The organism is Streptomyces sp. NBC_00083 (genome assembly GCF_026343295.1).
Lineage (GTDB): Bacteria > Actinomycetota > Actinomycetes > Streptomycetales > Streptomycetaceae > Streptomyces.
Genome location: NZ_JAPELY010000003.1, coordinates 736,706 through 852,048, shown reverse-complemented (window position 1 = coordinate 852,048; position 115,343 = coordinate 736,706). Strand labels below are relative to the sequence as shown.

Below are 115,343 nucleotides of genomic sequence, written 5' to 3'. Positions count from 1 at the left end.
ACGACCCGGACCTGCGGGTCGACATGGCAGCGACCGAGCCGCTCACCGAACGGGCCGCGGCGGCTCTGGAGGAGTTGCGGCGGCTCTTCGAGCGCACCGCGCGCACGGCCCGTCTCGAACCCGGCGACCTGGCGATCGTCGACAACCGGATCACCGTGCACGGACGGACCGCGTTCAGCCCGCGTTTCGACGGCACCGACCGCTGGCTGCAGCGCACGTTCGTCCTCGCCGACCTGCGCCGCTCGCGCGCCCACCGGGCGGGCGACGGCTACGTCCTGGCCGACCCGGCCGCGCGCGACGCCTGATCCTGCGACCCGCAGCCTGGCCGGCGCGGCCCCCCTGGGGTCCGCGCCGGCCGGGCTGCGCCGTCCTGCCCGTGAACCCCCCGGGCCGTCCCCCGGCCCGGCCGCACACCCCAACGGAGCGACCGTGACCGCAGCACTCTCCCCCGCCCTGGGCGCCGGGCCCGCGCCCGCCGTCCGCACGGACACACCCGCAGACGATCCGGCCGGCACACCCGGCATCGGCGGACCCAGCCTCACCGCGGCCCGGCCGGAGCCCGACGACCTGACCCCGCACCGCGCGTTGCGCGCACTGGCGCACTGGCACGGCGCGGGCCGGGAACCCGCGTGTTTCCCGTACCGCGCGGTGCTGGGCCACTACCGGACCGTCGGCAAGAACGCGGTCGGCGAGGAGTTGCTGACCGCGCTGCGCTCGGCCGGTCCTCGTCCCGCCGAGGGCGCGGACGGTGCGGCGCGGCTCCTGACGGACTGGCTGCCCCAGGTGGTGGACGGCCGACACGGGGACTACGACAGCTATGCGGGACTCCCGGTCTACACGTCCCTGGCCGAGGCCGGCGCGAGCACGGACCAGGTGATCACCGCGCTGCTCGCCGACGTCGTGGAGACCGAGACGGCGGCCCTGGCCGGCGCCCCGGCCGGCCGGCCCCGGGCCAGGGCGGCGCTGCGTGCCCTCGTCGCGGCGGCCTGCCTCACCTCCGCGGCCGGGCCGGCGCGCGCCCCGGACGCGACGGACGGGCCGGCCGCCCTGGTGCGGGCGGGCGCCGAAGCCGTCTCGGCTGCGCGGGGCACGGTCACGGCCGAGGTGCTGCGGGCGGTCGAGCTGACGCTGACGCCCACCACGCGCTGCCACGACGAGCAGATGTTCATCCGTGTCATCCAGATCTTCGAGGCGGTCTTCGCGGCCGTCGCCAGGGCCGTGCGGGCGGCGACCGAGGCGGTGGCCGTGGGCCGGGCCGATCTGGCGCGCAAGCTGCTCGACGAGGCGACGCGGCACGTGACCGGGACATCCGGGGTGTTCCGGGTGCTGACCACCATGCCGAAGGACGCCTTCGCGGTGATACGGGCCAACACCGACGGGCGCAGCGCGGTCCAGTCCCGGACCTACCGGACCGTCGAACGGTCCTGCCCGACGCTGTACGTCGCACTTGGGCGCGGCGGAGATCCCGACGCCGAACTCCTGGTGGCCATGCGCGAGTTGGACGCGGCGTGGGGGGCGATGAAGCGTACCCACTGGGGTATCACGATGAAGGTCATCGGCACGGTGCGCGGCACCGGGGGCACCGACGGCGCCTCGTATCTGCGCGAGGCCGCGGAGGCCCGCCTCTTCCCCGCCCTCGGCTGACCCGCCCCGCCCGACGCGCCCCCCGACCGGGGCTTCAGCCGGCGTTCAGTGAGCCGTCAGTGCGGCGCAGGCGGGACGCCGGGAGGCCGTCCGCACCCGCACAGGACCGGGCCAGCACGCACCCAGGTACCCCCAAGGCGCGGGTCAGGACGGATCAAGGGCGCGGTCAGGGCCGGGCGGAAGGATCGACGACAGAGCGGCCGGCCCCACGGCCCGCCCGCACGGCGGCACCGAACACGGCCGCCACCAACCATCCAGCGAATCGGAGCGCAGTGATGAGCAGCGAGGACACCACCGTCTACCAGGTCGTGGTCAACCACGAGGAGCAGTACTCGATCTGGCCCGCCGACCGGGAGCTGCCCGCCGGGTGGCGCGCCCAGGGCCCCCGGGGCGAGAAGGCGGTGTGCCTGGCCCACATCGACGAGGTGTGGACCGACATGCGGCCGCTGAGCCTGCGCCGGGCGATGGAGCGGCAGGCCGCCGAGGCCGGCGCGGTGCCGACCGCCGGCTGAGCACGGCGGCCGTGTGCGCGGCACGAGCAGCACCGCCGTGAGCGGCGGGGGCGCCCCGGGTGACGGCGGCGGCAGGAACAACGGCATCGGACACCGAACGGTGAGGGAAACAACGCGTGGACCCGCGACTTGAGCATCAGGACTGGATCTCGGCGATCGCCGCCACCGCGGCGGCGGATCCGGACCGTACGGCCTTCGAGTTCTCCGGAAGGGAGGACGCTCCGGCCGAGCGGCTGACTTACGGGCAGCTCGACCGGCGGGCCAGGGCGCTCGCCGCCGAACTGCAGCGCCGCGGTCTGACCGACTCCCCGGTGCTGCTGCTCCAGCCCCCGGGCCTCGACTACGTGGTCTCCTTCGTCGGCTGCCTGTACGCGCGGGCCGTCGCGGTGCCGGTCTACCCGCCCAACCGCCGGCCGCGTTCCCTGGAGCGGCTGGTCGACATCGTCGCGGACTGCGGGGCGACGGTGGCGCTGACCACCGCCGCGGTCCGCGAACGGCTGCTGCCCGGTGACCCGGACGGCGCGGTGATGGACGTGCTGCGGCTGCTCGCGACGGACCGGGTGCCCGAGGAGGAGGCGCGGCACTGGGAGCGCCCCCGGGTCGGCGCGGACACGGTGGCGTTCCTCCAGTACACCTCCGGCTCCACCTCGGCGCCGCGCGGCGTGGTGCTGACCCACGGCAATCTGCTGCACAACTCGGCGCTGATCCAACGTGCGTTCCGCACCACGTCCGCCACCCGCGGGATGTCCTGGCTGCCGCTCTTCCACGACATGGGCCTGATCGGCGGCATGCTCCAGCCGCTGTACTACGCCGGTTCCTGCTCCCTGATGGCGCCCACCGCCTTCGCGCAGGACCCGCTGCGCTGGCTGCGCGAGATCAGCCGCAGCCGGGCCACGGTGAGCGGCGGCCCCAACTTCGCGTACGACCTGTGCGCCGATCTGGCCACCCCCGAGGTGCTCGCCGGCCTCGACCTGAGCAGCTGGGAGGTGGCGTTCAACGGCGCCGAGCCGGTGCGCGCCGAGACCTTCCGCCGGTTCGCCGACGCGTATGCGCCGGCCGGCTTCCGGGCGGAGGCCTTCACACCGTGCTACGGCCTCGCCGAGGCCACGCTCATCGTCTCGTGCAAGCCGCACGGCACCGCCCCGGCCCGCCACCGGGCGTCGAACGCGCTGCTCGCCGGGGTGGCCGACGCGGTCGAGGGGACCACCGAGCTGGTCAGCAGCGGGCGCCCCGACGACTCCCAGCGCCTCGAAATCGTCGACCCGGTGACCCGGCGGCCGGTGGCGGCGGGGGCGATCGGCGAGATCTGGCTGGCCGGGCCGAGCGTCGCCCAGGGCTACTGGAACCGGCCCGAGCACAGCGCGGCCACCTTCGGCGCCCGGCTCGCGGACGACGGGGCCGGCGCGGGGGGCTCCGTCGACGGGAGCGCCGGGGACGGCCCCGCGTTCCTGCGCACGGGCGACCTGGGCCTGCTGCACGACGGCGAGCTGTACGTCACGGGGCGGCTCAAGGACCTGATCATCGTCCGCGGCCGCAACCACTACCCGCAGGACATCGAGCAGACCGTCTCCGGTGTCCACCCCGCGCTCCGCGCCAACTACGGGGCCGCCGTCCAGGCCGAACTGGCCGGTGCGGACGAGCTGGTGATCGTGCAGGAGGTGTCGCGCGACCACCAGGACGGTGATCTGGCGGCGCTGGCCCGCGCGGTGCGCGAGGCCGTCGCCGACGCGCACGGGGTGCGGCCCGCGGCGGTGGTGCTGATCCGCGCGGCGACGCTGCCGCGCACCTCCAGCGGCAAGGTGCAGCGCCATGTGTGCGCCGCCTCCTACCTCGCGGGGGACCTCACGGCGCTGGCGCACAGCGGCCGTCCGCAGGGCGCCGTCGCCGAACGGCCGGTGGTCCTGGACGCCGGGGCGCTGCGCTCGGCGGATCCCGCGGAGCGCCCGGCGCTGCTGCTGGCCGCGCTGCGCGCGCTGCTCGCCGCCCGGCTCGGCACGAGCGCCGAGGAGTTGGCGCCCGAGCACCGGCTCGCCGAACTGGGTCTCGACTCGCTCGGCGCGGTCCGGCTGCGGCACGAGCTGCACACCGCGCTCGGCGTCGACCTGGCGCTCACCGAGGCGCTCGCCCTCGACCTGGCCGGCCTCGCCGAGCTGCTCGCCGAGCGTTTCGGGACCGCAGCACAGAGTCCGGGAGCAGCACCGGCCGGTGCGGCGACGGCCGAAGAATCCAGGCCCGGCGACCATCCGCTCTCCCCCAACCAGGCCGCCCTGTGGTTCCTGCACCAGGTCGCCCCGGAGAGCCCCGCCTATCTGGTCTCCGCCGCGTTCCGCGTGCACGGCGCCCTCGACGCGGCCGCCCTGCGGACCGCGCTGGCGGGTCTGGCGGAGCGGCACGCGGTGCTGCGCACCACCTTCCCCCGGACCGGATCAGGTCCGGTGCAGCGGGTGCACGCGGCGCTCGCGCCCGCCTTCGGCCAGGTCGACGTGTCCGTCCTGAACGCCGCCGAGCTGGCCGCCCTGATGACGGAGGCCGCCGAGGAGCCCTTCGACCTGGAGGCCGGGCCGCTGTTGCGGGCGCGGCTGTTCACCGGCGCGCCGGACGGCCACCGGCTGGTCCTCACCGCCCACCACCTGGTGGCCGACCTGTGGTCGCTCTCGCTGCTCCTCGACGAACTGGCCGGCGCCTACACCGCGGCGCTGAAGGGTGAGCCGGCCCCTGTCGCCGCGGAGGGCGCCACCCCGTTCGCCGCGTTCGCCCGCCGCCAGGGCGAGCTGACGACCACCGAGACCGGCAAGCGTCAACTGGCGCAGTGGGAAGCGGAGTTGACCGGCGTGCGGGCCGGTACCTCGCTCCCCGCCGACCTGCCGCGTCCCGAGCGTCAGCGACTGCGCGGCGCCGCGGTGCCGCTGACCGTGGGCCCGGCCGTCACCGAAGCCCTGACGGCGCTGGCCCGGCGCGAGGGGAGCACGCTCTACGCGGTGCTGCTCGCCGCCTTCCAGCTGCTCCTGGCCCGCAGTACCGGCGAGTCGGACGTGGTCGTCGGCACCCCCACCCACGGCCGCGCGGACGCCGCGTTCGCCGCCACCGTCGGCTGCCTGGTCAACACCGTGCCGCTGCGCACCGCGATCGAGCAGGACGAGCCGTTCAGCGCGCTCCTCGGCCGCGTCCGGGACAGCGCGCGCACGGCTCTGGACGGCGCCGACATACCGTTCCCGGCGCTGATCGAGCTGATCCGCCCGGACCGTGATCAGGGCGGACGGCCGCTGGTGCGCAGCCTGTTCAGCCTTCAGCAGGCGCCGGGGGAGCATGCCGAGGCGCTGGTGGCGATGGCCACCGGGCGCGACGGCGTCCCGTTCACGCTCGGCGCCCTCGCCTGCTCGACGCTGGCGCTGCCCGTCGGCGGCAGCCAGTTCGACCTCCAGCTCACGCTGGGGGCGGCCGACGGCGGCCTCGCCGGGTCGGTGCGCTACGACACCGACCGCTATCTCCCGGCGACCGCCGAGCACTTCGCCGCCCGCTTCGTCACCCTGCTCGCGGAGATCGCGGCCGACCCCGCCCGCCCGGCCGGCGCGCTGCCGCTGCTGGCGCCGGCCGAGCGTCAGGCCGTGCTCGCCGAAGGCAACGACACCGCGCTCGCCTACGATCCGGCCGACGGTGTGGTGCGCCGCTTCGAGGCGCAGGCCGCCCGCACACCGCTGGCCGTCGCGGTCCGCGCCGCCGGCCCCGCCGGCGGCGAGCAGCTGGACTACGGCACGCTCGACCGGCTGGCCGACGGTGTCGCGGCCCGTCTGCGCGCCCTGGGTGTCGGGCCGGGCGACCACGTCGCCGTCCTGCTGCCGCGCACCCCGCGGCTGCCGGCCGCGCTGCTCGGGGTGCTCAAGTCCGGTGCCGCGTACCTGCCGCTGGACCCGGGACACCCGGCGGAGCGCCTCGCTCTCGTGCTCGCCGACGGGGCCGCCTCGGTGGTCCTCACCGACCTTCCGGCCGAGGCCGTACCGGCCGGTGACTGGACGGTGCTCGCGCTGGACTCGATCGGCGAGGCCGAGCGCGCCGGCTCCACCCCGATCGCCCCGGAGTCCCCCGCGTACGTGCTGCACACCTCCGGCTCGACCGGCCGCCCCAAGGGGGTGGTGGTGCCGCACCGGGCGCTGGCGAACCTGCTGGTCTCCTTCGAGCGCGACCTTCCGCTCGCACCCGGCGCGGGCTGGCTCTCCGTCACGACGCCCGCCTTCGACATCGCCGCGCTCGAGTACTTCCTGCCCCTGGTCCGCGGCGCGACCGTGCACCTGGCCGACGCGGCGACCGCCGGCGACGGTTCGCGGTTGCGCGGCTGCCTGGACACCGGCGGGGTCAGCCACCTCCAGGCCACCCCGGTGACCTGGCAGTTGCTCCTCGACGCGGGCTGGTCCGGCACCCCCGGCCTGACCGCGCTGTGCGGCGGCGAACGGCTGCCGCGCGAGCTGGCCGCGGAGCTCCTGTCCCGCGGCGTACGGCTGTGGCAGGTGTACGGCCCGACCGAGACCACCGTCTGGTCCGCGCGCGGCGAGCTGACCACGGCGGGCGCCGAGCTGCCGCTGGGCTCCGCGATCGCCAACACCCGTCTCCTGCTGGTCGATTCGCACATGGGGCCGGTCCCCTCCGGGATCACCGGCGAGCTGCTCATCGGCGGGGACGGCCTCGCCCACGGTTATCTGGGGCGGCCCGGCCTGACCGCCGAGCGCTTCGTACCCGACCCGTTCGGCCCGGTCCCCGGCGCGCGGCTCTACCGCACGGGTGACCTGGTGCGGCGCGGTCCGGACGGCGCGCTGCTCTTCGTCGGCCGCGCCGACACCCAGGTCAAGCTGCACGGACACCGCATCGAGCTGGGCGAGATCGAGACCGCGCTCGAGCGGCTGCCCTCGGTGCGCCGGGCGGCGGTCGTGGTGGACGGCGAGGGCGCGCGGGCCCGGCTCGTCGGGTACGTGGAACAGCGGGAGACGCCGGCTGCACCGGGCGAGCTGCGCGAGCACCTCGGGCGCACCCTGCCCGGCTACGCCGTGCCGTCGCTCCTCATCACGCTGGACGAACTGCCGCTGACCGCCAACGCCAAGGTGGACCGGCGGGCGCTGCCCGCGCCGCTTGCCGCCGGTTCCGACGAGGTGACCGAAGAGCCGGTCGGGGCGACCGAGCGGCGCGTCGCCGCCCTCCTCGCCGAGTTGCTGGAGGTCGAGCGGATCGGCCGGCACGAGGACCTCTTCGTGCGCGGCGCCCACTCGCTGCTCCTCGCCCGCTTCGCGGAGCGCGTCCGCGCCGAGTTCGGCGCGGCGCCGCCCCTGCACCGGCTGTTCGAGCGGCTCACGGTGGCCGCCGTGGCCACGCTGGTGGACGCGGCCGCCGCTGGGCCGGCCTCCACCGCCCCGGCCGTCCGGCCCGCCCTGGTCCGGGTCGACCGGGCCCGCTACGCCGTGGGCCGCGGGCCGGACGGCGCGCTGCGCCCGGCCCTCACCGGCGCGGACGCCGGCCCGGTCACCGGAGCGAGCACGGCCGCCGGGGAGGGACGATGACGTCCGCCCCGCTCCTTCCGGCCGACCGGCCGGCGGCGGGCACCGTGCCCGTCCCGGCGGGCCGCCCGTACCTGCTGCGATGTCCGGTGTGCGGGGAGGGCTACCAGGACGACGGGGTGCGCCTCGACTGCGCCGTCGCCCACCGGCCGGCTCTGCTGCGCACCGAGTACGCCACCGCGTTCACCCCCGGTCCCGGTGGCGGCCCGTTCCGCTACCGCTGCTGGCTTCCGGTCGGCGGCCGGGAGCTGCCCCGCGGCAGCGGCGGCGCCACCTACCGCGCCGAGCGCCTCGGCCGTGTGCTGGGCCTGAGCGAACTGTGGGTCGCCTTCAGCGGGTACTGGCCCGAGCGTGGTGCGGACCTGGTCACCGGCAGCTTCAAGGAGCTGGAGGCGCAGGCGGTGCTGGCCCGGCTGCCCGAGCGGCCGCCGGTGCTGGTGGTCGCCTCGGCGGGGAACACCGCGGCGGCCTTCCTGCGGGCCTGTTCGCGTCAGGGCGTGGAGTGCGTCCTGGTGGTGCCGGAGACGGCGCTGCCCGCGCTGGCGGCCGCCGGTGAACGGGCGGACTGCGTCCGGCTGGTGACGGTGGCCGGCGACTACGGTGACGCGATCGAGGTGGCCGACGCGATCGCCGCCCGGCCGGGTTTCCAGGCCGAGGGCGGCACCCGCAACGTGGCCCGGCGCGACGGTCTCGGCACGGCGCTCCTGAACGCCGCGGAGACGATCGGGCGGCTGCCCGACCACTATGTGCAGGCGGTGGGCAGCGGAGCCGGCGCGATCGCCGCGCACGAGGCGGCCCGGCGGCTGCTGGCGAGCGGCATGCAGGGGGCGCGGTGGCCGGCCGCGGGCAGCGGTGCGCTGTGGGACCGTACGGCGACGCTGCCCGGCCGGACCGACGGCGGGGCAGCCCGGTCCGGCGGACTTCCCCGCCTGACGCTCTGTCAAAATGCCGCCTTCGCGCCGATGTTCCACGCCTGGCGCGACGGCCTGGCCGAGCCCGTCATCGGCTCGGGCCAGGAGGCGCGGGCAGCGGTGGCCGCGGCGTACGCCCAGGAGCTGACCACCCGCAGGCCGCCCTACGCGGTGGCCGGCGGGGTGCGCGACGTCCTCGCCGAGAGCGGTGGGGAGCTGTGCACGGCGGACAGCTCCGAGGCGTCGGCCGCCGGACGGCTCTTCGCCGACGTGGAGGGCATCGACATCGAGCCCGCCGCGGCGGTGGCCCTGGCCGGGCTGCGCCGGGCGGTCGCCGCCGGACGGATCCGGCCGCGGGAGACCGTGCTGCTGCACATCACCGGTGGCGGCCGGGCCCGCCGCGCGGGTGGCCGTCCGCCCGTCGCGGTCGTGCCCGATCTGCGGGTCCCGGCCGGTCTCGGCGTCCAGGACGCCGCCCATCTGGTGACCCGCGCATGACGGCCTCCGAGGCCGAGGCCCACCTCCCGTACGGAACAAGCCGCTTGGCGCAGACGAACACCTTCGCCGGAGCGGACACCGTTCCCGACTTCGCCTCCGACCCGTCGGGTCGGCAGAGAGCAGAGAAGACCATGCAGCAGTACGCGTTTCCCGCCTCCTCGGCCCAGCGCCGGATCTGGCTGGTGGAGCGGTTGATCCCGGAGACCAGCGCCTACCACCTGCCGTTCGCCCTGCACCTGGACGGCCCCCTCGACACCGCCGCGCTCCGGGCCGCACTGGACGGGCTCGTCGCCCGGCACGAGTCGCTGCGCACCCGCTTCGAGCAGGTGGACGGCGAGCTGATGCAACTGGTCGACGGCGAGGCGTCGTTCGAGTGGGAGACCCGCGCCACCACCGCCGAGGAGCTGGACGGTGTGCTGGCCGCCGACGCGGCACGCCCCTTCGACCTCGCCCGGGGCCCCCTGGTGCGGGTGGTGCTGCACCGGCTCGCACCGGGGCGGCACGTCCTCGCGGTCACCCTGCATCACCTGGTCGCCGACATGTGGTCGATCGGCATCCTCCTCGCCGAGCTGGCCAAGGGCTACGCCGGCCGGGCCGCCGGCCTTCCCGAACTTCCGGTCCAGTACGGCGACTTCGCGGTCTGGGAGGCCGAGACGCTCGCGGCGGGCGACGAGCCGGGCCGGGCGTACTGGCGCCAGGCGCTGGCCGGGGCACCCGAACTCCTCGAACTGCCCTGCGACCGCTCCCGCCCGGCGGTGCAGTCGCTGCGCGGGGCCGCCCTGCCGGTGGCGCTTGCGGCCGAGCTGTCCACCGGGGTGCGGGCGCTGGGCCTGCGGGCCGGAGTCACCCCGTTCATGGTGCTGCTCGCCGCGTTCCAGGCGGTACTGGCCCGCCACAGCGGCGGCGAGGACATCGTCGTCGGCACCGGTGCGGCGGTGCGCCCGGCGGAGGCGGAGGCCCTGATCGGGTGCTTCATCAACGTCCTTCCGGTGCGCACCTCGCTGGCCGGTGACCCGTCCTTCACCGAGCTGCTGCACCGGGTCCGCGCCGCGTCCCTGGCCGCTTTCGAGCATCAGGCCCTGCCGTTCGAGCAGATGCTCCCCGAGCGGGCGACGGGCCCGGCGCTCAGCCACAACCCGCTGGTGCAGTCGTTGCTCCTGGTGCAGAACGCGCCGCTGGCCGCCCCCGTCCTGCCCGGACTCGAGGTGACCGTGCGGGAGGTGCCGCGGGGCGGCGCCCAGGTCGACCTCAACCTTCAACTGCGCGATGTGGACGGCGCGTTCACCGGCACGGTCGAGTACGCGAGCGATCTCTTCGACGCGGCCACCGTCGAGCGGCTCCTCGGCCACTGGCGCACCCTGCTGGCCGCCGCCGTCGCCGCGCCCGACACCCGGCTCTCGGCGCTGGAGATGCTCACCGGGCCGGAGCGGCACCGGGCGCTGGTGGAGTGGAACGACACGGCGCACGCCTACCCGGCGGCCGGGTCCTGCCTGCACGAGCTCTTCGAGGAGCAGCTCGCCCTGCGCCCCGACGAACCGGCCGTCGTCGGCCACGCCGGCGGGCTGAGCTACGCGGATCTCGACGCGCTGGCCGAGCGCATCGCCGCCCGGCTCACCGAGTCGGGGGTGGGGCCCGATACCCTCGTCGGCCTCTGCCTCGCCAAGGGTCCGGCCCTGGTGGCCGCGGTGCTCGGCGTACTCAAGGCCGGCGGCGCCTATCTGCCGCTCGACCCGGCCTATCCCGCGCAGCGCCTCGCCTTCATGCTGCAGGACGCGGCGCCGCAGGTGGTGCTCACCGAGCGCGCCCTGGCCGGGCTGCTGCCCGCGAGCGCGGCCGAGCGGCTCGACGTGGACGACGCTGGGCAATGGCCTGCCGCGCGGCGGCGCCCGGTCGCGGTGGACCCGGACCATCTGGCGTACGTCATCTACACGTCGGGCTCCACCGGCACGCCCAAGGGCATCGCCGTGCCGCACCGGGGTGTCGTCAACAACCTGCTCGACCTCAACGGCACGTACGGCGTCGGACCCGGCGACCGGGTGCTCGGTCTGTCGTCGCCCAGCTTCGACATGTTCGTCTACGAGACGCTCGGCATCCTGGCGGCCGGCGGCGCGGTGGTCGTGCCGCACCCGGACCGGGCGCGCGACCCGCACCACTGGGTCGACCTGGTGCGCCGCCACCGGGTGACCGTGTGGAACTCGGCGCCCGCCCTGGCCGACGCCTTCGTACGGGCCGGCGAGGAACGCGGCGTGCGGCTGCCGAAGCTCAGGGCGGCCTTCTTCGGCGGGGACTGGATCCCCGTCGGGCTGCCGGACCGGTTCCGCAGGATCGCGCCGGGCCTGGCGTTCATCGCGCTCGGCGGCGCCACCGAGGCGTCCATCCACTCCATCACGTTCCCGGTCGTCGAGACCGACCCGGCCTGGACGAGCATTCCGTACGGCCGCCCGATGGTGAACCAGCAGGCCGTGATCCTCACGCCCGCGCTCGAACCCGCGCCGGTCGGGGTGCCCGGTGAACTGTGCCTGGCGGGAACGGGGTTGACCCGGGGCTATCTGCGCCGACCGGGGCTGACCGCCGACCGCTACCGGCCGCACCCGGCGGCCGGCCACGGCCCCGTGCCGGCCGGCGCGCGCCTCTACCGCACCGGCGATCTGGCCCGCACCCGCGCCGACGGCGTGATCGAACTCATCGGCCGCCTCGACCACCAGGTCAAGGTGCGCGGCCTGCGGATCGAACTGGACGAGATCGAAGCGGTGCTGCGCCGCCACCCGGGCGTCGAGCGCGCCGTGGTGACGGCGCGCGGCAGCGGCGACGAGCGGCGCCTGGTCGGCTACGTGGTGCCCGCAGGGGAAGCCGGGGCGGCGCCGGCCGCGGCCGAGCTGCGGGCCCTGCTCAAGGCGGAGCTGCCCGACTACATGGTCCCGGCGGTCTTCGTCACCCTCGACGCGCTGCCGCTGTCGCCCAACGGCAAGGTGGACCGCTCCGCGCTGCCCGAGCCCGACGGACGGGCCGACCGGGAGGGCGCGACGTACGTGGCCCCCCGTGACGACGTCGAACGCGTCCTGGCCGCGCTCTGGGCCGAACTGCTCGACATCGACCAAGTAGGCGCGGGCGACGACTTCTTCGCGCTCGGCGGCCACTCGCTGCTCGCCACCCGGCTCGCCTCGGCGCTGCTCGAGACCTTCGGCGTGGAGCTGCCGCTGCGCGACCTGTTCGAGGCGCCCACCCTCGCCGAACAGGCGGTGCGGCTCACCGCCCGGGGCCGCGAGGCGGGCACCGATGTCGCGGCGGTGGCCCACATCGCCGCGGAAGTGCTGGAGATGACCGACGAGACCGCCCACGGGCTGCTCGTCGCCCACGAGGAGGGCGTCGCATGACCACCACCACGAGCTCCGGCGTCCTGGCCGGCTACGCGGGCCTGGGCGCGCACCGCCTCGCCGCCGCCGACCCGCTCCTGTCCGGCCTCCTGGAGCGCGAGCACGTCCGGCAGAACGAGACCCTGGCCATGGTGGCCGCCTCCAGCAGCGCCGACCCGTCGGTGCTCGCCTGCACCGGCGCGACCATCTCCAACGTCACCACCGAGGGCTACCCCGGGGCCCGCTACCACGCGGGCTGCGAGGTGGTCGACGAGGTCGAGCGCCTCGCGGTGGCGCGGGCCCGCTCGCTGTTCGGCGCCCAGTACGCCAATGTGCAGCCGCACTCGGGCAGCACCGCCAACCAGATCGTGCTGTGCACCCTGATGAAGCCAGGCGACACCCTGCTCGGCATGGAGCTGAGCGCGGGCGGTCACCTGACGCACGGCTCGACGGCCTCGGTGTCGGGCCAGTTCTTCCGGGCGGTCGGCTACGGCACCGACGCGGAGGGACTGCTCGACTACGGGCAGGTGGCCGAGCTGGCGCGCGAGCACCGGCCCAAGGTGATCGTGTGCGGCGCCAGCGCCTACCCGCGCACGGTGGACTTCGCCCGGTTCCGGCGCATCGCCGACGAGGTCGGCGCGTATCTGCTCGCCGACATCTCGCACATCGCGGGGCTGGTCGCGGCGGGCCTCCATCCGAGCCCGGTCGACCACGCGCACGCCACCACCACCAGCACCTACAAGCAGCTGTACGGGCCGCGCGGCGGTCTCATCCTGCTGGGCAGGGACGCCGACACGGCGCTGCCCGGCACCCGGCGCACGCTCAGCCGGGCCGTCGCGCACGGCACCTTCCCGTTCCTCCAGGGCACCCCCGACCTGGGTGCGGTGGCCGCCAAGGCGCGCGCCTTCGACATCGCCGCCCAGCCGGAGTTCCGCGCCCTGGCGGGCCGGGTCGTGTCCGGCGCCCGCGAGCTGGCGAGTGCCTTCGCCGGCCTCGGTCACACGCTGGTCACCGGCGGCACCGACAACCACATGGTGCTCCTCGACGTCGGGCGGCGCGGCCTGACCGGCGCGATCGCCGAGTCCGCGCTCGCGGACTGCCGGATCGTGGTCAACCGCAACCGCATACCGGGCGACCCGCACGGCCCGCGGGTCACCAGCGGTGTCCGCTTCGGCACCAACACGCTCGCCCTGCGCGCCATGGGGCCGGCCGAGATGCGCCGCTGCGCCGCTCTGGTCGACCGGGTGCTCACCGCGGTGACGCCGTGCGGGGAGCGCGAGTTCGCCCTCGATCCGGCCGTCCGCGACGAGGTACGCGGCGAAGTCGCCCGGCTCTGCCGGGAGTTCCCGCTGCCGCACCACCTGCCGGCCTGACCCACGCCCACGCCACCCACGCCCCGGGATCACCCAATGAGCCAGTCACCCCAGCGCACCGCGCTCTCCTCCGACAAGCGCCGCCTGCTCGCCAAGCTGCTCAAGGAGCAGGGCCTGACCCGCCCCGACGCCGCCGACCTGATCGCCCGCCGCCCCGCGGGAACGCACCTGCCGCTGTCGTTCGCGCAGCAACGCCTGTGGTTCGTCGAGCAGTTCGCGGGCCCCAGCCCGCTGTACAGCATCGCCTGCACCGTGCGGCTGACCGGCGGCCTCGACGCCCCCGCGCTCGAAGGGGCGCTCAATCGCGTCGTGGCCCGGCACGAGGCGCTGCGCACCACCTTCCACGCGGAGGACGGCCGGGCCGAGCAGATCGTGCACGACCGCGTCACGGTCACCCTGGCGCTCACCGATCTGTCCGCCCTGGCCGACGACGCCCGCGAGTCCGCGCTGGCCGGCCTGACGGAGCAGGAGAGCCGCCGCCCCTTCGACCTCGGCGCCGGGCCGCTGCTGCGCGCCGCCCTGGTCAGGCTGGCGGACGACGAGCATCTGCTGCTGCTCGCCATCCACCACATCGTGGCGGACGGCTGGTCCCTGGACATCCTGGTGCGCGAGATGGCCCACCACTACCGCGCGGAGGCCGCCGAGCTTCCCGAACTGCCGGTCCAGTACGCCGACTTCGCGCTCTGGCAGCACGAGCGGGTCTCGGGCGACGCGCTGGAGTCGCAGCTGGCCCACTGGCGGGAGCGGCTGGCCGGCGCGCCCAGCATCGTGGACCTGCCCACCGACCGTCCGCGCACCGCGCAGCAGAGCTTCGCCGGTGCCTGCTTCCCCTGGCGGCTCGAAGGGGACCTTGCGGCCCGCCTGACCGCGCTGGCCCGCGAGCACGACGCCACCTTGTACATGGCGCTGCTCGCCGGGTTCATGGCCGTGGCACAGCGGTGGAGCGGACAGAGCGATCTGGTGGTCGGCTCGCCGGTCGCCAACCGCAACCACCCGCAGACCGAGGGCCTGATCGGATTCTTCGTCAACATGCTGCCGCTCCGCGCGGACCTGGGCGGCAATCCGACCTTCACGGAACTCCTGGGCCGGGTGAGGGAGTCGGCGCTCGCCGCGTACGCCCATCAGAACGTTCCGTTCGAGCGGATCGTGGAGGAGGCGCGTCCGGACCGCGACGCGGGCGGGCGCACCCCGTTCGCCAATCTGCTGCTGGTCCTGCAGAACACCCCGGAGACCCGGATCGAGCTGCCGGGCCTGCGGATGGAGGTGGCCGCGGTCGACACCGGCACCGCCAAGTTCGATCTGCACCTCCAGGTCACCGAGGCGCCCGAGGGTCTGACGGGGCTCGCCGACTACAGCACCGAGCTGTACGACGAGCACACCGTGCGCCGGTTCATCGGCCAGTGGCTGCACCTGCTCGCGGCGGCGGTCGACGCCCCGGCGACCCGGCTCGACGCGCTCCCGCTGCTGAGCGGGGCCGAGCGCCGGGCGGAACTAGCCGCGGGCGCGGCCCGCGGCACGACCGCCCCGCGGGCGAGCAGCCTCGCGGCGGCCTTCGCCGAGCAGGTCCGGCTGCGGCCCGAGGCGATCGCGGTGGGCTGCGGCCCCGAGCGGCTGAGCTATGCCGAACTCGACCGCCGTTCCGACGCGCTGGCCCGGCGGCTGCGCGAGCTCGGCGCGGGCCCGGAGAGCCGGGTGGCGCTCTGTGTCGAGCCGTCGGTGCGGCTGGTCACCGGCATCCTGGCGATCGTGAAGAGCGGCGGCGCGTACGTACCGCTCGACCCGCGTCACCCCGCCGAGCGCCTCGCCTTCACACTGGCCGACTGCGGCGCGACGGTCCTGGTCGCCGACGCGGAGCACGCCGGGCTCGCCGGCGCCCTGCCCGTCGTCGCGGTGGAACAGCCGCTGTCCGACGAGCCCTTGGAGCCGGCCCCGCTGGGCCCGGACCATCTGGCGTACGTGATCTACACCTCCGGCACCACCGGGCGCCCCAAGGGGGCGCTGCTCACCCACGCCAATGTGCTGCGGCTCTTCGAAGCGGCCTCGTCCGACGTGGCGTTCGGCCCGGACGACGTGTGGTCGCTCTACCACTCGGCGGCGTTCGACTTCTCGGTCTGGGAGATCTGGGGCGCGCTGCTGCACGGCGGGCGGATCGCCGTGGTACCGCAGGAGGCCCGGCGCACCCCGGCCGCCTGCCACGCGCTGGTGTGCGAGGAGGGCGTCACGGTGCTCAGCCAGACACCCACCGCGTTCCGCCAGTTCGCCGACGCCGAGGCGGCGGCCGCCGCCTCGGCGTCGCTCCGTCCGCTCGCGCTGCGGCACGTGGTGTTCGGCGGCGAGGCCCTGGAGCCGGGCGCGCTGCGCGACTGGGCGGAGCGGCACCCCGAGGGCCCGCGCCTGGTCAACATGTACGGCATCACCGAGACCACCGTGCACGTCACCGCGCACACCCTCACCGCGGGCGATCTGGCCGCGCCCGGCAGCGTGATCGGCCGCCCCCTCGCCGATCTGGCGGTGCACCTCCTGGACCGGCGCGGCGAACCGGTGCCGACCGGCGTCCCCGGCGAACTGTGCGTCGGCGGGCCGGGGCTCGCCCGCGGCTATCTGGGCCGCCCCGGGCTGACCGCCGAACGCTTCGTACCCGCGCCGCTCGGCGACGGCGAGCGCCTGTACCGCAGCGGCGACCTGGCCCGCCGACTGCCCGACGGGACCCTGGAATACCTGGGCCGGATCGACCAGCAGGTCAAGGTGCGCGGGCACCGGGTGGAGCCGGGCGAGATCGAGGCGGAACTCGGCGCCCATCCGGGCGTGCGGCACGCGGCGGTGCTGCCCCGCGAGACCCCGGACGGCGGCACCGGCCTCGTCGCCTACCTGGTTCCCGACGCGGACGCCGACGGCGCGGCGGCTCCCGTCCGGGCCCGTGCCGCCGACGCCGAGCAGGTCACCCAGTGGCGCACCGTCTTCGACACGGCCTACGAGCAGTACGAGCAGGTCGGCGGCGCCGACCCGGCGTTCAACATCCGTGGCTGGACGAGCAGTTACACCGGTGAGCCCATCCCCGCCGACGAGATGCGCCGCTGGGTGGAGGACACCGTCGCCCTGGTGCGGAGCACGGGCCCGCGCCGGGTCCTGGAGATCGGCAGCGGCACCGGTCTGCTCCTGTTCCGGCTGGCCGGCGACTGCGAGCGGTACACGGGGCTCGACCTGTCGACCAGCGCCATCGCCCACGTGCGCCGTCATCTGCCGCCCCACTGGGAGCACGTACGGCTGCTGCACCGGCCCGGACACCAGCTGGACGACCTCAAGGGCGAGGCGTACGACACCGTCCTCGTGAACTCGGTGACCCAGTACCTGCCCAGTGCGGGCTACTTGGTGGAGGTGCTCACCAAGGCCGCCGCGCTGCTCGCCCCGGGCGGGCGGATCGTGGTCGGTGACGTACGGCACCGGGCACTGCTCGACGCCTTCCACGTCTCGGTGCTCAAGGAGACCCTCCCCCCGGGCGCCGACGACGCCGAGCTGGCCCGTCAGGTGCGTCAGGCCGTTCGGCAGGAGAACGAGCTGCTACTCGACCCGCGCTTCTTCGAGGCGCTGCGCCAGGAGATCCCGCGCATCGGCCGGGTGGAGGTGCTGCCCAAGCCGGGGCGCGACCGCAACGAGATGACGCGCTACCGCTACGACGTGGTGCTGCACCTGGACGGCGGATCCGCTCCCGCCGCGTCCGCACCGGTGCGCACGGTCGCCTGGGAGGGCGGCGAGCTGCGGAGCCTGCTCGACGGCTCCCCCGTGGTCGTCACCGGCATCCCCAACGCCCGGGTGCACGCCGACGCGGTGACCGCCGCACGGCTCGGCGACGACGGGACCCGCGCGGCGGACGACGGTGCGCACCCGGCCGGCGCGCTCGACCCGCAGGACGTACGGGAGACGGCCGCCGGGCTCGGCCACGCCGTGGCGCTCAGCTGGGCGGCCGGCGACCCGCTCGGCCGTTTCGACGCCGCGCTCCGCCCGCTCGGCGCGGACCCGGCGACGGCGCCGGCCCCCGCCGGGCGGTGCGCGGACCTGCCGTGGCCGCACTGGGCCAACGACCCGCACCGCGGCCGGACCGCCCGCACCCTGGTGCCCCGGCTCCGCGCCCATCTGCGGGAGCGGCTGCCGGAGTACATGGTGCCGGAGGCGTTCGTGACGCTCGACGCGCTGCCGCTGACCGCCAACGGCAAGCTCGACCGCGCGGCGCTGCCCGCGCCGGACTGGTCGGCCGGCTCCACCGCGCTGCTCGCCCCGCGCGACGACACCGAGCGGGCGCTCGCCGAGATCTGGAGCACCGTGCTCGGCGTGGCCCGGATCGGCCTGGCCGACGACTTCTTCCACCTCGGCGGCCACTCGCTGCTCGCCGTGCAGGTGACGGCGGCGGTACGCGAGTCGCTCGGCCGTGAGCTGCCGGTACGGGCCCTGTTCGAGGCACCCGTGCTCGCCGCGTTCGCCGACGCGGTGCGCCGCGCCCCGGCCGCCGAGGCGCCCGACGCCACGCCGGCGCCGGTGCGCGAGGCGGTACCCGCCGATGGCGCCGGGTTCGACGACCTGTCCGCCGAGGAGCTGGCCGCGCTGATGGGCGGCGAGCTGTGACCTCCGCCGCGTCCGCCGTTCCGCACTCCGCCCCCGTCCCCGATCCCACCCCCGACCCCGACCCCGTCCCCGTCCCCGTGAAGGAGCGCCCCGTGGCCACCGGCCCCCGCACCGCCGAGGTGCTGCCCACCTCCGCCGCCCAGCGCCGGTTCTGGCTGACCGACCGTCTCGAAGGCCCCAGCGGCGTCTACAACACCGCCGCCGCGCTCCGGCTGCGCGGGCCGCTCGCCACCGAGCGGCTCGGCGACGCCTTCCAGCTCCTCGTGGACCGGCACGAGGCGCTGCGCACCGTCTTCCCGGCCCGCGACGGCGTCCCGGTCCAACTGGTGCTGCCGCGCCGCGCCTTCGCACTGGGGATCACCGAGGCGCACGGCGCGGGCGACGAGGAACTCCGCGAACTGGCGGGCCGCCTCGCCGAGCAGCCCTTCGACCTGGCCAAGGGGCCGCTGATGCGGGCCGAGCTGATCGCGCTCGGACCGCGGGACCACGTCCTGCTCGTGGCGCTGCACCACATCGTGGTGGACCGGTGGTCCTTCGGTCTGCTGATGTCCGAACTCTCCGAGTGCTACGCCGCCCTCGTCGAAGGGCGCCCGGTCCGGCTGCCCGGCCTGACCGAGCGCTACGCCGACCATGTGGCCGCCCGCCAGGCCGTGCTCGACGGCGGTCTCGACGGGCGGCTGCTCGACTACTGGCGCGCTCAACTGGACGGCGCTCCGCAGGCGTTGGAGCTTCCGGCCGACCGGACGCGCGGGGCGGTCCGCACCTTCCGCGGCGCGAGCGTGCCGGTGCGCCTGGACGCGGGGGTCTCGCAGGCGGTGCGCGACGTCGCCGCGTCCACCGGGGCGACCCCGTTCATGGTGCTCCTCGCCGCCTTCCAGGCGGTGCTCGCCCGGCACGCGGGCGCCGAGGAGGTGGTGGTGGCGACCGGCCCCGCCACCCGCGCCCCGGGCACCGAACTCCTCGTGGGCTCGCTCGTCAACACGGTGCTCCTGCGCACATCACTGGCCGGCGACCCGAGCTTCACCGAGCTCGTCGAGCGGGTGCGGGGCACCGCGCTCGACGCCTTCGACCACCAGGAGCTGCCCTTCGACCGGCTGGTCGAGGAGCTGGCGCCCAGTCGCGACCTGTCGCGCAATCCGCTCGCCCAGGTCGGCTTCGTCCTGCAGAACGCGCCGGCCACCACGCCCGCCCTGGCCGGCCTGGCCGTCGAGCCGGTGGACGTGGCCCGGGACAGCGCCCACATGGACCTCGATCTCCAACTGGCCGAGGAGGACGGCTGCTTCACCGGCTTCGCCGAGTTCGCCCGCGACCTGTTCGACGCCTCGACGGTGGCCCGGCTGCTCGGCCACTGGACGACGCTGCTCGGCGCGGCCGTCCGCGCCCCCGGCACCCGCTTCTCCGAACTGCCGCTGCTCACCGACGCCGAGCTGGAGCGGGAGCTGCACGGCTGGAACGACACCGACGGCGCGTTCCCGGCGGGGCTGCGGGTGGACGAGCTGTTCGCGCGGCAGGCGGCCCGTACGCCCGACGCGGTCGCGGTGCTCGACGCGGCGGGCCCCCTCGGCTACGCGGCGCTCGACGCCTGGGCGGCGCGCATCGCCCACCGGCTGCGAGAGGCCGGTGTGGGTCCCGATGTGCCGGTGGCCCTGTGCCTGGAGCGCGGGGCCGGGCTCAGCGCGGCCATGCTGGGCACCCTGCGGGCCGGCGGCGCCTTCCTCGGGCTCGACCCGGCCTACCCGGCCGACCGGCTCGCCTTCATGCTCGCCGACGCCCGGCCGGCCGTGGTCCTCGCCAACGCGTCGACGGCGGGCGCGCTCCCGGCCGGCACCGAGGTGCTGCTGGTCGAGGAGATCGCCGCCGACGGTCCGGAGTTCGGCCGCGCCGACGGCGAGACCACCGGCACCGGTGAAGGCAACGGCGCCGGTGAGGGCAACGGCGCGGGCGAGGCCAATCTGGCCTATCTCGTCTACACCTCCGGCTCCACCGGGCGCCCCAAGGGCGTGGCCGTGAGCCACCGCGCCATCGTCAACACCTTTGCCGGGCTTGCCCGTTCGCACGGATTCGGCCCCGGCGACCGGATGATCGCGCTGCACTCGCCGAGCTTCGACCCGGCCGTGCACGACTGCCTCGCCCCGCTCGTGGTGGGCGCCGCCGTCGTCTTTCCCGCGCAGGACGCCGCCCGCGATCCGCGGCACTGGGCCGAGCTGATCGGACGGCACCGGGTGACCGTCTGGTCGATGGGGCCGGCCGGGACCGAGGCGATGCTGGCCGCCGCCGAGGAGCACGACCTGGCCCTGGACACCCTGCGCGCCGCGCTGGTCGGCGGTGACGTGCTGCCGCCCGCGCTGCCGCCCCGGCTGCGGGCCGCCGCGCCCGGCTGCCGGGTGGTCAACTCGGCCGGCGTGGCCGAGGCCGCGTTCTGCAACAACGAGTACCCGGTGCCCGAGGACGCCGGACCCGGCCCGCTGCCCTACGGCCGTCCCCTGCTCAACCAGCGGCTCCTCGTCCTGGACCGGCTGCTGCGCGCCGTGCCGGCCGGGGTGCCGGGCGAGCTCTGCGTGGCGGGCGAGGGCCTGGCCCGCGGCTACCTGGGCCGCCCGGGTCTGACCGCCGAACGTTTCGTGCCGCACCCCTACGGCCGGGTACCCGGCGAGCGTCTCTACCGCACCGGCGACCTGGCGCTGCGCCGGCCCGACGGCGAGCTCGAACTGCTCGGCCGCGCCGACCACCAGGTCAAGATCCGGGGGTTCCGGGTCGAGCCGGGCGAGGTCACCGGCGTCCTGCTCACGCATCCGTCGGTGGCCGAGGCGATCGTGGTGGCCCACGAGGCCGGGCCGGGCGACCGGCGCCTCGCGGCGTACTGGGTACCGGCCGCCACCACGGCCTCCGCGATCCCGGTCACCACCGCACCGGTTTCCGGCGCCGACCTCGCGGCCTGGCTGCGCGAGCGGCTCCCCGCCCACATGGTGCCCGCGCTGTGGACGGAGCTGACGGCCCTGCCGCTCTCCCCCAACGGCAAGGTGGACCGGAGCGCGTTGCCCACGCCCGCCGCGCAGGGCGCCCCGGCGGCCCGTGTCGCGCCGCGCACCGCCCGTGAGGCCGCGGTCGCCGCGATCTGGCAGCGGCTCCTCGACCTCCCCGAGGTCGGCGTCCTGGACGACTTCTTCGCCGTCGGAGGGCACTCGCTGCTGGCCAACAGGCTGGTCAGCGCGGTGCGCGCGGAGTTCGGCGTGGAGGTGCGGCTGCGTGAGGTGTTCGCCGCGACCACGGTGGCGGCGCAGGCCGAGCTGATCGAGGGGCTGCTCCTCGACGGCGGGAGCGCCACGGGGTGCGCGCCGCTGCCGCCGGTCACCCCGGCGGACCGCTCGGGCCCCCTTCCGCTCTCCTTCGCCCAGCAGCGGATGTGGCTGTTCGACCGCTTCGCCCCGGGCAGTCCCGCCTACCACGTACCGACCGCGGTACGGATCGGCGGCGCGCTCGATCCGGCGGCGCTCGCCGCGGCGCTGCGTGCCCTGATGGACCGGCACGAGGTGCTGCGCACCGTCGTGGCCGAGGGCGACGGCGCGCCGGAGCAGCGCGTACTGCCGTGCGGCGAGGCCCCGTTGACGGTGCGGGAGCTCGCGGACGGCGAGCGGGTCGAGACGGTGGTCGACGCCTTCGTGGCGCGTCCGTTCGACCTCGCGGCCGAGGCGCCGCTGCGCGCCCTGCTGCTGCGCACGGACCCGGACGAACACGTCCTGGTGCTGGTGATCCACCACATCGCGCTCGACGGCTGGTCGATGGGCGTCCTCGTCGAGGACCTGGGCGCGCTGTACGACGGGCGGGACCTGCCGGCGCTGCCGGTGCAGTACGCCGACTACGCCCGCTGGCAGGCCGACCGGGCCGCCGAGGGCCGCTGGACGGAGCAGCTCGACCACTGGCGCGACCGGCTGGCCGGCCCGCTGCCCGTCCTCGACCTGCCGGCCGACCGGCCGCGCCCCGCCACCCCGAGCCTGGCCGGAGCGGTCCACGAGTTCACCCTGTCCGCCGAGCTGACGGGGCGGCTGCGCGCGCTGGGCGCCGACCACGGCGCCACCCTGTTCATGGTGCTCCTCGCCGGTTACCAGGCCCTGCTCGGCCGGCTCTCCGGCGCCACCGAGGTGCTGGTCGGCACGCCGGTCGCCGGGCGCGGACAGCGCGAACTCGACGGCCTGGTCGGCTGCTTCGTCAACACGCTGGCCCTGCGCGGCGACCTGTCGGGCGACCCGGCCTTCACCGAGCTGCTGGCCCGCGTCCGCAGCGGCACCCTCGCCGACTTCGAGTGCCAGGACGTGCCGTTCGAGCAGGTCGTCGACGCCGTCGGCGCCGAGCGCGACCCGGCGCGGCACCCGGTGTTCCAGACCATGCTGACGCTGCAGAGCGCACGGCCGCCCCGGGTCGGCTTCGACTCCCTGCGGGTCGAGCCGCTCGACGCGCGGACCGGGTCCTGCCTGATGGACCTGATGTTCACCGCCGTCGAGCGGAACGGGAGCCTCGCCTTCTCGGTGGAGTACGCCACGGACCTGTTCGGCGAGGAGAGCGTCGCCCGCCTCGCGCACCGCTTCGGCGTGCTGCTCTCGGCCGCGGCCGACGCGCCGGGGACGGCGCTGTCCCGGCTCGCCCTGCTCGACGCCGACGAGCACCGCACCGTGGTGACCGACTGGAACGACACCGCCCGCCCGGTCCCGCCCGGCGGCCTGCACGACCTGGTCGCAGCGGCCGCCGCCCGTACCCCCGACGCCCCGGCGCTCGAACACGAGGGACGCGCCACCAGTTACGCCGCACTCGAAGCCGCGGCCGAGCGGTGCGCCGCCCGGCTGCGCGCGCTCGGCGTCGGCGCGCAGAGCGTGGTGGCGGTGCACGCGGCTCCCACTCCGCTCCTGGTCACCGCCCTGCTCGGGGTGATGAAGGCGGGCGCGGCGTTCGCCACGCTCGACCCCGAACTGCCCGAACAGCGGCTGCGGCTGCTCCTCGAACTGTCCGGCGCGCAGCTGGTACTCACCGACGACGGCACGGCGGGGCCCCTCTTCGACGGGGTCGCGGTGGCGCCGATCGACGCGCCGGACGACGCGCCCCCGGCGGCTTCGGCGCCGCCCGGCGCGACCGAACCGGACGCGCTGGCCTGCGTCTTCTTCACCTCCGGCACCACCGGCACGCCGAAGGGGTCGATGTTCACCCACCGGGGCCTGGTGAACTTCACGCGGACGATGGCCGAGGAGTTCCGTCTGGCCCCCGGAGACCGCTTCCTGCAGCTGGCCTCGACCGGCTTCGACGTCCTGCTCGAAGAGGTGTTCCCGGCGCTGGCGGCGGGCGCCACGGTGGTGCTCCCCGGCCCCCGGCTGCTGGCCCGCGGTGTCGATCTGACCGGCTATCTGGCCGAGCACAGGATCACCGGCCTCGAACTGACCACCGCGTACTGGCACGACTGGGTCGTCCAACTGGAGCGCACGGCAAGCGAGTTGCCGGACACGCTCCGGTTCGTGGCGATGGGCGGGGAGCGGGTGCGCCGCGACCGGCTCGCGGCCTGGCAGCGGTACGGGGTGCCGCTGGTGCATGTGTACGGGCTGACCGAGGTGACCTGCACATCGACCACCTTGCGCGTGGAGGACGGGGCGGTGGGCGGCGAGGGTCTGCCGATCGGCCGCCCCCTGGCCAACACCCGCCTCTACCTGCTCGACCCGGCCGGCCGGCCCGTGCCCATCGGTACCCCGGGCGAGCTGCACCTGGGCGGCGCGGGACTCGCCCGCGGCTATCTGGGCCGCCCGGACCTGACCGCCGAGCGGTTCGTGCCCGATCCGTTCGGCGAGCCGGGCTCCCGGCTGTACCGCACCGGCGACCTGGCACGCCACCGGGCCGACGGGACCGTGGAGTTCATCGGCCGCGCCGACCAGCAGGTCAAGATCCGGGGCCACCGGATCGAGCCCGGCGAGGTGGAGGCGCGGCTCGCCGAGCGGCCCGAGGTCGGGGCCGCCGCGGTGGTGGTCCGTGCGGACGAGCCGGGCGAGAAGCAGCTCGTCGGCTATGTGGTGGCCGCGCCCGGCGCGGCTCCCGACGTCTTCGAGCTGCGGGCCGCGCTCCGCGAACGGCTGCCCGCCTATCTGGTGCCGGCCGCGATCGTGCTGCTGCCCGCGCTTCCCCTGAACGGCAACGGCAAGCTCGACCGCGGCGCGCTGCCACGGCCGGGCCGCGCCGATCTGGCCCACGGCGCGGCGGTGGCCCCGCGCACGCCGATGGAGAAGGAGATGGCGGAGCTCGCCGGCGAGCTGCTCGGCCTGCCGTCGGTCGGCGTCCACGACAACCTCTTCGACCTGGGCCTGCACTCGCTCCTCGCCACCCGGTTCGCCGCCCGGGTGCTCGACGCCTGTCAGGTCGAGGTGCCGCTGCGGGTCTTCTACGAGGCACCCACCGTGGCCGAACTGGCCCTGCGCATCGTGCAGTTCCAGGCCGAGGCCACCGACCCGGACGACCTCGCGCTGCTGCTCGCCGAACTGGAGGCGGAGGACGGCGCCGCCGGGACCACCGCTCCCTGACCGGGCCCGCTCCGACGTCCGGCGCACCGCCGCCCGACCCCACCCACCATCCCGACAGGCCGTGCCCCGGCCGCAGGAGGAACCCCATGCCCATCGCCCCGGCCCTGCTGGAGGACTGGCTCCGCGAGCGGTACTTCACCACCACGTACGACATCAGCAGCAGCGGTGTCGAGAACTACACCGTCGACCAGGTCCTCGCCCTGGCCGGCACCGGCGCCGCCTCGCTCGGCTCCATCATGTTCCGCGACAGCCACTCGCTGGGCGCCGAACCGCTGCGCGCCGCCCTCGCCGAGCGGCACGGCACCGACCCCGGCTCGGTGATGGCGACCCAGGGCTCCAGCGAGGCGATCTACCTGGTGATGCACGCGCTGCTGAAGCCAGGCGACGAGATCGTGGTGCAGGCCCCGGCCTATCACGCGCTGGTCGAGGTGGCGGCGTCGCTCGGCTGCCGGATCGTCCCGTGGGCGATGCGCACCCAGGACGGCGTGGTCACCAACGAGGACGAGCTGCTCGCGCTGATAGGCCCGGACACCGCCATGGTGGTGCTCAACTTCCCGCACAACCCGACCGGCGCCACCGTCACCGAGGCCCAGCAGAGCGCCGTCATCGACGCCTGCGCCCGGTACGGGACGTGGCTCGCCTGGGACAACGCGTTCCGGGACCTGGTGTACGACCGTGCGCCGCTGCCCGACCCGACGCTCCGCTACGCCAGGGCGATCTCCTTCGGCACCCTGTCCAAGGCGTACGGGCTGCCGGGGCTGCGGGTGGGCTGGGCGCTGGCCGCGCCCGAAGTGCTCGCCGGCTGTGTGCGCCGCCGCGACTACACCAGCCTCGCGCTCTCGCCGCTGGTGGAGGCGGTCGCCACGCACGCCGTGCGGCACGCCGACGAACTGCTGCGCCCCCGCCTCGCGCAGGCCGCCGCCAACCGCGCGGTGCTCGGCGCCTGGCTGGCCCGCCATCGCGACCGGGTGGTCTGCGATGAGCCGGCCGGCGGAGTCACCGTCTTCCCCGAGCTGACCACGGTGGCGGACGTGACCGCGTTCGCCGACCGGCTCGACCGCGAGCACGGCGTGCTGGTCGTGCCCGGTTCCTGTTTCGGCGCCCCGCGCCACATCCGGCTCGGCTTCGGCGGCGCCCACGACGAGCTGGCCGCGGGCCTCGACCGGCTCGGGGCCCTGCTGCCCGCGGCCGGCTGACCCCGCGCCGCCCCACCGAACCCTCCGCAAACCCCGACCCCGAGGTGACCCGTCCGATGCACACCCTCACACTCGACGCCGCCGACGCCGACGCGATCGCCGTCCTTCTCGACGAGCTTGCCGACCGGTACGCCGACGTCGAGGACCAGGCCTTCCAGGACGAACTGACCGTCCAGTCCCACCGCTTGCCCCTCGCGCTGCGCCGCTTCCTGACCGACTTCCGGCTGCACGAACCGGCCGGTGCCTGCGTGGTCTCGGGCTACCGCGTCGACCAGGACCGGATCGGTGCCACGCCGACGCACTGGCGCCACCGCGAGGGGATCTCGCCGGCCCTCCGGGAGGAGATGTTCGTGCTGCTGTGCGGGGCACTGCTCGGCGAGCCGGTCGCCTGGGCCACCCAGCAGGACGGGTATCTGGTGCACGACGTCCTGCCGGTCAAGGGCCACGAGGACGAGCAGATCGGCACCGGCAGCAACCAGACCATCTTCTGGCACGTCGAGGACGCCTTCCACCCCTACCGGGGCGACTACGTGGGCCTGCTCTGCCTGCGCAACCCGGACCGGGTGCCGACCACGTTCGTGGGTGCGCAGGACCTGGAGATCTCCGCCGAGGACCGCCGGATCCTCGCGGAGCCGCGTTTCTACATGCTGCCCGACAACTCGCACCTGCAGATGCTCGACAGCGGCCCCGGGCGGCCGCTCGCGGGCGGTACACGGCTCCTGGACGCGGCGTACGAGCGGCTCAAGCGCATGCTGGAGGACGCGGCGCCGGTGCCGGTGCTCTTCGGGTCGCCGGGCGACCCGTACCTCTGCCTCGACCCGTACTTCATGGATCTGGACCGGCTCGACCCCGAGGCCCGAAGCGCCCTCCAGCGCCTCTCGGACGAGATCGACCGCCGTCTGGGCGGTGCCGCGCTCGCGCCCGGCGAGATCGTCTTCGTCGACAACTACCGCGCGGTGCACGGCCGTAGCTCCTTCGCGGCGCGCTTCGACGGCACGGACCGCTGGCTCAAGCGGGTCAACGTCGCCCGCGATCTGCGCAAGTCCCGTGACGCCCGAGCCACGGCCGGCTCCCGCGTCCTGTTCTGACCGCGGCCCGCCGGCCCCGACCGCCGGCCCGGCTCCGCATTCCACGACCCGCCTTCGGGCCCGCCTGACCTTCTCCGGGGAGAGCACCGTGAGCACCACCCACACCGCCGCCGACGCCACCGCCGCCGACACCGCCCGCCGTATCGCCGGCCTGTCGCCCGAACAGCGGGCCAGGCTGGAGGCCCGGCTGCGCGAGCGGACGGCCCGGCGCCCGGCCGGGCCCGCCCAGGGGGTGCCGCGCCGCGCCGCGGGGGCGCCGGTGCCGCTCTCGTTCACGCAGGAGCAGATCTGGCTGGCACAGCAGCTGGCTCCGGAGTCGGCGGCGTACAACGTGCCGATGGCGGTGGCCTGTTCGGGGCCGCTGGACACCGAGCGGCTGTCCCTGGCGTTCCGGACGGTGATCGCCCGGCACGAGGTGCTGCGCACCACCTTCGCCGCGGGCACGGACGGCCTTCCCTCCCAACTCGTCCATGACGAGGCCGAGTTCGGCCTGCCGGTCGTGGACCTCACGGGTCTGACGCCGGACGAGGCCGAGGCGCGGGTGCGCGAGCGGCTGGCCGACGAGGCCCGCACCCCGTTCGACCTGGCGTCCGGGCCGCTGCTCCGTGCCGTACTGCTGCGCGCCTCGGAGCGCGAACACGTCCTGGCACTGACGGCTCATCACATCGTGGCTGACGCCTGGTCGGTGAACGTTCTGCTCGCCGAGGTCTCGGCGGCCTACCGGGCGGCGGACGGGCCGCAGGCGCCGGAGCCGTTGGCGGTGCAGTACGGCGACTTCGCCGCCTGGCAGCGCGGCCGTCTGGAGGGCGCCGCCCACCAGGAGAGCCTGCGGTACTGGCAGGAGCGGCTCTCCGGCCTGAACGACACCCCTCCCCCGGCCACCGCGACGGGACGGCCCGAGGGCGGCGCCGGCGCGGGCTCCCACACCCTGGAGCTGCCCGCCGATGTCACGGCCGGGCTGCGGGCGCTGGCCGCGGGGCACCGCACCACGCTCTTCACGGTGGCGCTCGCGGCCCTCCAGGTGCTGTTGCACCGCTACGGCGGCGGCACGGACCCGGTGGTCGCCACGCCGGTCGGCGGCCGGGAACGCACCGAACTCGAAGGCCTCATCGGCTGCTTCGTCAACACGCTGCTGCTGCGCGGCGACCTGACGGGCGAGCCGACCTTCGCCGAGCTGCTCGACCGGGTCACCGAGGCGACCCGCCGCGACTTCCAGCACCAGGAGGTGCCGTTCGAGCAGTTGGCGGCGCAGCTGCGGGCCGGCTCCCCGGACGGCCTCGCCCGCACCATGCTGGTCCTCGACCAGAGCGCCCCCGGCGGCCCGACGGGCACGCCCGGCACCGCTCAAACGCCTTCCCAGGACGAGGAGTTGACGCTGTCCCCGCTGGACGGGGCCGGGCCCGTCGACGCCAAGCGCGATCTGACCTTCACCGTCTCGGACGACGGAACCACCCTGACGCTGACCCTGGTCCACCGCGCCGACCGCTACGAGGAGCGTTCCGCCGAGCGGATGCTCGCCCACTACGCCACCGTGCTGCGTGAGGCCTCGGCCGGCCCGCACCGGCCGGTCGGCCGGCTGCCGCTGCTGCCGCCCGCCGAGCGCGCCCTCGTCCTCGACACCTGGAACGCCACGGCCCTGCCGGTGCCGGCCGGCACCTTCCACGGCCGCTTCGCCGAGCAGGCCGCGCGGACGCCGGGGGCCGTCGCGGTGGTCGGCGCCGACGGCACGTACCGCTACGGAGACCTCGACCGGCTCGCCAACCGGTTCGCCCACCATCTGCGCGGACTGGGCGTCGCCGCGGAGACCCCGGTCGGGATCTGCCTGGAGCGCGGGGCCTGGACCGTGGTCGCGCTGCTGGCCGTCCTGAAGGCGGGCGGCTGCTACGTCCCGATCGATCCGGCGCAGCCGCGGGAGCGGATGGCGATGATGCTCGCCGACACCGGCGCCCCCGTGGTGATCACGCGCGCGTCGTCGGCCGGGCTGCTGCCCGAGGGTGTGCGGGCGGTGGTGGTGGACGAGGCCGGCCTCGGCGCGCTCCCCGACACCGCGCCCGATGTGAGGGTCGACCCGGGCCGGGCGGCGTACGTCCTGTTCACCTCCGGCTCGACCGGGCGGCCCAAGGGCGTGGTGGTCGAGCACCGCCAGCTGCTCAACTACCGCACCGCGGTGGTGTCCGCGCTGGATCTGGCGGACGGGGCCGGCTACGCCATGGTGCAGCCGTTCACGTTCGACTCGTGCGTCACCGTGCTCTCGTCGGCGCTCCTGGGCGGTGGCACCCTGCACATGGTGGACGCCGACACCGCGTCGGACGGGCAGCTGCTCGCGGCCTACTTCGCGGAGCACACGGTCGACTACCTGAAGATCAGCCCCTCGCACCTGGCGGCCCTCGAAGGGCCCGGCGCCGAACACCGGGTGCTGCCCCGGCGGGGCCTGATCCTCGGCGGCGAGGGCTCGACCAGCTCCTGGGTGCGCGAGCTGCTCGGCCGGGCCGGGTGCGAGGTCCTCAACCACTACGGGCCGACGGAGACCACCGTCGGCGTGACCACCCACCGCCCGCGGGCCGACCGGCTCGCCGCCACGGCGACCGTGCCGATCGGCCGGCCGCTGGGCAACGTCCGGGCGTACGTCCTGGACGGCGGCGGCGAGCCGGTGCCGGTCGGGGTGCCGGGTGAGCTGTTCATCGGCGGCGCCCAGGTGACCCGCGGCTATCTGGGCCGCCCGGGTCTCACGGCCGAGCGGTTCGTCCCCGACCCGTTCGGCGGGCCGGGCGACCGGCTCTACCGCACCGGCGACCTGGCGCGGCGGCTGCCGGACGGCGCGATCGAGTTCCTCGGGCGGCTCGACGACCAGGTGAAGATCCGCGGCTTCCGGATCGAACTCGGCGAGGTGGAGGCGGCGTTGGCCGCCCTGCCGTCGGTGTCCGCCGCCGCCGCGGTGGTGCGCGAGGACCGTCCGGCCCAGCGCGACCTGGTGGGCTACGTCGTTGCCTCTCCCGGCACGGAGCCCGACGTGGGCGCCCTGCGCGCCGAGTTGATGGCGTCGCTTCCCGGCTACATGGTGCCGTCCGCCCTGGTGGTGCTCGACGCGCTCCCCATCACCGCCAACGGCAAGCTCGACCGGCGGGCGCTGCCCGCGCCGCGGCGCGAGGAGGGCCCGAGCGGGCGGGCCCCGCGCGACGAGCGGGAAGCCGCGCTGTGCCGGATCTTCGCCGATGTCCTCGGCACCGACCGCGAACCGGGCATCGACGAGAGCTTCTTCGATCTCGGCGGGCACTCCCTGCTCGCGATGCGCCTGGCCGCGGCCGTCCGCACCGGACTCGGCACCGCGACCAGCGTGCGCGACGTCTTCGAGACGCCCACCGTCGCGGCTCTGGCCGCCCGCCTGGAACAGGCCCGCCCCGCGGCCTCGCTGCCGCCCCTGGTGGTCGCGGCGCCCCGGCCGGACCGCATCCCGCTCTCCTTCGCCCAGGCCCGTCTCTGGTTCCTCAACCGCATGGAGAGCGGGGCCGGCGCCTACACGATGCCCGTCGTGCTGCGGCTGACCGGGGCGCTGGACACCGGCGCCCTGCGGGCCGCGCTCGACGACGTGGTCGAGCGGCACGAGACGCTCCGCACGCTGTTCCCCGAGACCGGCGGCGAGCCCCGCCAGCACATCCTCCCGGCCGGCCCCGGCCCGGTGCCCCTGACCGTGGCCGTCACGGACGAGGCCGGAGCCCGCTCCCGGATTACCGAGCTGTGTGCGAGGCCCTTCGACCTGACCACCGAACTACCGCTGCGCGCGGCCCTGTTCACCCTCGCGCCGGACGAGCACCGGCTCGTTCTGGTGCTGCACCACATCGTCGGCGACGGCTGGTCCATGCGGCCCCTGACGCGTGACCTCACCGCCGCCTACCACGCACGGGCCGCCGGCCGTGCGCCCGAGTGGAGCCCGCTGCCCGTCCAGTACGCCGACCACACCCTCTGGCAGCACCAGCACCTCGGCGACACCGACACCCCCGGTACGCCGCTGCACGACCAGCTCACCCACTGGACCGCGCACCTCGCCGGCCTCCCCGACGAGATCCCGCTGCCCGCCGACCACCCGCGGCCCGCCGCCCCGACCCACCGCGCCGCCCGCCACACGTCCCACACCGACGCGGCCACCCACCGCCGGCTCGCCATCCACGCCCGTGCCCACCAGGCCACGCTCTTCCACACCCTGCACGCCACCCTCGCCACCCTCCTGACCCGCAACGGCGCCGGAACCGACCTGCCCATCGGCACCCCCACCGCGGGCCGCACCCACCCCGAACTCGACGACCTCATCGGGTTCTTCGTCAACACGCTCGTCCTGCGCACCGACACCGGCGGCAACCCGACCCACACCCAGCTCCTGCACCGCACCCGCGACGTGGGCCTCACCGCCCTCAGCCACCAGGACCTCCCCTTCGAGCGGCTCGTCGAGGCGCTCAACCCCGCGCGCGCACCCCACCGCCACCCCCTCTTCCAGACCGCCCTCACCCTCAACACCGCCACCGACGCGCCGGGGCAGCCCGACGCCCAGGACATGGACTTCGAGAGCGCCGCCAAGTTCGACCTGTCCTTCACGGTCACCGAGCACCACGCCGAGGACGGCTCCCCCGGCGGTCTCACCGTCACCGTCGAGTACGCCGCCGACCTCTTCGAGGCCGCCACCGCCGAAGGGCTCGCGGAGCAGTTCCAGCGCGCCCTGCGCCACGCCGCCCACCACCCCGACGTCCCGATCGGCACCGCCGATCTCCTCGGCGAGAGCGGCCGGGCACAGGTCGCGGCCCTCGCCCGCGGCGCCGTGCACCCGCTGCCGGATGCCGCTCTGCCGGAGCTGTTCGCCGCGCAGGTGGCCCGCACCCCGCACGCCGCCGCCGTCACCTGCGGCGCCGACACCCTCACCTACGCCCAACTCGCCTCCCGGTCGGATCGGTTGGCCCGTCATCTGGTGGCGCTCGGCGCGGGCGGGGAACGCCGGATCGCGCTCCTCCAGGAGCGCTCGGCCGCCCTCGTGGTCTCCACCCTCGCCGTGGTGCGGGCCGGCGGCGCGTACGTGCCGCTGAGCGAGAGCTGGCCCGCCGAGCGGATGGCGCTGGTCCTGGAGGACACCGGCGCGGAGCTGCTCCTGGTGGACGCCGCCACCCGCGACCTGCCGTTCGTGCGGGACCGGGCCGCGGCGGGCGTCCGCGTGGTGGACGTCTCGGCGCCCCTGCCCGCCACACCCGCCCCGCCCGTCCCCGCCGTACAGCAGGACCGGCTCGCCTACGTGATGTACACCTCCGGCTCGACCGGCCGCCCCAAGGGCGTGGCGGTCACCCACGCCGACGTGGCCGCCCTGGCCGCCGACCGCTGGTGGCGCGGGGACGGTCACCACGAGCGGGTCCTGTTCCACTCCCCGCACGCCTTCGACGCGGCCACCTACGAGCTGTGGGTGCCGCTGCTCAACGGCGGCGAGGTGGTGGTCGCACCGGCCGGCGCTCTGGACGTCGCGGCCGTCGGACGCCTGATCGCCGACCACCGCGTCACCGCGCTGTGGCTGACGGCGGGCCTGTTCCGGCTGCTCGCCGAGGCCGCGCCGCAGAGCCTCGCCGGCGTGCGGGAGGTCATGACCGGCGGCGACGTGGTCCCGGCGACCGCCGTGCGCCGCGTACTGGCCGCCCATCCGGGGCTGCGGGTGGTCGACGGCTACGGCCCGACCGAGACCACCGTCTTCGCGACCCGGCACCCCATCGAGGCCGGCGACCCGCTCGGCAGCACCGTGCCGATCGGCCGCCCCCTGGACAACATGCGGGTCCAGGTGCTGGACGCCGGACTGCGTCAGCTGCCGACCGGGGTCCCGGGCGAGCTGTACATCGGCGGCGCCGGCGTCGCCCGCGGATATCTGGGCCGTCCCGCCGCGACCGCCGAGCGTTTCCTGCCGGATCCGTTCGGCGAGCCGGGCGCCCGGATGTACCGCACCGGTGACCTCGGCCGCCGCCGCCACGACGAGCGGGGCGGGGCGCACCTCGAATTCCTCGGCCGCACCGACGACCAGATCAAGCTGCGCGGCTTCCGGATCGAACCCGCCGAGATCGAGGCCCATTTCGCGGCCCTCCCCGGCATCGGCCAGGCCGCCGTGCTGCTGCGCGAGGACCACCCGGGCGACCAGCGTCTGGTGGCCTACCTGGTTCCGGCCGACACGGCCGACACGGCCGACGCGTCCGTGCTCCCCGGCCCGGCCGAGCTGCGCGCGCACGCCGCGGCCCGCCTGCCCGCCCATCTCGTCCCGTCCGCCGTCGTCCTCCTGGACACGCTGCCGCTCACCGCCAACGGCAAGCTCGACCGGCGCGCCCTGCCGGCGCCCGACGCGCACAGCGCGTCCGACGCGCCCGCCCGAGCCCCCCGCACCCCCTTCGAGGAAGCGCTGTGCGGGCTCTTCGCCTCGGCCCTCTCCACCGACCGCGTCGGCATCGACGACAACTTCTTCGAACGCGGCGGCCACTCGCTGCTCGCGATGCGCCTGGTCGCCGCGGTACGGGCCGAGCTGCACGCGGACATCGGCGTACGAGACCTCTTCGAGGCGCCCACCGTCGCGGCGCTCGCCGAGCGTCTGGACGGCGCCCGCCCGGCCGTCGCCCTGCCGCCGCTGGTACGCGCCGAGCCCCGGCCGGACCGCGTCCCGCTCTCCTCGGCGCAGGCCCGCCTCTGGTTCCTCAACCGCATGGACGAGACCGAGCGCGCCTCGTACAACATCCCGGTGGTGCTGCGCCTGACCGAGGCGGTCGACACGGCCGCGCTGCGCGGGGCCGTGGACGACGTGGTCGCGCGGCACGAGACGCTGCGGACCGTGTTCCCCGCGCAAGACGGCGAGCCGTGCCAGGAGATCAGGCCGGCCGCCGCGGGCCTGGTGCCGCTGGCCGTGACGCAGACCGACGAGGCCGGGGCCCGTGACGACATCGGCGCCCTGTGCGCCCGCCCCTTCGACCTGACCGCCGAACTCCCGCTGCGTGCGGCCCTGTTCACCCTCGCACCGCGGGATCACCTGCTGGTCCTGGTGCTGCACCACATCGCCGGTGACGGACTGTCGATGCGTCCGCTCAGCGAGGACCTCACCACCGCCTATCACGCCCGGGTGCGGGGGCAGGCGCCGGACTGGGCGGCGCTGCCCGTCCAGTACGCCGACTACGCCCTGTGGCAGCGGCGCCACCTCGGAGACGCCGACACCCCCGGCACGCCCCTGCACGATCAGCTCACGCACTGGAGCGGTGTCCTCGCCGGGCTCCCCGAGGAGATCGCCCTCCCCGCCGACCACCCGCGACCGGCCCACCCCACCCACCGCGCGCGCAACCACACGGTGCGCACCGGCCCGGCCGTACACCGCGCGCTGGTGGCGCACGCCCGTACGCATCAGGCCACGCTGTTCCACTCCCTGCACGCCGCGCTCGCCACCCTGCTCACCCGGAACGGCGCGGGCAGCGACGTGCCGATCGGCACCCCGACCGCCGGGCGCACCGTACCGGAGCTGGACGGCCTGGTCGGGTTCTTCGTCAACACCCTGGTCCTGCGCACCGACACCGGCGGCAACCCGACCCACACCCAGCTCCTGCACCGCACCCGCGACGTGGGCCTCACCGCCCTCGCCCACCAGGACCTCCCCTTCGAGCGGCTCGTCGAGGCCGTCAACCCCAGCCGCTCCCCGCACCGCCACCCCCTCTTCCAGACCGCCCTCACCCTCAACAACACGCCCGGCGCGACCGGGCCCGAACCGGCCGCCGCTGACGTGGAGTTCGAGGGGGCCGCGAAGTTCGACCTGTCGTTCACGGTCACGGAACACCACGCCGAGGACGGCTCCCCCGGCGGTCTCACCGTCACCGTGGAGTACGCGGCCGACCTGTTCGAGCCGGCCACGGTGGAGCGGCTCGCGGCCCAGTTCCTGCGGATCCTGGACGCCGCCGCCGAGCACCCCGACACCTCCATCCACAACACCGACCTGCTGGACGCCCACGAGCGCCAGGTGCTGTTCTCCGACTGGAGCGGCCCGACCCGCGCGCTGCCCGGCCTCTGCCTGCCGGAGCTGTTCGCCGCTCAGGTCGCCCGCACCCCGCACGCCACCGCCGTCTCCTGCGGCGCCGACACCCTCACCTACGCCCAACTGGACGCCGACGCCAACCGGTTGGCCCGTCATCTGGTGGCCCAGGGAGCCGGACCCGAACTGCTCGTCGCGCTGGCCGTGCCGCGCTCCGTCGAAACCCTGGTGGCCGTGCTCGCGGTGCTCAAGTCCGGCGCGGCCTACCTGCCGGTCGACCTCACCCACCCGGGCGAGCGGATCGCCTACACCCTGGCCGACGCCGGCCCGCTGTGCGTGCTCACCACCACGGATGCGGCCGCCCTTCTGCCCGCCACGGGCCATCCGCGCCTGCTGCTCGACGCGCCCGGCACGGTCGCCGAGCTGGCCGCCCTTCCGGCGCACGACCTCACCGACGCCGACCGCTCGGCTCCCCTGTCACCGCGCAACCCCGCCTATGTGATCTACACCTCCGGCTCCACCGGCCGCCCCAAGGGCGTCGTGGTCGAGCACCACTCCCTCGACGCCTACCTGGCCTGGGCCCGCGAGGCCTACGCCGGCGTGGCGGGGCGAGCGCTCGTCCACTCGCCGGTCTCCTTCGACCTCACCGTCACCGGCCTCTTCGCCCCGCTCACCAGCGGCGGGTCCGTCCAGCTCATCGAACTCGACGACCAGGCGCCCACGGCCCGGGAGTTCGAACGGCCGACCTTCGTCAAGGCGACCCCCAGCCACCTGGCCCTGCTGACCGCGCTGCCCGAGCGCTTCTCCCCCAGCGAGCAGCTGGTGCTCGGCGGCGAGTCCCTGATGGGCGAGGTCCTCGACGAGTGGCGCGGCCGGCACCCGGGCACCACGGTGATCAACGAGTACGGTCCCACCGAGACCACGGTGGGCTGCACCGAGTTCCGCATCGAGCCCGGTGACACCGCGCCCTCCGGCGTGATCACCATCGGCACACCGGTCTGGAACACGCGGATGTACGTCCTCGACGAGGCACTGCGGGCCCTTCCGATCGGTGTCGGAGGCGAGCTGTTCATCGCGGGCGCCCTGGTGACCCGCGGCTACCTGGGCCGGCCGGGCCTGACCGCCGAGCGGTTCCTTCCCGACCCCTTCGGCGAGCCCGGCGCGCGGATGTACCGCAGCGGTGACCTCGGCCGCTGGCAGTACGACGACCAGGGCGCGGGGCGGCTCGAATTCCTCGGCCGCACCGACGACCAGTTCAAGCTGCGCGGCTTCCGCGTCGAACCCGCCGAGATCGAAACGCACTTCACCAACCGTCCCGACATCGCGCAGGCCGCCGTCCTGCTCCGCGAGGACCACCCCGGCGACCAGCGGCTCGTCGCCTACCTCGTGCCGGCCCCCGGTGCGGCCCCCGATCCGGCCGAGCTGCGCGCCCACGCCGTCGCCCACCTCCCCGCCCACCTCGTCCCGTCCGGCACGGTGCTGCTCGACGCGCTGCCGCTCACCCCCAACGGCAAGCTCGACCGCCGGGCGCTGCCCGCGCCCACCGCCGGCCGCACCCCGGCGGCGCGAGCACCGCGCACCCCGCACGAACACGTCCTGTGCGACCTGTTCGCGACCACCCTGTCCGTCGAGGGCGTCGGCATCGACGACAACTTCTTCGATCTGGGCGGGCATTCGCTGCTCGCCGCGCGGCTGACCGCCAGGATCCGTGCGGAGCTGAACGTCCAGGTCGGTCTGCGGGCCCTGTTCGAGACGCCGACGGTGGCCCTGCTCGCCGAGCGGATCGGCGCGGACGGCGGGGCGCTGGACGACGGGGGACTCGGCCGGCTGCTGCCGCTGCGCACCGGCGGATCGCGCCCGCCGCTGTTCGCCGTGCACCCGGGCGGCGGCCTCGGCTGGTGCTACTCCGGGCTCGCACGCCACCTCGACCGTGACCGTCCGCTCTTCGCGCTGCAGGCCCGCGGCCTCGACGGCGACGGTGAACTGCCGGGCAGCGTGGCCGAGATGACCGCCGACTATCTGCGGCTGGTCCGCGAGGTGCAGCCGCACGGCCCGTACCACCTGCTCGGCTGGTCGTTCGGCGGCACGGTGGCACACGAGATGGCGCGGCAGATCCAGGCGGCGGGCGAGGAGGTGGCGCTGCTCGCGATGCTCGACTCTCACCCCACCGGCCGGTTCCGGCACGCGGGGCGGCCCAGCGACGCGGAGATCCTCTCGCTCGCCCTGGACGGCCTCGACCTCGACGAGCTCGCGGCAGCCGTCCCGGCGGACCCGGGCGCGGCCCTCGGCCACGGGCTGCCCACGGCCGACGCCGTACTGGAGCTGTTGCGGGAGCGCGGCAGCGTGCTGGGCGGCCTCGACCCGGAAGCGCTCGGGCGGCTGGTGCGGGTGACGGCCAACAACCTCGCGCTGGCCCAGGGCGAGCGGCCGGGCCGCTACCGGGGCCGGGTGCTCTTCTTCGAGGCCCTGCCGGGCCGGGGCGCCGACGGCGTGCCGCTGGCGGAGCTGTGGAGCGAGCACGTGGACGGCCCGGTGGAGAACCATCCGCTGGACATCCCGCACAGCCGCTTCACCACGCCCGAGGCGCTGACTCTGATCGGCCCGGTGCTCGCCTCCCACCTGCGCTGAGGAACACCCCGGCCGGTGCGGCCGGCCCGCCGCACGGCCGCACCGTCGCCCCCACATCAGCTTCCGCGAACGCCAGTTGATGTGCCCTTCCCCCCCTCCCCCGTCCCGCCACCGAACGGAGCCGCCCCATGGGCCCGCCCCTCTCAGCCGAACCCGCCGACCGGCGGGGTGTCACCGGCCGCCGCTCGTCCGCCCGGGTCGTCCGACACCGCCCAGAGGCGTCATGACCACCTTCCTCCTCGTCTGCGCGGGCCGGCTGATCACCGCGCTCGGCTCCAGCATCTCCGGCTTCGCGCTCGGCCTGTGGATCTACCAACAGACCGGTTCCGTCACGCAGTTCGCCACCGGCCTGCTGCTGGGCTTCGCGCCGGGCATGCTGGCCGCGCCCGCCGCCGGAGTCCTGGTCGACCGGTACCGGCGCCGCACCGTGCTGCTCTGCGCGGACGCGGCGGCCATGATCGCGGCCGTGGCCATGGCCCTCTCCCAGTCGACCGGACACCTCGCCGTCTGGCAGGTGTACGCCGTCACCGTCCTGGAGTCGTGCTGCGCGGCCTTCCAGTGGCCCGCCCTCGCGGCGGCCGTCACCGGCATGGTCCGGCCCGAACAGCGGGGCAGGGCCGGTGCGATGACGCAGACCGCGCTGGCCGTGGCGCAGCTCCTCGGCCCGATGCTCGCCGCCACGCTGCTCGGCGTGGGCGGGCTGCGCGCCGTCCTCGTCGTCGACGTCGCCTCGTTCGCGCTGGGCCTGTTCACCGTGCTGGCCGCCCACTTCCCCGAGCCGCCCGGCCTGGACGGCAACCGGGGACGCTCGGGTCAACGCCGGGGATGGCGCCGCGAGTTGAGCGAGGGGCGGCGGCTGCTCACGGCGCAACCGGGCCTTCGTCATCTCCTGCGCGTGGTGACGGTGTTCAACGCGGCGGAGGCGACCGCGACCGCCCTGCTGCTGCCGCTGGTCCTCTCCAGCACCCCGCCGGCCCAACAGAACGCGGCGGTCGCCCTGGTCAGCACCTGCGGGGGGCTGGGCCTCGCGGTCAGCAGTGTCGCCATGTCCATCTGCCGGCTTCCGCGCAGGCCGATGCTCTGGATCACCTCGGCCACCGTCCTCAGCGGGGGCGCGGTCCTGCTCGCGGGTCTCCACCCGCGCCCGGGGCTGCTCGCGGGAGCCGCCTTCACGTTCTTCCTCGGGCTGCCGGTGGTCACCGGCTGCGCCCAGGTGCTGTGGCAGTCCGCGGTGGCCGCCGAGGCCCAGGGGCGGGTCTTCGCGCTGCGCCGCATGTTCACGCAGGGCGGCACCATGCTGGGCTTCCTGCTGGCCGGCCCGCTCGCCTCGCAGGTCTGCGGCCCGCTGGTGGACGCGGGCGGCCCGCTCGCCTCCACGGTCGGCCGGCTCCTCACCACGGCCCGCGACCGGGGCAGTGCGCTGTTGTTGTGCTGCACGGGCCTGGCGCTGGCCCTCATCGCCCTCACGGGCCGCCGCCACACCGTCACGGCCCTGGCAGCGCCGCCCGACGCGGACACGCCGCCCGCGCCCGACACGCCGTACGCCGCGAAGTCGCCGCGGCCGCCGTCCGACCGGCTCGAACCCGAAGCGGGCGGCACACGGCCCGCCGCATGAACGCGTGGGGCGCGTCCCGAACTCCGCGCCCGCCCGCACGCCGACCAGCCGTCGTCGTAGAGGGACCATCCGGCATACGTTCAGCGGGGACGCACCTGCCCGACCAGTACGGGGTACGGCCCCACTTCGCCGGCTCCCGTTCCACCGACCCCACGTCACCGCCCCGGAGGCACCGTGATCTTCCGCCCCACCACCGCAGCGGACCTCGACCGTTTCCTTCCGCTCATCGTCACCGACCCCGCCGCCGGCATGACGGCCGACACCTATACGGCCCGCGTCTCCTCCGGTGAGTACCGTCACGCCTGGACGTGGATCGCGGACGACGGACCCGGCCGTACCCCGCTCGCGCTCGCCGTCTGGTGGGGCGGCCCCGACGATGCCCAACCCGGCGCCCTGGACGGGCTGTTCGTGCACGCGTCGGTGCCGGACGCCGACCGCACGGCCCTCGCCGCCCGGCTGCTGACCGCCGCACACGAGGCGTACGCCGCGGCCGGTGCCGCGACGGCGCCGGAGTACCACCTCTTCCTGCCCTCCGACTGGCGCGGCCGGCCCGACACCGTCGCGGCGGTGACCTGGCGGCAGGAAGCGGCCCGGCGCGCCGGGCTTCCGGCGAGCCTGGAGCGGCTGCGATACGAGTGGACGCCCGCGGCCGGCCTCCCCGAACCGTCCGGGCGGCTGGTGTTCCGTGCCGAACCCGACGACGAGGTCTTCGTCGACCTGTTCCACCGGGTCCTCGCGGACAGCCTCGACGCCACGTCCCGCAAGGAGGCCGAACGCGTCGGCGCCCGCACCCAGGCCCGCGACGACGTGGCGTTCTACCGCGACAGCATGCCCGGCGACCGGTCCTGGTGGCGGACCGCGTGGACCCCCGAGGGCGGCCTGGTGGGCTTCGGACTCCCCTCACGCAACCACGCCTGCCCCGTGGTCGGGTACTTGGGCGTCCTGCCCGAGCACCGTGGCCGTGGGTACGCGGACGAGATCCTCGGGGAGATCACCCGGATCCTGGCGGCCGAGACCGGCCCCGAGCGCGTCAGGGCCGACACCGACATGACGAACACGCCGATGGCCGCGGCCTTCGAACGCGTGGGGTACCGCAGCGACTCCTGCCGCCTGGTGCTCTCGGCCTTCTGAACCCGCGGGCCACGGGCCACGGCCGGCGGTGGGGCGCACCACTGCCGGCCGCCGCGAGCCGCCGACCGCGTACGGCCGAGATCGGGCGTGTATCCGGTGAATATCCCCACTCGCTTCGATGGCCCCCAGGAATTCCACCGGGCCACGTGCACGGACACGGACACGCGCCGAACGATCTGGAAGAGGAACAACCCGAGATGAGCATCGATGAGCCGGCCCTCGCCGCGACCGAGACCGAGGCTCGGGCCGCGTTCGTGTCCCGGGCCGGCGGTCCGGCGCTCGACGGGAGCGCGCTGCTCGACCGGGCCGCCCGCGCGCTGCCGGGCGTCCTGTCCGCCGGAGCGGACGTCGGGACGGCGCTGACCGGACTCGCCGCGTACGCGGCGCGCGGCCCGGCGCCCGAGGCCTGGGCGCTCGACCTGGTGACGGGCGCGCTGCGCCGGGCGCCGGGCGCACCGGCCGGCGACCGGGTGGGTGTCGCGGCCGGTCTCACCTGGCTTGGCGCCCTCGAATCGGGCCTGGCGGCGCACTGCGAAGCGCTCATCGCCGAACGCCTCGCGCGGCCCGGCACCCGGGTGCCCCGGCTGCGTCCGCACCGCGTCGGGCTCGGGGGCGAGGCGGGCGGGCCGGCCGCGCCGCCGGTGCGCGACGCGGAGCCGGCCAGGGCCGTGCCCCAGGCCCTGCTGCGCGCGCTGCGGACAAGGGGCGAGCCCGTCGCGCACGACCTGTCGGGCCTGCTGTCGCTGCCCGCCTGCGCGGTGCGGCTCGTCCCGGACAGGGCGACGGTCGCGGGCGGGCGGGCGGATGCGGCGCCGGACACCGTCGTCGCGACGGGCCCGACTCTGGCGGCGGCCGTCCGCACCGCCTCCGAACGCGCGCTGTGCCTCAACACCGCACGGCCGGGCGGCAGTTCGGGTCTGCATACGATCCCGCCGATCACCGGCGCCCAGGAGGACACCACCGCGCGCCGGTCCGCCCGCCCGCAGTGGTCCCACCCCTTGGACGCGCTGCGCTCCCAGGGCCTCACACCGGCCGCGGTGCTGCTCGACCACGACGCGCGCCTGGACGAGGTGCTGCCCTACGTGGTCCGGATCGTGCTGTCGCCCCGGTGAGCCGGGCGATCCGCTGCGACCGGGGCCGTCCTACTGCGGGATGTCCATGTGCAGCCGGATGGTGGTGCCCTGGTCGGGGGTCGAGCGGATCTCGACCAGGTCGCAGAGCTGATGGGCGAGCCACAGGCCGCGGCCGCCCAACTGGTCCGCCTTCGGGCGGGTGCGGCCCGCCATGACGTCGGAGATGTAGCCGCCGTCCCGGAACTCGCAGAGGAACGTCGCGGGCTCCGCCCAGGTGCGCAGGGTGCCCTGTCCGCCGCCGTGGCGGATGCTGTTCGTGGCGATCTCGGTGACGGCCACCGCGAGTTTCGGCAGCCGGTCGTCGGGGACCCCCGCGTCGGTCGCGCACTGGGACACCTTGGACCGGATCGCGGACAGGTCGCCGCTGGTGTAGGTCAGTTCCTGGTGCGGGTCGCAGGGGTCGCCGAGCGCGTCGAAGACGTACTCCTCGGCGCCGAGGTAGCCCTCGTTGTTCATGGACCGCCCGTCCTGGTGGATCAGCGGGTGGCAGCGCGAGACGGAGTCCAGGGCGCTCTGGTCCTCGTCGGCGGCGTCGTAGGGGCACAGCATCGACCAGGCCTGGCTGCGCGCGAAGGCCCGGTTGAGGAGCCATTCGTGGTAGCGGAGCTCGGACAGGTGGGCCGCGCTGCGCGCCTGGCGCCAGGCCGTCTCGCCGATGCCGCGCACCGGCCTGCCGCCCTCGCCGCGCTCGCTCATCCAGGCCGTCCAGGCCGCGACGAGCCGGCCGGGGCTCGCGCCGACCGTCGAGGTCTCCACGAAGGTGACGGCGGACTCGTCGGGGAACTCCTCGCGCAGGAGCGACGCCTTCTCCGCGGGGACGGCGACGACGACGGCCTCCCCCGCCTCCAGGGCCTCGCGGATGAAGCCCTGGGTGCCGGAGAGGAACTGCGCGTCACCGCGGTAGGGGTACAGCTCGTGGCGGAACCCGGGCTCGGGCGCGTCGGGCGTGCCCGCCGGCTCGGACGTCGTCGGGGACGGAGTGCCGCTCATGCGCCCATCACCACCGAAACGTCGGCCGTCGCGTAACCGGCCAGTTCCCAGCACAGGCGGACGGTCTCATTGGCGCCCTCCACGAGGACGCGCCGGTCCGGCAGCGTCCGGGCCGCGTCCACCAGGGCGTGCATGCCCGCCGCGTCGATCATGTCGAGGGTGTCGAAACGCAGCGTCACCGTGGGGGCGCGCAGCGCGGCCGCCCGTACCGCCGCGTTGAACACCGGCGCACACTCCGAGTCGATCACACCGTCCACGCTCCAGCTGTCGGCACCCGTGCTGAACATGCGGAACGCCGGGTGTTCAGCACGCATGCCCACCTCGTGCGGGTGCACACATCCCATGTGTTCCAGCGTAGGCGCGTCCCACTCGGAGGGCCTCACCGCGCAGACCACGATCGCGCCGCTCTCCGACGCGAACTGGTCGAGCTTGAGCTCCTGGGCGAGCAGCTCCTCCCGGGCGCCGGGGACCGCTTTCGGCGCCGTCCTCTCGTTGAGGACGCGGACGGAGCGGAACCCCTCGCGTACCGCCGTACGTGCCTCGCGGCGCACCGCCGCCAGCACGAAGTCGGAGTCGGCGGCGCCCGGGACGTCGAGCACGACGGACGCGCTGGGCCGGGCGTCCCGGGGCATCCGCGCGATGGCGCCGGCGGAGCCGACGACCACGATCTTGTCTCCGTACAGGGCTCCGTCCGCCACGAACGCCCGCGCATCGGCCAGGGACTCGCCGGCCGGCCGCATGCGCCAGCAGACGTGGTCCCCGAGCTCGACCTCGTCCAGTGTCGCCAACGCCCGCGCCGCTCTCACCTGGCCCCCTTCCGGCCGCCGGCCGCCCAGGGGCGGGATGTACGCAGAATGCCGAGCCTAGCCGAACCGCAGCCGCCGGACGGCCCGGCGGGGTTCGCGGCGGGTGCCGGACGGAACATCCGGAGGCCGGAGAGCGGGCCGGGGACGAGGCCCACGACGGAGCCGGGGACGGCAATCGGCCCAGAACCCAACAAAGGGGCCCCGCAGCCATGTTGTGATGCGCGCACGCGCACACCGATGCGGACCACGGGAGCCGGAGGTGGGCATACTCTCCGCATGACGACAGAACACGGAGCGGACCACGGGGCAGCCGTGCCGCCGGCCGGAGTGCTCGGCGCGCAGTACCCGCTGCACGACGCCTGGGCGATCGAGGCCACGGGTGACCTCGACCTCGACACGCTCGGCCCGCTCAAGGACGCCCTCGAGGAAGCCGCCGGCCGGCACCGGCACGTGATTCTGGAAGCCTCACGCATCACGTTCTGCGACTCCTCCGCACTCAACGTCCTGCTCCATGTGCACGCCGCCACCGCGTTGAGCATCGCCGCCCCCTCCGAGAGCCTGCTGCGCCTGCTGCACGTCACCGGCACGGACCAGTTCTTCACCCTGCATCCCACCCTCGAAGCCGCCGCCTCCTGCGGGCCCGACTCAGGACGCCGGTAGACACGTCCCGCGGCGGGCGGGTCCGCGAGGTGACGGGTCGTAGGGGACCTTCGTCCCGCAGCAGATGACTTTCGCGGGCGGCGGGGGCTTCCCGGGTCGGCTGGGATGGAAGACCCGCCCGCAGGAAGGCCCGCCCCATCCCGTCGCTATCGAGATCGATGTCCATGCGCGAAGACACCGCCCCTCACGCCTGCCTCCGCCCCGCCGCGCCGCGCGCCGACGGCATGTGGATGCTGGTCGCACCCGCCGCCGAGCCCGCCGGGGCCGCGGAGCTCGTCCAGGCGAGTCCGCGGGCCCGCGCCGCCCTGCTCGGCGACGCGACGCCGCGGTGGTCCTTCACCGACCTCCTGGCACCGACCAGCGTGTCCATCTCGCGCCAGCTGCTCCTGGACGCCCTGCACGGCGGAGGCCGCGTCTTCCGCCAGCCGATCGAGTACGCCCACCCCGGCGGCGCGGTCATCTGCATGACGTCGGCGCGCCGCATCGACCGCTGCGACGGCGATCCCGCCGTGCTGGTGGAGATCGAGGAGGAGGAAGAGGGCGAGTGGCTGCACTGGGAGGCGCTGCGCTCCATGACCGTCCTCGCCGACCACTCGCTGTGGGTCTACGACGAGGAGGCGGACGCGTTCAGCTGGCTCGACGGTGAGCGCCTGTACAACGGCATGGGCCCCGGCGACACGATGTCCCTCGACGCGCTGCTCGGCCTGGTGTGCGCGCAGGACGTGAGCCGGGTGGAGGCCGCTTTCTGGGCGCTGCGCAGGGGCCACGCCCAGCGGGTGGACGTCGACTTCCGCATGGCCGACGAGCACGGCCGCCTGAACTGGCTGCGCACCCTCGCCCGCCTCGTCCGCTTCGGCTTCGACGGGGGGCGGCGCGTCGTGGGAACGACCACGAACACCACGGCGGCCGTGGAACGCCACCAGACGCTCGTCAAGGCGCACGCCGACGCACGGCGGCGCGGCGACCTCGTACAGGAGCTGGCCGCCGCGTTCGTGGCCGCCGCCACGGAGGACGAGCTGACGGCCGCGATCCTCAACAAGGTGGCGCCCGCGTTCGGCGGCACCGGCACCCTGCTGGCGTTCGTGGAGGACGAGAGGCTGCGGGTCACGTTCGGCGCCGGGATCGATCCCGCGCTCGCCCGCTCCCTGCACGGCCTGCCGCTGGACGCGCCCAAGCCCCTGACCGAGGCCATCCGCACCGGGACGCCGCAGTTCATCGCGACCCGCGAGGACTACCGGCGGTCGTGGCCGCAGGCACACGGTCTGCTGGACGCCACCTCCGCCGAGTCGTTCGTGATGATCCCCCTGCGCGGCCAGGGCGCCGCACCGCTCGGCGGCTGGGTCGTGACCTTCGACCGGCCGCACGACCTCTCGAATCAGGAGCGCACCCTCGTCGGCGTCATGGCCGACGTCGCGGGGCAGGCGTGGGAGCGCATCCGGCTGCAGTCGGCCCGCACCGAATTGGCCGGCACCGTGCAGCGCGATCTGCTGCCCGCCACGCTGCCGGCCGTCGTGGGGTACGAGATCGAGGCGCGCTACAGCCCCGCGCACGAGGGGCTGGACGTCGGCGGCGACTGGTACGACGTGATCGCCCTGCCGGACGGCGGCACCGCGTGCATCATCGGCGACGTCCAGGGACACAATGTGCAGGCCGCCGCGCTGATGGGGCAGGTGCGCACCGCGATGCACGCGTACGCCTGGCAGGAGCCGGCCCCGGACCAGGTGCTGGCCCGCACCAACGACCTGATGCTCCAGATGCGGATGCCGGTCTTCGCGACCTGTCTGTACGCCCTGCTCACCCCCGACGGGCGGGTCGTGACCGCGCGCGCCGGGCACGTACCGCTGGTGCACTCGACGGGGGACGGCGCCCAGGTGCGCGAGTACCCGGGCGGCCCGCCGCTCGGGGTGGTCCCGGGCAGCCGCTTTCCGGTGCACGCGCTGGAGATGGCCCCCGGTGACCTGCTCGCTCTCGTCACGGACGGCCTGGTGGAGGGCCCTCGGCTGCCGATCGACGCCGGCCTCGCCGTCATCTGCGAGGCCACCGCCCGCCGCCGCGAGGCGCCCCTCGCCGAGATCGCCGACGTCCTCATGGCGCAGACCGACTCGATGACGGGGCACGTCGACGACCGGGCCGTGCTCGTGGTCCGCCGGAGCGGGCGGGAGGAGTCCGGGGCCTGAACGCCCGCGGACGGTGCCGGGCCGTCACTCAGCCGCGCACCGGCACGATGCGGTGCAGACGCCGCGGTTTGGGGGCGTCCAGCAAGGAGACGCCGTTGTGGCGGCGCCCCCGGAAGAAGAAGGTGGGAGCGGCGACGAACGTCACGGCGATCGCGGCGACGGCGATCGGGAACAGGACCGGGAGCGACTGGCCCTCCGGCAGGGTGCGGCCGCCCTCGTGGATCGCGTAGCCGAACGCCACGAAGAAGACGACGGCGCTCAGGGCGGCGAGGACCAGCAGGACGACGCCGGTCCGCCGCGCACGGGTCTCGGTGCGCACCTCCGCGAGCAGGGAGGCGTCGCACACCGGGCAGGTCAGCTCGACGCTCTCCGTGCCCGTCGCCGGGCGGCGCACCCGGTACACGTTGTCCCGCCAGGTGATCCTGCGGGTCCGGACGAGGAAGCCGGTCGTACGGTCGCTGAGGATGTGGCGCACCGAGACTTCGACGGTGCCCGGTATCGGTCTGTTCATGTCCTGCGCTCTCCTTGGTCACACGCCCCGTTCCGGGTGCGCCGGGACACAGTGTCGAGTCCGCCGAGCCGTGGATCAACATCTCCCGGAAGGCTTTGCCCTGCCCATGCCTTCCGGGAGAAGGAGCGCCGGGAGAAGGCGAGTTGCCGCGGTGCTGCCGGGCGTCGTGCGCCCGGTGGACACGGATGCGAGGAGCCTCGCCGCGCGTCCGGCCGGACCCCCAGGGGCCCCGCCCGGGTGCCGCCTCGTCAGGCGCGCCCGGCGTACGCTCGGACGTCGGCGTCCGGGTCGGTGGTGGCGGTCGCCAGCGCGCCGCGCGCATCGGGGTGGGCGCGGTGGGCCAGCAGGGACAGGACGGCGGCCTTGCGGACGTCCGCGTTGGCGTCGGCGAGCGCCTTGGCCAGGGCGGGGACGGCCTCGTCGGGCGCGGCCGCCTTCAGGGCAGCGGCGGCTCCCGCCCTGACCTGCCAGGCCGGGTCGGCGAGCGCGGCGGCGGCGGGTTCCGCGTACGCGGGCGGGCAGCCGGTCGCCGCGAGTGCGGCGAGCGCCGCCCCTCTGACCAGCGGGTCACTGTCGACCAGGAGCGGGTCGAGCGTCCCGGGCGCCGGTCGGCGCAGGGCCGCGACACCCCGGGCCACCGCCACCCTCACCTCGCGCGCGGCGTCGGCCGCGGCCCGGGAGAGCTCGGCGACGGCGTCCACCGCCACCAGGCCCCGCACCGCGTGGATGCGTACCTCGATGTCGGCGTCGGCGAGCAGGGCCGCGTACACCGGCGCGTCGCCGAGCCGCAGCGCCCGCAGCACTTCGAGGGCCGCGGTGCGCACGGCGGGGTCGGGCACGTCGAGCGCCTCGCGCAGCGCGGCCCCCAACGCGGCCTCGGCCGGCAGCACTTCGACCAGTTCGCGCAGGACGGCCGCGGCGGCGGACCGTACGGGAGGCGAGCCGTCGCGCAGTCGTGTGGCCAGCGCGATCCCGGCGCCGGACGGTACGGTCTCGCCGAGCACGGTGACGGCTGTCGCGCGCACCGCGGGGTCGGCGTCGGCGAGGTAGGGGTCGAGCGTCGCCAGATCGGGGGATTCCTCGGCGAGGGCGAGCAGCCGCAGCAGGGCCGGGCTGGGCGCCGACGCCGGGAGCGGGGCCGGAGGTTCGGCGGGCGCCGCCGGGGCGGCGTCCGCGCCCCCCGCGCCGGCCGTCGGCGCCGTCCTCGCCGCCGGGGCGGTCTCGCGCGGTCCTGCCGTGGCGACGGGCACGAGCGCGACCTCGCCGAGCGGCCGCTCAGGCCCGCCGACCGGGGTGAACTCGGGAACGGGGACGACGTACGGCTCGACCGGCCGGGCGGTGAACTCCATCGCCCCGGAGGGGGACTTACGCAGATCGAGATGGTGCAGCCAGCCCGCGTCGTCCTGCTCCGGATGGTCCAGGCGCTGGTGGTAGAGGCCCCAGCGGGACTCGGTCCTGGCGAGCGAGGAGCGGGCGGCCATCTCGGCGCAGTCCCGGATGAAGCTCACCTCGGCGCAGCGCATCAGCTCGTGCGGGGTGCGCGCCCCCATCGCGGCGATCTCCCCGCCCATCCGGTCGAAGGCCTCGACCGCGAGGGAGAGTTTGGCGCCGGTCTTCGGCGGTGCGACGTAGTCGTTGACGAACCGGCGGAGCTTGTACTCCACCTGGGGCTGCGGCGGCCCGTCCGGGTGGCGCAGCGGCCGGTAGATCAGCTCGTGCGCCGCGGCGACCTGGTCGGTGGGCAACTCCCCTTCGTAGCAGGGGAACCGGGAGGCGTCCTCGCCGGCCAGGTCGCCGTAGACGAACGCGCCGATCATGTAGTTGTGCGGTACGCAGGCGAGGTCGCCGGCCGCGTACAGGCCGGGCACGGTGGTCCGGGCGTGCGCGTCGACGCGGACGCCCGACGCGGAGTGTCCGCCGCACAGTCCGATCTCCGAGATGTGCATCTCGATGTCGTGGGTGCGGTAGTCGTGGCCGCGGCCCTGGTGGAAGGTGCCCCGGGTGGGCCGTTCCGTGGTGTGCAGGATCGACTCGACGGCGCCGATGGTCTCCTCGGGCAGATGGCTGAGCTTGAGGTACACCGGCGCCCGGTCGGAGGCGAGTTCGGCGGAGAACTCGGCCATCATCTGCCCCGACCAGTAGTCCGACTCGACGAACCGTTCGCCGTGCCGGTTGACCTGGTAGCCGCCGAACGGGTTGGCCACATACGCGCAGGCCGGCCCGTTGTAGTCCTTGATCAGCGGGTTGATCTGGAAGCACTCGATGCCGGTGAGCGCGGCCCCGGCGTGGTAGGCCATGGCGTAGCCGTCACCCGCGTTGGTCGGGTTCTCGTACGTTCCGTAGAGGTAGCCGGACGCGGGCAGGCCGAGCCGGCCGCACGGGCCGGTGGCCAGGATGACGGCGCCCGCCCGCACCGTGACGAACTCGCCGGTGCGCGTGTTGAATCCGGCGGCGCCGACCGCCCGGCCGCCGGCCGTGAGGACCCGTACCGGCATCACCCGGTTCTCGATGCGGATCCGCTCGCGCATCTCGCGGCGCCTCAACTGCCGGTACAGCACCTTCTTGACGTCCTTGCCCTCGGGCATGGGCAGCACGTACGAGCCCGAGCGGTGGACCTGTCGGACCGCGTACTCGCCGTGCTCGTCCTTCTCGAACTTGACCCCGTACGACTCCAGGCGCTTGACCATGGCGAAGCCGCGGGTCGCGGTCTGGCGCACGGTGGACTGGTCGACGACGCCGTCGTTGGCGCGGGTGATCTCGGCGACGTAGTCGTCGGGTTCGGCGCGGCCCGGGATGATCGCGTTGTTGACCCCGTCCATGCCCATGGCGAGCGCGCCGGAGTGCCGCACGTGCGCCTTCTCCAGGAGCAGGACGTTGGCGCCGCGTCCGGCGGCGGTGAGCGCCGCCATGGTGCCGGCGGTGCCGCCGCCGATGACGAGCACGTCGCAGGCGAACTCGGTGGCGTCGGCGAGGGCGGGGGCGGTCGTCGAAGGGGTTTCCACGGGGGGCCTTTCAGAGGGAGGCGAGGATGCGGCGGCGCAGCGCCGTCGTGGCGGAGGCCCCGGCCGCGTCCCGCTGCCGCGGGTGCGGGACCGTCAGCACCTGGCCCGCGGCGAGCAGGGCGACCCGGTCACCGAGGTGGAGGGCCTCGTCCACGTCGTGGGTGACGAAGATGACGGTGGCGCCGGACGCGCCGAGGATGTCCACGAGCAGGTCCTGCATCCCGGACCGGGTGTGCGCGTCGAGCGCGCCGAACGGCTCGTCCATCAGGACGGCGCGGGGCCGCCCCGCCAACGCCCGCGCCAGCTGGACGCGTTGGCGCTGACCTCCGGAGAGCTGGTGCGGCAGCTTGGCGGCGTGCCCGGACAGCTGGATGCGCTCCAGCCACTCGGCCGACGCGCGGCGCCGCTCGTCCTTCGGGACCCCCCGGATCGCGGACGGCAGCTCGATGTTGGCGCGCACGGTCCGCCAGGGCAGCAGGGCGTCGTGCTGGAAGACCAGGGCGCGGTCGGCGTCGGGGCGGGTGACCGGCCGCCCGTCCTGGCTGATCCGGCCGCCGAGGGCGGGCAGCAGTCCGGCGAGGGTGCGCAGCAGGGTGGACTTGCCGCAGCCGGAGGGCCCGACCACGGTCAGCACCTCCCCCGGCGCCACCCGCAGATCGAGCGTGCCGAGCACAGGGGGCCCGTCGGGGTGCCCCAACTGCACGTCTTCCAAGACGAGTTCGGCGCCGGTCGGGGTGGTCGTGGCGGGCGGCGTCGTGGTGGTGCTCATGCGACCGGCTCCTTCACGGGTACGGGGGCGGCGGCCTGATGCTTCGGGCGTGCGGCCGTCGTGGTGCGGCGGGTGACCCGGCCGGCGCCGGCCGGGCGGGGCAGCCAGGCGGTGGCCCGGCGTCCGATGAGCTCCACGGCCGTCGAGGTCAGCCAGCCGAGCGCACCGATGGTGACCATGCCGACGAACACGCCCGGGTAGTCGACGACGGTGTACGCCTGCCAGGTGCGGTAGCCCACCCCGTACTCCCCCGAGATCATCTCGGCGGAGATCACACAGATCCACGAGACGCCGACGCCCACCGACAGTCCGCCGAAGATGCCGGGCAGCGCGCCCGGCAGCACCACCGAGAACAGCACGCGGAGCCGGCCGCCGCCCATGGTGAGCACCGCCTCCTCCCATACCGGGCTGAGCGCGCGCACCGCGTGCCGCGTCGAGACGACCACGGGGAAGAAGGCGGCGGTGAAGGTGATGAACACGATGCCCTGCTCGTTGGTGGGGAGCAGCAGGATCGCGATCGGCACCAGGGCGATGGCGGGCACCGGCCGGACCACCTCGATGAGCGGGCCCAGCAGGTCCGCGGCCCACCGCGAGCGGGCCACGGCGGTGCCGGTCGCCACGCCAAGGACCGCGGCGAGCAGGAAGCCGACCGCGATCCGGCGCAGGCTGTACCCGAGGTCCTGCCAGTATGCGGCCGTCGCGGCCCGGTCGGTGAAGGCGGCGGCCACCTCGCCGACGGTGGGGAACTGCGAGAAGCGCAGCCACAGGTCGACGTCGAGCGAGGTGAGGAGCTGCCACAGCGCGAGCGCCGCGGCGAGCGAGGCGGCCCGCACCAGCCAGCGTCCCGCGCTCATGAGGCCAGCTCCAGTGCGTGCGCGTAGTCGACGGTCCGCGCGGCGGGGTGCTGGGCGACGTACGCCTGGGCGCCCGCGGGGGTGACGAAGGCGCGCAGCTCCGCCCCGTCCGCCACCCACACCGCCCGGTTGGCGAGCCAGAGCGTGCCGGTGACGGCGTCGGGCACGTACGCGGCCCGGACGTCGGCGCCCTTGGCGGCCTTGACCGCTGCGAGCAGGGCGTTGGCGCTGTCGAAGGAGCGGGTCGTGTCCTGGCCCTTGAGCCACAGTTCGGGCCTGGCCGCGGGTGCCTGCGGGTAGGCGGCCGCCCGCACGGCGCGCCGGAGCGGCGCCGGATCGACGAAGGCGTCCACGTCGACGTCGTCGACGAGCTTCTCGGCCTTGAGGACCGGCACGTCCCGCTTGAGCGCGGCGATCAGTTCGGGGCGCAGGGCCGGGTCGAACGTCGCGATGCCGTCGGCACCGTTGTAGAGGTAGACCACTTCGGCGGGGAGCCCCGTCTCCTTGGCCACCGATTCCGCGGCGGCCACCGGCTTGGCGCGCAGATAGTCGGTGGCGCGGCGCTGGGCCACGAGGAAGGCGTCGAGGACCGCCGCGTGGTCCTTGGCGAACTTGGCGCGCACGGTGACGCCGTGAAAGGTCGGCAGGTTCAACTGGGCTCCGTCGTAGAGGGCGTTGCCCTTGCCCTCGAAGGCCAGTTGCCCCGGCCACGCGACGAACTGCGAGAGCGCGTCGACACTGCCGGCGGCGAGCGCGGAAGCTCCGACGCTCGGCTGCTGGTTGAGCTTGTGGATGCCCTTGTCCGGGTCGATGCCCGCCTGCTGGAGGGCACGGACGAGCGTGCCGTCGGCGGCGGATCCGACGCTGGTGGACACTTTCCTGCCGCGCAGGTCGCCCAGGGTCTTCAGCGGCGAACCGGGCGCGACCACAACGGTGTTGAGGCCGCCGCGCAGGTTGTAGCCGGTGACGGAGACGAGCTTCGTCGGCTGCTTGAGCTCCTTGCCGCGGGCCGCGTTGATGAGCAGGGGGAAGTCACCCATCGACCCGATGTCGATCTTCCCCGCGGTCATCTGGGCGGTGATGGGGGCACCGGTGGCGTAGTCCTGCCACTTCACGTGGTAGGCGATGCCGTCCTTGCGTCCCTGGGCGGCGAGCTCCTCCTCGAAGTAGCCGAGGGAGCGCAGCAGGGTGCCGGCGGTGACGGTGTTGATGGTCTTGGACTGGTAGCCGACGGTGACCGTGACCGACTTCGCCCCGCCGCTGTCGGCCCCGGCCGCGCCGCCGCACCCGGTGGCCAGCGGCAGGGCGAGGGCAAGGGCGAGCAGCGGTGCGACTCGCTTGCTGAGCATGCTGGTTGGGCCTTTCAACGGAGCAGATAGGGCATGTTGACGGTGACCGCGCCGGTGGGACACCGGGCGGCGCAGGGGCCGCAGTACCAGCACTCGTCGACGTGCATGTACGCCTTGCCGTTGTCCTCCCGGATCGCGAGGGAGTCGAGGGGACACATATCGACGCAGAGCGTGCAGCCGTCGATGCACTTGGACTCGTCGATGGTCACGGGCACGTCGGTGCGGTGCGGGACGAGAGGCATGACTGTCTCCAGGCGGTGGAAAACGGCGGGAACGGGGAGGGGGAAAGGGGAGGGGAAGGGGAGGGCGGGGGCGGGGGCGGGGGCGCTCAGAGCGAGCGACGCAGTACGCCGCTCATGCTGATGCGGTCGCCGCGGAAGCGGATGAACTCCAGGTCCACGGGCCGCCCGTCGGCCAGGTGGGTGAGCCGTTCCAGCATCAACAGGGCTGCCCCGCGCGGCACTTGGAGCACCGCGGCCGAGTGCGCGTCGGCGTTGACCGCCTCCAGGGTCACCTCGGCATGGCCCAGCGGGCCGCCGGTCAGGGACTCCACGAGACGGAAGACGTCGGTGTTCTCCAGGTCGCAGCCGAGCAGCTCACCGCCCACGTCCATCGGCAGATAGGACAGGTCGAGGGAGAGCGGAAGCCCGTTCAGGCGGCGCAGCCGCTCGATACAGAGCACATCGCTCTGTTCGGGCAGCCCGAGCCGGTGTGCCACCGGGCTCGGGGCGCGGACCGGTCCGACGGTGCGCACCTCGTTGGTGACCCTGCCGTGCTCGCGCAGGGTCTCGGCAAGCCCCTGCAACCGGTCGAGGCCGTGCGGGTACTTCTTCTCGCAGACCACCACGGTGCCGACGCCGGGCTGCCGGTCGACCAGCTGCTCGTCGCGGAGCATGTCCAGGGCCTGGCGGACGGTGTTGCGGCTCGCCCTGTAGTCGGCGGCGATGGCGTGTTCCAGGGGGAGCACACCGCCGGGGAAGCCGCCCGTGAGGATCTGGTGGCGCAGCAGGTCGGCGAGCTGCCGTGCCTGGTCGGCGCGCAGCCGCCGACGGCGCGCGGCGGCGACCGGAAGCGAGGCGGGGGCGGGTTCTGCTGGCATGGCAGGGAACGTACCGGCCGGGCGCGCCCCATGGTGTTGCCACAGTATTGCGCCACCTCGCGCCCGCGCCTCACGTCGCTGACCTGCGGTTATCCGGGGCCTCAGGACAAGATCCGCCACTGTGGTGCCCACAGGGTGGACGGGGAAGGCGGCGCCGGCAAGGGGACCGGGCTCCCCCGCCGGGTCTCATGACGCGATGAGGGCCCGACCGGCATGTTCGCGGTCGGACCCTCACCTCTTCACAGCGGCGCCGATCACGGCGCCCGGCGACGTACCTACGCCACGGCGCCGAAGGAGGTCTGGCGGGCGCTCACACGCCGGGCCGCGGCGGCGGGGCTGCGACGGCCGCGCGAGGACGTCGCGCTCCGCTGGCGCCGCTCGACGGCGGGCGCGGCGATCGTCACGGGCACGCCGGACGGGGCCTGCGCGCCGGTGATCCGGGTGAGCGCCTCGTCGCCGGAGCGGACCTGGGTGGTCTGGGGCACGATCCCGGCGGCCGCCATGAGGCGGCCCATGTCGCGGCGCTGCTGGGGGGTGACCAGGGTGACGACGCTGCCGGACTCACCGGCCCGCGCGGTGCGGCCACCGCGGTGCAGGTAGTCCTTGTGGTCGGTCGGCGGGTCGACGTTGACGACGAGGTCGAGGTTGTCGACGTGGATGCCGCGCGCGGCGACGTTGGTGGCCACGAGCACGGTGACGTGCCCGGTCTTGAACTGGGCCAGGGTGCGGGTGCGTTGGGGCTGTGACTTCCCACCGTGCAGGGCCGCGGCGCGGACCCCGCTGTTCAGGAGGTCCTGTGTCAGCCGGTCGACGGCGTGCTTGGTGTCCAGGAACATGATGACGCGGCCGTCGCGTGCCGCGATGTGCGTCGTCGTCCGGTGCTTGTCGGCGCCGTGGACGTGCAGGACGTGGTGCTCCATCGTGGTGACCGCGCCTGCGGACGGGTCGACGGAGTGGACGACCGGGTCGACGAGGTAGCGCCGGACCAGGAGGTCGACGTTGCGGTCGAGGGTGGCGGAGAACAGCATCCGCTGCCCCTCGGGGCGCACCTGGTCCAGGAGTGCGGTGACCTGCGGCATGAAGCCCATGTCGGCCATCTGGTCGGCCTCGTCGAGGACGGTGATCGCCACCTGGTTCAGCCGGCAGTCGCCGCGGTCGATGAGGTCCTTGAGCCGGCCCGGCGTCGCGACGACGACTTCGGAGCCGCCGCGCAGCATGTTGGCCTGCCTGCCGATCGACATGCCGCCGACGACGGTGGCCAGGCGCAGCCTCACGGCGCGGGCATAGGGGGTGAGCGCGTCGGTCACCTGCTGGGCGAGTTCGCGCGTCGGTACGAGGACCAGGGCCAGCGGCTGGCGGGGCTCGGCGCGCTGTCCCGCGGTGCGGGCCAGCAGGGCGAGGCCGAAGGCGAGGGTCTTGCCGGAGCCGGTGCGGCCGCGCCCCAGGGCGTCGCGGCCGGCGAGGGTGTTGGGCAGGGTCGCTCCCTGGATCGGGAACGGCACGCTCACACCTTGCGCGGTCAGCGCGGCCAGCAGGGCGGCGGGCATGTCGAGGTCGGCGAACGCCTCGACCGCGGGCAGCGCGGGGGTGATCGTCTTGGGCAGGGCGAACTCGCCCTGGACCGCGGCGGGCCGGCGGCCACCGGACCGCGCCGGGGCGGACGCGCCGAAGCGCGCTCCTCGGCGCGGGCCGCCGCCGGAGGCGAAGGCGGGGGCACCCTCGGTCCGGCGTGAGCGGGTGGAACGGCTGTTGGTACGCGTGGGGTTCATCGAGAACCTTCCTTGATACGGCCACAGGGCCATACGGCGACACGGCGCGCATCAAGGAATTCCCGCAGCGAAAGAACAGCGCGGGGAATCACAAGAACGAACCGAATGGCATACGAGGACAATGAGCGTTTACGGCGTGCTGCGAATTCGAAAGGGAACGCAATCGGATTCCGAAAGGGCGGACGCAAGGGCGCGAATGCCGAATTCCATACGGCGACACGACCGGTGCGACTCCGTAAGAGCGCCCACCTCGGAGACCGGCTTGCGCGGCGTCCGTTGTCCCGCGGGTGGCACGATGGCGCGGAATGTCCGCGATCGGCGCCACGCTCCGAGGGATTGGAGGTGGCCAACGCCGGACAATCCGACGAAAAAGCTTCAAGATTTCGGGAGCCACTACCGCAACTGAGATCGACAGTAGCACGGCGCGACGGGTGACCTACGGAAAATAACCCCGCTCCGCCGGGCGCCGCACAAACACTCCCCGCACCGCGCGGCAAATCCTCCGCTCGCGGTCATACATATTCCGCGACGGCGGCGGACCAGGCCGCCGGCCGCGGACCCGCACGACGACGGCGGCGGCACGCACCTGCCGCACTGACCTAGGCTTTCCCCTTGCATCTGCGTCGACGCGAAGGGTGAGGCCGCCTCATGGAGTACGGCATGCTGCCGCCGGGACAGCGCCTGGCCAAAGGGTGGCCGATCTCCCACTACGGGCCCGTTCCCCGGTTCCGTCCCGACCGGTGGACCCTTCAGGTCTTCGGCGCCACGGCCGACGGGCGCACCCGCTCCTGGTCCTTCGACGAGGTCTGCGCCATGCCCAGGACCACCGTGGAGGCGGACCTGCACTGCGCGTCGGGCACCAGCACCGTCGGCCACACGTTCTTCGGCGTGCCCGCCGGCGCCCTGCTCGCCCTCGCGCCGCCCGCCGCCGGCGTGTCCCACGTCATGGCCTGGGCCGAGTACGGCTACAGCGCCAACCTCCGGCTCGCGGACTTCACCGCCGACACCACCCTCATGGCCACGCACCACAACCATGAGCCGCTCACCGCGGAACACGGCTTCCCGCTGCGCCTGGTGGTGCCGCACCTCTTCGGATACAAGGGCCCCAAGTGGCTGCGCGGCATCGAGTACATGACGCGGGACCGGCGCGGCTTCTGGGAAGAACGCGGCTATCACAACATCGCCGACCCCTGGTCCGGGCAGCGCCACTCCTACCAGGAGGACGAGCACCCCTAGCCCCACAACCTCCAAACGCACCAGCGCAGCTGCGGCGCTTTTTGGCGGATGGGACAAGCATGGGCGAACCGTCTATGCGATCCGGCCTCGCAGATGCAAGATGATAGGCGTCGCCCGGGACGCGGAGGTACCGCTCCCGGCCCACAGCAGGCCCACGAGGCGAGGTCACCCATGGTCATGCGTACGTACGGCGCGGGCGCCGGCGATGTCGATTACGGCACCCTGGCGCCCGGATACCGCTCCTACCGGCGCCCGGACGAGCGGATCGCCCGCGTCATCGCGCAGGCCCTCGGCGGTGCGCGGACCGTGCTCAACGTCGGCGCGGGCACCGGCTCGTACGAGAACGCGGCACATGAGACGACCGCGGTGGAGCCGTCCCTCGCCATGCGCGCCCAGCGGCCGGCCGAGCTGTCGACGGCCATCGACGCCGTCGCCGAGGACCTCCCCTTCGCCGACGGCCGGTTCGACGCCGCGATGACCCTCTTCAGCGTCCATCAGTGGTCCGACGCGGCGGCCGGCCTGCGCGAGATGCGGCGCGTCACGCGCGGCCCGGTCGCCGTCCTGACCTGCGACCCGGCGCGCGTGCGCAACTTCTGGCTCTACGAGTACGCCCCCGAGGTCCTGGAGACCGAGGTGCGTCGCTACCCCCCGCTCGACCAGCTCGGCGACGCGCTCGGCGGCACGGTGACCGCGCAGATCGTTCCCATCCCGCTGGACTGCACCGACGGATTCAACGAGGCGTACTACGGCCGCCCCGAGATGCTCCTCGACCCCGCCGCCCGCCAGGCCTGCTCGGCGTGGAGCTTCATCGACGACGCCGCTCGGCTCGCGTTCGACACCTCGCTGCGGCGCGCCCTGGGCTCCGGCGCCTGGGACGAGGCCTTCGGCCATCTGCGCCACCGGTCGACCTACAACGGATCCCTGGTGCTCCTGCGCGCCGTCCCGTGACGGTCAGAACGTCCAGCGCGTGTGGGTGAAGGCCCCGCCGTCGCGGCCGAAGCCGTACGCCGTGTCCGGGGCGACCGCGAACACCGCCACGTTCCCCGTGCGGAAGCCGTCGCCGAGGCCGTGGAAGGTGCCGTCGGGCGCGGTGATGTGCGCCCCGTACTTCGTCTCGTACGCGGCGATCACCTCCTCGATGAGCGCCGGATCGGTCACGGCACCGGCCGTGCCCTCGATCACGAGGTCGAGCCCTTCGGTGAGGGAGTTGTTGCCGGTGGTCAGGGCGCAGTGACGGTCGTGGGCGAGGTTCTTCGCCTTCTGCTCGCCGGGGCCGGTGGAGAAGTACAGGTTCCCGTCGTGCCAGGCGGCGATGACCGGCGTGACGTGGAGCCGGCCGTCGGGGCGGACCGTGGACACCCAGAAGATCTCGGCGTCCTCCATCCGCCGCTGGGCCTCGGCCCACTCCGTGGCGACGGCCCCCGCGGCCCCGGGGCGGGGGTTGAGGGCGGAGCTGTACCGGGAGTCGAGTTCGGTGGCGGGGTGCTGGGCGGATCCGGGCGTGGGCATGGTGGATCTCCTTTCGCTCTCCTTCCTAACGACCGCCGCCGAGCCCGGAAATCATCGCTCCCCCGCCCGGACCGACCGGTTGGACCGGGCGGCCACGGCCGAAGGGCGCGGGGCCTTCCGGGCCCCGCGCCCGCCGTCACTCAGGCGATGCGGGTCCGCACCGCGGCGGTGTTGTTGGAGGTGCTCTTCTCCGGCGACGTGGTGGTCACCTTGGTGACGAGCTGCACCGTGCCGCCGCCGTGCGAGGGCCCACGGCCCGCTATCTGCAGGCGTACGGTCTCGCCCGGCTTCAGGGCGCCGATCGTCGCCACGACGCTGCCGTCGCCGCCGAGGACCGCCTGGGCGGAGCCCTCGACGACGCGGTGGGCGCGGTGCTCGATGCCGTTGGGCATCGTGGTGACCGAACGCACCCCGTGGGCCGTGGACTTGCCGGTGTTGGTGATCCGCACCGTCCACAGCTGCTCCTGGCCGTGGTCGATGTGCGCGGGCCCGGACGCGGAGAGGGCGACGTCGGCCCGGTTCTGGGCCGGCACGCGCGGCGTCCAGGCGTCGCCGTAGTCCTTGTTGTAGTTCTTCGTCCAGTTGTCGCTGTAGTTGCCGGTGTAGCCGTTGACCCACCCGTCGCCGTAGTCGGGGCCGTACGCGGCGGAGGCCGGGGAGGCCACGGCGAGGGACACGCCCGCTACGGCGGCGGTGACGATCGCGGCGGCAGCCACGCGGGGACGCGGGGTGCGGGTCGGCCGGGAGAACATCAAGGGAGGAACCTCTCGAAGTCGGGGTGCGGAAGCGGAACGCCGTCGGCAGCGTGTCGTCCGGCGGCACACCCCAGCCTGGTCCACGCTCCGGCGGCGCCCGATCGCCACTGGTCCTCGATCGACGGGCCCTTGGCCCCGGCGTGCCGAGGGCCCGCATCGACCGAAAGACCGAGGTCAGACTCGGGGCTGCTGCTGGGTGACGCAGTGGATGCCACCGCCGCCCGCGCCGAGGCTGTCGATGTTGAGCTGTTCCACCACCCGGCCCGGGAAGAGCCGTTGAAGGCTCGCCCTGGCCGCGGAATCGGCGCGGGCGTCGCCGAACTGGGCGGAGATCACCGCACCGTTGCACACGTAGTAGTTGGCGTACGCGGCCACGAAGTCGGGGTCGCTCGACCGGATGCGGTTGTAGTCGGGGCCCTGGATCTGGGTGACGCCGATCGGGGTGCCGTCGGCGTCCCTGGCCGCCGAGAGGATCTGGTACTGCTGACGGGCGTCCTTGGACCAGGCGTCGTTGTCCGAGGCCAGGGGCATCTGGACGAGGCCGGCGCCGGCCCCGAGGAAGCGGGAGGTGGCGTCCACATGGTCGTCGGTGATGTCGCGGCCGGTGACCCCGTTGAACCAGATCACCTGGTCCGCGCCGAACGCGTCGCACAGTGCCGCTTCGATCTGGGCCTCCTTGAGCTTGGGGTTGCGGTTGGTGTTGACGAGACTGCTGCGCGTCGCCATGAGGGTGCCGTTCCCGTCCGTCTCCACCGCCCCTCCCTCGCCGACGAGTCCCGCCGCGGTGAACGCGACTCCGAGGCTCGCCGCTATGCGCTGGGCGACGAGGGCGTCCTTGGCGTGGGTCTGCTTGTTGCCCCAGCCGTTGAAGTTGAGGCCGACGGAGTCCAGGCCGCCGGCCCCGTCGGTACGGAAGACCGGTCCCGTGTCGCGCATCCAGCAGTCGTCGACCGGGATCGAGTCGATCACGGTGACCCCGGAGCCGCACGCGCTGCGCGCCTTCGCGACGCTCGCCGGGTTGGCGCAGAGCGTGACGGGTTCGTATCGGGCGATGGTCTTGGCGATGAGCGCGATGTTGGCCTGGACGCCCGCCAGTTGACGGCCCCAGATGGCGCTGCTGTCGGGCCAGGCCATCCAGGTGCGGGTGTGCGGAACGGTGTCGACGGGCACGGCGAAGCCCGCGGCAGCCGGGGCCGGAGCGGCGTGCGCCCTGCCGCCCCCGGTGACCGCCCAGGCCGCGCCGGCCGCCGCGACGCCGGTGGCGGCGAGGAAGCCCCGCCTGCCGAGGTGGCGGGGGGTGGGGGTGGGTGATGCGGAGTGGTCGTTCATCGTTGATCTCCCATCAGTGGTGTGCGGTGCTCTGCCTGGTGGTGCGGTCGGGGTGCGCCGGGGCGGGGTCCAGGGCCCTGCGGGCGGCCGTGATGGCGTGGGGGTCCCAGCCGGGGCGCGGCACGGACTCCAGGAGGAGCCGGGTGTAGGGGTGTTGAGGCTGCGCGAGGACCTGCGCCGTGCTGCCCTCTTCGACGATCCGGCCCTGCCGCATGACGATCACGTCATCGGTGACGCAGCGCACCACCCCGAGGTCGTGGGTGATGAACAGATAGCCGACGCCGGTCTCCGCGCGGATGTCGGCCAGCAGGTTGAGGATCTGGGCCTGCACCGACACGTCCAGGGCCGCCACGGCCTCGTCCAGGACGAGCACGGCGGGCTCCACGGCGAGCGCGCGGGCGATGGCGACGCGCTGGCGCTGCCCGCCCGAGAGCTGCCGGGGCAGCGCGTCGTGGGTCCGCGCGCCGAGGCCGACCTGGTCGAGGAGTTCGGCGATACGGCGGGTGTGGTCGGCGCCGGGGAAGTGGAGGCGCAGGGTTTCGCGCAGTCCGGCCGCCACGCTCAGCCGTGGATCGAGGGAGAGGAAGGGGTCCTGGAAGACCATCTGTACGTCGCGGGCCCGTGCGAGCCGGGCCGTCCTGCCGCGCACCCGGCCCGTGCGTTCGACGCCACGCATCCGTACCTGGCCCGCGTCCGCGGATTCCAGGCCCACCACGATCCGGGCCGTGGTGGTCTTGCCGGAGCCGGACTCGCCGACGATGCCGAGCGAGCCGCCCCTGGCGAGGGTGAACGACACGTCGTCGACGGCCCGGACGGTTCCGTAGCGGCGGTGCAGGCCGCTCACCTGGAGCACGGTCTCACCCATGGGCGGCGCTCCCCTCGAGTCGGTCGCTGTGGTGGCAGGCGACACGGTGTTCCCGCCCGGCCGGGTCGTCCGTGACCGACCGGTCCTCGGGCGCCCGTTCCGCACAGAGCGCGCTGGCGTGGGCACACCGCGGCGCGAACGGACACCCCGTCAACTCGGCCAGCAGATCGGGTGGTTGACCATCGATGGCGTTCAGCCGGCCCCGCGGCGCGTCGAGTCGCGGGGTGGCCGCGAGCAGGGCCGCCGTGTACGGGTGCCGCGGGCGGGCGAACAGGGCGTCGACGGGGCCCGACTCGACGATCCGGCCGGCGTACATCACGTACACCCGGTCGCTGATGGCCGCGGCGAGGCCGAGGTCATGCGTGACGAAGAGCAGCCCGGTGCCGAAGCGGTCCCGCAGGTCCGCGAGGAGTGCGACGATCTCGGCCTGGGTGGTGACGTCCAGGGCGGTGGTGGCCTCATCGGCGAGGAGCAGAGCGGGGTTCCCCATCAACGCGGCGGCGATCATGACGCGTTGGAGCATGCCGCCGGAGAGCTGCCCGGGGTAGCGCCGCATGATCTCCGGAGGGAGACCGACCGCGACGAGCAGCTCGCCCGCCCTGCGTTCGGCCTCCTCGGCGGAGGTCCGGGTGGTGAGGCGCAGGCTCTCGGTGAGGAAGTCACCGATCCGGCGCAGCGGGTTGATGGCCGCGCGGGGGTCCTGGAAGATCATGGCGGCCGTGCCGGTGCGCAGCGCGCGCAGCCGCTTGGCGCTCATGGTGAGCACGTCCTCGCCCGCGACCTCGACGACGCCCTGCGCGGTGGCGCCGGGAGGTAGGAGGCGCAGCACGCTGCGCGAGGTGAGGGTCTTGCCGGAGCCCGATTCGCCGACCAGGGCGACGGTCTCCCCCGCGGACACGGTGAGGTCGACACCGTCGAGTACGGGCCGCGCGGTGTGCGCAAGGCGCAGCCTCAGCCCTCGTACGTCGAGCACGGGCGGTGCGGCGGCGGGCCCTTCGGATGCCCAAGTACCTTGTTTTGTACGGGTGTTCATGGGTTCCTCCTGGCGACGCGGTCGGCCCAGTGCTCGCCGACGACGTTGAACGCGACGACGGTGAGCACGATCGCGACGCACGGCCAGATCGCCGAGAGCGGGTAGCCGCGCTGGATCGCGGTCTGGCCGTCGAGCACCATGCGGCCCCAGTCGGGCGTGAGGGCGGGGACGCCGAGGCCGAGGAAGGAGAGCCCGGCCAGGTCGATGAGGGCGTACCCGAAGTTGATGGTGGACTGGGCGAGGACGACGGGGCCGACATTGGGCAGGACGTGCCGCAGGCAGATCCCTATGGCGGAGTGGCCCTGCACCACGTAGGCCTTCACATAGGGGCGTTCGCGTTCGGCGAGCACCAGGGAGCGGGTGAGCCGGCTGACGTAGGGGAGGTAGGCGACGGCGAGTGCGGCGACCGGGGCGGTGAGGCCCTCTCCGTACACCGCGACGATGAGGATCGCGAGGAGCATGCCGGGAAACGCGAAGACCAGCTCCGTGCCGCGCGAGAGGACGGAGTCGAGCCAGCCGCCGCGCCACGCGGCGGTGGTTCCGATGATCACGCCGGCCAGGGTGGAGAAGGCGACCACGCCGAGCGGCCCGAGGAGCGAGGTGCGGGCGCCGGTGACCAGCCGGGCCAGGGTGTCGCGCCCGGAGGAGTCGACGCCGAAGGGGTGGGCGGCGGACGGTCCCGCGAGCGCGTTGCCGAGGTCCACGGCGTTGGGGTCGGCGGGCGAGATCCAGGGGGCGAGGAGTGCCGCGAGGACGACGAGGACGACGAAGCCGAGGCACAGCAGGTACAGGGGGGCACGAGGGGCGCGGAGCCGGGAGGGACCCGGGCGCCGCAGGACGGCGACGCTCATGCGGCGGACCTCCGGGGGCCGAGGGCGATGCGCGGGTCGACCAGGGGGTGGGCCAGGTCGACGGCGAGGTTCACCGCCATGAACAGGCCGACCATGGTGAGCGAGATGGCCTGCACGGTGGGGAAGTCCTTGGTGGTGATGGACAGTTCGAGGAGCTGGCCTATGCCGCCGACGCCGAACGCCGACTCGACGAGGACGGTGCACACCAGGAGCGTGGACACGATGAGGCCGCCGGTGGTGAGGACGGTGCCGAGGGCGTTGCGGAAGACATGCCGGCCCATCACCTTGCCCCGGGGCACGCCTCTGCTGAGGGCGACGGTCACATGCTCCTGCCCGAGGACCTCGACCATGGCGCTGCGGGTGACCCGGGCGAGCATGCCGATGAGGTACAGGGCGAGCGCGACGGCGGGCAGGGTCAGGTGCCAGACCATCCCCGCGAGCCCGTTCCCGGTGCCGCCGGCCGGGAACCAGTGCAGCCGCACCGCGAACATCCCCTGGAGCAGGACGGCGGCGACGAAGGACGGCGTCCCCACGGCGAGGGTGGTGGTGACCAGGATCGTCGAGTCCACGGCGCCGCCGCGCACCGCGGCGATCCGGCCGAGCACCAGACCCACGACCACGACGAGGAGCAGCGCCATGGCGACCAGGAGCAGGGTGCTCGGAAGCCGGTCGGCGAGCAGCCGCGACACATCGGTGCGGTAGGTGATCGAGCGGCCGAAGTCGCCGTGCAGCAGCTGTCCGAGCCAGCGGAAGTACCGTACGGCGAACGGGTCGTCGAGGTGGTACTGCCGGTTGACCGCCTCCAGTGCGGACGGTGAGGCGGAGCGGCCGGACAGGAGGAAGCTGGCCGGGCTGCCCGGCGCCAGATACATCGCGCCGAAGATCACGAACGAGGCCGCGAGCAGGGTGGCCGCCATTTCGGCGACGCGGCGCAGGGCGAATCGGAGGAAGTTCACCGCGCGGCCCCCACATCCGCGGCCCAGGGGTAGTACAGGTAGGAAATGGTGGTGGGGGCGCCGGTGATCCGCTTGTTGAGGAACACGGCGGTGGGCCATTCGGCGACCGGGATCCACAGCACCTGCTCGGCGGCCTTCTGCTGGAGCTTCGCCTCGACGGCGAACCGGGCGGCCGGGTCGTAGGCGGCGCGCGCCTGGTCGACGAGCCGGTCGTAGGCGGGGTCGCTGTATCCGGCGTAGTTCTGGTAGGCGCCGGTGCGGAAGTTGCTGAGGAGGTCGAGGGGGTCGGTGATGGAGTCGTAGTACGTCTCCGGGAAGAGGTCGATGCCTTCGCGCGCCTTGGGGTCGGTGAACAGGGCCGTGAAGGCGTTGGGCGCGATCGTCTTCAGCTGGACGTCAAGTCCGATCTGGGTGCCGGCGGCCTGGAGAGCCGTGGCGAGCAGGGACACGTCCTGTCCGATCGAGCTGGTCGCGACGGTGACCTTCTTGCCGGTGGCCCCGGCTTCCCTGACGAGCTTTCTCGCTTCGTCGAGGTTCGGCTCGGTGGAGGGAAGCCCCGCGAACGCGGCCTGCCGCGCCTGTTCCGGAGCGGCGGCCCAAGCAGCCCTCGTGGTCAGCGAGTTGGTGACCGTGCCTGCCCCTCCGAGGCCGGTCTTGACGAAGCCGCGACGGTCGAGGGCCAGCGACAGGGCACGCCGCACGCGGACGTCGCCGAGCACGCCGTGCATGTTGGTCACGTTGACGTTGTCGGTGCTGAGGCCCTCGCCGAAGGAGAGGGTGCCCACGCCGCTGGAGCGCAGCGCGCCGTAGCTCTCGGTGGGGATGAGGTACCCGCCGTCCACCTCACCGTTGAGCATGGCCTTGGTGCGCGCCGAGGAGTCGGTGAGGAAGCGGAACAGCACCTTGCCGGACTTGGCCTTGGCACCCCAGTACCCCGTGAACCGGTCGAGCTCGATCGACTGGCCCTTCTCCCATCTGCCGAGCTCGTAGGGTCCCGTGCAGTCGAGGCCGCCCGAGGTGCCGTAGTCCTTGCCCGCCGCCTCGACCCCGGTCCGGCTAGCGACGACGCCCGCGGCGGTCGCCATGTACTGGGGGAACTGGGAGTCGGGCCGTTTCAGTTTCACGGTGACCTGGAGCGGACCGGTCCTGGCGACCGAGCCGACGTTCTCGAAGACCTGCGCCCAGGACGCCCCGTTGTCCGGGTTCATCTGCCGGCCGAGGCTGAAGACGACGTCGTCGGCGGTCATGGTGGAGCCGTTGTGGAAGCGCACCCCGGGGCGCAGGTCGTAGACCCAGGTCAGCGGGTCGGGGTTGGCCGCCTTCTCGGCCAGGCCCGGCGCCGTCCCGAGCTGGGGCGTCCAGCGCATCAAGCTCTCGCAGACATTGGAGAGGATCATGTTCTGCGGATAGTCGAAGGCGGAGATGTAGTCGAGCGTCGGGGGCTCCGCGTACAGGGCCCAGCTGAAGGAGTCGATGTCGCCCTTGGCGGGCGGGGTGCCGGCGGAGAGCTTGAAGTCGGCCGCCGCGGCCGGGGAGTTGGTGCCGGGCGGTCCCGCGCAGGCGGAGATCAGGAGCGCCCCGGACAGGGCGGCCGCGGCGATCAGGACGAGCCGGTGGGGACGGCGTTCTCCCGGCCGGGGTGGTGGGGTGGGCATCGGCGCGGTTCCTCTCCGTACGGGCGCGATGAAGGTGGAGCGGGGGTGCCCGGTCCGGCCTGGGCGGTCACAGGCCGGGCCCGGGGGCGGCGCGAGGCGGAAGGGTCAGGCGCGCCGGGACGCGGCCGGCACCTGCTGGGTGATGCAGTGGATGCCACCGCCTCCGTAGGCCAGGGCCGGGGTGGGCACCCCGACGACCTTGCGGTCGGGGAAGGCGGCGGCGATGACGGCCAGCGCCTCCGCGTCCTGCGGCAGACCGGCCACGGGGACGACCACGCCGCCGTTGGCGACGTAGAAGTTGAGGTAGCCGACCTCGACGGGGACGCCGTCGACCTCGGTGAACGCGCTCTGCGGCACCTCGATGATCTCCAGGGTGCGGCCCCGGGCGTCCGGGGTGGCTTCGAGCACCGCGCGGTTGGCCCGCATCCGGGCGTGGTCGGGGTGCTCGGGATCGTCGGGGAGCTGGACCACGACCCTGCCCGGGGCGGCGAAGGCGCAGACGCCGTCGACGTGGCCGTCGGTCTCGGTGTCGAGGAGCCCGCCGTACGGTAGCCAGACGACCTTGGTGACGCCGAGCCGGGCCTTGAGCTCCTCCTCGATGTCGTCCCTGCTCAGGCCGGGATTGCGGTTGGGGTGGAGCAGGCACTGTTCGGTGGTGATCAGGGTGCCTTCGCCGTCCACGGTGATCGCGCCGCCTTCGAGGATCATCTCGGAGCGGATCGCGCTCTCGCCGAGGTGGTCCAGAAGCAGTGCGCCGAGCCGGTCGTCGGCGTCGTACGGGTGGTGCTTGCCGCCCCAGGCGTTGAAGCGGAAGTCGACGCCGGCGCGCCGGCCCTCGGTGTCCCGTACGAAGATCGGCGCCGAGTCCCTGAACCACGAGTCGTCCAGGGGCAGTTCGATGACGTCGACGCCCTCGCCGCACCGCGTACGGGCCTCGCCGCCGTGGCCGGGCGGCGCCACCATGGTCACCGGCTCGAACTCTGCGATGGCGCGGGCCACTTGGGCGTACTCCTGCTTGGCCTGCGCCAGGGCGGCGCCCCACAGATCGGACCGGGTGGGCCAGGCCATCAGGCAGCGCTCGTGCTCGGTCCACTCGGCGGGCATACGGAAGGTCATCACAACTCTCTTCGTCAGGTCTTCGCAAAGACGTGAAAAGCGGGCACGAGCTGCTGGCGTGCCCGGAATACTCCACTGAACTGAAAATTCAGTCAAGATAATCGGCCGAAGGATCTCGGGCCGTCCGGTCGTCGGGCCGTCCGGTCGTCGGGTTACAGGAAGTACAGGCGGCTCAGCGCCACCTCCTGGGCGGGCTCCGACCTGATCGGAACTCCGTCCAGGGTCACGAGACCGGTGTCCGCGCCTACCTGCACCTCACCGAGGCGGACGTTGTTCACCAGATCGGCGGGGCCGATGCCGCGGGTGCCGCGGACCGCTACCCGTCGGCGCCGTGTCGCGAGCGCGTCGTACGGTCGCCCGAAGGAGCCGGACTCGGCCGCGGCCCGGCTGACGAACGCCACGGACAGGTCGGCGGCCGTGGCGCCATGGCCACCGAACAGCGGCCCGAGCACCAGGGGTTCACAGCGATCGGTCGCGGCGTTGGGGTCGCCGGTGACGCCCCAGGCGGGGAATCCGGATTTGAGGACCATCTGCGGCTTGGCACCGAAGTAGGCCGGGCGCCACAGCACGATGTCGGCCATCTTGCCGGGCTCGATGGAGCCGATCTCGTGGGAGAGGCCGTGGGCGATGGCGGGGTTGATGGTCAGCTTGGCGATGTAGCGCAGGACGCGCGCGTTGTCGTCGTCGGGCCCGTCGCCCTCCAGGGGGCCCAGCTCGGCCTTCATCTTCCCCGCCATCGCGAACGTACGGCGCACGGTCTCGCCCGCGCGGCCCATGCCCTGCGCGTCGGAGGAGGTGATACCGATCGCGCCCAGGTCGTGCAGCACGTCCTCGGCACCCATCGTCCCCGCCCGGATCCGGTCACGGGCCATCGCCGCGTCACCCGGCAGATCCGTCTTCAGGTCATGGACCGAGACGATCATGCCGTAGTGCTCGGCGACCGCGTCCCGCCCGAACGGCAGCGTCGGATTGGTCGACGAGCCGATGACGTTGGGCACGCCCGCCATCTTCAGGACGTTCGGGACGTGACCGCCGCCGCAGCCCTCGATGTGGAAGGCGTGGATCGTGCGGCCTTCCAGGACCTTCAGGGTGTCCTCGACGGTCAGGCACTCGTTCAACCCGTCGCTGTGCAGGGCGACTTGGACGTCGTACTCCTCCGCCACCCGCAACGCCGTGTCCAGCGCACGCGTATGCGCGCCCATGTCCTCGTGGACCTTGAACCCGCACGCCCCGCCCTCCGCCAGCGCCTCCACCAGCGGAGCCCCGCCCGACGACGAACCCCGGCCCAGGAAGCCGATGTTGACCGGCCACGCGTCGAAGGCGTTGAACGCGTGGCGCAGCGCCCACGGGGAGTTGACGCCGACGCCCCAGACCGGGCCGAACTCCTGGCCGATGACCGTGGTCACCCCTGAGGACAGCGACGCCTCCATGATCCGGGGTGACAGCAGGTGCACATGGGTGTCGACAGCTCCGGCCGTGGCGATGAGGCCCTCACCGGAGACGATCGTCGTGCCGGTGCCGACCACCACGTCGACACCGGCCAGGGTGTCGGGGTTGCCGGCCCGGCCGACCGAGCAGATCCGTCCCTCGCGGATGCCGATGGACGTCTTACGGATCCCCGCCGCGGCGTCGATCACCAGGACGTTGCTGATGACGACGTCGCACGTCTCGCGCACCGCGGCGGCCTTCAGATGCAGCCCGTCGCGGGCCGTCTTGCCGAACCCCGCCAGGAACTCATCACCCGGCGCCTGCGAGTCGGACTCGACCCGGATCACGAGCCCGGTGTCCCCGAGCCGCACCCGGTCCCCGGCTCGCGGCCCGTGCACAGCCGCGTAGGCCGACGCGTCGACAGAGCTGTTCACTGTGCCGCCTCCTGGTCGTGGCCGTCCTGGGCGACGGACCTGTTTGCCGTGCCCGCCGCCCCGGTCGCGGCGGCCCCGCCGGCCGCCTCGGTGGTATCGGACGCGCCGGTGCCACCGGTCCCGCCCGTGGTACTGGTCCCGCCGGTGGTACTGGCCCCGCCGGTTGCGCCACTCACACCGAGGTAGCCGCAGGCCGCAGCTCTGCGCAGCGCCTCCTCCTTCGCGCCGGGCGCATCCAGCGGCCCGTCGACCAGACCGGCGAAACCGATCACCACGCGGTCACCGCCGATGGGCACGAGCGCGACCGCGCAGGAGTGGCCCGGTGCGAACCGCGTGGACGATCCGGCCGGCTCGGCGAGCCGCATCCCGTAGGCGGCGGCCCGGTCGAACGCGAGGCGAGGATTGCTTTCGAAGAAGTGGAAGTGCGAGGTGACGGAGATCGGGACCGGCGCGGTGTTGCGGACCGCCAGCACGCACACCGGCTCCGGACCGGGCACCTCCCCGGCACCGGGCAGGACCGCCCCGGGGGCGAGCGCGCCGAGGCCTCCGCCGCCGAAGGGGTCGCCGACCACGGCCAGTCTGCTGCCGTCGTCGAACACCGCCTCCACATGGATCTCCGTAACGACATCGGGCACGCCGGGCAGGACGTCCTCGGGCCCGAGGACCTTGCGGGCCGCCGCCACGGCCTCGGCGAGACGGGCACCGTCGCGGGCCGCCTCGCACACCGTGTCGGCGATGAGGGCGGTCGCCTCCGGCACGTTCAGACGCCGCCCCCGGGCCCGGCGCGCTCGGGCCAGTTCGGCGGCGCCGAACAGCAGGAGCCGGTCGCGTTCCGTGGGGGTCAGCTGCATGGGCGCGGCTCCCCGGGGGCGGCCGGACCGAGTTCCGGGGAGGGGGTGGCGATGGGCATGAGGGAGACCTCTTTCACGGCGGGCCGACTCCTTCGCGGGTGGCGGCGCGTGGCCTGAACATGTCGTGGCCTGAACATCTCACTGACTGAAAATTCAGTCAAGAGATCGGACGCCAGGAAACCCGGACGGAAACACCGCGCCGCGCGACAGTTAGGGTGGGGAACCGTGGGTGACCGTAGAACAGCGATCATGGAAGCCGCCGCGCGGGTCATCGCCCGGCGCGGGGTGCGGGGACTGCGGGTGGAGGAGCTGGCCGCCGAGGCCGGGGTGTCCACCGCGCTGATCTACTACCACTTCAAGGACCGGGCCGGCATCCTGCGCCGCACCCTGGAGTTCATCAGTGACCGCGCCGAGCGCTACACCAACGAGCGCGAGGCGCAGGCCGAACCCCTCGATCCGCGCCGGGAGCTGGAGCAGACCCTCCTCCTGGAACTGCAGGACGATCCCGTGGTCCGGGAGAACAGCACGGCCTGGGGCGAGCTGCGGGCGAACGCCGTCTTCGATCCCGAACTGCGCGAGGACCTCGCCAAGGCCACGTTGATCTGGGTGCAGGAGATCGCCGAACTGCTCGGCCGGGTCAGCCCCATGTCCCCCGCCGCGGGTCTCGCCGCGGCCGCCGAGCGGCTCACCGCCCTCCTGGAGGGCCTCAGCATGCGCTGGCTCAGCGGCATCCTTCCCCTGGCACACGCCCGGACCCTGCTGCTCGAAGCGGTCGCCGCCGAGCTGGAGCGGCTGAACCGCACCTGACCGCGGCCCGTCGCGCGCACACCGGCGAGCGCACCGCTGTTGACTGGTTACTGTACGAACGTGAGTACTCGACGCGCCAAGCTGCTGGAAGCGACCTGCCGAGTGATAGCCCTGCGGGGCGTCCGAGGGCTGCGGGTGGAGGACGTCGCCGCCGAGGCGGGCGTCTCCAAGACGCTGATCTACTACCACTTCCGCGATCGTGCGGGCCTGGTCACCAGCGCGCTCGAATACGTCAACGAGCGCGCCGAGGACTACGCGGGCATCGCGGAGGACGACGACTCCCCCGCCCGTGAACTGCTGCTCCGCCTCCTGACCGCGGAGTTCCAGGACGACGCGGCGGTGCGGGAGAACTCCGCCGTGTGGGCCGAGGTGCGCGCGGCGGCCACCTTCGACGAAGGGCTCAGGCCCATGCTCACCGCGTTGACCGAGCGCTGGCTCGTCGATGTCGCCGAGCTGATCGCCGACGGCCAGGACGACGGCACCATCGCGGCGAGCGTCGACTCGCGGGCCGCGGCGATCCGCCTGACCGCCCTCATCGAAGGGCTGAGCGGCCGTTGGCTCGCCCGGCTCGTCACCACGCAGGAGGCAAGGACGCACGTGGCGGAGGCCCTGGAGCGCGAGCTCCTCGCCACCCCGTGACCGAGGAAGCGGAGCCGGGCCCACCGTGACCCGGGGGCCGGCGATCCCCCCCCGGGCCGATCACCACTCCCTCCCATTTGACTGAATTTTCAGTCAGTGCCAGAGTGGAGGTCACGCAGGCGTCCGCTCGATCACCCAGCCCGCGATGCAGCAGCCCCCGCCCCAGCCCGGGTCCGCCGTGCGCCGGCCCCAACACGCACGTACGCCCCAGGTGCGGCAAAAGAAAAACACCCTCGGTTACTTTCCTCCCAAGGGACCTCGTTCCGGGTTCTGCACGGCCGTCCGTCCTTCGTACGCGCCCGCTTCCCCACGCCCCGAATGGCGACCCACCCAGCACCACGCAGGAGTTCCTCCGTGACACCTCCCCCCATGTCCCGGCGCACCGCGCTGCGCTCGTTCGCCGGCATCGGCGCGCTCGCCCTCACCTCCGCGGCCTGCAGCCCCGGCGGCTCCCCCGCGGGATCGTCCTCCGCGTCGCCGGCCGCCGCGGGCGAGCCGACGTCGGGGCGCCACTTCGGCGCCGAGTGGGACAGCCACGCCCGGACGTTCATGTCGTGGCCCGCGCTCGACTCCGTATGGGGTGAACAGCTCCCTTCCGTACGCGCGGACATCGCGCGGGTGGCACGGGCGGTCGCCGAGTACGAGCCGGTGGTGCTGATGGCGAGGCCCGACCAGCGGGCGGCGGCGCAGAAGGCGTGCGGCTCCCAGGTCGAGGTCATCGAGCTGGCCGTCGACGACCTGTGGGCCCGCGACACCGTGCCGGTGTTCGTGGAGGAGGGCGGCCACACCCTGGGCGTCGACTTCAACTTCAGCGGCTGGGGCAACAAGCAGGTTCACACCAACGACGCGCAGGTCGGGCGTCTGCTGCTCGCGAAGTACGGCATCGCGCGCGCGAAAGCGCCGCTGGTCGCCGAGGGCGGGTCCTTCGAGACCGACGGCGAGGGCACCTTGATGGTCACCGAGAGCTCGGTGGTCAACAAGAACCGCAACCCGGGCAAGTCCCGCGACCAGATCGAGGCCGAACTCAAGAGCTGCCTCGGCGTGAAGAAGGTCCTCTGGCTCGCCGGAGTGCGGGGCAAGGACATCACCGACGCACACGTCGACAGCATCGCCCGCTTCACGGCGCCGGGTGTGGTGCTGGTCGACCGGGCCTTCCCGGGAGGCCCGCCGGACGTCTGGTCCCGGTCCGCGGACCAGGCCAGGACCGTCCTCAAGCAGGCAACGGACGCCCGGGGCAAGCGACTTGAGGTGATCGACCTGCCGCAGCCCGACCTCGACAAGATCACCGGCCGGGGCGACGACTTCGTCTCCACCTATGCGAACTTCTACGTCGCCAACGACTCCGTGTTCATGCCCCGCTTCGGCGACGCCCAGGCCGACGACCGGACGAAGGGCATCCTTCAGGAGCACTTCCCCAAGCGTGACGTCGTGATGGTGCGGATCGACACCATCGCGTCGGGCGGCGGCGGCATCCACTGCTCGACCCACGATCAGCCGGGCAAACCGGCCTAGCCGGTCACGACCGGGGGTGCGGGGCGTGCGGGCTGCCGCGACCGGCCGCCCCACCGTGCCCGGACCACCGCCCCCGTGCGCGGCCCGTGATGCGCACGGGCCCCCTCATGGCGAGGATGGGACGTCAGGGCGCGGCGCCGCCGACGCGAGGAGGGCCTCGGGTCGGCCGGAGCACGCCCGGCGCCGGGGCCACGGTGACGCGCATACCGGCGCACATCGGAGGCATACGCCTTCTCGGGCGCCCGGCGGGCGGGCTCCCGAGAAGCCGGGTAACCGCCCTGGGTAAGGAGCAGCGCAGATGCAGGGAACCACCGCGTACGACGTGCACCCGGGCCCGCGGAGTCCGGGCCACGGGCCCGGACCGGGCGCCCCCGGTGACCCCGCCGGCTCCGCGTGGACGCGCGAGGTCCAGGAGACCGCCGCGGAGTTCGCACGATGCGTCGCCGAGATCGACTCGGGCGCCCTGGACGTCCCTCTGCCCGGCGGCGGCCGGACCTCCGAGCGCTTCGCCGCCCTGACCCGCCTGGCGGAACGGGACCTTTCGTTGGTCCGCCTGGTCGAAGGCCATGTGGATGCGGTCGCGATCCTGGCCGAGCTGGAGGGCCCCGCCGTCCGGCCCGGCGAGCGGTGGGGCGTCTGGGCGGCCGAGCCGCCCGGCCAGGGGCTCACGGCGACACGCGGCGAGCACGGCTGGGTGGTCAATGGACTCAAGCGGTACTGCTCGGGAGCGCACAGCTGCACCCACGCGCTGGTGACCGCCGGGACCGAGGACGGCAGGCGCCTCTTCGCCGTCGCCACGGGCACGGGCACGGGTGTGAGCGCGGACGCGGGCGCGGGCCAGGACGGGGCCCGCGGTCCCCGCGCGGGGAGCTGCCGGCCCGTCGAGGGGAGCTGGCAGGCGCTGGGCATGGCCGCGAGCGACAGTGCCGACGTGACGTTCACCGAGGTGCCGGCGGTGCCGGTCGGCGGTGTGGAGGGGTACGTGAACCGGCCCGGCTTCCAGCACGGCGGCATCGGGGTCGCTGCCTGCTGGTACGGCGGGGCCCTGGCCGTGGCGCGCGTACTCGGCGAAACGGCGGGACGCCGCGGGGCGGACCCGCTCACCGACGCCCACCTCGGCGCGGTGGACATGCGGCTGCACGCTGCGGGCGCGGTCCTGGACCGGGCCGCCACGGAGATCGACCGGGACCCCGCCGACACCGAGGGAACGGCTCGGCTACGGAGCCTGCGGGTGCGCGGGTTCGTCGAGTCGGTCTGCGCCGACGTCCTCACCCACGTGGGCCGGGCCACCGGCGCCGAGCCGCTGTGCCACAACCCTTCCCACACCCGGCACGCGGCGGACCTCACCGTCTACATCCGCCAGCACCACGGCGAGCGCAATCTCGCCGAACTGGGCCGGCTGATCGCGGAAGCGGGGCAGAAGTGACCGGAGGAGAAGCGGCCCCGCCCGCCGACCCGATCCAGGCGCCCGGCACCCCGGAGCGGGAGTGGCGTGCCTGGAGGGGGCTCGACGCCCTCCCGCCGGCGGCCCTGCCCGAGCGCGGCCGGGTCGTCGTCGTAGCGGCCCATCCGGACGACGAGGTCCTGGGAGCGGGCGGCACCCTCGCCCTCATGGCGCGGGCCGGGCTCCACCTCACCGTGGTGTCGGTGACCGACGGCGAGGGCTCCCACCCCGGCAGCACCCGCGTCACTCCCGCCGAACTGGCCGACATCCGGGCCGAAGAGCTCCGCCGCGCACTGACCGCCCTCGGCGCGCCCGGCACCGAGGTGCTCCGCCTGCGCGTGGCGGACACCCGGGTCGCCCTGCACGAACACGACGTGGCGGCGGCGCTGAAGCCCCTGCTCGAAGGGGCCCGGCTCTGCCTGGCGCCGTGGACGGGGGACGTGCACAGCGATCACGAGGCGGCCGGCCGGTCCGCGGCACAGGCGGCCCGTTCCGCGTCCGTCGACTGCTGGTCGTATCCGGTGTGGACCTGGCACTGGGCGCGTCCGGCCGACCCCCGGGTGCCGTGGGGCGCCGCCGCCGCGGTGCGTCTTCCCGTGGAGATCGTGGAACTGAAGCGCCGGGCGGTCGAGGAGTTCGCCTCGCAGATCCACCCCCTGGGGCCGGACCCCGCCGACGCGGCGGTCCTGCCCCCGGAGGAACTCGCCCACCACCTGCGGGACATCGAGGTGTTCTTCACATGAGCGGCCACACCACGCCCGGCACGAGCAGCCGTCCCACTCCGGACACGAGCGGCGACTCCACGCCGGCCTCGTACTTCGATGCCATGTACCGCGCCGCCAAGGACCCCTGGCACCTGGCGGAGCGCTGGTACGAGCGACGCAAGTACGACCTGACCGTCGCCGCGCTGCCCCGCGAGCGCTACCGCCGCGCCTTCGAACCCGCTTGCTCGGTAGGAGAGTTGACGCGCCGTCTGGCCGTGCGCTGCGACGCGGTGCTGGCGTGCGACCGCGTACCGGAAGCGGTCGCCACTGCCCGGCGGCGCACCCGCACCCACCCGCACGTGAGTGTGCGGCACATGACCGTCCCCGGTGAATGGCCCGAGGGATCCTTCGACTTGATCGTACTGTCCGAGCTGCTCTACTACCTCGACGAAGCGACGCTGCACGCGCTCCTGGACCGGGCGGTCGCTTCCCTGGAGCCCGGCGGCACCCTGGCCACCGTGCACTGGAACCACCCCGTCGCGGAGCACCTCACGACCGGGAGCGACATCGCCGAGGCGCTGGCGCGTGTGCCGGGCCTTCACCTGCTGACCGACCACCGGGAGGACGACTTCGTCCTGCAGATCCACCAACGCCCGAACGCCGACGGAAGCCGGCCCGCGACGCCGGCGGAGCGGGAGGGCCTGGCGTGAGGATCGACGCCGTCGCTGTCGTCGTCCCGGCCCACGACGAGGAAGCGCTCCTGCCGGCCGCCCTCCACGCCGTCCGCACCGCCGGCGGACACCCCGCTCTTGCGCAGGTACGCGTCCTGACCGTGGTCGTCGCGGACGCGTGCCGGGACCGTACCGCCCGCACAGCCCGTGCGGCGGGAGCCACGGTCGTCACGCGCGACGTACGGAACCCCGGGCTGGCCCGCGCGGCCGGTGCCGCGCACGCGCTGCGCGTACTCGGCGCGGCGACCGAGCACGTCTGGATCGCCACCACCGACGCGGACAGCGAAGTGCCGCCGCGGTGGCTGGCCCACCAACTCGCTCACGCGCGGGAGGGATGGGAGGCGGTCGTGGGCACGGTCGCACTGCCCTCGACGTCCCCCCTCACGCAGCTGCACCGCGCCCGTTACGAGGCGACGCGGCCGACGCACGGCACGTGGCACCACCCGCATGTCCACGGGGCCAACCTGGGCGTCACCGCGGCCGCCTATCTGGCAGTGGGGGGCTTTCCACCCCTTCCGGTGGGTGAGGACCAGGCCCTCATCGCGGCCCTGCGCGAAGGTGGGCACCGCGTACTCGCCACTGCGGCCTGCCCCGTCCTCACCTCACCCCGCCTCCAGGGCCGCGCCCACGGCGGATTCGCGGATCATCTGACGTCCCTGATCTGACGAAGCCCCCGACACCGCCGGATTCCGCTCCGCCGCCCTCGGTGGGTGTCGCCAGGGCCACCCCGGTTCGGGTGTTCAGGCCCAGCGACGGCGGCCGCCCGCGGGGTTCAGACTCCACCTGGACGAACACCCACCACACCACCCAGGGGGAAACCATGGACCACCGTGGAGCGAGGCGCCTGATGGGCCTGGCCGGCATCCTGACCGCAGTCGCCTTCATCGTGGAAGTGCCGCTGTACTTCCTCTACGACGGCCCGCCACCGGACGCGAACGTCCTCGCACGCCTCCTGATCGGAATTCTCGCGCTGGCCTTCCTGATCGTCTTCACCACCGCCTTCCGGGAAGCGGTCAAGAGGACCAGCCCCGCGTACGAATGGGCCGGCACCCTGGCCTTCGCCTCGGGGCTCGTCTACGCGACGGTCACCCTGGTGTCGAGCGGGCTCGAAGCGGGCGCGGTCATCGCCGCCGACCATCCCATCGACCCGACCGTCACCGTCAGCGGCACCTACATCCTGTACGGGTCCATCGGCCGCCTCATGCTGGCGCTCTTCCTGACCGCAATGGGCTACGCGATCACCCGGACCGGCATGCTGCCCCGCTGGACCGGCCGCTCCGCCCTCGCCCTGGCAGGCGTCAACCTGGCCTTCGTACCGTCCCTGTTCTTCGGCAACGATCCCGCACACTTCTACGCCGCGAACGGATGGGGCACCACCGCCCTCATGGGCGCGATCTTCAGCTACTGGATGCTCGCCCTGTCCATCTCCACCTGGCGCGGCAGTGCCCACCGCGCGCCGGCCACCGCCTCGTCCGCGGCGCAGGCTGCCGGCTAGGGCGCGTACCGCGAGCGCGAGACCACCCGGCCCGGGGCGAGCACCCCTCAGCGGGCGATCGACACGGCGAAGGGCGCGAATCCGCTGGAGCGGATCACATGCGGGACGAACAGGACAGCCGCCTCCACCGCTCGCGCCGTTTCTATTCCGCCGAGGTCCGTGACCCAGTCCCGCGGCCAGCCCAGGTCCTGGAGGAGGCCGTGGACCGTCTGCTTCGCCTCCGCGTCCTGGCCGGAGAGGAAGGCGGTGGGCGGCTGGGTCAGGGTCGTGGGGGCGGTCATCACCGTGAACAGCATGGTGTTGAGGGTCTTCACCACCCGCGTGTCGGGGAGCGCCCGTTGGAGCTGTTCCGCGAGGCTCGAGCCCGGATAGAGCAGGTCGGTGGGGAGGCCGTCCGGGCCGTCCGCGGTGGCATTGGACACGTCCACGAGGATCTTTCCCGCGAGCTCCTCGCGCAGGGCGGCGAGCCGTTCCAGGGAGCCTGCGCCCGGCGTCGCGTTGATGACGATCTGCGCGGCCCCGGCGGCGTCGGCCGCGGCGCCCGGCGAGCGGTCCGCGACGGTCACCTGGTGCCCGGCCCGGGTGAGGGCCGCGGACAGGCCACCGCCCACGCGGCCGTTTCCGAGTACAGCGATCATGGTCATAGCTGGTCCTTTCGGTACTACTGGGTCTCAGTCGTGGGGTATCGAGGGCGCGGAGGCGGTCAGCGCGAAAGCGTGGCGACGGCGTCGGCGTGCACACCGGGCGCGGCGGCCAGCATGCTGTCGCTCTGTGTCGTCCACGGCCGGCCCTCGGCGTCGGAGACGCGCCCGCCGGCCTCCTGGACGAGCAGCGCGCCGGGCAGCAGGTCCGCACGGGCGCCGGCGAACTGCCAGAAGGCGTCGATCCGTCCGGCGGCCACGTTCACCAGGTGCAGGGTGGCGGGGACCGACGTCCGCACCACGAGAGCGTCGAGCAGCATGGCCGTGATCGAGGAGCCGATGCGCCGCGTGACGGCTTCGGCCTCGTCGGGCCTGGCCTGGCTCGTGGCGACGATGGAGAGGCCGAGGTCCGCGGTGTCGGACACGTGCAGCGGCCGGCCGTCGAGGTAGGCGCCGCCGCCCGCGAGCGCGGTGTAGGTCTCGCCGGTCAACGGCAGGTGGACGACGGTGAGCACCGGCTGGTTCTCGCGTACGAGGGTCGCGGTGACCGCCCAGTCCGGCAGAGCGTGCAGGTGGTTGACGTTGCCCTCGGCCGGGTCGACGACCCACCACTCACCGGCGGGCAGCGCCCCGCCCGCGAGCTCCTCCTCGACCCAACCGGCGCCGGGGCGCAGCGCGGTGAGGCGCGGACGCAGGACGTCGAGGACCGCGTCGTCGTTGGCGGCGAGCGCGTCCATCAGCTCTTCGCGCGTCCGGTGGCGGACCACGCCGCCGAACCGGTCGCGCAGCGCCGCGCCGCCCGCTTCCACGGCCGTCACCGTCTGCGCCAGCAGATCGGCGTCAAAGGGCGCGTCGGTGAGTACGGAAGTGGCGGCATCGGCTGTGCTCTGGAGCGAGTCGGACATGGCAGAACTCCCATAGCGGCAGAGGGGTTGGGGTAAGTGGTGCGGGCGGGGCCGGAGTTGCTGTTCCGCGTTGTCCCGCATCTCGAAGGTAGGGGTGCGGAGCATTAACCACAACTGCATGTCAGGCACGCGTAAAGTGACTCCCATGCAACTGGATTTGAACCTCCTCGCCGCCCTCGACGCGCTCCTCGACGAGGGAAGCGTGGCCGGTGCCGCCGCGCGTCTGCACGTGACGGCTCCCGCCATGAGCCGGAGCCTCGGCCGGATCCGCAGGACGACGGGAGATCAGATCCTGGTGCGCACCGGGCGCACCATGACCCCGACCCCGTACGCCCTGGCCATTCGCGCGCAGGTCCATGAGCTGCTCCAGCAGGTCCAGGGCGTGCTGGCGCCGAGCCGCGAGCTCGATCTCGCCACGCTGGAGCGGACGTTCACCCTGCGCTGGCACGATTCGCTCGTCGCGCTGGGCGGTCCCGCGCTCCTCGCGGCGGTGCGCGAGCAGGCCCCCGGCGTACGGCTGCGCTTCCTCGCCGAATCGAGCGTCGACACACCTGAGTTGCGCCGCGGCGAAGTCGACCTCGAAGCGAACGCCGACCATCCGGGCCGGTCCGATGTGCGCGGCGAGCTCGTCGCCGAGACCGGTCACATCGTCGTCGTACGGCACGGCCATCCGCTCGCCCGGGACGGATCCCTCACCCTCGCCCGGTACGCCGACGCCGACCACCTCACCATCTCCAGGCGGGGACGGTTCGAGAGCGCACTCGACGGCGCCCTGGCGCGGCTCGGACGCACGCGGCGCGTGGTGGCGACCGCGCCGACCGAAGCGGCGGGCCTGGCCTTCGTGCGCGACTCCGACCTCCTGGTCACCGCCCCCGAATCGACGACGCGCGCAGCGGCCACGGACCTCGGCCTTGCGCTCCTCCCGCTGCCGTTCGAACTGCCCGCCGCCCGGGTGTACTTGTCGTGGCACCAGCGCTACGACACCGACCCCGCACACGCCTGGCTGCGCGACCTCGCACGGACCGCCCTCGCCGGGGCAGCACGCTGACCGCCACAGGGGGCCGGGCTACGGGCGTCGGCCCCACGCGGTGATCATGCCGGGCGACAGGGCGGCGAGGGAGGGCGAGGCCAACTCGGCCAGGGCGGCGTCGAGTTCACCGTCCGCAAGGAGCGGACTGGCTTCGAGAGCGTCCCGCATGCCGGACCATGTGGTCTTCCAGAAGGCCGTGATGGGGGCGTCGACGGTCAGCGGCGGCACCACGATCTCCGCACCGACGTCCAGCAGCCCCAGTTCGCGCAGGAGCTGCGGATAGCGGGTCACCCAGGTGATGTCCGTGCCGATCCGTTCGCGCAGCACCTGCCACATGGCCGTCATGGCCCGCTGGTAGGGGCTGCTCGGCGACCGGTCCGTGGTCAGGTCGACGGCGTCGCCGACCACCAGCCGGCCGCCGGGTGCCACCCAGCCGGCCAGGCGGCGCAGGACCTCCGCGTGTTCGGGCAGGTGCATGAGGACGAACCGGCAGTGGACGAGGTCGAACCGGCCCGGCGCCAGCGTCGGATCGGTGATGTCCGCGGTCATCGTGCGCACCACCCCGCCGGGGCGGGTGCGCACGAACCTGGGGTCGCGGTCCAGCGCCAGCACGTCCGCGGCCCCGACGTCCTCGGCCAGCCAGCGGCTGATCGTTCCCGTTCCGGCGCCCACTTCGAGGCAGCGCCACCCCGGGCCCACGCCGAGGGCGGTCAGCCGGGCCCGGCTCACCGCGTCGTAGGCGAGGGCGCCGTAGTCGATGCGCTCTCCCTCGCCCGTGGCATCGGGCGTGAAGAGTCCCGTCCCGTACCGTCCCGCGCCGAGGGGATCCGGTGCTCCGTCCATGGAGATCTCCTTCCGGCGCACGACGGCGATCGGGGCGGAGGCGGCCGTGCCGCGCAGGGCCCACCTCCAGCTTCGCGCCGTCGGCCGTCCCGTGCACGTCCTGAGCGGCGGGGCCGCGACTGCGCGCCCGGTCCGGCCGCACCGGCCGCAGAAGGCGTTGCGTCCGCAGATCCGCGACGTACTTGGAGATCAGGTCCCGCGAAAGGTGGGGGATGTCCGGCTCCCAGCCGGGTACGCGGGCGCCCTCGGCCGCCGGCCGGTCGACGAAGGTTGTCCGACCCATGGAGGGAGCGAGGAGGGTCTCCGTGGGCACCCTCGCAACGGCGCCCCTCAACCAACCGGTATTCCGGGCCGGTTGACGGGCGCGGCGTCACGGACGTCAATCCGTGCGGCGGTGTCGTTCGTAATGGCGGGCGGAGCGCGCCCGGTTGCCGCACGCCGCCGAGCACCACTCCCTGCGGGGGTGCCGTTTGACGAAGTACAGGACACAGCCCGGCGCCAGGCACGCGCGCAGCCGGCGGCCCGCGTCCTCACCGAACAGGACGATGGCGTCCTCCGCGATGGCCGAGACCACGGCGGCGCCCGGGAGGCCACCGGCCCGCAGGTGCCGCGCGGGCGGTCGGCCCGGCGTCCAGGCCAGCTCCGACCAGTGGGGCGTGTGGCCGGCCGCCTCGTTGAGCGTGGCCACGGCGGACCCGAGTTCGCCGGCGTCCGCCGCGGCCACCGGGCGCGGATCCTCGGTGGCCTCGGCCGCGAGGCGGCGCAGGGCGTCACGCAGCCCGATCAGCCGCACGCCGAGCCGGTCGAGCTCCGCCGCGCCGAGGCCATCGAGGCCGTCGCGCGGCATCAGTTCCGTACGGGACGCAACGGAGCGGAGCCACGCCCTGACGCCGTCGGCGTCGCGCAGCGCGTCGTACACGCCTTCCCTGTCGGCCCAGACGGTGTTCATCAGCTCTACGGGGAGCGGCTCCCCGAGCACCGGTGCGTTGGTGTCCATGCGCCCGAGGCTACCCCCACTTCCAACGGTTGCAGGCAGGTTCATCCGTTGACAGGTCGCCTCCGGCGTGGCAGGCTTTTTCTAACGGATGACTTGTCTCCTAACCGGCAGAACGAACCCGACCTCCTCCCCGCCGGCCCGGCCCACCCCCCGACCGGGGGCCGGACCGGCGGTCACTCCCCCGTCCGCCCTCGGCCCCCGGGCGGTACCGCCCGCCCTATGCGGAAGGAACAGTGATGACTCACTTCGGACGCGGCACCCTGCCCGGCTTTCACGAGGGCGAGCTGGCCGTGCAGCGCCGGGCCGGCACGGAGGAGGAGGCGGCCCGGCTCACGGGCATGATGGCGCCCGCGGAGCTGGGCGGCGGCGTGGCGCGCTTCCTCGCGGACCGGACCTTCGCGGCCGTCACCGCCCGCGACGAGGACGGGGCGCTGTGGATCTCCCCGCTCGTCGGCCCGCCCGGATTCCTGCACGTGGCCTCCCCCGCCCGCCTCCGGGTACGGGCGGTTCCGGCCGAGGGGGATCCGCTGCGGCGCCTGCGGGCGGGCCAGGCGGTCGGGCTCATCGTGGTCGACTTCGCCATCCGCAGGCGGCTGCGCGTCAATGGAACGCTGGCCGGCGTCGGCGGCGGGGAGCTGGGGGTCGACGTGGAGCAGGCCTACGGGAACTGCCCGCAGTACATCCAGAGCCGGCACGTCCTCCCCGCCGCGGACAGCCGCCCGGATGCGGACGCGGTGCGCCGCGGAAGCGGCGTCACGGACGACGATGCCGCGCTCATCCGCCGCTCCGACACCTTCCTGATCGGCAGCGCGCACCCCACCCGCGGCAACGACGCCTCGCACCGGGGCGGGCCGCCGGGATTCGTCCGCGTCGACAACGGGCGGCTGTGGTGGCCGGACTACTGGGGCAACAACATGTTCAACACGCTCGGCAACATCGCCGTCGACCCCTCGGCGGCCCTGCTCTTCTGCGACTTCACCACCGGCCGCACCCTGCACCTCTCCGGCCGCGCCGACCTCGAATGGCTCAGCCCCGGCGCCTCCGGCGACGACGACCACACGGGACGCCGCGTGCACTTCACGCCCCGGCAGGTGGTGGCCGGGCACGCGCTGCGGTGAGAGGGGCGGTCGTGTCTAGCGGAGGGTGCCGCCGGCGGCGTCGTACTCCTTGGCCTGCACGGGAGTGAGGAAGTGGCTGACGCGGATGACGTTGGTGCCGTGGACGAAGTCGTATTCGATCAGGGCCGGGATGTTCTTGGTAACGGCCTGGATGTACGTGGCGCGGGTCGCCGCGTCGTCGGGGTTGGCGAAGGTCTCGACGGAGCCGCCGTATCCGACGTCGCCGGGCTCAAGGCCCTGTGTGTCGGCGGACTTGATGCGACGGTCGGTGAACGTGATCTTCGACGTGTACTGGCCGGGCCTGCCGAGCAGGTGATTGCCGTCGTTCTCGGCCGTCACGGTGCCGCTCAGCTTGGCGCTCTTCACGCTGCCCGCGATGGTGGCGAAGGCTTCGGTGGCGTCGGCCCTGCCTGCGGCGACGGTCGCGCTGCCGGTTCCGGGGTCGGCCGCGTCGGCGGGCTTGGCCGGTGTCGGGTCGCTGCTGGAGCAGCCGGCGAGGAGCAGGCCGGTCGCGGCGAGCGCGACAAGGGCGGTGGTGCGGGTGTGGTTCATGGGTCCCCCAAGTGGTGAGGGAGCCATGAGACCGCCCATCTCGCCCTGCGGGCCGGGGTGTTGCCGAGTTGTGACGCAGGGTCGCCGGTGCGGACCGCCTCAGGAGCCGCATCGGAGGTTCTTGGCTGCTCCGTCGGCTGAGCCCGTTCGGGCCGGTGCCTGGCTGCTGGAGGCGTCGTCCGGCCGGATGGGCGCGGTCCCGGGCGACCGGTGGATCGCGCCCTCCCGCATCACGAAGTCGACCGCCGACAGAGCCTCGATGTCGCGGAGCGGATCCTCGGGCACCGCGATCAGGTCGGCGGTGCAGCCCGGCGCGATCCTGCCGAGATCCTTGCGCCCCAGGAGGTCGGCGGCCGTGCTGGTGGCCGCTCGGAGCGCCGCGTCGGGGGAGAGACCGGCGCGGGTGAGGGAGCGGAACTCCCGCCAGTTGTCGGCGTGCGGGAACATCCCCGCGTCCGTGCCGAAGGCCAGCGTCACACCGGCGGCGGCCGCGGCCGCGACCCGACGGCTGTGGCCGCGCAGGGTGGGTGCGTGACGCTCGACCTTGGCGCGCACGTCCTCCTGCTGGGCCGCCCAGAAGGATTCGTCGTCAAGGTGGTCGAGGAGGTTCTCGATGACGTACAGCGTCGGGACGAGGACGGTTCCGCTGAGGCCTATGCGGGCGAGGCAGGCGGCCGAGGCGAGGCAGGCGTGTTCGATGGAACGCACCCCTGCGAGCAGTGCGCGGTCGATGCCCTCGTCGGAGAACGCGTGCGTGGCGCAGGGCAGTCCGAGGTCGCTCGCCGTCTCGACGAGGGCGTCCATCTCCTGCTGGCTGTAGGTGGGGCACTCCGGTGAGTCGCTCGGGCTGGAGAGACCGCCCGTCGCCGCGAATTTGATCCAGTCGGCGCCGTGCCGGGCGTCCATCCGCACCCGGCGGCGCACCTCGTCGACGCCGTCGGCCACCGCGCCGACCTCGTGGGCGTTGCTGGGCAGTGCCTGTGGGGAGTGGTCGCCGTGTCCGGAACGCGAGGAGATGATGTGCGGCGCCGACCGGATCCGAGGTCCGCTCAGCAGGTGTGCCTCGATGGCGTCCCGCAGATGGATCACCAGGGGCTCCTCCAGCGCGCCACCCAGATCGCGCACCGTGGTGAAGCCGGCGTCGAGCAGGTGGCGCAACGGGCGCAGCGAGGCGAGCACTTGGAGGCTGACGGCGTCGGAGATCGTGGTGGGCGGGACGGAGCTGAGGTGGACATGGGCGTCGATCAGGCCCGGGAGCAGGGTGCGGTTTCCCAGGTCGAGGGTGCGCGTACCGCGGCCGGGGGCGCGGGCGTCGACCGCGGTGATGCGGTCGCCCTCCACCAGCACTCCGGTGTGCGCCCGGGAGGTGGCGGCCGTGCCGTCCCAGAGCCGGGCGGAGGTGAGCAGCAGGGGTTCGGACACGGGGCGGCCTCGTTTTCTTCCCTGGGGGACGACGCGCGGGAGGCGCGGTGCCGTCACGGGGCGGCGGCGTACTGGGACAGCCACATGTCCCCCGGCCCCGGGCGGTCGGGGTCGGTGTCCGCACCGAGCAGGCGCAGGACGCCCCAGGCCGCGTTGATGCCGGAGGCGAGGGCGTGGTCGAGCCACCCCGCGGACCAGGCGGTGTCGTCACCGGCCAGGAAGAGCGCGTTCGGTGCTTCTCCCGGGACGGCCGCCGTGCCCGAGAAGTCCTTCATGAAGTGGCTGAACAGATCACGCTGGTAGGTGTACTCCCCTGGCCGCGAGAAGCGGCTGAGGCCACGGAAGTTGCGCTGGTTCTCCCAGGAGATGGTGACCGCCCGGCCCCGGTCGGCCTGCCGGCGCAGTTCACCGGCCACGTCGGGATGGATGCGGCCCAGATCGTCCAGGAAGAGCCGCAGCCGCTCCTCCAGGGGTGAGGCGGCCACCTTCATGGCGTCCTGGCCCCAGGTGTAGCTGAGTTCGAGGACCGCCCGGCGGCCTCCGGGGGCGTGGGGCGGCCCGTAGTCGACGGTGTACGCGGCTCGTGGAAGCCGGTCGGTGAGGGTGACCCCGTCCATGGTGGTGCCCTGCCAGAAGGGTTCCTCCGTCAGCAGGGCGGTCTTGGCCGACTGCCAGTAGCTGAGCCGCCGTACGGCCCGCCACAGGCGCGGCCCGAACGGGGAGCCGCCGCCGTCGGCGCCGCGCAGGGCGACCGTCGTCTGCAGCAGGTGGAGTTGCGGGGTGAACACGGCTGCGGCGTACCACTCCGCGCGGCCGTCCTCGTCGTGTACGCACACCCCGCGTGCGGGGTCGTCGGGGACCTCCAGCGCGGTGACGGCGCGGCGCGGGCGTCCGTGGTGCAGATCGGCCAGGCTGCGCGGGCCCGCGGCACGGGTGTCGGTGCGGCGGGTCCAGAAGCCGTCCGCGAGGGCGGAGATGCCCTCCTGCGGGTAGTACAGGGGGCTGCCCTCGGTGGTGAGGACAAGCCGCAGGATCTCCAGCATGCTCAGGTCGAAGAAGCTGTCCCACTGGGCGGCGCCGATGCCCATGGTGCCGAGCAGCGCCGCCTGTCCGTGGCTGAGTCCCGCACCCTCCTCGTCGCGCAGGAAGCGGTAGAAGCTCCACGTCTCGTACCGCTGGACGATCCGCGCCCACAGCCGCCGCAGTTCGCCGAGGTCGCGCGCGGCGGTGGCCCGGCGCAGGTCGTCGACGCCGACGCGGTGCAGCGCCGCCAGCCAGCCGCGGTGGGCCGCCGCCATCTCCGGGTTCTGCGGGTAGAGATCGCCGAGCCGCCTGGCCCGGTAGCGCCGGCCGTCCACCTCCAGCACGGTCGACGGGGTGTGCGGGGTGTAGTTGTCCCGGCTGGGCCGCCAGCGCAGGCCGAACTCGGCGGCGTAGTGGCGCAGCAGCCGGGCGGACTCCGGGAACCGCATACAGCCCAGTTCGGCGACCGCGCTGTCGGCCCGGTCCAGGCGTACCGAGTACATGCGCCCGCCGAGCCGCACCCCGCCGGGGCCCGCCGGGTCGCGTTCGGCTTCGTAGAGCACGGGACGGCATCCCGCGCGCATCAGTTCGTACGCCGCGGTGAGCCCCGCGCCGCCGCAGCCGATGACCGCGACGCGGGCCCCCGCGCGGTGGCCGGGCAGCCGGCCCATGGGGGCGCCCGACGCGAGGTAACGGGCGTAGTCGAAGGGGAAGTCGGCCTGGAGGTCGCAGGCAGGCAGTGCGGGGTCGAGGAGCGGGGCTTCGGCAGGTGGCGTCATGGGGGGGGCTCCGATGCCGTGGGGTCCTTCTCGTGGACGTGGAGGCCGGGGAGGCGGGCCTGTGGGTGCGCCGGCCTGGGGCATGGCACCGGCGACGGGCGTTACGACGAGGAGTCGTCGCCCAGGTTGTCGATGCGCGGGTTCGACCCGAGCACCTGGTCCGGGTCTACGGGGACCTCCACCAGCAACGAGGGGGTGCCGGGGCGGTAGCAGGCGTCCATGACGTCGTCGAGGTCGGCGAGGTCGGGGCGCATCCGCCGCGCCTGCCAGCCGTGCGCCTCGGCCGCCGCCACGAAGTCGCACGGGGCCAGCCGTCCGTGGTGGCGCTCGTCCGCCAGCTCGGTGTCCGTCCGGTCGAGGACCTGGTCGACCATCGCGTACGAACCGTTGTTGAGGAGGAACAGGCGGATGCCCAGCTCCGCGCACTCGGGCATCGTCCCCGCGTACAGCCGGTAGCAGCCGTCTCCGGAGAGGCAGAACACGGGCAGGCGCGGGTCGGCGAGCTTGGCTCCGACCGCCAGTCCGAAGGCTCCCCCCATCGCGGATCCCTGGTAGGCGGAGTAGGCGCGCAGGCCGGGATGCGAGCGCTGGGTGACGAACTGGCGGTCCTTGTAGGCCAGGCAGACGTCGTCGAACAGCAGGGTCGGTTTCCGCCAGCGCCGGTGCATGCCCTCCAGCAGGGCAGCTAGATCGACGCTGCCCTGCCGTGTGTTGGGCGGGTAGGGATCCCGGTTGAGCGGCCCGTCGAGAACCGGCTGCCTGGCGGGCGCGGCTCCCGATGCCAGCAGGGCCGCGATCCCGGCCCGCAGCGGCGCCTTGACGCGTACGTACCGGCCTGCGCAGCGGTGCGCGAAGGACCCGTCCCGGCTGCCGTACGGCTGCTCCAGGTCGGTGAGGTGGTAGACGGTTCCGGCGGGCACGTCGGCAAGGTTGAGGATGTACTCGCCCGGCTCGAACCCGAGCGTCACCAGGATGTCGTCGGGGCCGAGGGAGTCCCACAGTTCCCGCGCCCTGTCGTTGCCGCCGAAGCCGATGTGTCCCCTGCCGTACGGATCGTCGGCGGCCACGGCAGCGGCGCCGTTGACCGTCCAGAGTGTCGGTGCGCCGAGTGCCTCCGACAAACGGCCGGTCAGGTGGGGCAGCCCGCTGTCGCGCGCGGCCTCGTCGGTCGCGAGGAGGACGACCCGTTTGCCCCTGACGGTGGAGCGGAAGTCCGCCGCGACGGCGTCCAGCCCTTCGACGGGCCGCTCCGGTACGGGGCGCGCCGCTCGTAAGGCGGCGCGGGGTGCGGGTACTTCCGCACTGAGGGCGTCGGGACGGAAGGCGATGACCACGGGCCGGGACTCGGCGAGCAGCTCGGCCGTCCTTCGCAGGACAGGGGCGAGGTCACCGGGTTCCTCCAGGACCAGCAGCGACTCGCCGAATTCGGCGCGCAGTTGACCGACGATGTTCGTCCCGGTCCGCGCGACGTCCTGGAGCGGTGCGAGTCCGGCACTGCTCGTCGGGTTGAGGGCGACCACGTACACGGCGGGGATGGAGTGGTAGACGGCATCCGACATGCCGCTGGCCGCGAGCTTCGTCGCGGCTCCCGTCGTGGTGACGCAGGCGCTCACTTCGCCCGTCGCCAGGAAGTGGCCGAGCGGGGTGAAACCGGCGGTGTACTCGCCCACCGTGAAGAGGCTCGGTCCGCCGTCGGCGGCAGGGCGGTCCGTACCCGGCGGCCGGTAGGGGGCCAGGTGCTTGGTGACGTTCAGGATTCCGCCGCCGTTCACACCGGCGTACATCCGCACGCCGAGGGCGCGCAGGCCCTCGACGAGCGCCAGGTTGCCCTCGGTGGGCAGAGATGTCAGGTCGTCGTCCGGCTCCGTCGCCGTGGGTCGGCCCGGGGCGGTCCGCTCGTCCATGGGGGAAGTCCTCTCTGTCCTTGCGTTCCTCCGGGGAGCTCTGTGCGGGGTCCGCCCGAGGAGCCCGCCCGCGCGGCGGGGCTCCATGGGCGGGTCGCATCCCGTGCTGTCACACGTCTCGGCTGCCCGTGCCACTGATGCGTCTGCTCCGTGGCGGAAGGTGTACGCAAGGGCCCGGGGGGCGCGCGAACTCACTTGCCGGGCAAGGTGGTACGCGGGCACATCCGGCGACGGATCCGGTGGGCGCGGGGTGCTGAAAGCGTCCGCGCGCTCCCGCCGCCCCGGGCCGGGGCGGCATCCCCGCGGCGACGCCCCGGCCGCCGGTCCCGGGTGGCTCAGCCGGCCCGTCCGGCGGGCACCGGCGAGACCGGCGACACGGGGGTGTCGGCGCGGCTCACCTGGAGGTATCCGATGAGCGCGGCGATCGGGACCAGCAGGGCGAGGGTGACCGGCCCGGTCCCCCAGCCGAGCCCGCCGCGCGTGACGGGGACTCCCATCCAGTCCGCGAAGGAGGCGCCGAGCGGCCGGGTGAGGATGTACGAGGCCCAGAACGCGGCCACCGCGTTCAGCCCGAGGAAGCGGCGGCCCAGCACGGGCAGCACGATCAGGGCGGCGAAAAGGAACCCCGAGGGCAGGTAGCCCAGCTTCAGGGTCCCGGCCGTGAGGTCGCCCACCGCGGTGCCCAGGGCGAAGGTGATGAGCACCGTCGCCCAGTAGAACGCCTCCCGGCGGGTGGTGTGGATGCTGTGGATGGACAGCGTCCGCTCACAGGCGTACCAGAAGGTCAGGACGGCGGCCAGGGCGAGGGCGAAGCCCACGGCTGACACCGCGTACGGGATGCCGACGACGACGTGCACGACGTCCGCTGCCATCGTGCCGAACACGCTGACCATGACGATCGCCGACCAATAGAGCCACGGCCGGTAGCGCGCCGAACGGAATTGCAGGACCAGCAGCGACGCCAGGCCGGCCAGTCCGAGGCAGCCGGCCGGGACCGGGCCGAGGACCCGGGCCAGGAAGTCGGACGCCGTCTCCCCCATACCGGTCGTGAGGATCTTCACCGTCCAGAACAGGGCGGTGACCTCGGGAACCTTCGAGAGAGCCGCTCCTGGCCGGGCGCGGTGCGTACCCTGCTGTGGCACGTCCGGACTCCGCCGTGTCACTGTCCTGCTGTCCGCCCCGGTCATGTACGTCCGCCCTCCCGGCGCCGGAAGGGCGCCGTACCGCCGATGCTGGCGTGCGGGTGGACGTCGGCGTCCGGGTACCCCGGGACGGCTGGCCCCCCGAGCCAATGTCTACAGCACTGTAGACGATCCTCCTGTCGACGCTCGGCCGGGGAGCGTGATCCGGAAGGTGGTGTGCCCCGGGACGCTGGTGACGGAGGCGGTCCCGCCGTGGGCGGCGACCACGGCATGGACGATGGCGAGCCCGAGGCCGGTGCTCCCGGTGCTGCGGGAGCGGGCGTGGTCGGCGCGGACGAAGCGGCCGAACACCTCCGGCAGGAGATCTTCGGGGATGCCCGGCCCGTTGTCGTCCACGTCCACCCGCACCTCGTTCTCACCGCCGGTGAGGGTGACGGTCACATCGGTGCCGGGCGGGGTGTGGGTGCGGGCGTTGGCCAGGAGGTTGCCGATGGCCTGCTGGAGGCGGTGGGCGTCGCCGGTGACGGTGACCGGCTCTTCGGGAAGGTCCAGGAGCCAGCGGTGTCCGGGGCCCGCCGCACGCGCGTCGTCCGCCGCGTCGAGGATCAGCAGGGTCAGGTCGAGCGGCTCGTGTTCGAGGGGGCGCCCCGCGTCCAGACGCGCCAGGAGGAGCAGGTCGTCGACGAGCCGGGTCATGCGCCGCGATTCGCTGCCGATGCGTTCCAGGGCGTGCCGGACCTCGGCGGGGACCGCGCCGCGGTGGCGCAGGGCGAGTTCGGCGTGGCCCCGGATGTTGGCCACGGGGGTGCGCAGTTCGTGGCTGGCGTCGGCGGCGAAGTGGCGGAGCCGTTCCTCACTGGTGTGGCGGCGGGTGAGGGCGTCCTCGACGTGGCCCAGCATGTGGTTGAGGGCGGAGCCGAGCCGTCCGACCTCGGTACGGGGATCGGTGTCGGGAAGGGGGCCGGGCATGGCGATCTCACCGCTGGCCAGCGGGAGCCCGGCCACCTCCGCCGCCCGTTCGGTGACCTTTTGCAGCGGGCGCAGCGAGATGCGCACCCACAGGGCGCCCGCGACACCGGTGACCAGGAGGGCCGCGCCGAACAGCGCGGCTTCGACCGCTTCGAGGCGGTGCACGGTCTCTTCGACGGGGTGCAGGGGCAGGCCGGTGATCATGACGTCCTGGTCGTCGCCCTCGACCGCCGTGACCCGGTACGCGCCCAGGGCGGAGAGGCGGATGCCGTGTCCGCTGCCGTCCATGGGGACGCCCGCGAGGGCCCGGCGGTCCGCCGGGGTGAGCTGGACCGTGCGCACGGTGGCCTCGTGGACCACGGCGGCCTGAGTGGTTGCGCCGTTCAACAGGCGTGCGCCGAAGGTCCGTTCGGCCTGACCGCGGGTGTCGGGCCGGTTGTCCGCGTCCGGCTCGGCCTCGTGTTCCAGGCTGGCGGCGAACCGGCCGCCGGAGGCGGAGAGCTGTTCGTCGAGGCGCCCCACCAGGAAGCCGCGCAGGGCGAGAGCCGTGGTGATGCCTACGGCGAGGCAGGCGAGGGCGAGCAGGGCGACGAGCCCGGCGGTGAGCTGGCCGCGCAACGTGCGGGGCAGGGGGCGTCTCACGGCGCGTCCGGCTTGAGCACGTAGCCGACGCCGCGCACCGTGTGGATCATCGGCGTACGGCCGGCGTCGATCTTCTTGCGCAGGTAGCTGATGTACAGCTCGACGACATGGGCACGGCCGCCGAAGTCGTAGGCCCAGACGCGGTCGAGGATCTGGGCCTTGGACAGCACCCGGCGCGGGTTGCGCATCAGGAACCGCAGGAGCTCGAACTCGGTGCGGGACAGCTCGACCGCGACCCCGGCCCGCCGGACCTCGCGCGCCTCCTCGTCCATCGTGAGGTCTCCCACGGTGAGCCGGTCCGTGCCCGCCTGCGCGGTCATGCCGGCCCGTCTCAGCAGCCCCCGCAGCCGCGCAAGGACCTCCTCCAGGCTGTAGGGCTTGGTGACGTAGTCGTCGCCGCCCGCGGTGATGCCGGCGATGCGGTCCTCCACGGCGTCGCGTGCGGTGAGGAACAGGACGCACACGTGTGGCGTCTCGCGCCGCAGCGCACGCAGGACCTGCAGCCCGTCCAGATCGGGCAGCATCCAGTCGAGGACCACCGCGTCGGGGCGGAACGCGCGGGCGGCCTCCAGGGCGCTCGCGCCGTCGGCTGCGGTGCGGACCTGCCACCCCTCGCCGCCCATGACCCCGGCCAGCACATCGGTGACGTCGGGCTCGTCGTCGACGACGAGGACCCGCACGGGTTCTCCGTCCGGGCGGTACAGCAGCGGATTGGTACGGGGCTCGTCCATGATTCCTTCAGGATCTCCCGGAGCAGGCCGGGACGGGGCGGGGCCGGCCTCTGAGTTTCCTCTGAATCCGCTCTCAGACGAAGCCTCCCCCGAGAAGGCATGCGCATCGATCGCTGCCACCGGCAGCACCGGGGTGTGGCGGCCCTGCGGAGCAGGCGTGGCCGTGCGGCTCAGGTGGCGCGGCCGTACGCGGTCAGCCAGGTGAGGTCGCGGTGGCCCGCCCCGTAACGCGCGCGTTCGTTGACCACGCGCACGTCGGGCCGGTCGAAGCCGGCCGTCTCCAGGAGCCGGTGGACGCGCTGCACGCTCTGATAGCGGAAGAAGCGCGCCGCGTCGGCGCTGAACGGCTCGACGATCTCCTCCTCGCCCTCTCCCTCCTTGAAGCTGACGAACAGGGCCCCGCCGAGGCGCAGCACCCGGCGGAACTCGGCCAGGGCCCCCTTCACGTGCTCGTCTTTCAGGTGGAGCAGCGTGGCCTGGCACCACACGCCGGCGAAGCTCGCGTCGTCGAAGTCGAGGCGGCACACGTCCATGCGGCGAAAGGCGAGGCCGGGGTGGAGCTCCCTGGCCCGAGCGAGGAAGGGCTCGCTCAGGTCGATGCCCGTGACGGCGACGCCCCGTGCCGCGAGCAGGGCCGTGTCGCGGCCGAAGGCGCAGCCCGCGTCCAGGACCGGCCCCGAGGGGTCGGGCAGCAGTGCGGTGAAGGCGTCCAGCTCCACATCCGGGACCATGTCCCTGGTGGCGGCTTCGTACTTCGGAACGCTCTGCTCGTAGGCGGCGAGGGTGCGCGCGACATAGTCAAACACCCGCTGGAATCTACTGCGCGAGCGCGGGGGCGCGGTCGCCAGGGTCCGCATCCGTACGCCTGTGGGCCGCGGCCGGGTTTCATGCCTGGCACGGGGGCCACGCTGCCGCGGCGGGCAGCGCGTGCCGCTTCCAGGCGATGCCGTAGATCCCGGCCTGGCACTTCGCGGGCATGATGTGCACGCTGTGGGACGCGTCCAGGGAGAGCGGTCTGATGTCCTGGGCCGCGCGTTCCGAGCTCTGCCGGTAGTAGCCGTGTATGGACGACGGCAGGTGTCTCGGGTGGAAGAAGATGTGCAGCAGATAGTGCCGCACGGGCACGGGCAGAGTGCGTTCGTGGTGGTCGGAGGAGCGCCAGCGCGGCCCGATGTCGAGGGTGTAGTCGATGATGGCGGTCTCTCCGCGTCGCAGGGTCCGGCCGAACCCGATGTCGAAGATCGCGGAACGCACCTCCTGACGGAAGCGAAGCGCCTCCAGGCGGCCGCAGTTGACGGCGACCTGCACCGAGGGGGTGTCCGGATCGTCGAAGTTGTGATGGGCCGTCAGATGGCGGACACCGTCGCGCAGGGCGCGTACGACATGGTTCACCGTGTAGCGCGCGATGCACCCCTGGTCGTCGAGGGTCAGCGTCTCCTGTACGGACAGGGTGACCAGGTCCTCGTTGAAGCGGTACGCGTCGGCGCCGAGGGCCACCTCCAGGGGCGCACCCGGGCTCAGAACGCGGGAGAGCGCCTCGGGCACCGGGCTCCGCACCGCCAGCGCCCTGCCCCGCGGGCGGCGGGCGGTCAGCAGGGTCTGCAGCGCGCCCTGCGGCAGGCCGAGGATGACCTCGATCGCGGCCACCGCCTGCAGCGACTGCTCGCGTTCGGGCTGGCTGCGCCCGCGCTGCCAGTGGCTGAGCGTCACCGGGCTCACCGAGATGCCGCGTTCGCCGAGGTGGTGGTGGAGGCGCTGGAGCGACAGACCGCCCGCCTTGAGCGCTTCGTGAAGCGCCTCGCCGAACGTGGTCCTGGCCGCGGACTCCCCGTCTGCGACGCCCTCGGGTCGCTGCGGCGCCGGCGCGGGACGGCCCGCCGCCGACGGCTGCTCCGGGTGGTTCATGGGTGCTCCCGGCGACGAGGAGTGGCGGGGTCCGGCGGGGCCGCCGCGTGTGGTGGGTGCGGCGGCCCCGCTCTCGTGGCTCACCCGTCGGATGGTACGGGTGGGCCACCGGCCCGGGGCGGCGGCCGAGCAGGCGTCGCCGCGACGGACCGCGTGCGTGCGCCGGTCAGGCGGTGTTGAGGGTCAGGCCGTAGTACTGGAGGGCGTCGGAGAGCGGCTCGAAGTACGAGACGCCCTGTCCGTAGACGCCGTCACACTGGTTGTCGGTCTGTCCGCCGGAGGTCATGCCCTGGCCCTGGTTGCCGGAGACCCAGGGGCCGCCGCTGTCACCGCCGAGGTCACACACATCGCTCAGACCGACGTTGGTCACCAGCGTGGCGGGCTGGCCCGGATCGGTGTACGTCACCGAGTAGTTGTAGGACGTGATGGAACCGCAGGTCCAGTGCGAGGTGGCGCCGGACTTGCAGACGTCGGAGCCGGCCGGAGCCCGTCGGCTGCCCGAGACGGCGACGTTGGAGCCGTTGCCCCACGTGCCGATCTGCGGGGTGATGGTGGTTCCGTTGTCGACGGAGGCCAGGCCCATGTCGACGCTGTCCCGGCCGTGGTGGAACCGGGTGGTGGTGCCCTTGGCGAAGTGCGTGCCGTCGTAGTAGAGATCGGGCGAGGTCTCGACGCAGTGTCCGGCGGTGACCAGGACCTGCCGGCCGGAGGAGTCCTGGGCGCCGAAGCCGACCGAGCAGTAGTGGTTGCCGTAGTCCATGCGGCTGCCGGGGTAGATGGCCGTGGCCATGGAGACGGCCTTGCCGTCGCCGCTCCGGACGGCGACGGCAGACCCGTACGACTCGGCCTCCCTGAGGAACGCCTGGTCGGCCTCCGTCACCTTGTCGCCCACCTGGACCACTACCTTGTTCACCGCGGGATCGACGCCCCAGCCGCGCACCCCGGCCGGCACACCGTGCGCGGCGGCCCGGTCCAGCTCGGCCTTGACGCGGTCCAGCTCGTCCGAAGTGTGCGCGGATATACGGGCCTTGAGCCCGGCGGCTGCGACGCGGTGGGCGGCCTGGGCGTCGGCCACGTTCAGGGTGAGTCTGCCGGCGCTGTCGAACCAGGCACCGCGGGGGTCGGCGTCCGGACCGCGCAGCGCGGCGAGTACGGCCTGCTGATGGGCCTGCGAGTCCAGCCTGCGTACGGCGGCGTCATCGCTGATGCCGAGCGAACCGGCGAGTGCGTGCACCATGTCCTTCTGGTACTGCCCGCCGGTGGCCGGGGAGGCGTCGGCCCCGGAGGCGCCGTGCGCCGGCACGGCTCCAGCGGCCATGACCAGAGCCGCTGTTGCCGCACCCGATGCCAAAATCGCGCGTAGACGAAGCACCTTGTCTCCTGTTTTTGAGCAGCCGCCATGGCGGCGTGTGGGGGGTGTGGGGGGTAAGTGCGGTTACGGGTGGGGGGTGGGGGATCCGTAACCGCAGGAGAACCCTCCTAGCTGGACGCGGCCATGACAAGGCCACTGCGGGCGGCAAAAATTAACAGAACCGCGGCGAACTGTTTCCGCGCGGAATCGACTCGCGCCCCTGCCCGGACTTCTGCGACAACTCCCTTAATGCGTAAGGGTGTTCACCGGGCACCTATGAGCGTCCCGCGTTCGGCGGCGGCCGTCGCCCACCCGGACGCCCGGACGCCCGTGCGGCCTGCTGCCGACGGCCGGCACACCGCCATGGGAGCTTTACGCTCAAGCACCCACCGGGGTCGAGGGATTGAGCCATGTGGTCCGCACGGGGCGGAAGCCGAATACACCTACGCCCGAGGCGGAGCAGAGATGAGTACGGCGACTCATGCCCGGCGCGCGGCGGCCACCGATGATGAAGGTCGCCACGTCGAAGCCGGGAGACCCTTCATGCTCAGCCGCATCGCCGACCTTCTCGTCCCCGCCGTCGGCCGCCTGTCGGTGACAGCCGACCCGCGCGCCGCGCTGGCACCGGGCAGCATCATCCTCGCCAACCACTCCTCGCTCGCGGACCCCGCCATCGTCCTCGCCGCACTCCGCCGCCTCGGCGCCGAACCGGTGGTCATGGCCGCTGCCGGCCTGTGGCGGGTCCCGGTGCTCGGCCGCCTCCTCGCCCGGGAGGGACACGTCCCCGTCATCCGCGGGGACCGGCGAGCCGGTGACGCGCTGGACGCGGCGGCCGAGGCCCTGGAGCGGGGAAAGATGCTCCTCATCTACGCCGAGGGAGGGCTTCCCAAGCGTCGGGACGCCGCGGAGGCCGCGCCCGGGACCTTCCGCAGCGGCCTGGCGCGGCTCGCCGAACGCACCGGTGCCCCCGTGGTGCCCGTCGGCCAGGCCGGGGCTCGGCGGATCAGCTCGGGCGGCGCCACGAAACAGCTCGCGGGATTGGTCAGCGCACCCGTACGCCGGCCGCGACTCCACGTCCACGTGGGCGCGCCCCTGACGCTCACCGGCCAGTGTGCCGCGCGCACGGAGCGGGCCCGGAGCGCGGTGACCTCGGCGTGGCGGACGGCGGCAGCTCACCTCGACGAGGCCGCTGTGCCAGCCGCGTAACGCCTGGCGGCACGCGGTCCGGCCGGTCATGAGACCCCTACGCTCACCGCACCCCGCCCGCGCGCTCCCCCTGGGCCCGCACCTGTGCCGGATACCACTTCGTGAACTTGATGGCGAGCACCAGCAGAATGACGGGGATGACCCAGTTGTACCAGTCACCCATGCTCTTCGTGTGAAGAGCGGCGAGCCCCAGCAATGCCGTGGCCACGAAGACCACGGCCCATGCTGCCGTGATGATGCGGTTGGTGCGCCGGAAGCGCGGATTCTTCCAGAATTCCCTCGGAACGGATTCACGCGCGTACTGCTCGGTGAAAGGAACCGTGACCAGCGACACCAGTGCGATCAGGGCCAGAACGCCGCTGGACAGCACCTGGGCATAGGTCTCCAGCCAGATGAGGTCGTGCCGATCGAGGAAGCAGCCGAGCAGTGCGACCACCCCGAAGAACAGGATGCCGACCGCGTCGAGGAGCTTGACCCTGTGGTCCCGGAAGTCGGGCACGCTGAACACCAGAGCCGCGACGAACGCGGTGAAAGCGGCCAGTTTCCAGGTGCTGGGACCCGCGATGACGTCGAAGATGATCCACGGGGCGAACCCCAGAAGAACACTTCTGGGGCGCAGGGGCGACGGCAGTGACGCCGCGGACCCTTCCGACCGTTCGCGTGTGTCGGTCATGGATGCCTCCGGAGCCGGGAGCCATGGGGCCAGAAAGACACGACCACCTTCCATGCTCCGACTCGCGCTACGTCCGTGCACCTTTTCCCGAAGCACCTGACGCGAGCCCCACCCCGCCGGTCCCCCCACGACGGTCCGTCGCTTCGGCGGTGGAGCGCGGGGCGCCGTTCCTCCCCAGCGCCCTGACCGCCCATCGGCCCCTCATGTGCCGGGAGTTGGGGTGGTTTCCTGTCGGCGGAAGCGGGCGACCGCGGCCAAGTACCCAGGTCGCTATGGCGCGTTGGGCTGCCTTCCCGACCGGAGCGGGTTCCCCGTCCCGCGTACGGAGTCGGTCTTCGCCTGGCTCGCGGAAGAAACCGGGGCGTGAGGCGACACGAACCCGGTCACCGTCGGAGGCGTCCTTGGTGGCCCACCGCCTTCGGGCGGCGCCGGACGGGGCCCGGCGGGCCCGGTCACGTCCCCCGGTGCATGACGGCCTCCCGCGCCGACCTGGCGAGCCTCGCCGACGCGTCGCGGGTCTGGCTCTCGTCGGCGAAGTACACGGAACCCATGCTGCCCTTGTCGACCCAGGCGCAGTTCACCATGGGGACGTCGCCCACCTCGTACGAGACACAGCGCATCGCCCCGCCGAGCCCGCCGGGTTCGGCGAGCCAGGCGGCTCGCGCCGGGTGTCCGGCCGTTTCCAAGGCTTCCTGGATGGTGGCCGGGGCGTCGGCGGGCGCGTCGTGGAAGTCGCCCGTCGCGCCCCACATCAGGAGCGAGGGCTGGTCGGGGTCGGGCCCGTAGACGTAGGCGAACGTCCGGCCGGCCACGCCCCTCAGGTCCGGTGAGATCGCGCTCTCGATGCGGGCCAGGGCCGGGCTCGTGTCCTGGCGCGGCATGCCCTGCAACCGGTCGGGGGCCGACACCGTGTAGCGCGGGTACGCCGCGTACTGCCGGTAGCTCCAGACGCCCGAGACCACGCCCGTCGCGACGACGGCGACGAGAATCACGGCGCCCGTGATCAGCTCGCGCTTGTTGTACGCGGGGACCGGCGGCAGGGGCGGGAAAGCCGGGGCGGCGGTGTCGGCGGGGGGCGCCGACGGGCGGGCCGCCGCACGGGCGCGGGCCCGCCGCAGCAGGGCGTTGAGCATGAAGGTCACCGAGAGCGGCGCGAAGGCCGCGAGCCTCGACCACGAGGGGAGGTGCAGCGCGGGGACCGCGAGGAGCACCGCGATGCACCAGGCCGTACGCGGGAGCGCTGTGGCCAGGGGTGCCCGCACCATCCAGCGCAACGGCGCGCGGCCGGGGCGGGCGAGCGCGGCGAGGGTTTCCGCGAGCACCGCGAGACGGTCGTCCTCGGGGCAGGCCCCGGCCTGGTCCCCGGCCCGCGCGGCGGCGGAGGCGGGGTCGCCGACGGCCGCGAGCACCAGGCGGGCGTCGTGCAGCTGTGTCCGCGACGCCGACGGCGGCTTCGGCCCCCGCGGCCCCGTCCCGTTGCGCTCCGCCCTCCGGGCCTGCGGCGACCCGGGCGCCAACTCACGTATGCGTGCGGCGAGTTCGGGGCCGCGGCGATGGCGGGCCGGGTGGTCCATGTAGTCGGCGGCGAGGCACAGTTCGGCGTACGCGGCAAGGAGGTCGAGGTCGTCCGGGAAGGCTTCGAGACCCTCGCGGTAGGCGGCCTCCGCCCGGTCGTCGTGGTCGTCCTCGTTCTCGGCGGCATGGGCCCGGCCGAGGATCAGGAACAGTCGGACGTCGGGCCCCTCGGCCGTCAGCGCGTCCCGTGCGGCGCGCCGGGCGTCAGCGAGCCGTCCCGCCCGGAGGTGCCGTTCCGATACCGCGTACGCGGACATGACCTCGTGGTGCTCGGCCTGCATGGTTTTCCCACCCCTGATGAATCAGCCGAGCCGCGCGAATGGGTTCGGCGCGCCACTATCGCCCGGGGAACGTGCCTGGTCAAGGGCCATTTCGCGGGGCCGCCAACGGGGCTCGGACACAGCGGAGTTCGGGGCGCCCGTGCCGTTCGGACTCCGCTGTGTGGAAACCGTCATGGATACCGTTCTGCTCGTTCAGCCCCGATGACACCGCGGCCTCCTGCACGGCATACGGTTCGTCGGGCGTCCGGCGGATCAGTTTCCCGTGCGCTCGGCCAGTCGGGCGGCGCGCAGGCTGAGGTGGTGCCGCTCCGGGAGGCTGGCGGTGCGGTGGGCGGCGGTGCGGTAGTCGGCGACGGCGGACTCGGGGTCTCCGGCGAGTTCGTGCAGATGGCCCCGGACGGCGAACAGCCGGTGGTGGCCCGCGAGTGCGGGCGGCGGGTCGGCGAGGAGGGCGAGGCCGGCGGTGGGGCCGTCCACCATCGCGGTGGCGACCGCGCGGTTCAGGGTGATCAGCGGGTTGTCGGAGATGCGGGCGAGCACCCCGTACAGGGCGAGGATCTGCGGCCAGTCCGTCTGTGCGGCGGTGGATGCCTCGTCGTGGACGGCCGCGATGGCCGCCTGCACCTGGTACGGGCCGACCGGGCCGCGTGGGAGGGCGGCGGTGATCAGTGCGACGCCCTCGGTGATCGCGGAGGCGTCCCAGCGGCTGCGGTCCTGCTCGGCGAGCGGCACGAGTTCGCCGTCCGGGCCGGTGCGGGCAGGCCCACGCGCCTCCGTGAGCAGCATCAGCGCGAGCAGACCGGTCACTTCGGCATCGTCCGGCAGCAGCGTGTGGACGGCTCGGGTGAGGCGGATCGCCTCCTGCGAGAGTTCGACGCGCCGCAGTTCGGGGCCGGCGCTGCTGGCGTACCCCTCGTTGAAGATCAGGTAGAGGACGTGCAGTACCGCGTCGAGCCGGGCCGGCCACTCCGCGGCGTCCGGCATCCGGAGCGGCACCCCGGATGCCTTGATCCGCTGCTTGGCCCGGCTGATCCGCTGCCCCATGGTCGCCTCGGGGACGAGGAACGCACGGGCGATCTCGCCGGTGGTCAGGCCGCCGACCGAGCGCAGGGTGAGCGCGATCGCCGAGGCCGGCGACAGCACGGGGTGGCAGCACAGGAACAGCAGGGTGAGGGTGTCGTCGCGCGCGCTCTCGTCCCCGGCGTCGACGCCGGGGGCGGACCGCCGGTCGGCCGGGACCTGCCCGGCCACCAGTTCCTCGCGCCGACGGCGGGCCTGCTCGCTGCGGACCTGCTCGGTCATGCGGCGGCTCGCCACCTGAACCAGCCAGCCGCGCGGGTTGCTCGGCACACCCTGGGCCGGCCACTGTGTGGCCGCGTCGAGCAGGGCCTCCTGCACGGCGTCCTCGGCGGCGGTGAAGTCCCCCCAGCGTCGGGTGAGCAGGGCGACGACCTGCGGCGCGAGCGTACGCAGCAGGTCGTCGTGGGCTGGCTCGAAGGTCGGCACAGGGGTGTTCCTACAGCTCGGTGGGCGGAGCCGCCATGACCTGCCGCACCTCGATCGGCATGTTGAGCGGACGGCCACCCGGGCCGGGGGCGGCGGAGACGGTGGCGGCGATCTCGATCGCCCGCTGCTCGGTGTCGCAGTCCACGATCCACCAGCCGGCCACCCACTCCTTGGACTCCGGGAACGGGCCCTCGGTGACGACGGGCGCGCCGCCGCTGTGGGAGCGCACGATCCGGGCGGTCTCCGGCATGGCCAGACCCTGCGCGTCGACCAGCTCACCGGCGGTGGCGAGGCCGGCATTGGTCTGCTTCATGAACTGGATGTGGGCCTGGATCTCCTCGGGCTTCCACTCGTCGAGCTTGGGGAAGTCGACGTTCTTCTCGCTGAACTGCATCAGCAGCATGTACTTCATGGTCCTGCTCCTCGTTCGTCGTGGCTGCCCCGGGGGGGGGCTCTCACGCATAGGTAGAAGCACGCCGGGCGTTTTCTACATCGCCGGCGGATATCCGAGAAAGAATTTAGCGGCCGGCCTCACCGGGAGGGGTCCACGACGGCCCGCGTGCAGTCGCGGGATGGCCGGCTCGTCTCACCGCGCGGGTGTACGACGCACCACCCTGCCCTGCGCGTCCGCCTCCAGGGAGGCCGTGCCCTCGGGGCCGGTCACGGCGACCCTGATGGCGAGGGAGCCGGTGAGACGGTCGACGATGATCTGCCAAGTACTGGGGGAGCTCACGCCGAGCGTCGTCCTCGCCTCCTCGACCAGGGCGGGGAATCGGCCGTAGGGCAGCGCACGGGGGTCCACTCCAGGAGCCCCCGTACGGGCTGGCGAGAACATGACCGACAGCAGGCGTTCCTGCACGACGACCGTGAGTGCCTGACGTGTGTCCTCACCTCGGTCGAGTGGGGCGACGGCCCGTTCCAGCTCGCCCGCGTCGAGAAAGGACTGGCCCGGTCCCAGGGCGACCGTGGCGGACGCCGACGACACCGTCGTGGTCGACGATGTGGAGGAGACGGACGGCTTCGCGGCCGAAGGCGGCTTCGCCGTGTCGTCCCGGTGGAAGAGGTCCGCGCGGAACAGCAGGACCACGGCGGCCGCGCCGAGCAGCAGGCCGGCGAGCAGGGCGACACCGACGGCGCAGCCCTCCGGTGGCGCCGCCACCCGGGCCGCCCCCGGCATCGAGTCGAGGCGGGCCGAAGCCGCCCGCTCCTCCCACTCCGGCGTCGGCCGCTTGACGATCCGCACCCGCCACGGCCGGTCGGCCGGGTAGTGGACCACCACGATGCCGCGCGGGCGGTAGTCGGGAAGCTCCACCAGGTTGATCTCCTGCATGATCTCGACCCGGTACGCCGGCCCGTCGTCCGGCACGACGGTCAGCTCGAACCGCACCGACACGTCACTCGACTCGCCCCCGACAGCCGTCAGGGTCTCGATCAACGCGAGCGCCGTACGGGGCGCGATCGCCGCCTCCCGGACGCGCCTCGGCATGCCGGCCACGAAGAACACCACCCCGTAGACCACAGGCAGCACCAGCCCCGCGACGAACAGGGGCGTGTTCCCGATGACCCCGCCCACGACAAGCGCACCGAGGGACACCCCGATCACACCGCCGGTGAGGAACCGCCGTGCGAGCGTCAGGGGCGTGCGGTGCACGGGCGGGGGCGCGCCGGTGGCGAGGGTCATACGCGCGATGATGCTGGGCCCGGGTGACACCCGGTAGACCTGGGCATGATCTTTGCCCGCCCCCGAAGCCAAGTCGGCGCGGTTCGGCCCCAGTTCGGCGCAACCGCGAACGCGGCCTGCCCCACCGGCGCGGTCCCCGCCGGGGCCGGGCACCCCCGGGAACGCGTCGATGGTGAACCGGCCGCCCTTGTGGAGCGGGGGGTCATGCCGCAGGCCGTCCCGGACGTCCTGCGGTCGGCCGGGGCGGGCCCCCGGCCGATCGCACACGGCTGTCGGCGCCTAGGACATGGACACGGGCGCCGGCCGGTCGCCCACGTCCGCGGCCGGGCCGTGCTTCCACAGACTCCCGACCGCGTACGCGCCGGGACCGAGGCAGGCGATCAGGAGGAACGCCCAGCAGAACTGGACGGCGGGCTCGCCCCCGTTGTTGATCGGGAGCAGCCCGTTGGCCTGGTGCACGCTGAAGTAGGCGTAGGCCATGGAGCCCGAGCAGATGACTGCGGCGATCCGGGTGAACAGGCCCAGGGCCACCAGGATTCCACCGACCAGCTCAATGAGCGCGGCCCACCACCCGGGCCACTGCAGTGCGGGCTCCGCGCCGCCGCCGTGAGCGCCTCCGAGGACACCGAACAAGGACGCGGCGCCATGGCAGGCGAAGAGGAAGCCTGTTATCAGGCGAAAGACCGCCTGCACCACGGGCCCGGCGGTGGGTAACGTCGATTGGTGCGAGAAGTTCATGGGGGGTTACTCCTCGGTTTCGGGAAGCCTCAACGATCGGCCGCGACTTCCTGCATGAGCACGACAAGCGATGATGGGCGCGATCCGCCCGTCCGCACCAGTCACCCAAACCTCTGAGTTCCCTCTGAATCCGCGCCCTTCACGGGTGACCCGTGCACGGTGGCAGACCGTCAACCGGCGGGAGCAGCACTCCTGTCGTGCGCCGTGCCGATGGGCTCGGCGTCCGAAAGGGCGGCGAGGAGCCGCAGCTTCTCGTCGCTGTCGCTGTCCTTGTCGGGGTAGTAGACGACGAGGATGACGTCGTCGACGGGGAGTTTGTCGCGGTGGAGACGGAGTTCACCGACGACGGGGTGGCGGACGGTGGTGCTGCCCCCGTCGAGACTGCGGACGTCGTGGCGTGCCCACAGGGTGCGGAACCGCTGACTGGACAGTGCGAGTTCTCCGACGAGTTCGACGAACCGGGGGTCGTCGGTGTCGTCCCCGATGGTGGTGCGCAGGGCGGCGACGGAGTCGGCTGTGGCCTTCGTCCAGTCCTGTTGGAAGGCCTGTTCCTCGGGATCGAGGAGGAGGGAACGCAGCCGGTTCTGGCCGGGCCGCAGCCGAGGAGAGAGCGCGAGGGCCGCGGGGTTGGAGGCCAGGACATCGAACGCGCGCCCTTCGACGAACGCGGGAATCTGCAGGTGGGCGAGGAGCTGGTGCACCCGTGCCGGTACGTGCTCGGACCGCTTGCGGCGCGGCGTCCTGGGGCGTGCCGCCGTGAGGCCGAGCAGATACATCCGCTCGAGGGCATCGAGCTGCAGGACGCGCGCCAGTGATTCCAGGACCTGCGACGAGGGGTTCTTGTCGCGCCCTCGTTCCAGACGCAGGTAGTAGTCGGGGCTGATCCCGGCGAGCAGGGCGACCTCCTCACGGCGCAGGCCCGGCACGCGTCGATTGCCGCCGGGCGGAAGTCCGGCCTGCGCCGGGGAGACCAGCTCACGTCGGGCGCGCAGGTAGCTGCCGAGCCGGTTGCCGGATTCCTCGTCTTTCATACCGACACCGTAATGCGGTGCACATGCCGCAGAGGGGGCCCTGCCAGGACCAGGCAGGACGGGGGCCCTGCCACGCCCGGCGAATGCCCTCAAGACTGCGACAGCGCTGTTCTCACTGAGACAGCGAGCAGCACCGTCTGCGCCGCGAGCCTGAGGGCCGACGGCGCCCTGGACTGAAGGACGATCTCGTGGACCTCTCCAACCGCACCGTGTTCATTGCCGGTGGAACCTCCGGTATCGGGCGCGAGCTGGCCCGCCGGTTCGCCGCGGCGGGCAGCACCGTGGCCATCGGCGGCCGCAACCCCTGCGCGCTCTCGGAACTCGCCGAAGAAGGGTTCACCACGTTCGCCCTCGACGTCACCGACCGCGCCTCCGTCACATCTGCCCGTGCCGCCGTACTTGCCCGGCACCCTGGCCTGGACACCGTGGTGACGATGTCGGGCGTCATGCTCCTGGAAGACCTGCGCGACCCCGCGCACTTCGAAACGGCCGAGACGACGATCGACACCAACCTCCTGGGCACCATCCGAGTCATCGATGCCTTCACGCCCCACCTGACCCAGCGCCGCGCCGGCACCTTCATCACCGTCACCTCCGGCATCGCCTTCCTGCCGTTCCCGCCGATGCCCAGCTACGCCGCCTCCAAAGCCGCCGTGCACGCCTACACCGAGGCGCTGCGCGCCCAACTCGACGGCACCGGTGTCGGCGTCGTCGAACTCGTCCCCCCGGCCGTCGCCACAGCGGACCAGCACGAGGTCAACCCGCAGGCACTGCCCCTCGACGACTTCGCCACCGAGGTCATGCACCTGCTCTCACAGGACCCCACACCACAAGAAATCCTCGTGAAGGGCGTCCTCACGCACCGCTGGGCCGAACGCGACGGCACCTACCACGGCCTCGTCGCGCAGCGCTCCCAAGCCCTCAGCATGCTCCCCGACCGCCAAGGATGACCCTCAACTCCCGCCAGGATCCTCCCCCGAGAAAAAGCCGGCCACGACGACTTGCCACAGGTCAGCCCGACCATGAGCTCGGGCATCAGTCGGCGCTGCAGTCGCGGGCCCGCCCATCATGGCCCGCCAGGACGCCCGGGGCATCAGCAGCAGCCGGCCCGCTTCCGGGTCAGGGCTCGGTGCGGTGGACGCTGACGGCGTAGCCGTCGTTGTCGTAGGGGTCCGCGTCCCAGGTGGCGAAGCGGGCGACGGGGGTGAGGCCGGCGGCGGCGCAATGGGTGTCGTACTCCGCGAGGCCGAGGACCGGCGGCACGGGCAGGTGGGCGGCGTCGAGGCCGAATCCGGCGACGAGCAGGCCACCCGGACGCAGGGCCGCCGTCAGGCGCCGCACCACCGCGGCCTCTGTGCCCGGGGTGACCAGCGGCAGGACGTTCCCGGCGGCGACAACGAGGTCGAAATCCGCGGGGATGCCGAGCGCCACCGGATCGAAGGCGGCCAGATCGGCCCGGAACCAGGGCAGGCCGGGCGCCCGTTCCCGCGCCACGTCCAGCATGGAGGCGTCCAGATCGACGCCGACGCACTCGTACCCGAGCTCGGCGAGGCGGATCATGACCCGCCCGGTGCCGCATCCGGCGTCGAGGATCCGGGCGCCCGGAGCCACCAGCGCGGCGCAGAACGCCGCCTCGCCGTGCACGTCCTTCCCGCTGCGGGCCAGCGCCTCGAAGCGCGCGGCGTACTCGCCTCCGGAGGTTCCACCGGTCAGTTCCTGCCAACGACTCATGGGCCGAGCGTAGATCGTCGGGACCGCTCCGGGCACCGTCCGGCCCGGCGGTCGCGCGGAGCCGATCCGATATCCTGACCAGGTGGCGGACAGAACCGGCGGAGAGCCGCAGATCGACGGACGCTCCACCCGGTGGGACCAGCACAAGGCGCAGCGTCAGATGGACCTGGTCGACGCGGCCGTCGCGCTCATCGAGGAGGAGGGCACGCGCTTTCGCGTGCAGCGGCTCGCCGAGCGGGTGGGGCTGCCGCGGTCGGTGCTGTACCGGCACTTCAAGGACCGCGCCACGCTGGACGAGTTGATCCGCCGGCGGGTGGTGGAGTCGTTCATGCGGCGGATGGAGCCCACCCTCACCTTCGAGGGGACCGTGCAGGACGCCGTGCACCGGGTGGTGGGCGCGCACCTGGACTGGGTGGCCCAACACCCGCGTCTGTACGCCTACATGGGCGTGGCGGAGCACGCCATGGGTGACGGCTCGCTGGTCGCGGACACCAAGACGGCCATCGCCCTGATGCTGAGCGACCGCTTCGGGGACGTGCTCAAGGCGCTCGGGGTGCCGCAGGCGCCGATCCGTTCGGTCGCGGTGGGCATCGTGGGTTTCGTGGACACGTCGGTCAACCAGTGGGTGCGCGACGAGCGGCGCGAGCAGTCCGAGGAGGAGTTGCGCGCGATGCTGTGCCGCTCGGTCTGGGCGATCCTCGACGCCACGCTGCGGGAACTGGGCGTGGAACTGTCGCCCCAGCAGCGCGTGTCGGACCTGGAGCGGCACTGACGGGGCTCCCCAGCCACTGGTATTGACGGGTCGCCCGCCACCGGCACCGACCGGGCTCCCCCGCCACCGGCGAGGATCCGGCCCGGCGGTGTCCGGCCCGGCAGCCGTCAACCGCGTACCGGCGCCCCGGGCCGCGCCGCCGCGCGGTGCAGGGACTCCCTGTCGGTGAACTTGACGCGGGGACGGCCCTGCGCCTCGCCGCTCGCTCGCTCCGCGCGGTCGATGGCCCGCCAGTCCTCCAGGCCCAGGGCGTTCCCCGCCATGGGCGCGGCGGGCCCCGGCCGGGTGAGGCGCCCGGCCGCGAAGTCGTCCAGGAGCGATGCGACCGTCTCCTGGGCGCAGGTCTTGTTGGTCCCGATGAAGCCGGTGGGGCCCCGCTTGATCCATCCCGCGACGTAGACGCCCGGCTCGACGCGCCCCGACGCGTGCGGGACCGTCGCGGTGTCCTCGTCGAAGGGCAGGCCGGGGACGGGGCGGGCCCGGTAGCCGACGGAGCGCAGGACGAGCCCGGTCTGCAGGGTGTGGATGTCGCCGGTGGGCCGCGCGCGGACGGCGCCGTCGGCGTCGGTCACCAGCATGGTCGTGGTGACGTCGAGGGCGCGTACGCAGGCGTCGCCGGTGATCCGTACCGGCCCGGTGAGGAAGCGCAGCACGATGCGGCGGCGCCCCTCGACGGGCGTGCGGGCCGCCAGCTCCGCCAGGAGCCGTGTCCGGTCGGTGCCGTCGGGCGCCAGGAGTTCGGGCGGGCCCTCGACGCACACGTCCACGTCTTCGAGCGCGCCGAGCGCCAGGAGTTCGGGCACGGTGAACGCGGCCTGCGCGGGTCCGCGGCGGCCGAGGAGGACGACCTCGCGGATCTCGCTGGTGCGCAGCGCGGCGAGCGCGCGGTCGGAGATGTCGGTGCGGGCGAGGGCGTCGGGGTCGGCGGTGAGGATGCGGGCGACGTCGAGGGCGACATTGCCGTTGCCGATGACGACGGCGCGTTCACAGCCGAGGTCGTAGACGTCGTGCGCGCGGTCGGGATGGCCGTTGTACCAGGCGACGAAGTCCGTCGCGCAGCCGCTGCCGGGCAGGTCCTCGCCCTGGATGCCGAGGCGCCTGTCGGCCGCGGCGCCGACCGCGTAGAGCACCGCGTGGTGGGCGCGCGCCAGGTCGGCGTGGGTGATGTCGGTGCCGACCTCGACCCCGAGGCGGTAGCTGAAGGCGTCCTGCGACTCGATGGCCCGGAACAGCTCCGTGACCCGCTTGGTGTCCTGGTGGTCCGGCGCGACACCGGCCCGCACGAGACCGTACGGGGTCGGCAGGCGGTCGTAGACGGTCACGCGTACGCCGGGGTGCCGCAGCAGTTCGTCGGCGGCGAACAGTCCGGCGGGCCCGGCGCCGACGACCGCGACGGACAACTCGCCCTGGGAGACGCGGCGTTGTGGCGGCACGACGTACATGGGGGCGCGGTCGGCGTGCGCGTTCTCCTTGTAGTACGCGGCGTTCAGCTCCAGGAACGGCAACTCCGCCGCGCCGAGGGCGGTGTGGGGCTTCAGCGCGTCCACGGGGCAGGCGGTCGTGCAGGCGCCGCAGTCGACGCAGGTGCGCGGATCGACGTACAGCATCTCCGTGCTCCCGAAGCCCGGTTCGCCGGGCGCGGGGTGGATGCAGTTGACGGGACAGGCCAGCACGCAGGACGCGTCGGCGCAGCAGGATCGGGTGACGACGTACGGCACGGCGGGCCGGTCTCCGTTCGGGCACTCGGGAAGGGGCGGGGCGACGACTGCGGAGCCCCCGGGGGGCGGGGCTTCAGTCGGTGAGGGGGACGGGCTCGCCGCGGAAGCGCGCGGGGCGGCCGTCGATGCGCAGGGCCCGCCACAGCGGCCGGGACGCCTTGTTCATCAGGCCGATGTCCTCGGCGAGCATCCGCACGTCGGAGAAGAGCGCGTGGAGCGTCCTGCGGCCCGCCTCGGACTTCCAGAAGACGTCCTTGAGCACCCACGCGGGGATGCCGACCTCTGCGGCGGACTTCCGGTCGGGGATCATGATGACGTCGCACAGGCTCCGCATGATCACCGGGAAGAGCACGGACAGCGCGCCGCGGCGGGCCCTGCCGAAGCGCGGGACGCGCAGGCGCAGGAATTCGTGCGCGAAGGAGATGTGGCGGGCCTCCTCCGCTATGTGGATCTGCATGATCCGCTGCGGCAGGGGGTGCACCGCCTCGCCGCTGCGCAGGGCCGCCTTCTGCAGATGGTCGATGGGTTCCTCGCCGGCGAGGATGCCGGTGAAGAACGCCTCCGGGTAGAGGGAGCCCAGCAGCGGCAGGACCCGGCTGAGCCGGCGGAACCAGCGCTTGCCGCCCGCGGTGTCGACGCCGGTGCGGTTGACCAGCTCCTGGAACATCTGGGTGTGGTGGGTCTCTTCGGTGATCTCGTGCGTGAGATACCTGAACTCCCGGTCCTGGTTGTCCAGTTGGTAGACGTAGTCCAGGGCGCCGCGCATCAGCAGGTTCTCGAACTGCATGCCCACCTTGGCGATCACCGCCCAGCGCCAGATCCCGATACGGATCCGGGTCTCCAGCGACTGCTCCTGGTACCAGGGGTGGGCGCCGAGCGCGTCCGCCGAGGTGAGGACCCAGCGCGGGTCGCTCGTGTCCACGGCGAACTCGGGGTCGTCCCACGGGATGTCGGTGAAGGCGTTGAAGTGGACGGTGACGGAGCCCTCGGACAGGGTCCGCAGGCGCTCGTCGTAGGCCTTCCTGGTGAGGTGCGCGGTCATCTTCGTCCTCGCTTGTCGGGTGGGGCCGCCCCTGCGGGAGGCGGCGGGCGGGGGTGCGCTGGGCGGGAAGGGGCGGGGCGGCGGCCGGACGGTCAGGCGGCGCGGGTCGGTTCCTGGGCGCCGGACGGCGTGTGCGCGCGGGAACGGCCGGCCTTGGCGAAGCGCAGCCGGGCGTCTTCGATGGGGGCGCCGCGCAGCATGGCGCGGTCGCGGTAGTAGTTGTTCCACAGCCGCCACGGGGCTCGGGTGCCCTGGCGCGGCATGGCTTTGTCGGCTCGGGCGATGTAGCCGGAGGTCAGCGCCTCGCCCATGACGGAGTACTCCGAGCGGTCGCCTTCGTCGGCCACGGGGGTGGCGATGTCGTGTCCGTGGCGCCGCATGTGCGCGAGCAGGCGGGCGGTGTAGCCGGCCGCCAGGTCCGCCTTCAGGGTCCAGGAGGCGTTGGTGTAGCCGATGATGAGGGAAAGGTTGGGCACGCCCTCCAGCAGGACGGCCTTGTAGAGCACGCGGCCGGTGACGTCCACCGGGTCGCCGTCGACGGTGAGCACCATGCCGCCGAGGAGGCGGACACGCAGACCGGTGGCGGTGACGACGATGTCCGCCTTCAGTTCCTGACCGGACTCCAACCGGATGCCGTCGGCGGTGAACGTCTCGATGCGGTCGGTCGCGATGGCGGCCCTGCCGCTCTTCAGCACCTTGAACAGATCACCGCCGGGAACGACGCAGAGCCGCTGGTCCCAGGGGTTGTAGCGGGGGCTGAAGTGGCGCATGTCGACGTTCCTGCCGGCCCGGACCCGTACGAGGCCGAGGAGCGCCGCGCGGGCGAGCCGGGGGTACGCGCGACAGAAGGCGTAACTCCCGCGCTGCAGCGCGATGTTGCGGGTGCGGGCGATCCGGTGGGTCAGCCGGGCCGGTGCGCGCAATTTCTGCAGAAGGGAGGTGACCGGGTCGACCTCGGGCAGGGCGAGGATGTACGTGGGCGAGCGCTGGAGCATGGTGACGCTCGCGGCGGCGTGGGCGAGCGCGGGGAGCAGGGTGATGGCGGTGGCGCCCGAGCCGATGACGACCACGCGCTTGCCGGTGTGGTCGAGGTCCTCGGGCCAGTGCTGCGGGTGGACGAGCGTGCCCTCGAAGTCGGCCTCGCCGGGGAACTCCGGGCGGTAGGGCTCGTCGTAGTCGTAGTAGCCGGTCGCGCCGACGAGGTAGCCCGCGCTGTACGACTCGCGCTCGCCGCTGGTCTCGTCCTCGACGTCGACCGTCCACCGGCCGTCGGCGCCCGAGAAGTCGGCGCTGAGGGCGCGGCGGCCGAAGCGGATGCGTTCGAGCACGCCCGCGTCGGCGGCGGCGTCCTCGACGTACTGCCGGATGTCGGCGCCACCGGCGAGGATGCGGGCCTGGCGCCAGGGGCGGAAGCCGAAGCCGAAGGTGGCCATGTCGGAGTCGGAGCGAATGCCGGGATAGCGGAACAGGTCCCAGGTGCCGCCGACCCGGGCGCGCCGTTCGAGAACGACGACCGAGGCTGCGGGGTTGTCCCGCAGGATGTGCCGGGCGGCGCTGATGCCGGATATCCCGGCACCGATCACCAGGACGTCGACGTGCTGCTGCTCCATCGCGGAGACCCTCGCTCTCGCTCGTGGACACCTGCGGGCGGGGCCTCGGGGCCCGCCGCCACTCGGGGCGCCGCGCTTGCCAGGACTCGTGGTGACATCCCTGCGCGTTCTCGTAATTTACCTGCGACACGGCGTTTCAGATACTGCCGGTAACGTGACGTGGCTCACATGACACTGCGGGTGTCGCGCTCACTCCCCCACCGGAGCGTGCCCCAACAGGTGGAGTTCCTCGCTGTCGAGCCGCCCCTGGAGGCGGCGCAGTACCGTGTCGTCGATGTCCCCGGTGTCCCGCAGCCGGATGACGACCGCCCGCCGCTCGGCGAGGAGGGCGAGGCTGAGGGCCGCGTGGTCGTCGGTGAGACGCACCGGGTGCACGGCCCGCTCCTCGGGATCGTCCGGGACGACGGCACAGCGCTGCGCCACCGCGTCCGCGCGCAGCTGGTGGGAGCGCAGCACCGTCTCGCGCACGGTGGGCGCCGTCTCCAGGCGGGCGGCCAGCTCCGGCAGGGCCGCGAGCGCGGACTGGAGCGCCGCCGACTCGGCGAGCCACTCCTCCCGGGCGACGGTCCGGTCGTGCGGGATCCGCGCCCAGCGCACCACCCACGGCAGGACCAGCGCCTGCGCCATCGTCACCACGATCACCACGCCGGTGACGAAGACGATCGGCTGCCGGGACGGGAAGGCCGCGCCGCTGTCGAGGTGGGCGGGGACACCGAGCACCGCGGCGAGCGAGATCGAACCACGGAAGCCGGACAGGGCGCTGACGGTGAGGCGCCGGCCCGAGTACGTCGTACCGGAGGCGCGGGTACTGCTCCGACGCACGGTCCGGAAGAACGCGGCGACCCCGAAGTAGTAGGCGAAGCGGACGGCGACGAGCGTGCCGGCCACGGCGAACGCGGTGGCGAGCGCGCGCGGGATCTCGGCGTCGCCCATCATGCGGACCGAGTAGTCGAGTTCGACGCCGATCAGGACGAACAGGGAGCCGTTGAGGAGGTAGGTGGCGACCGTCCAGAAGTTCTGCGCCTGGACCCGCACTTCGGCCCGTACGGTGCGCGGCCCGCTCTGGCTGAGCATGAGGCCGCACACCACGACGGCGACCACGCCCGAGGCGTCGATGTCCTCGGCGAGCAGATACGCGGAGAACGGGGCGAGCAGCAGGAGCACCTGGCCGCGCAACGCGTCGGTCTGCGCCATCCGGGCCCTGAGCCACTGCACCACCGTGCCCGTGACGAGGCCGATCAGCGCCCCGCCGCCGTATCCGAGGACGAACAGCCATCCGACGTGCGGAGCGGTGATGTGCTCGGTGCCGACGGTCACGCCGACCGCGATGCCGTAGACGACCAGCGCCGTACCGTCGTTGAGGAGGCTTTCGGCGCGCAGCAGGGTGATGTCCCGGCGCGGCAGGAGCCTGGCCACGACATTGACCGCGGTCGCGTCGGTGGGCGCGACGGCCGCGCCCAGCACCCAGGCCGGGCCCCAGCCGATCCCGAGCCCGTGCGCGACGCAGGCCACGGACGCCGCCGAGGCGATGACCAGCACGGTGGCCGCCAGCGCGACATCGGTGAGGTGGCGGCGGATCTCGCGCAGGGACGTATTGAGGCTCTCCCAGGCCAGCAACGCGGGCAGGAACAGCAACAACACCACTTCGGACGGCAGTTCCACCTTCCGGAGCGCGGGGATCAGCCCGATCAGTACGCCCATGACCATGAGGACCACGGGCGGTGCGATGCGCAGCCGGTCGCCGAGGGCGGAGCCGACCAGCACGGCGGCCCCCAACAGCACGACAAGCTCCAGACCGAGCACACGTTCCTCCCTCAGACGCGATGTGCTCTTACTGTGCCGTGTGCCCGCGCGGTATCCCCGCCCGGCGCCCAGGTGTCGGGCACCGACGCCGCCCGAAGGCAGCTGCACCCTGGGGTCGGCCTGCTGACGGCGCCCTGCGATCCGCCCCTCAGGGCGGCGATGGTTTCGGGGTCCGGGTAACCCCCTGGCGGTCACGGCTGTGGACCGCCACCATGGCACCTCCGGTCTTCGATGTGCCGCATACAACCCATCGCCGGGCCGCGGACTTGCCGAGCAGGCGCGAGGGGGCGTGCTGCGCACACGGGAATGGCCCGAACTCGCCTACATATTTGTGTGCGGCAAGTGGCGATATGTGGCAAATCGTGTTCCAGGGAGGGTTGCGGCGCGCCCGCCGCCTCCGTGCCGGATGCAACCTTCAAATGCGCTCTATTGCAAGCGAGTTGGTGATGCAGCTGGGGCCTTTTTCTGGTGCCGAGCGTTTCGATCCCCTCGGTCCAGCGAAACGGCCTTCCCCTTCAGGTTTCTGTGCTCAACTTGTATGTTCTCTGTGTTGGCATGTACATACCTCCTTGCTGTCATTCTCTTTGAGTGTTTCCTGGTGGGGGATCCCTGTGCGCCCTGCGCGTCCGTTGGTGCTTTGTGTTGCCTTCTTGCTGGCTGTGTTGGCCGGCACGGAGCAAGCGGCACTTGCTCTGCAGTCCGACAAGGCGGCCCTGGCGGGCGAACTCCCGCGCCAGGGCTGGGGTTCCGCTGCCGGGCGGGGGCACGAGGTGTCCGCGGAAGCGACTACCGCCCAGGCGTCGGGCGGTAACAGTGGGCCTCTGAAGGCCCCTGGCGAACTGCCGCGTGACGCGGCGGGTACGTCGGTCAATTCACCCCTGGATGTGAAGCCTGCACAGCCGGCGGCTGGAACGGCGGAGCCCGTCAAGGAACCTGACAACTCACCGGTGCCCGGTTTCGATGAGAAGACGAGCAAGGAACTGGTTGACGAGCACGCCAAGCAGGCCCGCACCTATTTCAACGCGGATGGCATAAGCACCACTCGTTTCTTTGACGAGCCCGTCAACTATCAGGACGGCAGTCAGTGGAAAGAGGTGGATACGCGGCTGGTGCATTTCGGACGGTCCACGCGTGATGTCTGCGTCGGACCAGGGGTGGGCGCCGGCCGCGACGAAGTCGCCGATTTCTTTCGGAGACTATGCGAACAGTGACCCCATGATGCAGATCGCCTACGACATGGACGCGCCTGCCGAGTGGCGTTTCCCGCTCGCGCTCAAAGGGCTGACCGCGCTCCCACTCCGGAATCCCGTCCTCTATCGAATACAACATCAATATCATTGAGGACAACATCTCCAAGCACTGTGTCGTGCATCAAAGCCCGACTGGCGGTCGAGTAACCGGAACTCCGAACTGCCGGAAGATTTAGAGAGGCGAAATGAGTAACTATCTAACGCGGGTATGTCGACTCCTCGGCTGGGATGGAGATCCCCGCCCCTGCCCCGACAGGTGGGGCGAAATCGAAGCCGAATATTCACTCAGCCTTCCGGCGGAATATAAGGAGCTCATCGAAAAGTTCGCCCCTGCAGAGATCGACAATCGCCTTTATTTGTATCACCCCGGGTTTGACTCGTGGAATCTTTCGCGGTGGATGAAAGAAACCGTGGACGTATTCAATGAATGCCAATGGGAAGAGGTCACTGCCCCCTCTCTGGACGCGGCCAGATTTTCGTTTGGCAGTGGTGGCCTAATCCCGCTGGCTTCCACGAGTGGAGGTGAGTATCTTTTTCTGCTAGCCAGGCCGAACGATGAACCCTTGCTCATCGTTCATGTCGGCGACGACGATGACTTCTACGAATACGACATGGGATTTGCCGAGTGGCTCTACCGCTACCTGTCCGACGAGGAAGTGACCGGGCCAAATAGCAGTGCAGGGCGGGCCGCTCCTGTACAAGTACGCAGGCTTCCGACGTAGCGGGAGCGTGATAGCCCCTGGCGCCTGGCGCGCCTGCGATTGCCGCGCTCGTATCGCCCGCCAGAAGGCGGTGCCAGCAGCCGTGGTGTACGTATATGTGTCGTGCCCGGTAAGGTTCCAGGAACCGCTTTCTCTGGTGCACTCCTGACGGATTTCCGGGACTGCGCCCACTGTTGAGGCTCGCTGGGGGAGGTGTTTCATCCTGGCGCGGCCGCGGAGTGAAGAGCGCGCACGGCCTTGGCGATCGCGGTGGTGCGGTGAATGCTGCAGCGCAACGTGCGCAGGAGGCGCCAGTTCTTGAGCGTGGCCATGGGCGCTTGCCGACGCAGCGGATCGATCGGCAGCACGCGGTGCCAACGCGGATCACGTTGCCTTCGAACGGGTCGTCACCATAGCGTCGTTGAGCGCGAGCGCGGCCAGAACGTCGAGCGCTTCGCGTATAGCGGTACACGGAGGCAATGCCGAAGCCGGCCGCGAGCTGCGCATACATGTCGCCACATCGCAGATGGGCCAGGGCGAGCAGGGCCTGGCGCCGGCGAGTCAGCCGCCGCCACCGACTGCCGATATCTCGGCGCCCCGTGGCTAACACCCGGCTCAGATGGCTGAGGTGCGGGGTGGACAGACCGGTGGATCCCCGTTCACCGAGACCCAGGGGTCTACCGCATCCCTATAGCTCCACCGCCATCTCCCGCCCGCCACATCGAAAGGCATCACCACGACAGCAACCTCCAACACCGCAGCCGCGCAACCCGCGACCAGACTGTCAGCCTGCGTGCTGCGCTGCGGCGTAACTGAGGTGGAGTAGGTATTGGGCGCGCTCCATATCCCGCCCCAAACGCAGCTACGAGCTCGCCCGTCGTCGCAGGTCAAAGACATGTTCAGTCGTGTACCACCAGAAGACGAAGAAAGTGCTGCT

82 protein-coding genes and 2 pseudogenes (1 of these 84 cut by a window edge) are annotated in these 115,343 nt (G+C 73.4%); 35 read left to right on the top strand and 49 right to left on the bottom strand.

Annotation, left to right across the window (positions count from 1 at the left end; translation table 11 throughout):
* The 15 genes from OOJ98_RS27625 to OOJ98_RS27555 form a co-directional block, all read left to right on the top strand.
* Positions 1–305 carry the final stretch of a TauD/TfdA family dioxygenase gene (locus OOJ98_RS27625; RefSeq protein ID WP_267058265.1) on the top strand. It extends 655 nt beyond the left edge of the window, so only the last 305 of its 960 coding nucleotides appear in the window; its start codon lies off the left edge, out of view; it ends in the stop codon at positions 303–305.
* 124 nt (positions 306–429) lie between these two features.
* On the top strand, positions 430–1,644 hold the full coding sequence (locus OOJ98_RS27620; RefSeq protein WP_267057748.1) for a hypothetical protein: 1,215 nt from the start codon (positions 430–432) through the stop codon (positions 1,642–1,644).
* Positions 1,645–1,919: 275 nt separating this feature from the next.
* Positions 1,920–2,156 (top strand): MbtH family NRPS accessory protein, encoded by a 237-nt coding sequence (locus OOJ98_RS27615; RefSeq protein ID WP_267057747.1) that lies wholly within the window; start codon positions 1,920–1,922, stop codon positions 2,154–2,156.
* Positions 2,157–2,272: 116 nt separating this feature from the next.
* Positions 2,273–7,699, top strand: coding sequence for a non-ribosomal peptide synthetase (locus OOJ98_RS27610; RefSeq protein WP_267057746.1), 5,427 nt, complete (start codon positions 2,273–2,275; stop codon positions 7,697–7,699).
* Positions 7,696–9,105, top strand: coding sequence for a pyridoxal-phosphate dependent enzyme (locus OOJ98_RS27605; RefSeq protein WP_267057745.1), 1,410 nt, complete (start codon positions 7,696–7,698; stop codon positions 9,103–9,105). Before OOJ98_RS27610 ends, OOJ98_RS27605 begins: the two co-directional genes overlap by 4 nt.
* A complete protein-coding gene (locus tag OOJ98_RS27600; RefSeq protein WP_267057744.1) occupies positions 9,102–12,479 on the top strand; it encodes an amino acid adenylation domain-containing protein in 3,378 nt (1,125 codons plus the stop codon). Before OOJ98_RS27605 ends, OOJ98_RS27600 begins: the two co-directional genes overlap by 4 nt.
* Positions 12,476–13,831 carry a serine hydroxymethyltransferase gene (gene glyA / locus OOJ98_RS27595; protein WP_267057743.1) on the top strand — a complete coding sequence of 452 codons (1,356 nt, stop codon included), beginning with the start codon at positions 12,476–12,478 and terminating at the stop codon, positions 13,829–13,831. Before OOJ98_RS27600 ends, glyA begins: the two co-directional genes overlap by 4 nt.
* 36 nt (positions 13,832–13,867) lie before the next feature.
* Complete coding sequence (locus OOJ98_RS27590; protein ID WP_267057742.1) at positions 13,868–18,448, top strand: non-ribosomal peptide synthetase; 4,581 nt, start codon at positions 13,868–13,870, stop codon at positions 18,446–18,448.
* Positions 18,449–18,540: 92 nt separating this feature from the next.
* Positions 18,541–24,996: a non-ribosomal peptide synthetase gene (locus tag OOJ98_RS27585; protein WP_267057741.1), complete on the top strand. Its 6,456-nt coding sequence runs from the start codon at positions 18,541–18,543 to the stop codon at positions 24,994–24,996.
* 86 nt (positions 24,997–25,082) lie between these two features.
* Positions 25,083–26,192, top strand: a complete 1,110-nt coding sequence (gene vioD, locus OOJ98_RS27580; RefSeq protein ID WP_267057740.1) for a capreomycidine synthase — start codon at positions 25,083–25,085, stop codon at positions 26,190–26,192.
* Positions 26,193–26,248: 56 nt separating this feature from the next.
* Positions 26,249–27,280 carry a guanitoxin biosynthesis L-enduracididine beta-hydroxylase GntD gene (gene gntD, locus OOJ98_RS27575; RefSeq protein ID WP_267057739.1) on the top strand — a complete coding sequence of 344 codons (1,032 nt, stop codon included), beginning with the start codon at positions 26,249–26,251 and terminating at the stop codon, positions 27,278–27,280.
* 88 nt (positions 27,281–27,368) lie between these two features.
* Positions 27,369–37,919 carry a non-ribosomal peptide synthetase gene (locus OOJ98_RS27570; RefSeq protein WP_267057738.1) on the top strand — a complete coding sequence of 3,517 codons (10,551 nt, stop codon included), beginning with the start codon at positions 27,369–27,371 and terminating at the stop codon, positions 37,917–37,919.
* A 223-nt stretch (positions 37,920–38,142) separates the two neighbouring features.
* Positions 38,143–39,534 carry an MFS transporter gene (locus OOJ98_RS27565; RefSeq protein ID WP_267057737.1) on the top strand — a complete coding sequence of 464 codons (1,392 nt, stop codon included), beginning with the start codon at positions 38,143–38,145 and terminating at the stop codon, positions 39,532–39,534.
* A 174-nt stretch (positions 39,535–39,708) separates the two neighbouring features.
* A complete protein-coding gene (locus tag OOJ98_RS27560) occupies positions 39,709–40,665 on the top strand; it encodes a GNAT family N-acetyltransferase (RefSeq protein WP_267057736.1) in 957 nt (318 codons plus the stop codon).
* 197 nt (positions 40,666–40,862) lie between these two features.
* A complete protein-coding gene (locus OOJ98_RS27555; protein ID WP_267057735.1) occupies positions 40,863–41,777 on the top strand; it encodes a hypothetical protein in 915 nt (304 codons plus the stop codon).
* 30 nt (positions 41,778–41,807) lie between these two features.
* On the opposite strand, the gene OOJ98_RS27550 is transcribed toward OOJ98_RS27555, so the two are convergent.
* Entirely contained in the window at positions 41,808–42,788 is a 981-nt protein-coding gene (locus tag OOJ98_RS27550) for a sensor histidine kinase (protein ID WP_267057734.1), read from the bottom strand.
* Positions 42,785–43,594: an MEDS domain-containing protein gene (locus OOJ98_RS27545; protein WP_267057733.1), complete on the bottom strand. Its 810-nt coding sequence runs from the start codon at positions 43,592–43,594 to the stop codon at positions 42,785–42,787. The genes OOJ98_RS27550 and OOJ98_RS27545 overlap by 4 nt, the downstream gene beginning before the upstream one ends.
* A 276-nt stretch (positions 43,595–43,870) precedes the next feature.
* Here OOJ98_RS27545 and OOJ98_RS27540 point away from each other — a divergent pair, with 276 nt between their 5' ends.
* Both OOJ98_RS27540 and OOJ98_RS27535 read left to right on the top strand, forming a co-directional pair.
* The gene (locus tag OOJ98_RS27540) at positions 43,871–44,254 is read left to right on the top strand and encodes an STAS domain-containing protein (protein ID WP_267057732.1); all 384 of its coding nucleotides are present in this window, start codon (positions 43,871–43,873) and stop codon (positions 44,252–44,254) included.
* Positions 44,255–44,418: 164 nt separating this feature from the next.
* Entirely contained in the window at positions 44,419–46,431 is a 2,013-nt protein-coding gene (locus OOJ98_RS27535; protein WP_267057731.1) for a PP2C family protein-serine/threonine phosphatase, read from the top strand.
* A 28-nt stretch (positions 46,432–46,459) separates the two neighbouring features.
* Here the strand turns inward: OOJ98_RS27535 and OOJ98_RS27530 are convergent, their stop codons facing one another.
* The 8 genes from OOJ98_RS27530 to OOJ98_RS27495 all read right to left on the bottom strand — a co-directional run bounded on the left by OOJ98_RS27530 (position 46,460) and on the right by OOJ98_RS27495 (position 55,784).
* Entirely contained in the window at positions 46,460–46,942 is a 483-nt protein-coding gene (locus tag OOJ98_RS27530) for a hypothetical protein (RefSeq protein WP_267057730.1), read from the bottom strand.
* A gap of 248 nt (positions 46,943–47,190) precedes the next feature.
* Entirely contained in the window at positions 47,191–49,944 is a 2,754-nt protein-coding gene (locus tag OOJ98_RS27525) for a fumarate reductase/succinate dehydrogenase flavoprotein subunit (RefSeq protein WP_267057729.1), read from the bottom strand.
* Positions 49,945–49,954: 10 nt separating this feature from the next.
* Positions 49,955–50,713 (bottom strand): ABC transporter ATP-binding protein, encoded by a 759-nt coding sequence (locus tag OOJ98_RS27520; RefSeq protein WP_267057728.1) that lies wholly within the window; start codon positions 50,711–50,713, stop codon positions 49,955–49,957.
* Positions 50,710–51,567 (bottom strand): ABC transporter permease, encoded by an 858-nt coding sequence (locus OOJ98_RS27515; protein ID WP_267057727.1) that lies wholly within the window; start codon positions 51,565–51,567, stop codon positions 50,710–50,712. Before OOJ98_RS27515 ends, OOJ98_RS27520 begins: the two co-directional genes overlap by 4 nt.
* Positions 51,564–52,916, bottom strand: coding sequence for an ABC transporter substrate-binding protein (locus tag OOJ98_RS27510; protein WP_267057726.1), 1,353 nt, complete (start codon positions 52,914–52,916; stop codon positions 51,564–51,566). The genes OOJ98_RS27515 and OOJ98_RS27510 overlap by 4 nt, the downstream gene beginning before the upstream one ends.
* A gap of 14 nt (positions 52,917–52,930) precedes the next feature.
* Positions 52,931–53,158 (bottom strand): ferredoxin family protein, encoded by a 228-nt coding sequence (locus OOJ98_RS27505; RefSeq protein ID WP_267057725.1) that lies wholly within the window; start codon positions 53,156–53,158, stop codon positions 52,931–52,933.
* Between the two features lie 86 nt (positions 53,159–53,244).
* Positions 53,245–54,015: a GntR family transcriptional regulator gene (locus OOJ98_RS27500; protein WP_267057724.1), complete on the bottom strand. Its 771-nt coding sequence runs from the start codon at positions 54,013–54,015 to the stop codon at positions 53,245–53,247.
* Between the two features lie 275 nt (positions 54,016–54,290).
* A complete protein-coding gene (locus OOJ98_RS27495; protein WP_267057723.1) occupies positions 54,291–55,784 on the bottom strand; it encodes a DEAD/DEAH box helicase in 1,494 nt (497 codons plus the stop codon).
* Positions 55,785–56,432: 648 nt separating this feature from the next.
* Between OOJ98_RS27495 and OOJ98_RS27490 the strand changes: the two genes are divergently transcribed.
* Positions 56,433–57,020 (top strand): molybdopterin-dependent oxidoreductase, encoded by a 588-nt coding sequence (locus tag OOJ98_RS27490; protein WP_267057722.1) that lies wholly within the window; start codon positions 56,433–56,435, stop codon positions 57,018–57,020.
* Between the two features lie 171 nt (positions 57,021–57,191).
* Positions 57,192–57,968, top strand: coding sequence for a class I SAM-dependent methyltransferase (locus tag OOJ98_RS27485; RefSeq protein ID WP_267057721.1), 777 nt, complete (start codon positions 57,192–57,194; stop codon positions 57,966–57,968).
* Between the two features lie 3 nt (positions 57,969–57,971).
* On the opposite strand, the gene OOJ98_RS27480 is transcribed toward OOJ98_RS27485, so the two are convergent.
* The 11 genes from OOJ98_RS27480 to ureA all read right to left on the bottom strand — a co-directional run bounded on the left by OOJ98_RS27480 (position 57,972) and on the right by ureA (position 69,802).
* Positions 57,972–58,529: a pyridoxamine 5'-phosphate oxidase family protein gene (locus OOJ98_RS27480; protein WP_267057720.1), complete on the bottom strand. Its 558-nt coding sequence runs from the start codon at positions 58,527–58,529 to the stop codon at positions 57,972–57,974.
* 140 nt (positions 58,530–58,669) lie between these two features.
* Positions 58,670–59,281, bottom strand: coding sequence for a hypothetical protein (locus OOJ98_RS27475; RefSeq protein ID WP_267057719.1), 612 nt, complete (start codon positions 59,279–59,281; stop codon positions 58,670–58,672).
* Positions 59,282–59,458: 177 nt separating this feature from the next.
* Entirely contained in the window at positions 59,459–60,613 is a 1,155-nt protein-coding gene (locus tag OOJ98_RS27470) for an agmatine/peptidylarginine deiminase (RefSeq protein ID WP_267057718.1), read from the bottom strand.
* A gap of 13 nt (positions 60,614–60,626) precedes the next feature.
* Positions 60,627–61,478 (bottom strand): ABC transporter ATP-binding protein, encoded by an 852-nt coding sequence (locus OOJ98_RS27465; protein ID WP_267057717.1) that lies wholly within the window; start codon positions 61,476–61,478, stop codon positions 60,627–60,629.
* Positions 61,471–62,511 carry an ABC transporter ATP-binding protein gene (locus OOJ98_RS27460; protein ID WP_267057716.1) on the bottom strand — a complete coding sequence of 347 codons (1,041 nt, stop codon included), beginning with the start codon at positions 62,509–62,511 and terminating at the stop codon, positions 61,471–61,473. Before OOJ98_RS27460 ends, OOJ98_RS27465 begins: the two co-directional genes overlap by 8 nt.
* The gene (locus OOJ98_RS27455) at positions 62,508–63,362 is read right to left on the bottom strand and encodes an ABC transporter permease (RefSeq protein WP_267057715.1); all 855 of its coding nucleotides are present in this window, start codon (positions 63,360–63,362) and stop codon (positions 62,508–62,510) included. The genes OOJ98_RS27460 and OOJ98_RS27455 overlap by 4 nt, the downstream gene beginning before the upstream one ends.
* Positions 63,359–64,318 carry an ABC transporter permease gene (locus OOJ98_RS27450; protein WP_267057714.1) on the bottom strand — a complete coding sequence of 320 codons (960 nt, stop codon included), beginning with the start codon at positions 64,316–64,318 and terminating at the stop codon, positions 63,359–63,361. The genes OOJ98_RS27455 and OOJ98_RS27450 overlap by 4 nt, the downstream gene beginning before the upstream one ends.
* Positions 64,315–65,973: an ABC transporter substrate-binding protein gene (locus OOJ98_RS27445; protein ID WP_267057713.1), complete on the bottom strand. Its 1,659-nt coding sequence runs from the start codon at positions 65,971–65,973 to the stop codon at positions 64,315–64,317. The genes OOJ98_RS27450 and OOJ98_RS27445 overlap by 4 nt, the downstream gene beginning before the upstream one ends.
* Positions 65,974–66,078: 105 nt before the next feature.
* A complete protein-coding gene (locus tag OOJ98_RS27440) occupies positions 66,079–67,089 on the bottom strand; it encodes an agmatine/peptidylarginine deiminase (protein ID WP_267057712.1) in 1,011 nt (336 codons plus the stop codon).
* 152 nt (positions 67,090–67,241) lie between these two features.
* On the bottom strand, positions 67,242–68,951 hold the full coding sequence (locus OOJ98_RS27435) for an urease subunit alpha (protein WP_267057711.1): 1,710 nt from the start codon (positions 68,949–68,951) through the stop codon (positions 67,242–67,244).
* Positions 68,948–69,802, bottom strand: a complete 855-nt coding sequence (gene ureA / locus OOJ98_RS27430) for an urease subunit gamma (RefSeq protein ID WP_267057710.1) — start codon at positions 69,800–69,802, stop codon at positions 68,948–68,950. Before ureA ends, OOJ98_RS27435 begins: the two co-directional genes overlap by 4 nt.
* Before the next feature lie 249 nt (positions 69,803–70,051).
* On the opposite strand from ureA, the gene OOJ98_RS27425 reads away from it, so the two are divergent.
* From OOJ98_RS27425 to OOJ98_RS27390, 8 genes are all read left to right on the top strand, one after another.
* Complete coding sequence (locus OOJ98_RS27425) at positions 70,052–70,609, top strand: TetR/AcrR family transcriptional regulator (RefSeq protein WP_267057709.1); 558 nt, start codon at positions 70,052–70,054, stop codon at positions 70,607–70,609.
* A 60-nt stretch (positions 70,610–70,669) separates the two neighbouring features.
* Positions 70,670–71,248, top strand: coding sequence for a TetR/AcrR family transcriptional regulator (locus OOJ98_RS27420; RefSeq protein WP_267057708.1), 579 nt, complete (start codon positions 70,670–70,672; stop codon positions 71,246–71,248).
* A gap of 369 nt (positions 71,249–71,617) precedes the next feature.
* Positions 71,618–72,760 (top strand): agmatine deiminase family protein, encoded by a 1,143-nt coding sequence (locus OOJ98_RS27415; RefSeq protein ID WP_267058264.1) that lies wholly within the window; start codon positions 71,618–71,620, stop codon positions 72,758–72,760.
* Positions 72,761–73,058: 298 nt separating this feature from the next.
* On the top strand, positions 73,059–74,186 hold the full coding sequence (locus OOJ98_RS27410) for an acyl-CoA dehydrogenase (protein WP_267057707.1): 1,128 nt from the start codon (positions 73,059–73,061) through the stop codon (positions 74,184–74,186).
* On the top strand, positions 74,183–74,947 hold the full coding sequence (locus OOJ98_RS27405) for a PIG-L deacetylase family protein (RefSeq protein WP_267057706.1): 765 nt from the start codon (positions 74,183–74,185) through the stop codon (positions 74,945–74,947). Before OOJ98_RS27410 ends, OOJ98_RS27405 begins: the two co-directional genes overlap by 4 nt.
* Positions 74,944–75,618 (top strand): trans-aconitate 2-methyltransferase, encoded by a 675-nt coding sequence (locus tag OOJ98_RS27400; protein ID WP_267057705.1) that lies wholly within the window; start codon positions 74,944–74,946, stop codon positions 75,616–75,618. Before OOJ98_RS27405 ends, OOJ98_RS27400 begins: the two co-directional genes overlap by 4 nt.
* Positions 75,615–76,304, top strand: a complete 690-nt coding sequence (locus OOJ98_RS27395; protein ID WP_267057704.1) for a glycosyltransferase family 2 protein — start codon at positions 75,615–75,617, stop codon at positions 76,302–76,304. Before OOJ98_RS27400 ends, OOJ98_RS27395 begins: the two co-directional genes overlap by 4 nt.
* A 155-nt stretch (positions 76,305–76,459) precedes the next feature.
* Positions 76,460–77,134: a hypothetical protein gene (locus tag OOJ98_RS27390; protein ID WP_267057703.1), complete on the top strand. Its 675-nt coding sequence runs from the start codon at positions 76,460–76,462 to the stop codon at positions 77,132–77,134.
* A gap of 47 nt (positions 77,135–77,181) precedes the next feature.
* Here OOJ98_RS27390 and OOJ98_RS27385 read toward each other — a convergent pair whose 3' ends face one another.
* Positions 77,182–77,778 carry an NADPH-dependent F420 reductase gene (locus tag OOJ98_RS27385; RefSeq protein WP_267057702.1) on the bottom strand — a complete coding sequence of 199 codons (597 nt, stop codon included), beginning with the start codon at positions 77,776–77,778 and terminating at the stop codon, positions 77,182–77,184.
* 59 nt (positions 77,779–77,837) lie between these two features.
* Positions 77,838–78,680 carry a 3'(2'),5'-bisphosphate nucleotidase CysQ gene (locus tag OOJ98_RS27380; RefSeq protein ID WP_267057701.1) on the bottom strand — a complete coding sequence of 281 codons (843 nt, stop codon included), beginning with the start codon at positions 78,678–78,680 and terminating at the stop codon, positions 77,838–77,840.
* 145 nt (positions 78,681–78,825) lie between these two features.
* Here OOJ98_RS27380 and OOJ98_RS27375 point away from each other — a divergent pair, with 145 nt between their 5' ends.
* Positions 78,826–79,728, top strand: a complete 903-nt coding sequence (locus tag OOJ98_RS27375) for a LysR family transcriptional regulator (RefSeq protein WP_267057700.1) — start codon at positions 78,826–78,828, stop codon at positions 79,726–79,728.
* A gap of 18 nt (positions 79,729–79,746) precedes the next feature.
* On the opposite strand, the gene OOJ98_RS27370 is transcribed toward OOJ98_RS27375, so the two are convergent.
* Positions 79,747–80,553, bottom strand: a complete 807-nt coding sequence (locus tag OOJ98_RS27370) for a trans-aconitate 2-methyltransferase (RefSeq protein WP_267057699.1) — start codon at positions 80,551–80,553, stop codon at positions 79,747–79,749.
* Positions 80,554–80,932: 379 nt separating this feature from the next.
* Positions 80,933–81,550, bottom strand: a complete 618-nt coding sequence (locus tag OOJ98_RS27365) for an ABATE domain-containing protein (RefSeq protein WP_267057698.1) — start codon at positions 81,548–81,550, stop codon at positions 80,933–80,935.
* Positions 81,551–81,786: 236 nt separating this feature from the next.
* On the opposite strand from OOJ98_RS27365, the gene OOJ98_RS27360 reads away from it, so the two are divergent.
* Positions 81,787–82,668: a pyridoxamine 5'-phosphate oxidase family protein gene (locus OOJ98_RS27360; protein ID WP_267057697.1), complete on the top strand. Its 882-nt coding sequence runs from the start codon at positions 81,787–81,789 to the stop codon at positions 82,666–82,668.
* A 15-nt stretch (positions 82,669–82,683) separates the two neighbouring features.
* Here the strand turns inward: OOJ98_RS27360 and OOJ98_RS27355 are convergent, their stop codons facing one another.
* From OOJ98_RS27355 to OOJ98_RS27310, 10 genes are all read right to left on the bottom strand, one after another.
* Positions 82,684–83,220 (bottom strand): hypothetical protein, encoded by a 537-nt coding sequence (locus OOJ98_RS27355; RefSeq protein ID WP_267057696.1) that lies wholly within the window; start codon positions 83,218–83,220, stop codon positions 82,684–82,686.
* A gap of 99 nt (positions 83,221–83,319) precedes the next feature.
* The gene (locus OOJ98_RS27350; protein WP_267057695.1) at positions 83,320–84,642 is read right to left on the bottom strand and encodes an amidohydrolase family protein; all 1,323 of its coding nucleotides are present in this window, start codon (positions 84,640–84,642) and stop codon (positions 83,320–83,322) included.
* A 53-nt stretch (positions 84,643–84,695) separates the two neighbouring features.
* Positions 84,696–86,444 carry an NAD(P)/FAD-dependent oxidoreductase gene (locus OOJ98_RS27345; protein WP_267057694.1) on the bottom strand — a complete coding sequence of 583 codons (1,749 nt, stop codon included), beginning with the start codon at positions 86,442–86,444 and terminating at the stop codon, positions 84,696–84,698.
* 101 nt (positions 86,445–86,545) lie between these two features.
* Positions 86,546–88,348: a thiamine pyrophosphate-dependent enzyme gene (locus OOJ98_RS27340; protein WP_267057693.1), complete on the bottom strand. Its 1,803-nt coding sequence runs from the start codon at positions 88,346–88,348 to the stop codon at positions 86,546–86,548.
* Positions 88,349–88,683: 335 nt separating this feature from the next.
* Positions 88,684–89,490: a hypothetical protein gene (locus tag OOJ98_RS27335; RefSeq protein WP_267057692.1), complete on the bottom strand. Its 807-nt coding sequence runs from the start codon at positions 89,488–89,490 to the stop codon at positions 88,684–88,686.
* A gap of 153 nt (positions 89,491–89,643) precedes the next feature.
* The gene (locus OOJ98_RS27330; protein WP_267057691.1) at positions 89,644–91,101 is read right to left on the bottom strand and encodes a cell wall metabolism sensor histidine kinase WalK; all 1,458 of its coding nucleotides are present in this window, start codon (positions 91,099–91,101) and stop codon (positions 89,644–89,646) included.
* Positions 91,098–91,832 carry a response regulator transcription factor gene (locus tag OOJ98_RS27325; protein ID WP_323177942.1) on the bottom strand — a complete coding sequence of 245 codons (735 nt, stop codon included), beginning with the start codon at positions 91,830–91,832 and terminating at the stop codon, positions 91,098–91,100. Before OOJ98_RS27325 ends, OOJ98_RS27330 begins: the two co-directional genes overlap by 4 nt.
* Before the next feature lie 170 nt (positions 91,833–92,002).
* Positions 92,003–92,638 (bottom strand): bifunctional 2-polyprenyl-6-hydroxyphenol methylase/3-demethylubiquinol 3-O-methyltransferase UbiG, encoded by a 636-nt coding sequence (locus OOJ98_RS27320; protein ID WP_267057690.1) that lies wholly within the window; start codon positions 92,636–92,638, stop codon positions 92,003–92,005.
* 79 nt (positions 92,639–92,717) lie between these two features.
* Positions 92,718–93,821: a hypothetical protein gene (locus tag OOJ98_RS27315; RefSeq protein ID WP_267057689.1), complete on the bottom strand. Its 1,104-nt coding sequence runs from the start codon at positions 93,819–93,821 to the stop codon at positions 92,718–92,720.
* An 82-nt stretch (positions 93,822–93,903) separates the two neighbouring features.
* Positions 93,904–95,055 carry a S1 family peptidase gene (locus OOJ98_RS27310; protein ID WP_267057688.1) on the bottom strand — a complete coding sequence of 384 codons (1,152 nt, stop codon included), beginning with the start codon at positions 95,053–95,055 and terminating at the stop codon, positions 93,904–93,906.
* A 576-nt stretch (positions 95,056–95,631) separates the two neighbouring features.
* On the opposite strand from OOJ98_RS27310, the gene OOJ98_RS27305 reads away from it, so the two are divergent.
* On the top strand, positions 95,632–96,294 hold the full coding sequence (locus OOJ98_RS27305; RefSeq protein WP_267057687.1) for a lysophospholipid acyltransferase family protein: 663 nt from the start codon (positions 95,632–95,634) through the stop codon (positions 96,292–96,294).
* Positions 96,295–96,337: 43 nt separating this feature from the next.
* Here OOJ98_RS27305 and OOJ98_RS27300 read toward each other — a convergent pair whose 3' ends face one another.
* The 7 genes from OOJ98_RS27300 to OOJ98_RS27270 form a co-directional block, all read right to left on the bottom strand.
* Entirely contained in the window at positions 96,338–96,967 is a 630-nt protein-coding gene (locus OOJ98_RS27300; protein WP_267057686.1) for a hypothetical protein, read from the bottom strand.
* A 452-nt stretch (positions 96,968–97,419) separates the two neighbouring features.
* Positions 97,420–98,823 (bottom strand): hypothetical protein, encoded by a 1,404-nt coding sequence (locus tag OOJ98_RS27295; protein WP_267057685.1) that lies wholly within the window; start codon positions 98,821–98,823, stop codon positions 97,420–97,422.
* A 252-nt stretch (positions 98,824–99,075) separates the two neighbouring features.
* Positions 99,076–100,329, bottom strand: coding sequence for an RNA polymerase sigma factor (locus OOJ98_RS27290; protein ID WP_267057684.1), 1,254 nt, complete (start codon positions 100,327–100,329; stop codon positions 99,076–99,078).
* Between the two features lie 10 nt (positions 100,330–100,339).
* Positions 100,340–100,741, bottom strand: a complete 402-nt coding sequence (locus tag OOJ98_RS27285) for a YciI family protein (RefSeq protein WP_267057683.1) — start codon at positions 100,739–100,741, stop codon at positions 100,340–100,342.
* A 174-nt stretch (positions 100,742–100,915) separates the two neighbouring features.
* Positions 100,916–102,010 carry a hypothetical protein gene (locus tag OOJ98_RS27280; protein ID WP_267057682.1) on the bottom strand — a complete coding sequence of 365 codons (1,095 nt, stop codon included), beginning with the start codon at positions 102,008–102,010 and terminating at the stop codon, positions 100,916–100,918.
* A 279-nt stretch (positions 102,011–102,289) separates the two neighbouring features.
* On the bottom strand, positions 102,290–102,748 hold the full coding sequence (locus OOJ98_RS27275) for a DoxX family protein (protein ID WP_267057681.1): 459 nt from the start codon (positions 102,746–102,748) through the stop codon (positions 102,290–102,292).
* 170 nt (positions 102,749–102,918) lie between these two features.
* Entirely contained in the window at positions 102,919–103,779 is an 861-nt protein-coding gene (locus tag OOJ98_RS27270) for a helix-turn-helix domain-containing protein (RefSeq protein ID WP_267057680.1), read from the bottom strand.
* Positions 103,780–103,967: 188 nt separating this feature from the next.
* Between OOJ98_RS27270 and OOJ98_RS27265 the strand changes: the two genes are divergently transcribed.
* Positions 103,968–104,729, top strand: coding sequence for an SDR family oxidoreductase (locus OOJ98_RS27265; RefSeq protein WP_267057679.1), 762 nt, complete (start codon positions 103,968–103,970; stop codon positions 104,727–104,729).
* Positions 104,730–104,898: 169 nt separating this feature from the next.
* On the opposite strand, the gene OOJ98_RS27260 is transcribed toward OOJ98_RS27265, so the two are convergent.
* Positions 104,899–105,510 carry a bifunctional 2-polyprenyl-6-hydroxyphenol methylase/3-demethylubiquinol 3-O-methyltransferase UbiG gene (locus tag OOJ98_RS27260; protein ID WP_267057678.1) on the bottom strand — a complete coding sequence of 204 codons (612 nt, stop codon included), beginning with the start codon at positions 105,508–105,510 and terminating at the stop codon, positions 104,899–104,901.
* Between the two features lie 82 nt (positions 105,511–105,592).
* Between OOJ98_RS27260 and OOJ98_RS27255 the strand changes: the two genes are divergently transcribed.
* The gene (locus OOJ98_RS27255; RefSeq protein ID WP_267057677.1) at positions 105,593–106,282 is read left to right on the top strand and encodes a TetR/AcrR family transcriptional regulator; all 690 of its coding nucleotides are present in this window, start codon (positions 105,593–105,595) and stop codon (positions 106,280–106,282) included.
* A 107-nt stretch (positions 106,283–106,389) separates the two neighbouring features.
* Here OOJ98_RS27255 and OOJ98_RS27250 read toward each other — a convergent pair whose 3' ends face one another.
* The 4 genes from OOJ98_RS27250 to OOJ98_RS27235 all read right to left on the bottom strand — a co-directional run bounded on the left by OOJ98_RS27250 (position 106,390) and on the right by OOJ98_RS27235 (position 112,455).
* On the bottom strand, positions 106,390–108,000 hold the full coding sequence (locus OOJ98_RS27250) for an FAD-dependent oxidoreductase (protein ID WP_267057676.1): 1,611 nt from the start codon (positions 107,998–108,000) through the stop codon (positions 106,390–106,392).
* Between the two features lie 73 nt (positions 108,001–108,073).
* Positions 108,074–109,042 (bottom strand): diiron oxygenase, encoded by a 969-nt coding sequence (locus OOJ98_RS27245; RefSeq protein ID WP_267057675.1) that lies wholly within the window; start codon positions 109,040–109,042, stop codon positions 108,074–108,076.
* Positions 109,043–109,134: 92 nt separating this feature from the next.
* Positions 109,135–110,652, bottom strand: coding sequence for an NAD(P)/FAD-dependent oxidoreductase (locus OOJ98_RS27240; RefSeq protein ID WP_267057674.1), 1,518 nt, complete (start codon positions 110,650–110,652; stop codon positions 109,135–109,137).
* 189 nt (positions 110,653–110,841) lie between these two features.
* Positions 110,842–112,455, bottom strand: a complete 1,614-nt coding sequence (locus OOJ98_RS27235; RefSeq protein ID WP_267057673.1) for a Na+/H+ antiporter — start codon at positions 112,453–112,455, stop codon at positions 110,842–110,844.
* Between the two features lie 650 nt (positions 112,456–113,105).
* Between OOJ98_RS27235 and OOJ98_RS27230 the strand changes: the two genes are divergently transcribed.
* The 3 genes from OOJ98_RS27230 (at position 113,106) to OOJ98_RS27220 (ending at position 114,427) form a co-directional block, all read left to right on the top strand.
* Positions 113,106–113,666, top strand: a complete 561-nt coding sequence (locus OOJ98_RS27230) for a hypothetical protein (protein ID WP_267057672.1) — start codon at positions 113,106–113,108, stop codon at positions 113,664–113,666.
* Between the two features lie 4 nt (positions 113,667–113,670).
* Positions 113,671–113,796 (top strand): hypothetical protein, encoded by a 126-nt coding sequence (locus OOJ98_RS27225; protein ID WP_267057671.1) that lies wholly within the window; start codon positions 113,671–113,673, stop codon positions 113,794–113,796.
* A gap of 94 nt (positions 113,797–113,890) precedes the next feature.
* Positions 113,891–114,427: an SMI1/KNR4 family protein gene (locus tag OOJ98_RS27220; RefSeq protein ID WP_267057670.1), complete on the top strand. Its 537-nt coding sequence runs from the start codon at positions 113,891–113,893 to the stop codon at positions 114,425–114,427.
* A gap of 197 nt (positions 114,428–114,624) precedes the next feature.
* On the opposite strand, the pseudogene OOJ98_RS27215 reads toward OOJ98_RS27220, so the two are convergent.
* Both OOJ98_RS27215 and OOJ98_RS27210 read right to left on the bottom strand, forming a co-directional pair.
* Positions 114,625–114,735: pseudogene (locus tag OOJ98_RS27215) on the bottom strand (IS5/IS1182 family transposase); the annotation flags it as partial.
* A 97-nt stretch (positions 114,736–114,832) separates the two neighbouring features.
* Positions 114,833–115,025: pseudogene (locus tag OOJ98_RS27210) on the bottom strand (transposase family protein); the annotation flags it as partial.
* Positions 115,026–115,343: the final 318 nt, after the last annotated feature.

Excerpts from the sequence above, each read along its gene's own strand:
- OOJ98_RS27275 (WP_267057681.1), bottom strand. The coding sequence starts at position 102,748 with ATGAACTTCTCGCACCAATCGACGTTACCCACCGCCGGGCCCGTGGTG.
- OOJ98_RS27380 (WP_267057701.1), bottom strand. The coding sequence starts at position 78,680 with ATGTCCGACTCGCTCCAGAGCACAGCCGATGCCGCCACTTCCGTACTC.
- OOJ98_RS27245 (WP_267057675.1), bottom strand. The coding sequence starts at position 109,042 with ATGACCGCGCACCTCACCAGGAAGGCCTACGACGAGCGCCTGCGGACC.
- OOJ98_RS27490 (WP_267057722.1), top strand. The coding sequence starts at position 56,433 with ATGGAGTACGGCATGCTGCCGCCGGGACAGCGCCTGGCCAAAGGGTGG.
- OOJ98_RS27385 (WP_267057702.1), bottom strand. The coding sequence starts at position 77,778 with ATGACCATGATCGCTGTACTCGGAAACGGCCGCGTGGGCGGTGGCCTG.
- OOJ98_RS27260 (WP_267057678.1), bottom strand. The coding sequence starts at position 105,510 with ATGAGTCGTTGGCAGGAACTGACCGGTGGAACCTCCGGAGGCGAGTAC.
- OOJ98_RS27465 (WP_267057717.1), bottom strand. The coding sequence starts at position 61,478 with ATGGGTGAGACCGTGCTCCAGGTGAGCGGCCTGCACCGCCGCTACGGA.
- OOJ98_RS27470 (WP_267057718.1), bottom strand. The coding sequence starts at position 60,613 with ATGAACGACCACTCCGCATCACCCACCCCCACCCCCCGCCACCTCGGC.
- OOJ98_RS27410 (WP_267057707.1), top strand. The coding sequence starts at position 73,059 with ATGCAGGGAACCACCGCGTACGACGTGCACCCGGGCCCGCGGAGTCCG.
- OOJ98_RS27270 (WP_267057680.1), bottom strand. The coding sequence starts at position 103,779 with ATGAAAGACGAGGAATCCGGCAACCGGCTCGGCAGCTACCTGCGCGCC.
- OOJ98_RS27550 (WP_267057734.1), bottom strand. The coding sequence starts at position 42,788 with ATGAGCGGCACTCCGTCCCCGACGACGTCCGAGCCGGCGGGCACGCCC.
- OOJ98_RS27390 (WP_267057703.1), top strand. The coding sequence starts at position 76,460 with ATGGACCACCGTGGAGCGAGGCGCCTGATGGGCCTGGCCGGCATCCTG.
- OOJ98_RS27440 (WP_267057712.1), bottom strand. The coding sequence starts at position 67,089 with ATGACCTTCCGTATGCCCGCCGAGTGGACCGAGCACGAGCGCTGCCTG.
- OOJ98_RS27345 (WP_267057694.1), bottom strand. The coding sequence starts at position 86,444 with ATGACGCCACCTGCCGAAGCCCCGCTCCTCGACCCCGCACTGCCTGCC.
- OOJ98_RS27485 (WP_267057721.1), top strand. The coding sequence starts at position 57,192 with ATGGTCATGCGTACGTACGGCGCGGGCGCCGGCGATGTCGATTACGGC.
- ureA (WP_267057710.1), bottom strand. The coding sequence starts at position 69,802 with ATGCAGCTGACCCCCACGGAACGCGACCGGCTCCTGCTGTTCGGCGCC.
- OOJ98_RS27220 (WP_267057670.1), top strand. The coding sequence starts at position 113,891 with ATGAGTAACTATCTAACGCGGGTATGTCGACTCCTCGGCTGGGATGGA.
- OOJ98_RS27300 (WP_267057686.1), bottom strand. The coding sequence starts at position 96,967 with ATGACCGACACACGCGAACGGTCGGAAGGGTCCGCGGCGTCACTGCCG.
- OOJ98_RS27565 (WP_267057737.1), top strand. The coding sequence starts at position 38,143 with ATGACCACCTTCCTCCTCGTCTGCGCGGGCCGGCTGATCACCGCGCTC.
- OOJ98_RS27480 (WP_267057720.1), bottom strand. The coding sequence starts at position 58,529 with ATGCCCACGCCCGGATCCGCCCAGCACCCCGCCACCGAACTCGACTCC.
- OOJ98_RS27555 (WP_267057735.1), top strand. The coding sequence starts at position 40,863 with ATGAGCATCGATGAGCCGGCCCTCGCCGCGACCGAGACCGAGGCTCGG.
- OOJ98_RS27495 (WP_267057723.1), bottom strand. The coding sequence starts at position 55,784 with ATGAACCCCACGCGTACCAACAGCCGTTCCACCCGCTCACGCCGGACC.
- glyA (WP_267057743.1), top strand. The coding sequence starts at position 12,476 with ATGACCACCACCACGAGCTCCGGCGTCCTGGCCGGCTACGCGGGCCTG.
- OOJ98_RS27600 (WP_267057744.1), top strand. The coding sequence starts at position 9,102 with ATGACGGCCTCCGAGGCCGAGGCCCACCTCCCGTACGGAACAAGCCGC.
- OOJ98_RS27460 (WP_267057716.1), bottom strand. The coding sequence starts at position 62,511 with ATGAACACCCGTACAAAACAAGGTACTTGGGCATCCGAAGGGCCCGCC.
- OOJ98_RS27615 (WP_267057747.1), top strand. The coding sequence starts at position 1,920 with ATGAGCAGCGAGGACACCACCGTCTACCAGGTCGTGGTCAACCACGAG.
- OOJ98_RS27475 (WP_267057719.1), bottom strand. The coding sequence starts at position 59,281 with ATGTTCTCCCGGCCGACCCGCACCCCGCGTCCCCGCGTGGCTGCCGCC.
- OOJ98_RS27325 (WP_323177942.1), bottom strand. The coding sequence starts at position 91,832 with ATGGACGAGCCCCGTACCAATCCGCTGCTGTACCGCCCGGACGGAGAA.
- OOJ98_RS27540 (WP_267057732.1), top strand. The coding sequence starts at position 43,871 with ATGACGACAGAACACGGAGCGGACCACGGGGCAGCCGTGCCGCCGGCC.
- OOJ98_RS27365 (WP_267057698.1), bottom strand. The coding sequence starts at position 81,550 with ATGGACACCAACGCACCGGTGCTCGGGGAGCCGCTCCCCGTAGAGCTG.
- OOJ98_RS27225 (WP_267057671.1), top strand. The coding sequence starts at position 113,671 with ATGATGCAGATCGCCTACGACATGGACGCGCCTGCCGAGTGGCGTTTC.
- OOJ98_RS27590 (WP_267057742.1), top strand. The coding sequence starts at position 13,868 with ATGAGCCAGTCACCCCAGCGCACCGCGCTCTCCTCCGACAAGCGCCGC.
- OOJ98_RS27445 (WP_267057713.1), bottom strand. The coding sequence starts at position 65,973 with ATGCCCACCCCACCACCCCGGCCGGGAGAACGCCGTCCCCACCGGCTC.
- OOJ98_RS27305 (WP_267057687.1), top strand. The coding sequence starts at position 95,632 with ATGCTCAGCCGCATCGCCGACCTTCTCGTCCCCGCCGTCGGCCGCCTG.
- vioD (WP_267057740.1), top strand. The coding sequence starts at position 25,083 with ATGCCCATCGCCCCGGCCCTGCTGGAGGACTGGCTCCGCGAGCGGTAC.
- OOJ98_RS27295 (WP_267057685.1), bottom strand. The coding sequence starts at position 98,823 with ATGCAGGCCGAGCACCACGAGGTCATGTCCGCGTACGCGGTATCGGAA.
- OOJ98_RS27280 (WP_267057682.1), bottom strand. The coding sequence starts at position 102,010 with ATGACCCTCGCCACCGGCGCGCCCCCGCCCGTGCACCGCACGCCCCTG.
- gntD (WP_267057739.1), top strand. The coding sequence starts at position 26,249 with ATGCACACCCTCACACTCGACGCCGCCGACGCCGACGCGATCGCCGTC.
- OOJ98_RS27360 (WP_267057697.1), top strand. The coding sequence starts at position 81,787 with ATGACTCACTTCGGACGCGGCACCCTGCCCGGCTTTCACGAGGGCGAG.
- OOJ98_RS27340 (WP_267057693.1), bottom strand. The coding sequence starts at position 88,348 with ATGGACGAGCGGACCGCCCCGGGCCGACCCACGGCGACGGAGCCGGAC.
- OOJ98_RS27375 (WP_267057700.1), top strand. The coding sequence starts at position 78,826 with ATGCAACTGGATTTGAACCTCCTCGCCGCCCTCGACGCGCTCCTCGAC.
- OOJ98_RS27505 (WP_267057725.1), bottom strand. The coding sequence starts at position 53,158 with ATGCCTCTCGTCCCGCACCGCACCGACGTGCCCGTGACCATCGACGAG.
- OOJ98_RS27515 (WP_267057727.1), bottom strand. The coding sequence starts at position 51,567 with ATGAGCGCGGGACGCTGGCTGGTGCGGGCCGCCTCGCTCGCCGCGGCG.
- OOJ98_RS27370 (WP_267057699.1), bottom strand. The coding sequence starts at position 80,553 with ATGGACGGAGCACCGGATCCCCTCGGCGCGGGACGGTACGGGACGGGA.
- OOJ98_RS27285 (WP_267057683.1), bottom strand. The coding sequence starts at position 100,741 with ATGAAGTACATGCTGCTGATGCAGTTCAGCGAGAAGAACGTCGACTTC.
- OOJ98_RS27455 (WP_267057715.1), bottom strand. The coding sequence starts at position 63,362 with ATGAGCGTCGCCGTCCTGCGGCGCCCGGGTCCCTCCCGGCTCCGCGCC.
- OOJ98_RS27400 (WP_267057705.1), top strand. The coding sequence starts at position 74,944 with ATGAGCGGCCACACCACGCCCGGCACGAGCAGCCGTCCCACTCCGGAC.
- OOJ98_RS27530 (WP_267057730.1), bottom strand. The coding sequence starts at position 46,942 with ATGAACAGACCGATACCGGGCACCGTCGAAGTCTCGGTGCGCCACATC.
- OOJ98_RS27310 (WP_267057688.1), bottom strand. The coding sequence starts at position 95,055 with ATGGCCGCTGGAGCCGTGCCGGCGCACGGCGCCTCCGGGGCCGACGCC.
- OOJ98_RS27425 (WP_267057709.1), top strand. The coding sequence starts at position 70,052 with ATGGAAGCCGCCGCGCGGGTCATCGCCCGGCGCGGGGTGCGGGGACTG.
- OOJ98_RS27355 (WP_267057696.1), bottom strand. The coding sequence starts at position 83,220 with ATGAACCACACCCGCACCACCGCCCTTGTCGCGCTCGCCGCGACCGGC.
- OOJ98_RS27500 (WP_267057724.1), bottom strand. The coding sequence starts at position 54,015 with ATGCCAGCAGAACCCGCCCCCGCCTCGCTTCCGGTCGCCGCCGCGCGC.
- OOJ98_RS27415 (WP_267058264.1), top strand. The coding sequence starts at position 71,618 with ATGTCCCGGCGCACCGCGCTGCGCTCGTTCGCCGGCATCGGCGCGCTC.
- OOJ98_RS27535 (WP_267057731.1), top strand. The coding sequence starts at position 44,419 with ATGCGCGAAGACACCGCCCCTCACGCCTGCCTCCGCCCCGCCGCGCCG.
- OOJ98_RS27510 (WP_267057726.1), bottom strand. The coding sequence starts at position 52,916 with ATGCTCAGCAAGCGAGTCGCACCGCTGCTCGCCCTTGCCCTCGCCCTG.
- OOJ98_RS27240 (WP_267057674.1), bottom strand. The coding sequence starts at position 110,652 with ATGGAGCAGCAGCACGTCGACGTCCTGGTGATCGGTGCCGGGATATCC.
- OOJ98_RS27605 (WP_267057745.1), top strand. The coding sequence starts at position 7,696 with ATGACGTCCGCCCCGCTCCTTCCGGCCGACCGGCCGGCGGCGGGCACC.
- OOJ98_RS27520 (WP_267057728.1), bottom strand. The coding sequence starts at position 50,713 with ATGAGCACCACCACGACGCCGCCCGCCACGACCACCCCGACCGGCGCC.